An 87290-nucleotide genomic window follows, 5' to 3' on the forward strand; every position below is an offset into this window, starting at 1 on the left:
ATTGGCTCGTGGGCGGCCCCGCCAGGACCTCGTCCTGACCACCGACTACGCCCGCGAGGGCTGAACGGGCACCCCGTCGCAGCGGAGGTTCCAGCGGCCGCCGCGGCCCGTGACGGTGGTCGCTGACAGGGGACGCACGTCGATGTTCCAGAAGGTCGAGGGCGGTGCCTTCAGCGCGTACACCAGGGCCGCGCGGATCACGGAGGGCTCGGCCACGGCGACGATGCCGCACCCTTCGTCGACGGGCCGGGTGTCCAGCCAGCCGCCGACCCGGGAGATGAACGCGAGCAGCGACTCACCGCCGTGCGGTGTGGCACGCGGATCGGCGAGCCAGGCGTCCACGGCCTGCGGCTCGCGGGCCATCGCCTCCCCGAGCGTCAGCCCACGCCACCGTCCCATGTCACAGTCCCGCAGGGCGAGTTGCACGAGCGGCGCATAGCCGAGGGCATCCCCGGTGGCACGGCTGCGCGGGGTCGGCGAGCAGTAGCGCAGTTCGGCGGTCGAGAACGGCACCAGGTCGTGGGCGACGCGCAGCACCTCGTCCCAGCCGGCCTGGTCCAGCGGACGGTCGTCCTCGAAGCGCTCCGCGAGCAGCGAGGAGCTGCGCGCGGCGGCGACGAACGTGACCCGAAGTGGCATGCGGCGATCGTGAGTCGCAAAGGTTCGCAGGTCAAGGGATGTCGTCCGGGATTTACCCAGGGTGTGCGAAACCTTACTTCAGGGTCAGGACCTGACGGACAAGTCACCATAAAACGAGCGCCATCCACTCGACGTGCCTGTCGCACAGCCAGGCGAAGCCCGGCCGTCTCCCAGTACGCGTGGGTGGAGAGCCGGTGGTGGGCGCGCAGGCTAGAGCACCTCGTCGCAAGCCGTACGGAGCCGCCGTACCCCCTCCGTGATCTCCCCCGTCCCGGCGACCGCAGCGAAGCTCAGGCGTACGTGGCCGGCGGGTGGTTCCGCGCTGAAGTAGGGGCGGCCCGGAGTGATCGCGACCCCCGCGCGCAGGGCTGCCGCGGTGAGAGCCGGCTCGTCGGTGCCGTCGGGCAGGCGCAGCCACAGGTGGTAGCCGCCCGACGGGATGTGCGGGAGGGAGAGTTCGGGGAGGTCCGTCCTGAGCGCGGCGGTCATCGTGTCCCGGCGCATCTTCAACTCGGCGGAGATCGCACGCAGATGGCGCGGCCAGGCCGGGGAGCCGACGAGTTCGAGCGCCGCCTCCTGCAGGGGCCGGGGCACGAAGAAGGTGTCCACGACCTGGATGGCGCGCAGCCGCTCCAGCACGGGCCCGTGGGCGGCGAGCGCGCTCACCCGGAAGCTGGGCGAGGTCGCCTTGGTGAGCGAGCCGACGTGGACGACCAGTCCGTCGGGGTCGTCGGCGGCGAGCGGACGCGGCAGCGGTCCGGCGTCCTCGTGCACGAGCCGTCGCACGAAGTCGTCCTCGACGACGAACGCACCGGCCTCGCGTGCGATGCGCAGCACCTCGCCGCGGCGCTCGGGGGCGAGCACGGCCCCGGTCGGGTTCTGGAAAAGCGGCTGGCAGACGAGGACGCGGGCACCGCTGGCCCTGAAGGCGTCCGCGAGCAGGGCGGGCTTCACCCCGTCCGCGTCCACCGGCACGGGAACCGGACGCAGGCCCGCCGAGCGGGCGATCGCCAGCATGCCCGGGTAGGTGGGCGACTCCACGAGCACCGGCGAACCGGGCGGGGCGAGCGCCCGCAGCGCCGTGGTCAGCGCGGACTGGCCGCCCGCCGCGATCAGCACCTCCGCGGCCGTGACGCCACCGCCCGGCCCGCCGATGCTCCGCGCGAACCACTCCCGCAGCTCCGGCAGGCCCTCCATGGGCGGCCGCCCCCAGGCGCCGGGCCGGCGGCCCGCCCGGGACAGGGCCGCGGCCATCGCCCGCTCCGGCTGCAGCGACGGATGCAGATAGCCTCCGTTGAACTCGATGACACCGGGTGGCGGAGCGGCGAGCGAGACCAGTACCCCGGAGGCGTCCACGGAGCGCGGCACGAGGTCGGCGGCACCGTCCGCGCTGAGGGCGACCTCCTGCCAGGATGTGTCGCCGACGGGAGCGGTCGTGGCGTGCGGCTCGGCGCGGAAGGCGCCGGCGCCGGGCCGGGTGACCACCAGGCCTTCGGCGGCCAGTTGCGCGAGGGCCCGCGAGACGGTCACGGGGCTGACCCGGAAGCGCTCGACGAGGACACGACTCGAGGGGAGCTTTCCACCGGGAGAGTAGCGGTCCAGCTCTCTCCGCAGCCTGCTCGCCAGCTCGCTCACACTGCTATTGTGCTGCATGAGAACACAGAGTAGCGCTACTGCGCCGAGCCGGGTAGCAGTAACCGCCCCGGCCAGGACGACCGCCGCCGGCACCCTCCAGGCCGCCCTCGGCGTCGTCGCCTTCTCCCTGACCTTTCCCGCCACCGCCTGGGGCCTCGAAGGCTTCGGCCCCTGGTCGCTGGTGGCCGTGCGCAGCGTCCTCGCGGCCCTGATCGCGGGCGCCTGTCTGCTGGTCCTGCGCGTCCCGCTCCCGGGCCGCCGCCACTGGCCGGGTCTCGCGGTGGTCGCCGCCGGCGTCGTGGTCGGATTCCCGCTGCTGACCACGCTCGCGCTGGAGACCTCGACCACCGCGCACGCCGCCGTCGTGGTGGGCCTGCTCCCGCTGACCACCGCGCTGTTCTCCGCCCTGCGCATGGGCACCCGGCCCTCCCGCACCTTCTGGACGGCGGCCCTCGCGGGCGCGGCCGCGGTGCTCGTCTTCACGGTGCAGCAGAGCGGCGGCGCCCTGACCTCCGCCGACCTGTACCTGTTCGCCGCGCTGCTGGTGTGCGCGGCCGGCTACACCGAGGGCGGCCGGCTGGCCCGGGTGATGCCGGGCTGGCAGGTCATCGGCTGGGCGCTGGTGCTGTGTCTGCCGCTGAGCGTGCCCGCCGCCGCGCTCGCGCTGTCGTACCAGCCTGCGCACCTGACCGCGCACAGCCTGGCCGGGCTGCTGTGGGTCGCGGCCGGCTCGCAGTTCCTCGGCCTGCTCGTCTGGTACCGGGGCATGGCCGCCATCGGCATCCCCAAGGCCAGCCAGTTGCAGTTGGCGCAGCCGCTGCTCACACTGGTGTGGTCGGTGCTGCTGCTGGGCGAGCACCTGACAGTGGCCGCTCCGCTGACGGCCGCGGCGGTGCTCGTCTGCATCGCCGTCACGCAGCGGGCGCGGGGGTGAGCGGCGCGCACGCGACGGGTCCCCACGGACGTCCCGCGCCGTAGACTCAAAGCCACGGACCGCTGCTCCCGCACATGGTGAGGAGGCCCAACTGATGCGTGCAACCGTCGGCGACCAGCTTGTCCAGCACGGCAGGGTGGTCGGACAGCACGACAAGGTCGGCGAGATCGTCGAAGTGATGGGCCAGGAGGGCAACCCCCCGTTCCGCGTCCGCTTCGAGGACGGGCACGAGGGCGTGTGTTCACCCGGCCCCGACACCGAAATCCGCCACAAGGACGTCGCACACTAGTGAATCAACGCGGGGGCTTCGCCGGCTGCCGGTAGTGGTCGGCGACCACCCGCGCCATCGTGCCGATCCGGTCGGCGGCCAGGTCCTCGGCGGAGAAGAAGGCGTGCCCGCTCACCTCCGGGTGCTTCTTGGCCATCGTGAGGTGCCGGGACAGCTCCGCCGGGTTCTGCCAGGCCGCGGGCTGTGCCGGATCACCGGCCTTGTACAGCGCCTCCCCCAGGACCAGCGTGGTCCGCGTACCCCGCGCCACCTCGGCCCACCAGGGCACCAGTTTGGCGTAGTCGGCGGCTGCGAAGCCGATGTGCCAGTAGAGCTGCGGGCAGATGTAGTCGATCCAGTTCTCGCGGACCCATCTGCGCGTGTCCGCGTGCAGGTCGTCGTACGTCTGCACGCCCGCCCGGGTGTCCGAGCCGAGCGGGTCGGTGGCGGCGTTGCGCCACACCCCGAAGGGGCTGATGCCGAAGCGCGTGGCGGGCCGGGTCTCCTTGATGCGGGCCGCCGTCTCGCGCACCAGTTTGTCGATGTTGTCGCGGCGCCAGGCCGCCCGGTTCGGGAAGGCGCCGCCGTAGCGGTCGTAGGCCGCGTCGTCGTCGAAGCTCTGGCCCGCCACCGGATACGGATAGAAGTAGTCGTCGAAGTGCACGGCGTCGACCGGGTACTGCCGCACCGCGTCGAGCATCGCCTCCTGGACGAAGGCACGGACCTCGGGCAGCCCGGGGTTGTAGTAGAGCTTTCCGCCGTACGTCACCACCCAGTCCGGGTGCCTGCGGGCGGGGTGGGAGGCGACGAGTCTCGTCGGGTCGGTGTGCAGGGCGATCCGGTAGGGGTTGAACCAGGCGTGGAGCTCCAGTCCGCGGGCATGCGCCTCCGCGACGGCCGTGCCGAGCGGGTCCCAGCCCGGGGCCCTGCCCTGGGTGCCGGTGAGGTACTCGGACCACGGCTCGTGGGGCGAGGGCCACAGGGCGTCGGCCGAGGGCCGCACTTGGAAGATCACCGTGTTGAGCCGGTCGCGGACGGCCCTGTCGAGGTGGACGAGCAGCTCGGCGCGCTGCTGGGCCGCGGTCAGACCCGGGCCGGATGGCCAGTCCCGGTTGGCGACGGTGGCCAGCCACACGCCCCGCATCTCGGTGGTCACGCGCCGGGGCGCCGGTACGGCGGGGGTTCCCGACCCCGTCGCGAGCGTCGACAGCGCGGCCGCCGCGAACGCCCTGCGTGTCACTCTGCCCATCCGCACACCCCGTCGCCGCGGATCCGTGCCCTCACGGATCGTCTCCGCGCCCAGAATGCCCGACCCGCGCGATCGATCATCGATACTTCGGAGTAACGTGCTCGAACGGAGCAGGCACCGAACCACGGCAGACCTGCCACCAGCCGTACATCAGCGAAAGGGACGATGTGACCGACATCGAACGCGTCGGAGTGGTGGGCTGCGGCCAGATGGGAGCGGGCATTGCAGAGGTGTGCGCCCGCGCCGGCCTGGACGTGAAGGTCGCCGAGACCACCGGCGAAGCCCTGGAGATCGGCCGGACCCGGCTGTTCAACTCCCTGTCCAAGGCCGCCGAGCGCGGCAAGATCGCGGAGGAGGAGCTGGCGGCGACGCAGGCGCGGCTCAGCTTCACCACCGACCTCGGCGAGTTCGCGGACCGCGACCTGGTGATCGAGGCCGTCGTCGAGAACGAGCAGGTCAAGACCGAGATCTTCCAGGTGCTGGACCAGGTCGTGACCCGCCCTGACGCGATCCTGGCCTCCAACACCTCCTCGATCCCGCTGGTGAAGCTGGCGGTCGCCACCTCGCGGCCCGACCAGGTCATCGGCATCCACTTCTTCAACCCGGCGCCGGTGCAGAAGCTCGTCGAGCTGATCCCGGCGCTCACGACCTCCGAGGGCACGATCGGCCGGACCCAGGTCTTCACCGAGAAGGTGCTGGGCAAGCACGGCATCCGCGCCCAGGACCGCTCCGGGTTCGTGGTCAACGCGCTGCTGATCCCCTACCTGCTCTCCGCGATCCGGATGTTCGAGTCGGGCATCGCCAGCCGCGAGGACATCGACAACGGTATGGAGCTGGGCTGCGCCCACCCGATGGGCCCGCTGAAGCTGTCCGACCTGATCGGCCTGGACACGGTGGCTTCGGTGGCGCACAGCATGTACGACGAGTTCAAGGAGCCGCTGTACGCCGCTCCCCCGCTGCTGCAGCGCATGGTCGACGCGGGCCGGCTGGGCCGGAAGACGGGCTCCGGCTTCTACAGCTACGGCTGATCACTTCTGCACCTGTGGCTGATCGCGAAGCGTGAGCACTACGGGCCCGGCACTTCTCGGTGTGCCGGGCCCGCCGCGTTCACACACCGTGTGCGCACCGGGCCCGCATATGCCCCTCGCACACTCTCCCCACGTGTCCACCAGGCGAGTTGACTCCGATGCGCATGCAAGGGATGTGACGACTACGGAAAGGAGCGGACTCGTGACCGCCGACCCCGAGCATCCCGTGGTCCAAGGAGAACTCGCAGAGTTACGCCGGCGCCTCGATGTGTCCTACGCGCGCGTCGAGGGAGGACTGGCTCTGCTCAGCCATCGCACCGAGGAGACGGACAAGGAAGTGGACGACCTGAGCACACGGGTCGTCGCACTGGAGCACGCCCGCTGGCCGCTGCCCGCGGTGGCGGCCCTCACCGCCGTGGGCGCGCTCGTCGTTGCCGTCTGGCAGGCGCTCGGGCACTGAGGAGTCGCGACAGGGCGCGGTGGGGGGAATCATCAGGGCCCGGCGTCCTGGCCCAGCCTCAGGTGGTGCAGGAGCAGTAGCGCGGCCGCCATACCGGCGGCCGGGACCTCGCCGCGGGCGACCATGTCGGGGACGAGTTTGAGGGGGACCCATTCCCGGCGGTCCGACTCGAAGTCGTCCACGGGATGCCCGATGTACTCGCCCTCGTCGGACCAGTAGATGTGGTGCCGGGCGTCGGTGAGCCCGTTGGACGGCTCCACGCTCATCAGGTGGTGCAGAGGCCCCGGCCGCCATCCGGTCTCTTCCTCGAGTTCCCTGGCGGCCGCGGACACGATGTCCTCGCCGTCCTCGACGACGCCCGCCGCGAGTTCCCACCCCCAGCTGTCGGTGATGAAACGGTGGCGCCACAGGAGGAGGACTTCATTGGCCTCGTTCACCACCGTGGCCACGGCGACGGGCCGTAGCCGTACTAAAAAGTGATCGAGGTGCCGACCGTCCGGCAGCTCGACATCCGCGAGATTGACGCTGAACCAGCGGTTTGCATACACAGTTTTTTCGTTCTGCTTCGTCCACTGCACGGTTCTGCCACCTTCCGCCGAGTAAGTGGCAATATCGCAGCAGGAGCAGTGTGACAGCAGGCGCACAGCGATCCGCTCGCAGCGCAGCGGAGTGAAGTTGACGTTTCCCTGTGCGGGCTACAGAGGTACGCGCAGTGCCCCGTCTATCAGTTCGGCGGCCTCGGCCGTACCGGCACAACCGCTGCGCACCAGATGCTCGCGTACCGCGCGGAGTCTGTCCCGCAGGCGCTGGGACTCCATCCCACGGGCCTGCTCTGCCATCTGCACCGCGGTGGCCACCGCCTTGTCCGCGTTGCCCTGCCGCAGTTCGATCGTGCTGAGCATGGCGAGCCGGTGCACGCGGCCCCGGTCGTGGGCCGGATTGCCGACGGCGGCCGCCGCGTGCTCCCCGGCCGCCGCCAGCTCGCCGAGGCTGAGCAACGCCTCCGCCACCTGGACGTTGACCAGTCCCGGCTGGACATAGCCCGTCTCGTCGGGCTCGTATCCGCGCCGGATGCGTTCGGCGGCCTGCTCGGCACGCCGGATGCAGGACAGCGCACTCGTGCCGTCGCCCAGGTGTGCGTACGCCTTCGCCTGCATCGCGTACAGGTCGGAGGCGAGCGCCGGGGTGATGTGCCGGCCGGCGGCGCGCAGCGCGGCCTCCGCGAAGGCGACGGCCTGGCGGTACTCCCGCATGAACAGCGACTGGTTGACGAGGAGCGCGATCACATAGGCGCCAAGTCCCCGGTCGCCACTGGCCTTGGCGAGCCTGAGTGCCTGGTGGAAGTAGCGCTGGGCGAGGCCGTGCGCGTCGGAGTCGTACGCGCAGATGCCGGCGATCGCCACTAATCCGCCGGTGGCGCGGTGGAGTTGGCGGCCGGTCGCGTCGGTGTAGCCGCCGCGCAGCAGCGGGGCGGCCTCGGCGTTGAGGAAGCCGACGATCCGGGTGCGGGTCGCTATGCCGCCGGCCTTTCGGTACATCTGCTCGTAGTGCGCACGGGCCGCGCGCAGCATCTCGAGGTCGGCGGCGGTGACGCGGTGCCGGCCGCCGCGCGAGACGTCCACGTCCTCCGGCGGGTTCTCCCACTCCCAGACGGGCATCACGGCGGGCGTTCCCGTGACGGCGGGCGCACCCAGGATGTGCGGGCGCTGCTGCTCGTCGGACCGCCACAGGGCCGTGGCCCGCTCGACGAAGCCGGACAGCGTGGTGCCGTGCGGGGCGGACGGCTCGCCGGGCACACCGAGCCCGATGTCGTCGAGTCTGACGGGCCGTCGCAGCCGGGCGGCGAGCACCTCGCAGATCAGGTCGGGCACCTGGCCGCGGGGCCGCTGTCCCTTCAACCACCGTGCCACGGCGGTGTGTTCGTATCTGAGGGCGAGGCCGCGCGCCCGGCCCGCCTGATTGACGTGTGCGGCCAGCCCCGCGTGCGAGATTCCGGCCTCGTCCAGAATCGCGTCGAGCAGAGTGTTGGGCTCCATGGATGCCCCCCGGGTGCCTCGGTGCCGACAGAGTAGTGCGTCCGCCTTCACACGGGGTGTGAACGGAGTGCTCGAATCCGCGCTGTGTGCGCGCTGTTGCGGAGAGTTTCCAGCCGGTTGACTGAAATGCCTCGCAAGAGGCCGGCCGGGCCGCCGGCTCCCCCTCGTACAGTGCGGCGGCCTGATTCCGCGCCGTCCGCCCTGCTGCCTGCCCGACACTCCGTGGCGGGGCGGACGGCTCCGCCGGCCTGGCGGTGGGACCAAGCGCCGTTCGGCTAAAGGTGCGTTGGCGACTGCGGGTGCGTGGTGACCGGTCGCGCCCGCGCGGCGGAGCCGCATGTGTCACCGTCCCGCGCCCCTGGAGTCTGCCCGTGGCGACGATCGTTTCGCAGCACCAGTAGAGCCACGTCATCCGCAGGTGCGCCGCCCGCGTGGCGCTCAAGGGCGGTGAAGACGGCACCCAGTACCGCCTGAGGTACGACGACCGGGTCACCGCGGACGGTCTCTGCCAGCACCTCGCACAGCGGAAAGAACCGGCCCCGCGCGTCCCTCGCGTCCTCCGCACCGTCCGTGTGGAGGAACAGGGCCTCGCCCTGCCGCAGGTGACCGCAGTGCTCCACCCGGGGTTCGGGTGGGAGGGGGAACGGCCCGAGCGGCGGGAGGGGATCCGCTCGGGCGAGCGATTCCACGCCCGTCGCGCTCAGCACGTAGGGCCACGGGTGGCCACAGTTCAGGGCGCGCACCTCACCGTCCCGCGGGATCTCCAGCAGCAGTACGGTGACGAAGTCCTCGACGGCCGGGCTGTCCGGGACGTCGCCGGACGAGGGGACTTCGTCGCGGGCTCGTTCGCGCAGATGCCGGGCCAGGGCGCGGTCCAGGCGGCGCAGCACACCGCTGAGTTCGGGCTCGTCGTGCACGGCCTCGCGGAAACTGCCGAGGACGGCGGCGACCGTGCCGACCGCGGCCAGCCCGTGCCCTCTCACGTCTCCCATCACGACGCGTACGCCGTGCTCGGTGGCGATGACCTCGTACAGGTCGCCGCCGATCGCGGCACCGTGGTCCGCGGACAGCTGGGCGGCGGCGACGTCCATCCCGTCGATACGCGCAGGCAGTGGCCGCAGCAGCGCGCTCTGGGCGGCGCCCGCGACCCGGCGGACCTGTCTGAGCTCGCTCAGCAGCGCATGGTGGACGTGAAGGATCAGTCCGGTGCCGACGGCGAAGAAGACGGCACTCGTGACGGCCCTCGCACCGAGGCTGTCCTGCTGGGCGAGCGGGCAGGTCAGTTTGTACGTGATGGCGACGGCACCCCAGGCCGTGGGCAGCGCCAGTGCGAGCACGCGACGCAGCGGCCGGCGGGGAACCCCAGCCTTGATGCGGATCATCCGACGGCCCCCCATTTAGGCCCTACAGCGCGATCGGACCGACCCCGAAAGGCCGGTCCGATTCTTTCGACCGCAGGGCCCCGAAGGGCCGGATCACCAGCAGAACTCACTCAATCGAGTGAGGTGGCCGCACGGCGCCCCGAAGGGGCGCGGGGCGGGCTCCCCTAGCTCCGCAGAACGGCCCCCGTACGCTCCCCCGCCAGGGCAACCGCCGAATCCCGCGCCGCCGAAGCCTCGTCAACGGTCAGCGTCCGGTCACCCGCGCGGAAGCGCAACGCGTACGCCAGCGACTTGCGCCCGTCACCGAGCTGCTCGTCGTTCTCGTACACGTCGAACAGCCGGATGGCCTCCAGCAGTTCACCGGCCCCCTCGCGCAGCGCGGCCTCCACCTCGGCGTGCGGCACGAACTTGTCGACCACGAGGGCGACATCCTGCGTGGCGACCGGGAACGTGGAGATGCTCGGCGCCTGCGGGGTGCCGTCGCCGACCTGCTCCAGGACGTTCAGGTTCAGCTCCATCGCGCTGGTGCGCGCGGGCAGACCCAGGGCTTTCAGGACACGCGGGTGCAGTTCGCCCGCGTGGCCCACGACCCGCTCCGTCCCGTCGGCGACGACCACGAGCTCGGCGCAGCGGCCCGGGTGCCACGGCCCGTACTGGCCGGCCCGCACGATCAGCTCGGCGCCGGTCTCACGGGCCACGGTCCGCGCGGCCTCGACCGCGTCGGCCCAGTCGGCCGGGCGGCCCTTGCCCCACCAGCCGGCCTGCTCGCGGGCGCCCGCGAGGACTACGGCGACATGGCGCGGCTGCTCGGGCAGCGCTGCGTTCAGCCCGGCGATCTCCTCGTCGGTCGGGCGCCGGTCGACAGGCGGCGAGACGGCGACGCGCTGCTCCTCACGCGGGAGGAAGACCAGGCCGGTCTCGAAGAGGGCCAGGTCGTGCGAGCCCCGGCCGTCGTTGCGGCGCAGCGCGCCGAGGAGGCCCGGCAGCAGCGACGTGCGCAGCGCCGGCTCCTCGTCGTTGAGCGGGTTGACCAGCTTGACGACGCGGCGGGCCGGGTCGTCGGCCGCGAGGCCGAGCTGGTCGAAGGCCTGCTCGCTGATGAAGGGGTAGTTCGGCGCCTCGACGTATCCGGCCCCGGCCAGGGCGCGGCCGACCCGGCGGTGCAGCCGCTGGCGGTGCGTCAGGCCACGGCCCGACGGCGGCTTGGGCAGCGTGGAGGGCAGGTTCTCGTAGCCCTCCAGGCGGATGACCTCTTCGGCCAGGTCGTTCGGCTCGAGGAGGTCGGGGCGCCACGACGGCACGGTGACGATCAGCTCGTCCTGCCCGTACACGTCGCAGCCGACCTCCTGGAGACGGCGTACGACGGTCGCGCGGCCGTACTCGACGCCCGCGACCTTGTCGGGATGACCGGCCGGGACGGTGATGGTGTGCGGCGCGGACGGTGCGCCGGCCTCGGTGACGCCGGCCTCGGCGGTGCCGCCCGCCAGCAGCACCAGCAGGTCGACGGTGCGCTGGGCGGCGGCGGCCGCGGCCTGCGGGTCGACACCGCGCTCGAAGCGCTTGGACGCCTCGGAGGACAGCTTGTGGCGGCGCGCGGTGCGGGCGATCGTCACCTGGTCGAAGTGCGCGGCCTCGATGACCACGTCGGCGGTTGCGTTCTCGAGGTCGGCGATCTCGGTGTTGGCGCCGCCCATGACACCGGCGAGCCCGATCGGGCCGCGCTCGTCGGTGATCACCAGGTCCTCGCCGTGCAGGGTGCGCGTGACACCGTCGAGGGTGACGATCTTCTCGCCCTCCTCGGCCCGGCGCACACCGATGGTGCCCTGGACCAGCCCTCGGTCATAGGCGTGCAGCGGCTGGCCGATCTCCATCATCACGTAGTTGGTGACGTCGACGGCGAGCGAGATCGCGCGCATGCCGACCTTCTGCAGTCGGCGCTGCAGCCAGATCGGGGAACGTGCCTCGGGGCTCAGACCGGTGACGGTGCGCGCGGTGAAGCGGTCGCAGCCGACGGGGTCGGAGACCTGCACCGGGTAGCCGAACGCGTTCGGGTCGGGGACGTCGAGCAGGGCCGGGTCGCGCAGCGGCAGGCCGTAGGCGATGGCGGTCTCGCGGGCGACGCCGCGGATCGACAGGCAGTCGCCGCGGTTGGCGGTGACGGCGATGTCGAGGACCTCGTCGACCAGTTCGAGCAGCTCGATGGCGTCCTTGCCGACCTCGGTCTCCGGCGGCAGCACGATGATGCCGTGGGTGCCGTCGTCGCCCATGCCCAGCTCGCCGCTGGAGCAGATCATGCCGTGCGAGGTCCTGCCGTACGTCTTGCGGGCGGAGATCGCGAAGCCGCCGGGCAGCACGGCGCCCGGGAGGACCACGACCACCTTGTCGCCGACCTGGAAGTTCCGGGCGCCGCAGACGATCTCCTGGGGCTCGCCGGTGCCGTTGGCCTGCCCGACGTCGACGGTGCAGAAGCGGATCGGCTTCTTGAAGCCCTCCAGCTCCTCGATGGTCAGCACCTGGCCCACGACCAGCGGGCCCTTGAGGTCGGCGCCGAGATGCTCGACGGTCTCGACCTCCAGGCCGGCGGAAACGAGCTTGGCCTGGACGTCACGGCCGGTTTCGGTCGCCGGCAGGTCGACGTACTCCCGCAGCCAAGAAAGCGGGACCCGCATCAGATCTCCATCCCGAACGGCCGGGTGAACCGGACGTCACCCTCGACCATGTCTCGCATGTCATCGACGTTGTGGCGGAACATCAGCATCCGCTCGATGCCGAACCCGAAGGCGAAGCCGCTGTACTTCTCCGGGTCGACGCCGCAGGCGGTGAGCACCCGCGGGTTGACCATGCCGCAGCCGCCGAGCTCGATCCAGCCCTCGGAGGAGCAGGTGCGGCAGGGCCGGTCGGGGTTGCCGACGGACTCGCCGCGGCAGACGTAGCACACCATGTCCATCTCGGCGGACGGCTCGGTGAACGGGAAGAAGTTCGGCCGGAGCCGGGTCTTCATGCCCTCGCCGAACAGCGACTGGACCATGTGGTCCAGGGTGCCCTTGAGGTCGGCCATCGTCAGGCCCTCGTCCACGGCGAGCAGCTCGACCTGGTGGAAGACGGGGGTGTGGGTGGCGTCCAGCTCGTCCGTGCGGTACACGCGGCCGGGGCAGATCACATAGACCGGCAGCTCGCGGTCGAGCAGGGAGCGGATCTGCACGGGCGAGGTGTGGGTCCGCAGCACGACTCCGGACTCGGTGCCGCCGGACCCCGCGGCGGAGCCGCTGTCGGACGCGGTCTGCACGAAGAACGTGTCGGCCTCGCCGCGGGCCGGGTGGTCCGGGCCGATGTTCAGGGCGTCGAAGTTGAACCACTCGGCCTCGACCTGCGGGCCCTCGGCGACCTCGTAGCCCATGGCCACGAAGACGTCCTCGATGCGCTCCGACAGTGTGGTCAGCGGGTGGCGGGCGCCGGCCGGTACGCGGTCGTACGGCAGCGTGACGTCCACCGCCTCCTCGACCAGCACCCGGGCGTCGCGCTCGGCCTCCAGCTCGGTCTGGCGGGCGGCGAGCCCCTTGTTCACGGCGCCGCGGGCCTGGCCGACGAGCTTGCCGGCGGCGGCCTTGGCGTGCGGGGGCAGGGCGCCGATCTCGCGGTTGGCCAGGGCCAGCGGCGAGGTGCCGCCGGTGTGGGCGACCTTGGCCTCCTGGAGCGCGTCGAGGGAGTCCGCGGCGGCGAAGGCGGCGAGCGCCTCGTCCCGCATGCGCTCGATCTCTTCCGGTTTCAACGCCTCGACCTCGACAGGGTCGTACGACTTATTCGGTGCCGACATCTCTTCCCGTGCTTCCGATTGGCTGGCTGAAGGTCCCCGTCACCGACTCATTCAGAGGGCCGTCCGTGGGACACAAAGGTGCCAAAGGCCGAGTCTAACGGGGTGGAGGTGGACGAACGCGCCCGCGGGCCGCTCAGGCCAGATAGGCCGGAGTGCTCACGGGCAACGTAAATCGGAACTCGGCGCCGCCGTCAGGGGCGCGGCCGACCGTGATGGTGCCGCCGTGGGCCTCGACGATGCCCTTGACGATGTAGAGCCCGAGGCCCGTGCCACCGCGCTTGCTGCCCCGCCAGAAGCGGGTGAAGACGCGGTTCATGGACTCCTCCGGGATGCCGGGCCCCTCGTCGCTCACCGTGACCGACGTAGCTGTGTGCACTGTGCCTTCGGTGTCGTCCCCCTCTCGTGGGGACGCCGAGGGCGTGATGTCAATCGTGACCGTTCCCTCGCCGTGGCGCACGGCATTTTCCAGCAGGTTACTGAGGACCTGGTCGACCTTGTCGGGGTCGGCCCAGAGGCCGGGCAGGGGCTGCTCGACGCGCAGCAGGAACCGGTCGGCGGGCTGGCCCGCGGCGACGTACGCCTGGATGTGCCGGCCGACGGCCGCGCCGATGTCGACGGGCTGGCGGCGCACCTCCAGGCGCCCGGAGTCGATCCGCGATATGTCGAGCAGCTCGGCGATGAGGCGGGTGACACGGTCGGCGTCGGCGTCGACGGTCTCCAGCATGAGCCGCTTCTGGTCGTCGGTGAAGCGTTCCCACTTGGCGAGCAGGGTGGCTGTGAAGCCCTTGACCGAGGTGAGCGGCGAGCGCAGCTCGTGGGCGACGGTGGCGATCAGCTCGGCGTGGCTGCGTTCGGTACGGCGGCGGGCCTCGGTGTCCCGGAGGGAGACGACGACGCGGCGGACGGGCCCGGTGGGTTCGGCGCGGACGTACCGTGCCGAGACGAGGACCTCCCGCCCGCCGGGGAGCAGCAGGTTGCGTTCCGGCTGGCGGACCCGGATGGCGAGCCCGCCGTACGGGTCGGTCAGCTGCCACCAGCGCCGCCCCTCCAGGTCCTCCAAGGGCAGTGCCCTGTCGAGCTGCCGGCCGAGGGCTTCGGCGGCGGGGACCGCGGTGATGCGCTCGGCGGCGGCGTTGAAGGTGACGACCCGGCCGTGCTCGTCGGCGATCACCAGGCCGTCGGGCAGGTCGTCGGGGTCGACGGCGAGGTCGCCGGGTTCACGGTGCCGGGACCGGGCCGGGCCTCCCACGTCCCTCGCTCCCGGTGCGCTGCTCGTGCCGACACTCATCCCCGTACCCCACCTCTCAGACGGCGCAGGGCCCCCGAGCTGGTCACCCTACTAGCTCTCGGTGACGGAGCGGCACCCTCCGGAGGCGCGCTGTGCACGGGCTGACGCATAGAGACATACGGCGGCCGCGGTGGCGAGGTTCAGGCTCTCCGCCTTGCCGTGGATCGGAACGCGCACGACGGCGTCCGCGAGCGCCCGCGTCTCTTCCGGGAGCCCCCAGGCCTCGTTGCCGAACACCCAGGCGGTCGGCCCGCCCATGGTCCTGTTGTCGAGCTCGTCGTCGAGGTCGTCCGTACCGGCCCCGTCGGCGGCGAGGATGCGGACACCGAGGCCTTTGAGCCCATCGACGGCGTCCTCGACGGGCACGCCGACCGCGACGGGAAGGTGGAAGAGAGAGCCCACGGATGCCCGTACGGCCTTGGGATTGTAGAGATCGACGGAGGCATCGGTCAGTACGACGGCCTCGGCGCCGGCGGCGTCGGCGCACCGCAGGACGGTGCCGGCGTTCCCGGGATCCCGCACATGCGCGAGCACGGCGACGAGCTTGGGCCGGGCGGCGAGGATCGCCTCGAAGGGGGTGTCGAGGAACCGGCACACACCGACGAGCCCCTGCGGCGTGACGGTGGTGGAGATGCCGGCGACGACCTGCTCGGAGGCGAGGTGAACGCGTGCGCCGGCGTCACGGGCTTCTCCGACGATGTCGGCGTACCGCTCCGCTGCCTCGGCCGTGGCGAACAGCTCGACCAACGTGTCCGCGTGCCCGGCAGCCTCCCGCACGGCCTGCGGCCCCTCCGCGAGAAACAGCCGCTCCTTCCCCCGGAAGTTCCGCTTGGCCAGCCGCCGGGCGGCGGAAACACGGGGAGAGTGGGGGGAGATCAGCTCGGGGGTGGCGGGGGGCATGCTGTTCACCTTCGGTAACTGAGTTTCCGCCGCAACGGCGATCAACCACGACGGCGGACTTCGGCGGTGCCGAACCCACCAGAAGCACGGAACACCACGGACCCGCAGGCCGGAAGCCTACGGGTCCGTAAATCACGTCGGCCTGGGGCCGGCGCGGCGTCACGCAGCCTTGGGCGCGTTGACGTCCGACGGCAGAGCCTTCTGTGCCACCTCGACGAGCGCCGCGAAGGCACCCGCGTCGTTGACAGCCAGCTCGGCCAGGATCTTGCGGTCGACCTCGACGTTCGCGGCCTTCAGACCCTGGATGAAGCGGTTGTACGTGATGCCGTTGGCGCGGGCAGCGGCGTTGATGCGCTGGATCCACAGCTGGCGGAAGTCACCCTTGCGCTTCTTGCGGTCGTTGTAGTTGTAGACCAGCGAGTGGGTGACCTGCTCCTTGGCCTTGCGGTACAGGCGCGAACGCTGACCGCGGTAGCCGGAGGCCTGCTCGAGGATCGCCCGGCGCTTCTTGTGGGCGTTGACTGCCCGCTTGACGCGTGCCACTTGTTAACTCCTTGTAGCGGGGCCGTGGTTGGACTCACACGGCCCGGAAACGATTGGGTCCCGGTCCTGACTGCGTACGGCGCTCACGCGCCGCCGTGTCACTTGCCGAGAAGCTTCTTGATCTTCGCGGCGTCGCCCGGGGCCATCTCGGCGTTGCCGGTGAGGCGACGCGTCACGCGGGACGACTTGTGCTCGAGCAGGTGGCGCTTGCCGGCGCGCTCACGGAGCACCTTGCCGGAGCCGGTGACCTTGAAACGCTTGCTGGCACCGCTGTGCGACTTGTTCTTCGGCATAGCGCCGTTCTCTCCTCGTCGGTGGCGCTCCGGTGCCCGGTCACGAAAACCGGGCACGGTGGAGCGTCGCTCTTGTATCGGTTACATCCCCGGACTCGCGTCCCGGGTCTCCGGGGCGTGCGCCCTTGGGGATCAGGCTTCGGCGGAAGCCTCGGCCGGAGCCTCGGCGTCCACCGTGTCCGCGGCGGTCTCGGTGTCCGCGGCGTTCTGCGAGCGGCCGGGGTTGGCCTTCGCTTCCGCCTTGCGGGCCTCCTGCGCCTGGCGGGCCTCGGCCATCGCCTCGGTCTTCTTCTTGTGCGGACCGAGAACCATGATCATGTTGCGGCCGTCCTGCTTCGGGTTCGACTCGACGAAACCGAGGTCCTGGACGTCTTCCGCGAGGCGCTGCAGCAGTCGGTAGCCCAGTTCGGGCCGGGACTGCTCGCGACCACGGAACATGATCGTGATCTTGACCTTGTCGCCCTGCTTGAGGAACCGGACGACGTGACCCTTCTTGGTGTCATAGTCGTGCGGGTCGATCTTCGGCCGGAGCTTCATCTCCTTGATGACCGTGTGCGCCTGGTTCTTACGCGCCTCACGGGCCTTCATGGCCGACTCGTACTTGAACTTCCCGTAGTCCATGAGCTTGCACACGGGCGGACGGGCGTTCGCCGCGACCTCGACCAGGTCCAGGTCGTACTCCTGTGCAAGCTCCAGTGCCTTGGCCAGCGGGACAATGCCCACCTGCTCGCCACTGGGACCGACAAGTCGCACCTCGGGAACGCGAATCCGGTCGTTGATGCGGGGCTCGGCGCTGATGGATCCTCCTCGGTAGCACCACACGGCGGTCTGGCGGACAGCCGCGTATGTCTCTGTTAGACAAGACCTAACCGCGCCGAAGCACAAAAAATGCCCCGGACGATCACAGGCGGGGCTCCAAGCACTACCGGAGCACCGCCGCGATGATCGCGGGGCGCACTTTCGGGCGACTCCATCGTCCGTACGGAACGATGGTGGCCGCCTGACCGGGGGTGACCCGCCGCCCCGGAGGACGGTCAGGTGGGAGATCGGAGCCTCCACTTGTGGGCCGGGCACACAGTCGTGTCCGACCGGTCGTTACACAAGGTTAGCAGTTCACCGGGGCGTGCGCGAATCCGGTGTCTCCCGCCTCCTGCTGTCAAGGGGGCACACCCCGCCCCCTATCGTGTCCTGCATGAGTGACACCTCCCCCTCGGGCACCCCCGAGTCGCCCGACTTCGACGACATGACCCGCGACATCGCCGAGGTCCCCGCCGTCGAGGTGATCGTGACGGTCGCCGTCAACCTGATGAGCGCCGCCGCCGTGAAGCTCGGCCTGACGGAGGAGGGCGACAGGTACAAGGACCTGGACGAGGCCCGGAAGCTGGTACACGCGCTGGCCGGCCTGCTGGACGCGAGCGCGACCGAGATCAGCTCCTTCCACGCGGCGCCTCTGCGCGACGGACTGAAGTCTCTGCAGCTGGCGTTCCGCGAGGCCTCGCTCGTCCCGGACGAGCCGGGCCAGGGACCGGGCGAGAAGTACACCGGCCCGATCTACGGCTAGGTGCCCGGATCAGCCGCGTACGCCTACGGCTGTTTCATCCGCTCACGCCCACGGCTGTTTCATCCGCGTACGTACATGGGCTCGCCCGGTGGTGTCGCCCCGGCAGGCAGCAGTGCCAGGTCGAGGCCGCGCACCAGGCGGGCCCTCAGTGTGTCGTCGGCGGCGAGGCGCTGCGCCACCGTGCGGGCGGCCTCGGCCGGGGATGCGACGGGGTCCAGTACGAGGGCGAGGGTCCCGTCGGCCTGCCCGGGGCCGAGATGGGCGCGCAGCACGGCGGGTTCGGCGGCCACCGCGGCACGTACGGCGTCGAGCACGGCCGGATCGGCGAGCGGGTCGGTCGTCGTACGCCCCTCCGCGAGCGCCAGCAGCGCGGGCCCGGTCAGCTCGTACGGCACGGGCCCGGCCATGTCCAGCACGATGGTGTCCGCCTGCTCGTGCGCCGCGGCCTGCAGGGCCTGGCGCAGGGGTACGGCGACGGGGCGGGCCTCCGGGTCCCAGCGGGCCAGCGAGTCGGTGGAGGTGAACGCCGGCAGGGCGGTGCGGCCCCCGGCCTTCAGGGTCGGTACGGCCATGTCGCTGGTCTTCTCACGGCGCAGCCCGTTCTCGTCCTCCTCGGCCTCGCCGAGCACGGCCACGACGGGGACGAGCAGCCGGGCGCCCTTGAGGGCCTCCAGAACGGGTCCCTCGGCGGTGCGGTCCTCGGCCCAGGCGTCGAGTGCGGCGCTCAGCCGGGGGTCGGCGGAGCCGTCGTCGTCGGAGAAGCCGGGGTCGGGAATGTTCTTGTTCGCCACGGTCACCGACCTTATAGGGGGGATGCTGCTGCGCTTGTGCGGGCCCCGAAACCTGGCCGTCACCGCCTTCACAGGATTCTCAGAGTTCTCTGATACGCATCTAACTTTCGTCTCACAGCCCGCACAGTCGCCGCCCCGAGGATGGCGGGCATGGAGTCTTCCGGAGCACGCCGAGGCCGCCGCGCTCGCGCCTCCCGCCGTCGCACCCGAACCCCCTCCCGCCGCCGTCCCCTGCTGTACGTCGCCCTCGCCGCCGTGGCCGTCGGGGGTGCCACGGCCGCGGGGACCGTGTACGTGAAGGCCCAGGCGCGCACCGGGACGGGCGCCGTATCGTCGTCGGCGACGCCGTCGGCCTCCTCCTCGGCCCCGGCGAGCAGGGAGGAACAGGTGGAATCCGTGGCGGAGCCGGCAGTGGACCACGACGTGCTGTTGGCCGAGGCCATGGAGCCCGTGGCCGTCGAGGACGGTGTGGACGTGTCGGTGGCGGTGCTGGACCTGGACTCCGGCGTGAACGCCTCGTACGGCGAGGGCGCGTTCGACACGGCGAGCATCGTCAAGGTCGACATCCTGGCGACGCTGCTGCTCCAGGCGCAGGACGCGGACCACCGTCTCACAGCGACCGAGAAGGCGTACGCCACCGCGATGATCGAGAACAGCGACAACGCCTCCGCGTCCGCCCTGTGGCGGATCATCGGCAAGGCGGACGGCCTGGATGCCGCCAACGAGCGCTTCGGGCTCACGGACACGGAGGGCGGCGAGGACATGCTGTGGGGGCTGACCCAGACCACTGCGGCCGACCAACTCACCCTTCTCCGGCAGGTGTTCGGGGACGACTCCGAGCTGAGCGAGGGCTCGCGGACGTATCTGCGAGGGCTGATGGGGCGGATAGCCGCGGACCAGCACTGGGGTGTGTCGGCGGCGGCGGACGGCTCGAAGTGGGCCCTGAAGAACGGCTGGCTGCCGCGCAGCACCACGGGGCTGTGGGACATCAACAGCATCGGGCGCGTGACGGTGGGCGGCCGCGACTGTCTGGTGGCCGTGCTGTCGAACGGCAACTCGACGCAGACGAAGGGGATTTCGCTGGTGGAGACGGCGGCGAAGGCGGCGGTGTCGGTGTTCGCCGGGGAAACGGCTTCCGCTTCCGCTTCCCCGTCCGCATCCGATTCCCTGGCCGCCTCGGCTTCTTCTTCGAGCTAGTGCCGCGTCAGCCAGGGATTGCCCGTCAAGGAGCGGTGCTGGCGCGTGCACTCGGCGTGCCGGCCGGAAGTCCTCGTACTGGACGTACTCGGGCTTTCGGCCGGTTCGGCGAGTGGGGGCACCTCCCCCGCCCTTGAGGCAGTGGGGAAGCGTGCCGGGCATCGTGACGGGGCGAACCCTGGCCGACGCGGCGCCAGGTCGTCGAATTCCCGTCGTCCGCCCGGAGGGCGGGGCCCCGCGGCGAGAGTGCGGGCATGGCGTCGCCGGGCAGGCGGGAATTCGACGACAGGGCCCACCGGGCCGGGGGCTGAAGGTCTACACGTCGTCGAGGTGTTCGCGGCGGCCCCGCCACAGCACCACCGCGGTGATCACGAGTACCCCGCCGAGACCGCCCGCGAGCGGAGCCGCCCAGCTCGCGGTGTCGTCCTCCGACTCGGCGGTGTCGGGGCCCGAGCCGAAGTACTTGTCGCCGTACGACGCCGCCTGCAGGCCCTCCGGCTCCAGGCGGTCGGCCTCCTTGAGGGCGGCCGCCGGATCGATGAAGCCGAAGCCCCGGGAGTCGTCGCGGCCTCCGGTGGGGGCGTCGCGGGCCGTGTCCTCCAGGAGCTTCTTGATCTGTGCGGGAGTCAGTCCGGGGTGGGCGGCCCTGATGAGGGCCACCGCGCCGGTGACGAAGGCGGAGGCCGCGCTGGTGCCCCAGCCCTCGTAGTACTTGTGGTCGGGGTCGGCGATGACGACGTCGACGCCGGGGGCGCTGACCGTGGCGTACCAGCGGCGGGTTGAGAAGGACGCGCGGGTGCCGTAGCGGTCGACGGCGGTCGCGGCGATCACGCCCGGGTAGGCCGCCGGATAGGAGATGTGATCGCCCTTCTCGCCGCCGTTGCCTGCCGAGGCGACGACGACGGCGCCCTTCCTCAGGGCGTACTGGACGGCCTCGTCCTCGGCGGGCTCGGGGTGCGCGGAGGCGGAGTCGTCGCCGAGGGAGAGGTTGATGACGTCGGCGCCGTGGTCGGCTGCCCAGCGGATGCCCCGCGCGAGGGCGTTGCCGCGGGTGTTGCGGGCCCTCGCGCGGGCCGAGTCGCCGTCCTCAAGGATCACGCGGACGGGAAGGATCTTCGCCTCGGGGGCGATGCCCATGACACCGTCCCCGCTCCCGGCGCCGTGTCCGTGGCCGGCGATGATGCCGGCCATCGCGGTGCCGTGACGGGCCCAGGCGCGGTCGCCGCGCTCGGCCCCGAAGCCGATCATGTCCTTGCCGGCGAGGATGTTGCCGACGAGGTCGGGGTGATCGTCCTCGACGCCGGTGTCGAGGACCGCGACGGTGACACCCTTGCCCTTGGTGGTCTGCCAGACCTCCTGCGTGTGCAGGGCGTCCAGGGCCCATTGCTTTGCCCGGATGCCGTCGGCGTGCGCGACGGTGGGCGGGACGAGGGCTGTCGAGGCGGCGAGAAGGACGCTCAGGAGACCGGCCCTGCGGGTCGTGAGGCTCATGAGGGCTGCTCCGTGGGCGAGCTGACGGTCTTGCGCAGGCCGCGTTCTATGCGGTCGGCGAGGCCCTGTGCCTCGTTTCCGAGGCCGGCCTCGGCGGGGGCCGTGCCGGCTCCGGAGGCCATGGCGTCCTCGGCGGGCTCCGGCTCGTCGACGGTACGGCCGTCGGCCCAGCCGGAGACGGCGTAGACGACGACCGGGGCATCGGTGAGGACGGAGACGGTCCAGGAGGCCCGCTGCTCGGTGCCGAAGGCCGCGGCGACCGTGTTCTTCGCGGCGTACGGGCGGGGCATCAGATCGGTGCGGCGATCGAGGCCCTCTTTGGTGAACCGGGTGTTGACGGCGCTCATGGTGGTGGCGTCCGCCGTGGTGAAGAGCAGCCCGACGGTGGTGACGTAGCTGCGGGTGGCGTCCGTGTAGGTGGCGCGCAGGAGGCGCCGGCAGCCGACGGGCGCGAGCGCCTTGCGCAGGAGCGGGTCGAAGGCGCCCCGGCAGCCGCTGTCCGGGGCGACGGCGATCCGCGTCCAGGTCCGGTCGGCGCCGCCGGGGCCGGCGCCCTGCCCCTCCACGGTGGGCGGGAACAGCCGGTCCACCGGAACGCTGTGCCACAGGCTGCCGGCCGCGGTGAACCTGTCCGGCGCCCCGCCCTCCCGCGGCTCCCCGACGAGCCAGCTCCCGGTCACGGCACCGCCGATGAGACCGAGGCCGAGCACGAGACCGGCGGCGGCTGCGGCGGTCCTGGGCCGCCAGCGCACCCCGAGCGGCCGGGGCCGCGCCCGCTCGTCGTACCCCTCCGGCTCCCCGAAGGAGACGACGGGCCGGCGGGCGCCGAGGCCCCCGCCGGGCGTCATGGGAGCACTCCAGGAGAGAGCCGGATCCGGAGACAGGGGGGAGGGGCCGGTGCCGGTCGGCGGGTGGGGCGGGTCGGCGGGGGGCGGGCACGGCGAAGGCGTGCGCAGACCACTCGCCGGGCCGGCCGGCGGCTGAGGCGTACGGAGGCCGCTCGCGGAGCCACCGCCGGGCGTCGAGGGTACGCGCACGTCCCCGGGGGAATCGGCCGGCAGCGGGGACGTACGCATTCCCGTCACGAAGTCAGCAGGAGACGAGGGCGTACCGAGGCCGCTCGCGGAGCCACCGCCGGGCGCCGAGGGTACGCGCACGTCCCCGGGGGAATCGGCCGGCAGCGGGGACGTACGCATTCCCGTCACGAAGTCAGCAGGAGAGGAGGGCGTACCGAGGCCGCTCGCGGTGTCGGCGGGTGCCGGGGGTGTGGGTGCGGCCGGGCCGGGGCGGTGGCGCGGGGGGTCGGCAGCCGGGCGGCCGTCCGGGGCGGTGGACGGTTCCGCGGGGCTAGGGCGCAGGCTGAAGGTCGCGTCCGACGGGGTCTCGGCCGGTACGCCGGCACGGCCGGGCGGCACCGAGGGCCGATGGTTCGGCCGGGGCGGCACGGTGCCGGGCGCCGGGGTTCCGGTGTCCTCGGCGCGCGCCTCGCGTCCTGCCGTCGGGGGTGCGTCCGGAAAGCGGGCCGAGGCCCGCGGCGGGGGCGGGGACGAGGGAGTGCCCGGCCGGGGCGACGGGGGCCTCAGGTTCGGGAAGTCGGGCCGGGTGCGGTGAGCTGAGACGGACGTGGGCCGGCCCTTGTCGTCCGTACCGGCGCGCCGGGGCGAGGAGACACCGCCGGGGCCGCGGTCTCCGCCTGCTCCTTGCACCGGCGATCGGGAACCGTCGGCGGCCGACGCACGCACATCGTCCGAGCCCTGCCCGGCCGAGCCGCCGGGGACAGGCGTACGCACGCCTCCCGGGCCCGGCCCACGCGAGCCGTCCGAACCCGCCGCCCCAGGCCCGGCGTCCGAACGCGGGCCGGGTGCCGGTGGAGTCGGCCGGCGGGTGCCCGGCGCGGGGGTGTCCGTTCGGGCCGTGTCCCGCGGGCACGGAGGCGGTCCGGGCGGTGGCCCTGCCGGACGGCCGGGTCCTGGCCGCCTCGCGAAGGCCTCCCACCTCGCGGCCGGCTCCGAAGTGGCGCCGCGTGGTGAATCCTCCGCGGGCGGACGTCCGGGCGGCCCTGCCTGCTCGGAGTCGGGACGGTTCGGCGTCTCGCCGGCCTTTTCTTCGTCGGCCTTGGGCGGGTGAGGGGGCCGCGGGGGCGTGGCGGGGCGCGGGGGAACGGGGGCGGGCCGCGCTTCCGTGCTCATGCACCCCCCGCTTCCTCGTGCCCGGGCCGTCTCCTCGTACGCGGGCCGTTGTCTCCTGCCGTCCGGGCCCGGCGCGGACTCGGCCGTCCCGGACACGCATACCCGCGCCGGCGGGGGCGCCATCCCGGCGCGGCCTGCGGCCGGGGTCGCTCCTCCGTGCGTGCGCGTCACTCTACGGGTTGCCCCCACTCGAACGGGAACCAGTCCCACGACCCCGGGGCATCTGCCCCAAACGTCCCTCTATCCTGCGGTAATCCTGTCTGGCAGGCTTCGTTCATGACTGCGCGCGCCGCCGACCGGGCCCGTTACGACAGGGCCACCTCGCACCTCGACGCCCCGCTCGCGATCGTGGACCTGGCCGCCTTCGACGCCAACGCGGACGACCTCGTCCGCCGCGCCGCGGGCAAGCCGATCCGCGTGGCCAGCAAGTCCCTGCGCTGCCGGGCCCTGCTCGAACGCGTCCTCGCGAAGGACGGCTTCGCGGGCATCATGTCCTTCACCCTGGCCGAGTCCCTGTGGCTGGCGCGCTCCGGGTTCGACGACGTACTCCTCGCCTACCCGTCGGCGGACCGCGCCGGATTCGCCGAGCTGACCGCCGATCCCAAGCTGGCGGCCGCCGTGACCGTGATGGTCGACGACCCGGCACAGCTCCGGCTGATCGACGCCGCACGGGAGGGCGGGCGTGAAGTCGTGCGCGTCTGCCTGGAGTTGGACACCTCCCTGAAGCTGCTGGGCGGGCGGGTGCGGGTCGGCGCCCGTCGCTCACCGCTGTACTCCCCCGCGCAGATGGCCGACCTGGCGCGGGCGGTGGCCCGGCGGCCGGGGTTCAAGGTCGTCGGGATCATGGGGTACGAGGGTCACATCGCCGGTGTCGGGGACTCGGTCGCCGGCCGGCCGCTGCGTTCGCGTGCCGTGCGGCTGATGCAGTCCACCGCCCGCCGGGAGCTCGCCGAGCGGCGTGCCGAGGCGGTGCGCGCGGTCCGGGCCGTGGTGCCCGACCTGGAGTTCGTGAACGGCGGCGGCACGGGCAGCGTGCAGCACACCGCCGCCGAGGCCGCGGTCACCGAGATCGCGGCGGGCTCCGGGCTGTACGTGCCGCGGCTGTTCGACAACTACACGTCGTTCAGCGGCCGTCCGGCGGCCCTGTTCGCCCAGCCCGTCGTACGGCGGCCGGGGGTGGGGGTCGTGACGGTCCTCGGCGGCGGCTATCCGGCCTCCGGTGCGGCCGGCGCCGACCGGCTGCCGGTGCCGTATCTGCCGGAGGGCCTGCGGTACGACCCGAAGGAGGGCCCGGGCGAGGTGCAGACGCCGCTGCTGGGCTCCCCCGCCGACGATCTCCTCATCGGCGACAAGGTGTGGTTCCGGCACGCCAAGGCGGGTGAGCTGTGCGAGCGGTTCGACACGCTGCACCTCGTCGAGGGGGACGCGGTGACGTCGACCGTCACGACGTACCGCGGGGAAGGCCACACCTTCCTGTAGCCCGCCTTCCAGTCGCCTTCCGTAGCCGCCCAGTCAGCCGGCCGGGCCGATGCTGCTGCCCACTCCGCCGCCCCCGTCCACGTCGCCGATCACCCGGATCCCCTTGGTTATCCGGTCCATGTCGGCGAGCGGAGGCCCGTCCGCGCCGGCGTCGAAGACGAAGCGCACGATGACCGGCGACTCGGTGCCGACGCTGGACGGGAAGGCCAGCGACTGCACATAGCCGCCAGGCCCCTCGGCGGTCCGCACGCGCCAGCGCACGAGGTAGCCCGCGCGTCCCGCCACCGCGACCTGCCCAGACCTGACGACCTGGTGGGACTCGATGCCGCCGAAGGGGCGCCGGCCGACCAGGTCGCGGTCGTACGCGGCGTCGGCCGCGTCCGGGATGTCCTGCTGGGCGAGGACCCTGGGTGACGTCTCGTCGGTCGAGGTCGCGGTGCGCGAGACGACGAGCCCGTGCCGGCACAGGCCGACGCCGGCCGGGCAGTCGTACGTGCCGTCCGTGGTCATGACGACGTCGTCCTCGGCGACGTTCTTCGGTCTGACCCAGCCCTGGGGCAACGGCAGGGTGATGCCGTTGAGTTCGTCGACCACGACGGCCGGGTCGTCCGGGGAGACGGACGGGGACAGGGTCGGGGTCGGGGTGGTGCTCGTCGGCGCGGGAGCCGAAGTCACCTGTGCCGGCGCGGGCCGGCCCTCCGCACCGCCGTCGTCCTCGCCGAGGACGATCACGCCCGTGACGATCGCCGCGGCGAGGACGGCCCCGGCCGTCGCGAGGGCGACGGCCTTCGCACGAGCGGAGCCGCCGTCCGGGGACGGAGCCTGTGACCGCGGCTGCCCGGGAGCGGCCGCGGGCGTCCGCCGGTGCTCGGTCCAGGCCGTGCCGTCCCACCAGCGCTCCAGCCGCGGGGCCGACGGATCGCGGTACCAGCCCGGCGGGGGTGTCATGCTCATCCCGGCACTCTAGTGCCGCGAAGATCGGTACACGCGGGTCCGCGACCGCTACTGGGGTGTGACGTACGCGCCCGCGATTCCGCCGTCCACCAGGAAGTCGCTGGCGTTCACGAAGGAGGAGTCGTCGCTGGCCAGGAAGGCGACGGCGGCGGCGATCTCCTCGGCCTCGGCGAAGCGGCCGAGCGGGATGTGAACGAGCCGGCGCGCGGCCCGCTCCGGGTCCTTGGCGAACAGCTCCCGCAGGAGCGGGGTGTTGACCGGGCCGGGGCACAGGGCGTTGACGCGGATGCCCTCGCGGGCGAACTGCACGCCCAGTTCCCGGGACATGGCGAGCACTCCGCCCTTGGAGGCCGTGTACGAGATCTGCGAGGTCGCCGCGCCCATCCGGGCCACGAACGACGCCGTGTTGATGATGGAGCCCTTGCCCTGGCGCCGCATGTAGGGGATGGCCGCCTTGCAGCACAGGTAGACGGAGGTGAGGTTGACTTCCTGGACGCGCTTCCAGGCCTCCAGGCCGGTCTCCAGGATGGAGTCGTCGTCGGGCGGGGAGATTCCGGCGTTGTTGAACGCGATGTCGACGCTGCCGTAGGTGTCGTAGGCCGTCCTGAACAGGGCCTCGACCTGCTCGGGGTCGGTGACGTCGACCTTCACGAAGATCCCGCCGACCTCCTCGGCGGCCGCCTTGCCGCGCTGCTCGTCCACGTCTCCGCACACGACGTGCGCGCCCTCGGAGGCGAGGCGGCGCGCGGTGGCGAGGCCGATGCCACTGCCGGCTCCGGTGATGACGGCGGTGCGGCCGACGAGGCGGCGGCAGATGATGTCGTCAGTCGATGCGGTCACTGTGCGGGGCCCTCCGTGCTGATGAAGACGTTCTTGGTTTCGGTGAAGGCGGTCAGGGCGTCCGGGCCGAGCTCGCGGCCGATGCCGGACTGCTTGAAGCCGCCGAAGGGGGTCCAGTAGCGGACGCTGGAGTGGGAGTTGACGGACAGGTTGCCGGCGCGGACGGCCTGCGAGACGCGGAGCGCACGGCCGACGTCCCGGGTCCAGATGGAGCCGGAGAGGCCGTAGTCGGTGGCGTTGGCGAGTGCCACGGCGTCCGCCTCGTCCTCGAAGGGCAGGACGACGGCGACGGGGCCGAAAACCTCCTCGACGGCTACGGGCGCGTGCGGGGCGACGTCGGTGAGGACGGTGGGCGGGAACCAGAACCCGGGGCCCTCGGGGGCCTTGCCGCGGATGCCGGGCGCGCCGGTGTCGGCGTACGAACGGACGCGTTCCAGCTGGACCTTGGAGATCAGCGGGCCCATCTGGGTGTTCTCGTCGGCCGGGTCACCGACGAGGACGGACTCGACGGCGGGGGCGAGGAGGTCGAGGAAGCGGTCGTAGGCGCTGCGCTGGACGAGGATGCGGGTGCGGGCGCAGCAGTCCTGGCCGGAGTTGTCGAGGAAGGCCATGGGGGCGGCGGCCGCGGCGGCTTCGAGGTCGGCGTCGGCGAAGACGATGTTGGGGCTCTTGCCGCCGAGTTCGAGGGTGACGCGCTTGAGGAGGGCCGAGCCCTTCGCCAGCACCTGTTTGCCCACAGCCGTTGACCCCGTGAAGACGATCTTCGCCACGCCCGGGTGCTCGACCAGCGCGTTGCCCGCGACCGGTCCGTGACCGGGCAGCACCTGGAACAGTCCTTCGGGCAGCCCCGCCGCCAGGGCGAGTTCGGCCAGCCGCAGCGCGGTCAGCGGGGTCGTCTCCGCGGGCTTGAGGAGGACCGCGTTGCCCGCCGCCAGTGCCGGGGCGGTGCCCCACGCGGCGATCGGCATGGGGAAGTTCCAGGGCGCGATGACGCCGACGACGCCGAGCGGTTCCAGAATGGTGACGTCGAGGCCGCCGGGGACGGGGATCTGGCGTCCCGTCAGCCGCTCCACTCCGCCGGCCGCGTAGTCGAGCAGGTCGCGCACGTTGCCCGCCTCCCAGCGGGCGTTGCCGATGGTGTGTCCGGCCTCGCGGACCTCCAGCCGCGCGAGCTCCTCGAGGTGTTCGTCGACCGCGGTGGCGAACCGGCGCAGCAGCCGGGCGCGGTCACCGGGCGCGAGGGCGGTCCAGGCGGTCTGCGCCTCCGCGGCGCGTACGACCGCGGCGTCCACGTCGGCGGCGGTGGCTCCGGGGACGGTGGTGACGACCTCCTCGGTGGCGGGGTTCAGTACTTCCAGCGCGTACTCGGAAGAGTCAGAAGACTCAGAAGAATCGGAAGACAACACGGCCTCACATGCGTTCGAAGGAGCGGCGCAGCTCCCAGTCGGTGACCGCGGCGTCGAAGGCGTCCAGTTCGACGCGGGCCATGTTGCGGTAGTGCGCGACGACCTCGTCACCGAACGCGGCCTTGGCGATCGGGCTGTTCTCCCAGAGTTCGGCGGCCTCGCGCAGCGTGGTCGGTACGTGCTCGTACTCGGCGGTGTAGGCGTTGCCGGCGCAGGCGTCCGGCAGCTCCAGCTTCCGCTCGATGCCGTACAGGCCGGCCGCCACCAGCCCCGCCACCGCGAGGTGCGGGTTGACGTCGCCGCCTGGCAGCCGGTTCTCGAAGCGCAGGGACCGGCCGTGGCCGACCACGCGGAGTGCGCAGGTGCGGTTGTCGTAGCCCCAGGCGACCGCGGTCGGGGCGAAGGAGCCCGGCTGGAACCGCTTGTAGGAGTTGATGTTGGGGGCGTAGAGCAGAGAGAAGTCCCGCAGCGCGGCGAGCTGGCCGGCGAGGAAGTGGCGCATGACGTCGGACATGCCCCCTGCGTGGTCGCCCGCCATTGCGTTGTTGCCGGCGGCGTCCGCGAGGGAGAGGTGGATGTGGCAGGAGTTGCCCTCGCGCTCGTTGTACTTGGCCATGAAGGTGAGCGACACGCCCTCCTGGGCGGCGATCTCCTTGGCGCCGGTCTTGTAGATGGCGTGCTGGTCGCAGGTGACGAGGGCCTCGTCGTAGCGGAAGGCGATCTCGTGCTGGCCGGGGTTGCACTCGCCCTTGGCGGACTCGACGGTGAGTCCGGCGCCGGCCATCTCGTTGCGGATGCGGCGCAGCAGGGGCTCGACGCGGCCGGTGCCGAGCACCGAATAGTCGATGTTGTACTGGTTGGCCGGGGTCAGCCCGCGGTAGTTCGCGTCCCAGGCCTGCTCGTAGGTGTCCTTGAAGACGATGAACTCCAGCTCCGTGCCGACCTGGGCGGTGAAGCCGTGCCCGGCGAGCCGCTCCAGCTGGCGGCGCAGGATCTGCCGGGGTGCGGCGACCACGGGGGAGCCGTCGTTCCAGGCGAGGTCGGCGACGAGCATCGCCGTACCCGCGTTCCAGGGGACGCGGCGGAGCGTGGACAGGTCCGGGTGCATGGCGAAGTCGCCGTAGCCGCGCTCCCAGGAGGACATCGCGTAGCCGTCGACGGTGTTCATGTCGGCGTCGACGGCGAGAAGGTAGTTGCAGCCCTCGGTGCCGTGGTGGAGGACCTCGTCGAGGAAGAAGCGGGCGGCGAACCGCTTGCCCTGGAGCCGCCCTTGCATGTCGGGGAAGGCCAGGACGACAGTGTCGATCTCACCGCTCGCGACGAGTGCGTGCAGTTCCTCGACGCCGAGCGGGGGTGTGCGGTCTGCCACGGAAAGCCTCCTTCGGCTTGTGAGCTCAGCCGGAAGCCATAAGGTATTTCGGAGAACCATTGCTTGGGAAGGGGGTTCGGCCCGATGTCGCAGGCGGATCCTGAGATCGGCACGAACGGCGGCCCGGCGGGTCGTCCGAAGGGCCCGGACGACCGGCTGACGCCGGTGCTGCGCCCGGTGCGGGCGGGCAACGGCTTCGAGGAGGCGCTGGAGCAGATCCTCCAGGTGGTACGGCTCGGTCTGGTGCCGGGCGGCGAACGGCTGCCGGCGGAGCGGGAGCTGGCGGAGCGGCTGGGGATCAGCCGGGTGACACTGCGCGAGGTCCTGAAGGTGCTCCACGACCAGGGCCTGGTCGAGTCGCGGCGCGGCCGGTACGGCGGGACGTTCGTGCTGCCGAAGTCGGACGCGGGCGGCGAGGACGAGCTGCGGCGGCGTATCGCCGAGGTCGACATAGAGGACGTGCTGCGCTTCCGGGAGGTCCTGGAGGTGGGCGCGGCGGGGCTCTGTGCGACGCACGGTCTGTCGCCGCAGCAGACGGCGCGGCTGCGCGAGGCGCTGGCCGGCACCCGGGACGCGCCGCTGGCCGAGTACCGGCGCCTGGACACGATGCTCCACCTCACGCTCGCCGAGCTGTGCGGCTCCGCGACCCTGACCGCGCAGTACGCGGCCGTGCGGGCCACGGTGAACGACCTCCTCGACTGCATCCCGCTCCTCGTGCGCAACCTGGAGCACTCGCAGCGCCAGCACACCGCTCTGGTCGAGGCGGTGCTCGACCGGGACGCGGACGGGGCGCGGGAGATGATGAGGGAGCACTGCGCGGGGACGGCGGCACTGCTGCGCGGGTTCCTGGCGTGAGTGCCCGCTGAGGGGCCTTGCCGCGCACAGCGGCCTGAGCCAAGGTACAAAGGTACGAGTGCAATCCATTGTCGCCAGCGGGAGGACGGATGGCCGACAGGCCGCTGATCGGCATCAGTACGTACGTCGAGGCCGGGGCGCGCTGGGGCGTGTGGGAGCTGGACGCGGCCCTGCTGCCCGTCGGGTATCCGCGGCTCGTGCAGCGGGCCGGCGGGCTCGCCGCGATGCTCCCGCCGGACGCGCCGGAGCATGCCGCATCGGCCGTCACCCGCCTCGACGGTCTGGTGATCGCCGGCGGCCCGGACGTCGAGCCTGTCCGGTACGGCGCCGAACCCGATCCGCGCACCGGCCCGCCCGCCCGTGCCCGGGACGCCTGGGAGCTCGCCCTGATCGACGCGGCGTTCGCCGCGCGCATCCCGCTGCTCGGCGTCTGCCGGGGCATGCAGCTGCTGAACGTCGCCCTCGGCGGCACCCTCGTCCAGCACCTCGACGGGCACGCCGAGGCCGTCGGGGTCTTCGGCCGCCACCCGGTCAAGCCGGTCCCGGGCACGCGGTACGCCGACGCCGTCCCGGAGGAGACGTCCGTACCGACCTACCACCACCAGGCCGTGGACCGGCTCGGCACGGGCCTGGTCCCGTCGGCGTACGCGGCGGACGGGACCGTGGAGGCGGTGGAGCTGCCGTCGGCCGGCTGGGTGCTGGGTGTGCAGTGGCATCCGGAGATGGGTGAGGACGTGCGGGTGCTACGGGCGTTGGTGGAGGCGGCGGCCGCTCGGCCCGGTCGCTGAGCCGGACGGGCTGAAACGTCCGCCTCCCGGCCCACCGAGTCGGGGTGGTGGGTGGGCACAGGCCGGGGGTGCGGGGGCGGAGGCCCCAGCGACCCCCGCACCCGCGCACTCACGCAACCCACGCCATGCACCCGTGCCGGGTGGCTACCCCCGTGTCAGCGACAGCAGGTCGCGTGCCGGTCCCACCGGGCGGTGGCCCGCCGGCCACACGGCGCGCAGGTCGCGGGCGAGGGACACGTCCGCCACCGGCACCCTCACCAGCCTCCGCATCGCCAGTTCCTCCCCCACGGCCAGTTCGCTCAGTACCGCCGGCCCCGCCCCGCTCACCGCGGCCGCCTTCACCGCCGTCGTCGACGACAGCTCGATCAGCGGGCGCGCCAGCCCCCCGAGCGCCGCGTGCAGCACCTGCCGGGTGCCCGACCCCGTCTCGCGCAGGATCAGCGGGGTCGCGGCGAGTTCGGAAGCCTCCAGGGAACGTCTGCGGCGCGCCCAGGGATGGGCGGGCGCGGTCACCACGATCAGGCGGTCGTGGGCGATGACCGCGGAATCCAGGCCGGCCGGCACGCTGACGCCCTCGACGAAGCCGAGGTCCGCCTCGTCCGACAGCAGCCGCTCCGCCACCGCCGCCGAGTTCCCCGCGAGCAGCGACACCGCCGTGTCCGGCCGCTGGGCACGGAGCGCGAGCAGCCAGCCCGGCAGCAGGTACTCGGCGATCGTCATGCTCGCCGCCACCCGCAGACGGGAGTCCCGCCGGTGCCGCAGCGCCTGCGCACCGGCGTCGAAGGCCTCCGCCGCTTCCACGATCCGCCGCGCCCAGTCCGTCACCAGCGCACCCGCGTCCGTCAGCCGGGAGCCGCGCGGCGAACGGTCCACCAGCGCCACACCCAGCTGGCGTTCCATCGAGCGGATCCGGCTGCTCGCGGCCGGCTGGGTGATGCCCAGTTCGCGCGCCGCCCCGCCGAGGCTGCCGAGCCGAGCCACCGCCAGCAGCAGCTCCAGCGCCCCGAGCTCCGGCACCCGGTGTGCCAGCGAGCCGTCGACACCGGCCACCGGCCGGGAATTCGCCGGCCGCTCCACCCCACTGCTCCTGCTCATAACCCCAGCTTATGCCCTCATCGAGACATACTCCCTGGTCGCGGGCAGCCACCGACGACGCCGAGGCGCCGGCCCGGCAGACCGGGCTCGCCGTCTGCGACTGGCTCGCGGTCGGCCTGTACGCCGTCCTCGTCACCGCCCGGGCCACCGCCGCCCTGCGCACCACACGCGGTCTGGTCAGCGGCGAGCTGTTCGCAGGGCCTCCCCCAGCGCCCGCGGCGCCTCGGCCAGCGACGGCCCGTACCAGGTCAGGAGCCGTCCGCTGACCAGCGCGCAGGCCAGTCCCGGGAACGCCTCGGGGCCGTCCCGAGCCGTGAAGCGGTACGGCTCGTCCGGGAGGACCACGACGTCCGGCGCGAGGGCCCGCAGTTCCTCGACCGGAATCCGCGGGTAGCGCTCCGCGTGGCCCGTGTAGAGGTGGTCGACGCCGAGGCGGGCCAGCACGTCGCCCGCGAACGTGTCCCGGCCCAGCACCATCCAGGGCCGGCGCCAGATGGGCACGACCGCCGTCGTACGGCGTTCCGGTGCCCGCAGTGCCGACCAGGCCGCCTCCGCCTCGTCCAGCCACCGCGGCCCGGCGGGCACGCCGCACGCGTCGAGCATGCGCCGGAGCTCCCGGAAGGCCTGCGGTACGTCCCGCACCTCGGTCAGCAGGACCTCGACGCCCGCCTCGCGCAGGGCGGCGAGGTCAGGGGCGCGGTTCTCCTCCTCGTTGGCGATCACCAGGTCGGGGGCGAGCGCGAGGATCCGGTCGATCTTCGGGTTCTTGGTGCCGCCGACACGGGCGACGTCGAGGTCCGCCGGATGGGTGCACCAGTCCGTCGCGCCCACCAGGGCACCGGGGGCCGAGAGGGCCACGGCCTCCGTCAGTGACGGGACCAGGGAGACGACCCTCATCGGCGCGGCCGGTCCCGGACCGCCTCGATGTGTTCGGCCACGGCGACGACGACCACCCGGGTGTCCGCCACCGTCGCCCGCCAGCGGTGGCGGACCCCGCCGGTGAGGTACAGGGTGTCGCCGCGCCCGAGCCGGTAGGCGCGGCCCTCCGCCTCGATCTCCACGGCGCCGTCGGCGACGTACATCAACTGGTCGTTGCGGTACTGGAATTCGCGGCCCGCGTCATGGTCGCCGGTGAACTCCGAGGCGTGCATCTGGTGGTGACCGCGTACCAGCGAGCGCACCTGCGGTTCGTAGGTCGGCTCGGTCTCCTCGGCGCGCACGACGTCCACGCTGCACGCCGGGTCGGCGGCCGCGAGGAGTTCGACGGCGGTGGTGCGCAGGGCGTCGGCGACCTTCTCCAGGGAGCTTGTGCTGGGCCGCGCCCGCTCGTTCTCGATCTGGCTCAGGAAGGGGACCGACAGACCGCTGCGCTCGGCCACCACGGCGAGGGTGAGCTCGAGCGCCCGGCGCCGCCGCCGTACGGCCGCGCCCACCCGAAGGGGCTGTTCTTTGTGGTCGCCCATCGCTCCGGCTCCCTCCTTCGCTCGTCGGTCCGCGGCACCTCTGATGAGTTCTCTGCACCCTACGCATGTTCGGCAAACCGTTTCATGCGCCCGTCACATCGACGACACGGTGTGGGCGACCGGAGCTCACAGATCGCGCCAGTGGATCAGCTCCCCGGACTCGCGGGGTACGGACTCCTCCTCAAGGACGAACGGCCTGACCAGAGGACCGGACGGTCGTCCGAAGCCGTGACCCGGAGGGGTGCGAGGTTGACGAAGGCACCGCTTCAGGCAGGCGGGCGGATCGCGGGCCGGCGGTCCCCCGCCCGCCGGATCGCAGGCGTGCGGGCCGCCGGCTCCCGCGGTCCCCGCGCCACCACCGACCCTCGATCGGCACGGGACCGGTCCTGCTCATTTCAATGCGCGAACGACGCCGTGTGTTCCCGCCCGCGCCCAGGCCCCCGGTCTCCGATCAAGCCGGTGATCAGCGGTTGAGCGTCAGGACGTGAAGCCCCCGGGGGGCCGCACCCGGTTGGCGGCCGGGCTCGCGAGGGGCACGGCGGCGGCCGGCCGGTTCGACGGGTGCCGCCGTGTACGGAGGTGAAGCCCGGCACGGCCCGGGTGGAGCGGGAGAAGGGGCGGGCACCCGGCAAGTGCGGCCGGCATTTCCGGTCAGGGGCGGGGAGGCTTGGGCAAGAGGGTAGCGCTATGTGGTTGGCCGGATCCTTGTCGTCACCGGACCACCCGGCGTCCAGGCCCGCCCATGCCGCGGTCACCGACGGGAGACTGTCGGTGCCGTGCGGCATGATGCGTGGCGTGACCGGACGACTGATGCTCCTCGACACCGCCTCGCTCTACTTCCGCGCCTACTTCGGCGTCCCGGATTCCGTGAGGGCCCCGGACGGCACACCGGTGAACGCCGTGCGCGGGCTCCTCGAATTCATCGACCGCCTGGTCAGGGACCACCGCCCGGACCGGCTGGTGGCGTGCATGGACGCCGACTGGCGTCCGCAGTGGCGGGTCGACCTGATTCCCTCCTACAAGGCGCACCGGGTCGCCGAGGAGCACGAGGCCGGCCCGGACGAGGAGGTGGTACCGGACACGCTTTCGCCGCAGGTGCCGGTCATCGAGGCCGTCCTCGACGCACTCGGCATCGCGCGCGTGGGGGTGCCGGGATACGAGGCGGACGACGTGATCGGCACGTTCACCGCGCGTGCGAAGGGCCCGGTCGACATCGTCACCGGCGACCGCGACCTGTACCAGCTGGTCGACGACGCCCGCGGAGTGCGTGTGCTGTACCCGCTCAAGGGCGTGGGCACGCTGCAGCTGACCGACGCGGCGGTGCTGCGCGCGAAGTACGGGGTCGACGGCCGGGGGTACGCGGATCTGGCACTGCTGCGCGGCGACCCGAGCGACGGCCTGCCGGGCGTGCCCGGCATCGGCGAGAAGACGGCCGCGAAGCTGCTCGCGGAGTACGGCGACCTGGCCGGCATCATGGCCGCGGTCGACGACCCGAGGGCCCGGCTCACGCCGTCGCAGCGCAGACGCCTGGACGAGTCGCGGCCGTACGTCGCGGTGGCACCGACGGTCGTCCGGGTCGCGGACGACGTCCCGCTGCCTGACGTCGACACCGCGCTGCCGCACGCACCGCGCCACCCGGAGATGCTGGAGGCACTGGCGGCCCGCTGGGGGCTGGGCGGGTCGCTGCAGCGGCTGCTCACGACCCTTGGTGCGAACTGAGCGAAATCTTGGCGCCGGGGAAGCCGTGCCGAGAAGGAGAGAGGTGCTAACTTAGGTAAGCCTAAGCTCGGGAACCAGGGAGACCGTCATGGCAGAACGACCGGGACGAAAGCCGCGGAAGCCCCACTCCGCGCAGGTCGTCCGTACCGAACGGCTGACCCCGCACATGCAGCGTGTCGTACTCGGCGGCGAGGGTCTGGCCGGGTTCACGGCCGACACCTGCACGGACCACTATGTGAAGCTGCTGTTCCCGGCCGCCGGCGTGACCTACCCGGAGCCCTTCGACATGGAGCGGATCCGCGAGGAGTTCCCCCGCGACCAGTGGCCCGTGACACGGACGTACACGGTGCGCGCCTGGGACCCCGGACACCGCGAGCTGACCCTGGACTTCGTGATCCACGGCGACGAGGGCCTGGCCGGCCCGTGGGCGGTGCGCGCCCGGCCCGGGGAGACCGTGCACTTCATGGGCCCCGGCGGCGCCTATGCCCCCGACGCGAGCGCAAACTGGCATCTGCTCGTCGGTGACGAGAGCGCGCTGCCCGCGATCGCCCGCTCCCTGGAGGCGCTGCCCGAGGGCGCGGAGGCGTACGCCTTCGTCGAGGTCGCGGGTCCCGAGGAGGAGCAGAAGATCGACTCCGACGTGGAGGTCGTCTGGCTGCACCGCGGGGACCGGCCCATCGGCGAGACGCTGGTCGAGGCGGTACGGGCGCTGGAGTTCCCGGACGGCCGGCTGCACGCGTTCGTGCACGGCGAGGCGGCCTTCGTGAAGGAGCTGCGCCGGCTGTTGCGGGTGGAGCGGGAGATCCCCCGAGAGGACCTGTCGATCTCCGGCTACTGGCGGCTCGGCCACAACGAGGACGGCTGGCAGGCCTCCAAGCGGGAGTGGAACGCGCGCATCGAGGCGGAGCAGGAAGGCGCGACCGCCGCGTGAGACGTCCGGAGGCGGCGGCCCTCGGTGCCGCCGCCTCCGCGTGTGTGGGCGCGGGCGCCGCGCCTCGTAGGCTTGCTCCGATGAGACGCAAGGCCCGGATTCCGCCCTCCCCCCTGCCCCAGCGCGAGGGGGTGGACCCCGTGCGGGTGCGGCTGCCCGTTGAGGGGGCGTGGACGACCGTGCGCGAGCACCTCGCGGAACGGCTGTCGGGGGCGGGCACCGGAATCGTCGACGGGATGTTCGCCGCCGGGCTGGTCGTCGGGGCGGACGGACGGGCGGTGGCGCCCGACGCGGCGTATGTGCCGGGGATGTTCGTGTGGTTCCACCGGGACCTGCCCGACGAGGTCCGGGTGCCGTTTCCGCTGGAGGTCGTGTACCGCGACGAGCACATCGTCGTCGCCGACAAGCCGCACTTCCTGGCCACCACCCCCCGCGGCAGCCATGTCACCGAGACCGCGCTCGCCCGGCTGCGCCGGGAACTGGGCCTCCCCACGCTCGGCGCCGCCCACCGCCTGGACCGGCTCACGGCCGGGCTCCTGCTGTGCACGGTCCGGCCCGAGGAGCGCGGCGCGTACCAGTCGCTGTTCCGCGACCGGCGGGTGCGCAAGGCGTACGAGGCCGTCGCCCCGTACGATCCCGCACTCGCCTTCCCCCGGACCGTACACAGCCGGATCGTCAAGGAGCGCGGAATCCTGGCCGCCCGCGAGGTCGAGGGCGAGCCGAACGCCGTCAGCCGGGTCGAGCTGGTCGGGCACCGCCCGGAGGCGAGCACGATCGGCGGGCTCGGCCGGTACCGTCTGGTCCCCACCACCGGGCAGACCCACCAGCTGCGCGTCCATATGAACGCGCTCGGTGTACCGATCCTCGGCGACCCGCTGTATCCGGTGGTGACCGGCCCCGTGCCGGCCGGTGACTTCCGCCGTCCGCTGCAACTGCTGGCGCGGGAGCTGGAGTTCACCGACCCGGTCACGGGTGTGGAGCACCGGTTCCGCAGCGGGCGGGTGCTCGGGGCCTGGGCGTCGTACGACCGCTGGGCGGCGGGTCAGTAACCGCGCCACCAGCGCAGGAGGCGTCGCCAGGCGCCCATCGGGCGGGCCGGTCCGGGCGTGGGCGCTTCCGGGGCGGGCCTCTCGGGCGTGGGCGCTTCGGGCGTGGGCGCGGACTGCGCCGGGGCAGTCGGCACGGGTTCCCGAGCCGGTGCCGGCTGCGGTGCGGGTGTGCTGACCTCCCAGGCGGGGGGCCGGGACGGCACCGGGCCGAGGCTCGGCTTCCGCATCACGTCCTGCTGCGGCCTCGGCTCGAAGCGGACCGGGAGTTCCACGAGGTGACGCGAGGCCAGTGACTCGGTCCAGCTCAACTCGGCTTCATCAATGTCGAGTTCGACGTCGGGCAGGCGCATCAGCAGGGCATCCACGCCGGTGTCGGCGATGGCGCGGCCGATGTCCTGGCCGGGGCACTCGTGCGGGCCGCCGCCGAAGGCGAGGTGGGAGCGGTTGCCCTGCATGTTGGCGGACAGGTCGGGACGCACCCGCGGGTCGACGTTGCCCGGCGCGATACCGAAGAGCAGCCCGTCGCCCTTGCGGATGCGCTGGCCGCCGAGCTCCGTGTCCTGTTTGGCGAAGTAGGCGAAGACCGTGCTGAACGGCGGCTCGTTCCACAGGGACTGCTCGACCGCCTCCGGCACCGTCATCTGGCCGCCGTTGAGCTGGGCGCGGAAGCGCGGGTCGGTGAGGACCATGCGCAGCACGTTGGCGATGAGGTTGGCCGTGGCCTCGTAGGCCGCCATGAGGACGAGCCACAGGTGCTTGGTGACCTCGTCGTCGGTGAGCCGTGCCGGGTGGTTGATCAGGTGGCTCGCGAAGTCCTCCTTGGCCTCGGCGCGACGGCGAACGGTGAGCCGCTGGAGGGCTTCCATGACGTAGGCGTGGCTGGCGATGGCGGTTTCGGTGCCCCTGAGCATGTCGCGGGCCGCCTGCACCATGCGGTCGTCGTACTCCTCGGGCATGCCGAGGATCTCGCACAGCACGGCCATCGGCAGGTGCTCGGCGAACTGGCTGACGAGTTCGGCCGTGCCCTCCTGGCAGAACTCGTTGACGAGGCGCTGGGTGGAGCGGTTGATGTACCGGCGGATGCCGCGGTGGTCGATCGTCGAGATGGCGCCGTTGACCGCGCCGCGCAGCCGCAGGTGTTCGTCGCCCTCGGCGTAGGAGCAGATGGGCTCCCACGCGATGTGCGGCATGAGCGGGTGATCGGGCTTGACCAGGCCGTCCAGGAGGGGGGCCCAGATGCGGCTGTCCCGGCAGAACTGCGAGGGCGTGCGCACCATGTGCAGGTTCTCGGCGTGGCCGAGGACCACCCACACCGGCACGTCGTCGTGGAGCAGCGCCGGCGCCACCGGGCCGTGCTCCTCGCGGAGTTGCTCGTACAGCGCGCTCAGGTTCTCCGCGTCCGGGCCGTACAGCCGGTGCAGTCCGCCGGGTCCGCGGCCGTGGGCGGGGCACCCGGGCGGCGGGCCGGGCTTGCGGTCGTCCGTACCGGTGAGGGAGTGGGATTCAGGCGTCACAGTGGTCGCTCCGAAGTGGATCAGTGTTGGGGAGTGGGAAAACGGGGCCTAGGTGAGCGAGCCCGTCATCGCGAGCGAGTGCAGGAAGCGCATCAGGGTCATCAGGACGTCGCGGCTGGAGGCACGGCGGCGCGCGTCGCACTCCACCATGGGGATCTCCTCGCTCAGGTCGAGCGCGGAACGGAGGTCCTCCATGGGATAACGGGGCCCGTCCGGGAAGGTGTTGACGGCGACCATGAACGGCACGCCGCGCTCCTCCAGCCGGTCCATGACGTCGAAGCTGACCTCGAGCCGGCGGGTGTCGACCAGGACGACCGCGCCCAGCGCGCCCTCGAACAGGCCGTTCCACAGGAACCAGAAGCGCTCCTGGCCGGGGGTGCCGAAGAGGTACAGCACGAGCTGGTCGGTGATGCTGATGCGGCCGAAGTCCATCGCCACGGTGGTGGCCGTCTTGGAGTCGGAGCCGTAGTTGTCGTCCACCCCGACGCCGGCCTGCGTCATGGTCTCCTCGGTGGTCAGCGGTCTGATCTCGCTGACCGAGCCGACCATGGTCGTCTTGCCGACCCCGAAGCCGCCCACGATCACGATCTTCACCGCGGCCTGGGCCGTGTGCGGGAGGTGGTCCTCGGTCCGTGGACCCGTGATGGTGTCAGAGCTTTTGAAGTCCATGCATCACCGTTTCGAGGAGGGAACGGTCGGGGAGCGCCTGGCGGACGACAGGGGCGCGCGCCTGCACCAGTTCGGCCGTCAGCAGCTCGGTGAGCAGGACGGTCACCACGCCGTACGGCAGATTGAGATAGGCCGAGAGCTCGGCCACCGACAAGGGGGACTTGCACAGCCGGAGCAGTGCCGTGTGCTCAGGCTGTGCGGAGGCCGGTGGGTCGGCACGCGCCACGATCAGCGTGACCAGGTCGAGCTCCGCGCGCTCACCCTGGTCACCGTCGCCGGTGAGCACGTACAGCCGCTGGGGCTCCTTGCCGCGCGGTTCGGGCGGCGGCTCTTCCGCGGGTTCGGGGTGTCGCCGCCGGCGTTGCGGAGGGATCATACGGTCTGGCCGTTCCGCCGGGGCGGACTGGTGAGGTGGGCGCCGATCCGGACGACGAGGTCGCGCATGCGGTTGCTCATCAGGCCGGGTTCGGCGACGACGTCGGAGAGCACCGCGAGGTACGCGTTGGCGCCGGCGGCCATCAGGTAGAAGTAGCCGCCGTTGACCTCGATGATGACCATGCGCATCCGGCCGTCACTGGCCGGGATCTCCTGGGCGACGGCACCGGCCAGGCTCTGCAGTCCCGCGCAGGCCGCGGCGACACGGTCGGCGGCGTCCGGGTCGCCGCCGTGGCGGGCGATGCGCAGGCCGTCGGCGGAGAGCACCACGATCATCTCGATGCCCGGTACGCCGTCGGCGAGATCCTTGAGCATCCAGTCGAAGTTGGCACGCTGCTGGATCACTTGAGGTCCCCCTCGTCGTCGGCCTCGATGCGGGCCGGCTCGGTTGTCTGCTGGGTTCGTGCGGCCGGGTCCGGGCCACCCTTGAGTCCGTTCATGAAGGCCTCGACCCACAGCCCCGGTTCGGGTTCCTTCTCGGGCTCGGGTTCGGGCTCGGGGGTCGACCAGACGGACGGCCTGCCCTCCCGTTCGGCCCGTTCGACGGCGGCCTGCTCGGCGAGCCGCCTGCTGAGCGGGACCTTGACCCGGCTGCGGCGCTGCGGCAGGCCGCCCGCCGTCCACTCGGTGACCTCGCGGACCTCGTCCTCCATGGACGGCGGCGCGGTGATGCGAGGGCTGGTGGGGCGGCGCTTCTTGGGCGTGCGCTTGGGCCCTTCGAGCGCACCGAGATCGATCTTGGGCGCTGCGGTGGCGCCGATGCCGTGCGCGAGTCCGGGGGCGGCTTCGTCGGTCATCATGGCGCTGGGCACGACCAGGACGGCCCGCACACCGCCGTAGGCGGAGGCCCGCAGTGAGACCTGCATCTTGTACGTCGTGCAGAGCCGGCCCACCACGGCGAGGCCCAGGCGCGGGGAGTCGCCGAGGTCGCCCACGTCGCCGCCGTTCATGGCCCGCTCCAGCATGCCCTCGGCCCGGGCGCGGGCCTCCGGGCTGAGGCTGACGCCGGCGTCCTCGATCTCGATGGCGACACCGGTCTGCACTTCGACGGCCGTGACGTGCACCTTGGTCTGCGGCGGCGAGTAGCGCGTGGCGTTGTCGAGGAGTTCGGCCGCGGCGTGGATGAGCGGCTCGACAGAGTTGCCGTCGATGTTGACCTTGGCGATGGAGTGCAGTTCGATGCGCCGGTACTCCAGGATCCGGGACATGGCGCCGCGCAGCACGCTGAACAGCGATACCGGATTGGGCCAGTTACGGCTCGGGCGGCCGCCGCCGAGGACGGAGATGGAGTCGGCGAGGCGGCCGATCAGCGCGGTGCCGTGGTCGATGCGCAGCAGGTCGTCGAAGACTTCGGGGTTGCGGCCGTGGTCCTCCTCCATCTCCCGCAGTTCGTTGGCCTGTTGGTGGACGATCGCCTGGACGCGGCGGGCGATGTTGACGAAGGAGCGCTGCGCGGAGTCACGCTTCGCCTCCTCCCGGTCGGCGATGTCGAGCACCGTCTTCAGCAACGACAGCTGCGCTTCGGGAAGTTCGCGGTAGGAGGGGTCGATGTCGCCGAGTTGGCGGATCACCTCCCCGGGGGAATTGCCACACTGCAGCCGGTACAGCGCGTTCGGCGCGATCTCTTTGGCGAGGCGCTCCATCTCCTCGTCGTGGGCGGCGATACGCCCTTCGAGGTACGCCGTGTGACGGTGGCGCTCGGCGCGCAGGTCCCGCAGGGCACGGCCGCGGCGCACCGCTTCGGCCCCCGTCGCGACGACCAGCAGGGTGGCGACGGCACCGCACCAGCCGACGGCCGCCCGGGCCGGCTCCGCCACCAGGGCCACGGCGGCCCCGGTCGCCGCGGCCATCAGTATGGCGGGCAGCAACAGCACGCGTGCGTAGGGGAGTTCACGGCGATCTGGAGCGGATTGAACACTCACCATGTGGGCCCTCTGAAACAAATCGGCTGGGAGTGGGAACAAGCGCCCGAATACATCTCAACCCGGCGCGCTGCGGGCGAGCTTAGTCCGACCGGATCATCGCCATGTCATATTCCGCAAGCATCTGAAACGGGCCTCGCGACAGGAGTACCCTCAGCCTCATTTGCACGCTCAGACATCGTTCGAACACATTGCGTAACGACGTACGGGCGTACGAGAAGTGGACGCCGGCCACGCCGGCGTCCACTTCTCCATCACCGAGTCGGGCAGCGCGGAGCGGCGCCCGACGGCACTCACCCCACCGACGAGTAGGCCACAACCCCCCGCAGCAACAACTCAACCGCCTTACGCGCGTTCTTGGCCACGGTCGAGCCCTCCCCGCCGGAAACGGGCGCCGCCGCCGAGATCTGCCCGAGCACGTCGATGACCTGCTTGCACCACCGGACGAAGTCCCCCGCCGGCATCTCCGCCTCGCGCAGCACCTCGTCGAGCCCCTTGCCGGATGCCCACATGTACGCGGCCCAGGCGAAACCGAGATCCGGCTCGCGCTGGCCGACGCCCTCGGTCTGGGTGATCCGGAACTCCTCCTCCAAGGCGTCGAGGTGCCCCCAGATCCGGACCATCTCGCCGAGCGCTGCCTTTGCCCTGCCCGAGGGCACCTTGGGCGCCATCGCGTCGTCGCCGACCCGCGCCTCGTACACCAACGCCGAGACACAGGCGGCCAGTTCGGCGGGAGCCAGTCCGTCCCACACCCCCGCGCGCAGGCATTCGCTCGCCAGCAGGTCGAGTTCGCCGTACAGCCGGGCCAGCCGCTTGCCGTGCTCGGTGACCTCGTCGCCGCGCAGGTAGTCCAGCTCGGTCAGCAGCGCGACGATCCGGTCGAAGGTGCGCGCGATGGTGTTCGTCCGCCCTTCGATGCGCCGCTCCAGCTGCGAGGTGTCGCGCAGCAGCCGGTGGTGGCGCTCGGCCCAACGGGCGTGGTCCTCACGGTCGTTGCAGCCGTGGCAGGGGTGCGCGCGGATCGCGGTGCGCAGCCGGGCGATGTCCCGGTCGTCGGCCGCCTGGGAGCGCCTCTTGCGGGACCGCTCCTGCGGGATGTGCCCGGCCTTGGTCCGCAGCGCCGAGGCCAGGTCCCGGCGGGACTGCGGGGAGCGCGGGTTGAAGGACTTCGGGATGCGCATCCGCTCGAGCGCCTCGACGGGCACCGGGAAGTCCATCGAAGCAAGCCGCTTGACCTGTCGCTCGGCGGTCAGCACGAGCGGGCGCGGACCGTCGTGCTGCTCGAAGCCGCGGTGACCGTTGGAGCGCCCCGCGGGCAGACCGGGGTCCAGCACCAGCGCCAGGCCCGCGTACTTGCCGGTCGGGACGTGGATGACGTCACCCGGTTTGAGCTTCTCCAGCGCGACGGCCGCCTCGGCACGCCGCTGGCTGGCGCCCTGCCGGGCCAGCTCGGTCTCACGGTCCTTGAGTTCGCGGCGCAGCCGCATGTACTCCTCGAAGTCGCCCAGGTGGCAGGTCATGGAGGCCTTGTAGCCCTCCAGACCCTCTTCGTTGCGCTGCACCTGGCGCGAGATCCCGACGACCGACTTGTCGGCCTGGAACTGCGCGAAGGACGTTTCGAGCAGCTCGCGCGAGCGGTGCCGCCCGAACTGCTCGACCAGGTTGACCGCCATGTTGTACGAGGGCTTGAAGCTGGAGCGCAGCGGATAGGTGCGCGTGCCGGCCAGGCCCGCGAGATGCTCGGGGCTGGTCCCGCGCTGCCACAGCACGACGGCGTGGCCCTCGATGTCGATGCCCCGCCGGCCCGCACGGCCGGTCAGCTGGGTGTACTCGCCGGGGGTGATGTCGGCGTGCTGCTCGCCGTTCCACTTGACGAGCTTCTCCAGCACCACCGAGCGGGCGGGCATGTTGATGCCCAGCGCGAGGGTCTCCGTCGCGAACACGGCCTTCACCAGGCCGCGGACGAACAGCTCCTCGACGACCTCCTTGAACGTCGGCAGCATGCCCGCGTGGTGGGCCGCGATGCCGCGCTCCAGGCCCTCCAGCCACTCGTAGTAGCCGAGGACGTGGAGGTCCTCGGACGGGATGGAGGCGGTGCGCTCCTCGACCAGGGCACGCACCCTGCCCCGCGCCTCCTCGTCGTTCAGCCTGAGTCCCGCGTGCAGGCACTGCTGTACGGCGGCCTCGCAGGCGGCACGACTGAAGATGAACGTGATGGCGGGCAACAGGCCCTCGGCGTCGAGCCGTTCGATGACCTCGGGCCGGCTCGGCGTCCAGATGCGCGAACGCTGTCTGCGCTCGCGCTCCCGGTCTGCCTCCCGCATCGCCCGGCCGCGTCTGCGGTCCTGGTACGAGGGGCGGCTCGCCTCCATCCGGGCCAGGCGCGTGAGGTCGGGGTTGACGGCCTTCTTCTGGCCCTCGCCCTCCTCGAACAGGTCGTACATCCGCCGCCCGGCGAGCACGTGCTGGAACAGCGGCACGGGCCGGTGCTCGGAGACGATCACCTCGGTGTGGCCGCGGACGGTGTCCAGCCAGTCGCCGAACTCCTCGGCGTTCGACACCGTCGCCGACAGGGAGACCAGGGTGACCGACTCGGGCAGGTGGATGATCACTTCCTCCCAAACGGCCCCGCGGAACCGGTCGGAGAGGTAGTGCACCTCGTCCATGACCACGTAGCCGAGGCCGAGGAGGGTCTGCGAGCCTGCGTACAGCATGTTCCGCAGCACCTCGGTGGTCATCACGACCACCGGGGCGCCGGAGTTGACGCTGTTGTCGCCGGTGAGCAGGCCGACCTTGTCCGTGCCGTAACGGCGGCACAGGTCGGCGTACTTCTGATTCGACAGCGCCTTGATGGGTGTCGTGTAGAAGCACTTCTTGCCCTGTTGGAGGGCGAGGTGGACGGCGAACTCGCCGACGATCGTCTTGCCCGAGCCCGTGGGCGCGGCCACCAGCACGCCCTTCCCCGCTTCGAGCGCCTGGCAGGCCTCGATCTGGAAGGGGTCGAGGCCGAAGTCGTACATCTCGCGGAAGGAGGCGAGCGCGGTGGCCTGCTCGGCAGCACGCTTGCGGGCTGCCGCGTACCGCTCGGCCGGTGAGAGGTCCTCTGTCATCGTGCTTTCGAGCGTACCGGGCCCCACTGACAACAGGACGATCATTATCCGGATCAGATCCTGTGAAGCCCGGGATACGCGCAGCTCACGGCCGTATGACGCGCACCGCCTCCGGGGTGCGGCGGCGGTCGGCGGCAGCGGCCCGGGCGGGCTCCCCGTCCGCGTGCCCGGCGTTCTCGCCCAGGACCGTACGCAGGAGCCGGCCGCCCGCCACGCGGAGCCGGCCGGCTGCGCCGAACCGTCCCGCCCTTGTCAGGTCACGTCGTCGTAGCCGTTGACCCGGTCCGTGCTCGCCTGCTCGGGCAGTGCCCGGCCGGCGGAGACCGTCTCGACCTCGCCGATGTCCGCGGGGGTGAGATCCAGGTCGGAGGCCTCGTCGTCGGCGGGTCCCCCGGCCTCGCGGATGCGCCTGCGCCGGTCGTTGAGCAGTGCGAAGGCGACCGCGCCGAAGTACAGCACCCAGATCGGTCCGGCGAGCGCCAGCATGGTCAGCGGATCGGTGCTCGGCGTCGCGATGGCCGCGAACACGGTGATGCCCATGATCATGGCGCGCCACCAGCCGAGCATGCGCGTGCCGGTGATCATCCCGGTGAGGTTGAGGAAGATCAGCAGCAGGGGCAGTTCGAAGGAGAGGCCGAACACGAGGACCATGCGCGTGACCAGGTCGAGCAGGTCGTCCAGCGGGAGCAGGTTGGAGGTACCGGACGGCGTGAAGTCGAGCAGTACCTTCGCCGTGGTGGGCAGCACCCGGTAGGCGAAGTAGGCGCCGCCGAAGAAGAGCGGGACACCCGTGCCGACGAACGCGTACGCGTACTTCCGCTCGTGCTGGTGCAGACCGGGCGCGACGAAGGCCCACAGCTGGTACAGCCACACCGGTGAGGCCAGCACCACGCCGGCCATCAGGGAGACCTTCAGCGCAAGTGTGAAGGGGGTGAGCAGACCGTTGATCGTGATCTGCGCACAGGGGTCGTCGGACTTCGTCTTCGCCAGCTGCTCGAAGGTCTGGTCACAGCCGACCGAGTCGAGGATCGGCTTGGTGAAGAAGTTGATGATGTCGTTGTAGAAGAAGGCGGCGACGACGGTGACGACGACGATGGCCAGCATCGCCTTCGCGAGCCGGTTGCGGAGCTCACGAAGGTGCTCCGCGAGGGGCATCCGCCCCTCGGGATCCTTCTCCTTCTTGCGGGCAGACTTCAGCAACCCACGTTCCCATCTCGTGCAGCGGGCCGGAGGTCACCGGCCCTGCGTCAGCGCTTGGTCGTGTCCGTCGGCTCGGTGACCGGGCGGGAGCTGGTCACGTCACCGGGGGCCGCCTGGATGGTGCGCTGGGCCGGGGGCTGCTGGTCGTCGTGCGGCGGGGCCGCCGGAGCGGACGCGTTGTCCTGGCCTTCGGACTTCATCGCCTTCGCCTCGCTCTTGAGGATGCGGGCGGACTTGCCGAGCGAACGCGCCATGTCCGGAAGCTTCTTCGCGCCGAACAGCAGGATGATGACGACGAGGATGAGAATGATCTCGGGAGCGCCGAGCCTTCCGAACATAAGTCTTTACCTTCTCACCGAGGCAGCTGGAGTCGGGATGCCGTCCGACCGGTCGGACACATGTCCGATCGATCGTCATGTCAGCGATCGTAACGCTCAGGGATGAACGAGTGGCAATCCCCGCGCGTACTCCCGGTCCGCGGTCCGGGCCTCGTTCTCCGGGCCGCGACCAGCAGCGTACCCGTCCGGGCGGTCCGGTTGACAGGTCGAAGTGGCCCAAAACGCATGCGACGCGGCACTCACGTGCACCGCACGGCACCACTCACAGTGAGTCCACAGCACGGGCCGTGCTCACGGCCGCCCGCTCCAGGTCCTCGGCCGCCCGGCTGATGCGGCGCGCGGAGTCCGTGACCTGCCTGCCGAGGCGCTGGGCCTCAAGGAAGACCCGCACGGCGAGCACACCGAGAACGGCGAGACCCAGAAAACCCACAGCTACCGCGAACATCGGCCAGAACATGGTGCCGAGCCTAGACCGTCCTACAGCGTGGAGTGCAGCCGCAGGGTGCTGACCCCGCCCCCGGTCAGCAGCTCGACGATCCGCTCGCCGGCCGGCTTGCGGACGGCCGCGCCGCAGTCCGGGCAGGTGAAGGAGTAGAAGGTGGTGCGGGTCGTGGCGCCGATCACCAGGCGCAGGGCGCTCGCGGCGAGCTCGAAGCTGCCCCGGCAGTCCGGGCATCCGGCCCGGAACACCACCGGGGCGACGCCCTTCATCCCGGCGAACGCGGCCGCCACCGTCATTCCCCGCACCCCAGACGTCGACGACTCGCTCAAAGCCTCAGCCCTTCTCTTCAGGTGGTTCGCCTCCGGGGCGCGCCTCACTCGCGCCTGCCGCGGTGTCCGTCGTCCACCGCGGGTGCCGCGTGAGCGCCCTACGTCTCGAGCCCGTCGTACGCCGCCAGCGCCTCGCGGGCCGCCTCGCGGGCGCTGTCGGCGAGGCCGCGCGGCGAGACGATCCGGCCGTCGCGCCCGAGCCGCAGCGCCAGCCGCCGCAGTGACGTCGGATCGGGGGTCCGCAAGGTGATACGCAGTCCGCCGTCCGGAAGCTCGTCCGCACTGTCGTGCGGGTAGTACTCGGCGACCCATCGGCCGCCCGGCCCGACCTCGACGACGACCTCGGGATCCTCGGCCGCGGGCTGCACCAGCGCCTGAGACAGGTCGCGCAGCTCGATCTCGGGCGGCGCCGACGGCTCGTCGAGGATCCTGATCTCGGCGACCCGGTCGAGCCGGAAGGTGCGGCGCGCCTCGGAACGCCGGCACCAGGCCTCCACATACGTGTGCCCCACGCTGACCAGCCTGATCGGGTCGATCTCGCGCTCGGTGACCTCGTCACGGGCGGGCGAGTAGTAGCGGATCCACAGGCGGCGCCGCTCGGAGATGGCCCGGTCGACGTCCGCGAAGACACCGCCCTCGGCCTCGAAGGTCACCGACAGCCGGGAGCTGGCACCCGCCGCCTCGCCGGCCGCGGCCTCCACCTTGGCGGTGGCCCGCAGCAGCGCCTGCCGGTCGCTCTCGCGCAGGCCGGGCAGGGTGGACACCGCGCGGGCGGCCACCAGCAGCGCGGTCGCCTCGTCGGCGGCGAGCCGGAGGGGCTCCGCTGCTTCTGCCCCGAGGGCAGCGGGGTTGTGCCACCAGATGCGCTCGCCGTCGGTGTCGATGTCGAGCAGGTCGCCGCCGCGGAAGCTGGTGCCGCACATGGGCAGCACGTCGAGGTCGGAGACCAGCTCGTCCTCGGTGATCCCGAAGGCGCGGGCGACGTCCTCGACCCGGGCCCCGGGACGCTCCCTCAGATACGTCACGAGGGAGAGCATCCGCCGGGTCTGGTCGATGGCGTTCGCCGGTCTGGCCGGTTTTCCCACCACTTTCTTACGTCCCCCTCAGCCCTTGGCCACGGCACGCAGCCGGTCCACCACGTCGGCCCGCAGCTCGGCCGGCCCCACAACCACCACGTCCGGCCCGAACTCCACCAGCCAGGCGTCCAGGCCGTGCCCGTACGGAATCTCCAACTCGTCCCAGCCGTCACCGAGTTCCCGCATCGAGGTGGCCTTCGCCCGCAGGGGGTAGCCCGCGTCCGAGCGCAGCCGGATCAGCGCGGAGCGGTCCGCGGTCTCCCCCGCCCAGCTCGCGACGGTCTCGCGCACGGTGACCACGTCGGGGACCGGGGCGGTGAACCGCGCGCCGCGCGAGCGCACCTTCCCGGTGATCCGGGACAGTCGGAAGACCCGCTCGGCCCCGCGGTCGCGGTCCCAGCCGGCCAGATACCAGTGGCCGCGCCAGCACTCCAGGGCCCACGGCTCCACGTGCCGGGGCTCGGGGCGGGCGGCGGAGGCCTTGCGGTAGTCGAAGACGACCGGCCTGCGGTCGCGGCAGGCCAGCATCAACGGCTCGAAGGCCGTCTCGTGCACGGGGATGCGCGGCTCCAGGGCGCCATGGGCCTCGTACGGGTCGACGTCCTCGGGCAGCCCCGCGGCACGCAGCTTCTGCAGCGCGCCGCTGGCGGCGCCCGCGAGGCGGGCCTGCTGCCACACCTTGGCGGCCAGCCCCAGCGCGGCGGCCTCCTCGGCGTCGAGGGTGATGGGCGGGAGGCGGTTGCTGTCGCGGCGGGCCAGGTATCCGACCTCTCCGTCGAGGTTCTCGACGGTCTCGATCACGAGACCGAGCTCGCGCAGGTCGTCCTTGTCGCGCTCGAACATCCGGTTGAAGGAGTCGTCCGACCCGGCCTCCAGGTAGGCCTCGATCAACTCACGCAGCTCGCGCTTGGTGAGCGGCCGCCGCGTCCCGAGCAGACACAGCGCCAGGTTCATCAGCCGCTCGGCCTTGGCAATGGCCATCGACGCGCTTCGCCTCCCTATGGTGCTTACGATCGACGACCGTACCGTTCCGCGGCGGCGTGGCAAAAGCCGAGGGCCCATGCCCGTGCAGGCATGGGCCCCGGGTGATCGGGTCCGGTCGTATTCCGTACGCGGGCCGTACGGCGGCGGCCGGACCGGACGGGAGCGCTCATGACTCCCGTACGGCGGATCAGACCCCGAGGAGGTCGACCACGAAGATCAGCGTCTCACCGGGCTTGATCGCCGGGGTCGGGCTCTGGTTGCCGTAGGCGAGGTGGGCCGGAATGGTCAGCTGGCGCCGGCCGCCGACCTTCATGCCCTGCACGCCGAGGTCCCAGCCCTTGATGACCCGGCCCGCACCCAGCGGGAAGCGGAACGGTGTGCCCCGGTTCCAGCTGGCGTCGAACTCCTCGCCGGTGCTGAAGGCAACACCCACGTAGTGGACGGTGACGGTCTGGCCCGCGGCCGCTTCGGCGCCCTCACCCTGCCAGATGTCCTTGATCTCGAGGTCCGCCGGGGGCTCGCCGCCCGGGAAGTCGATCTCGGGCTTGTCGATGCTCACGTGTTGGCTCCTGCTTGTGTACGAAAGGCAACGCGGACAGTCTTACACCTCCGGCGCGTCACATCGCGGCCAGGATGTCGAGGGAGAACACCAGCGTGGAGTCCTTCGTGACGACACCGCCCGTCGGCGGATTGTCCCCGTACCCCAGCTTCGGAGGCATGACCAGCAGCACCCGGCTGCCCACCTTCTTGCCCGTCAAACCCTGCGCCAGACCCTTGACGAGCTGGGCCATCTGCGTGAGCGAGAACGAGCTGAGCTGCTTGCGGGTGTACGTCGACTCGAACTCCTTGCCGCTCTCCCAGACCACGCCCTTGAACTGCACCAGAACCGCCTGGTCCGCCTTGACCACCGGGCCGTCGCCCTCCAGGACATAGGCCGACACCAGCTTCGTCGGCGCGTCGGCGTCGGGGATCTCGACCGAGGGCGCCTTGCCGTCGGTGTTGGTGCCGACCTTGGGCAGGGAGGTGTCGTCCTGGGCGACCACCTCGCCCTTGACGGAGCTCTTGGCGTTGAACGTGTTCTGGATGTCGATCACGAAGACGAGCGTGTCGGTGCCCTTGATGCCCGCCTGGGAGTTGCCCTCCGTGCCATAGCCCCAGGTGGGCGGAATCGCCATCTCGACACGGCTGCCCACCTTCCTGCCCGCCAGGCCGTACCGCCAGCCGTCGATGACACCACCCTGGGCGAGCTGGATGAGCAGCGGCTTCTTGCTGTCGTAGGAGTTGTCGAAGACCTTCCCCGTGTTCCAGATCTGGCCCAGGTAGTGGGCCTGGACGAAGTCGTTCTCCGCCACCGTCTGACCGCTGCCCGCGATCACCGTCTTCACCGCGAGGTCCTTCGACGGATCGCCGCTGCCCTTGGCCACCGTCGGCTTCGCGCCGAACTCCTTCCCCGCGGTGATCGCCGGCACCGGACCGTCGACGATCTTCGGCGGCGGGGCGGCGGACGGCGCCGAGGCCGAGGGCGAGGCACTGTCGCTGGCCTTGCTCGAGTCGGACTTGTCGTCACCGCACCCGGCGAGCGTGACCAGTCCTGCGGGTACGGCGATCAGAAGTGAGCGTCGGCGCACGATAGGAGCCTCGTATCGGTCGATCTTGATGATGGCGTGCGCGCAACTCTACGGCGTGAGACGGGCGCCGTACGGTAAACGTACGGCGCCCGTGTTGCGTTCCGTGGGGGTCCCCCCGCTCGAGCGAAGTCGAGAGTGGGGGAGAATCTCCCGAACGCATGGCTCACATTCCGGCGATCAGCTTCTCCACCCGGTCGTCCACGGAACGGAAGGGGTCCTTGCACAACACCGTGCGCTGAGCCTGGTCGTTGAGCTTGAGATGCACCCAGTCGACCGTGAAGTCCCGGCGCTGTTCCTGGGCCCGCCGGATGAAGTCGCCGCGCAGCCTGGCCCGAGTGGTCTGCGGCGGAACGGACTTGCCCTCGAAGATCTTCAAATCATTGCAGATCCGGGCGGCTTGACCCTTCTTTTCCAGGAGGTAGTACAGACCACGACGACGGTGAATGTCGTGATAAGCGAGGTCTATCTGCGCGACCCGCGGGTGGGACATGGTCATGTTGTGCTTGGCCCGGTACCGCTCGATGAGCTTGTACTTCATCACCCAGTCGATCTCGGTGCCGATCCGGTCGAGATCCTCGGCCTCGATCGCGTCCAGCGTGCGGCCCCACAGCTCCAGGACCTGCTCGACCGTACCGGTGCGGACACCCCGGCGCTCGCAGAAGTCCACGGCCTTCTCGAAGTACTCGCGCTGCACCTCCAGCGCGGACGCCTCACGACCGCTGGCCAGACGCACCTTGCGCCGGCCCGTGATGTCGTGGCTGACCTCGCGGATCGCCCGGATCGGGTTCTCCAGGGTGAGGTCCCGCATCACCGTGCCCGCCTCGATCATGCGCAGCACCAGGTCGGTGGCGCCGACCTTGAGCAGCATGGTCGTCTCGGACATGTTCGAGTCGCCCACGATGACATGCAGGCGCCGATAGCGCTCGGCGTCCGCGTGCGGCTCGTCACGCGTGTTGATGATCGGCCGGGAGCGGGTCGTCGCCGAGGAGACGCCCTCCCAGATGTGCTCGGCCCGCTGACTTACGCAGTACACCGCTCCGCGCGGCGTCTGCAGCACCTTGCCCGCACCACACAGCAGCTGCCGCGTGACGAGGAACGGAATGAGGATGTCAGCCAGCCGGGAGAACTCCCCGTGACGGGCCACCAGATAGTTCTCGTGGCATCCGTAGGAGTTTCCCGCCGAGTCGGTGTTGTTCTTGAAGAGGTAGACGTCGCCCGCGATTCCTTCCTCGTGCAGGCGTCGTTCGGCGTCTACCAGGAGTCCTTCCAGAATACGTTCGCCGGCCTTGTCGTGGGTGACCAGTTCGATCACGTTGTCACATTCGGGTGTCGCGTATTCCGGATGTGAGCCCACGTCGAGATAGAGCCGGGCCCCGTTTCGCAGAAAGACATTGCTGCTGCGGCCCCATGACACGACACGGCGGAAGAGGTACCGCGCCACCTCGTCAGGCGACAGGCGGCGCTGTCCCCTGAACGTGCACGTGACGCCGTACTCGTTCTCCAGCCCGAAAATGCGGCGGTCCATGACTGAACATTACGCCCGATCCCCTGAGCTGAAACGGGGTTCGACGGCACGGTTTGGATCATTTTCCGATGAAGCCGCAACCACCGCCCGCCCGGCGGGAGCTGCAAGGACCCGTCCCGTGGCCACCAGAACCAGCAGCGACACACCCCCCGCCGCACCCGGCACGGCAAAGCCCCACAAGGCCCCACCCGCCTCTACGACGGGCCCCGCCAGGCCCGTTCCGACCGACGCCCCCACGGTGAACGTCGTCACGAGCCACGAGAACGCCTCGGTGACCGTCCCCCTCGGCGCGTGCCGGTCGACCAGGACGAAAGCACACGCGATCGCAGGCGCCAGGAACACCCCCGCGAGGACCGCCAGCAGTGTCATGGCGACCGCTCCCGGCATCAGCATCAGCGGCAGGTAACACACCGCCAGAAGCGCCACCAGGACCTGCAGTCGCCCCGCCGGCTCGCCCGCCCACCGCCGCGCCCCGTAGAACACGCCGCCGATCAGCGCCCCAAGACCCACGGCCGCCATCAGCCAGCCGTACACCGCGTCACCGCCGTGGTCGTCCGCGTAGGGAACCGAGGCCACCGTGATGGAACCGAGCGCGATCCCGACGAAAAGGAACGCACCCAACAGGGCGAGCAGTCCGGTAGAGCGCAGTGCGCCGAGCCAGTGCGCCTCACGCGGCGACGAACGCCACGCGCGCGAAGGCGCCGACACCGCCACGGACAGCGCACCGAGAACCCCGACGAGGTTCAGGACCAGCAGCGCGGCCTGCGCCGACCACAGGGACACGCACAGTGTCACCAGCAACGGCCCGACGGTGAACATGACTTCCTGGGCCACGGCGTCCATGGCGTACGCCGTGTGCACCCGGTCCTCCTTGTGGAGCACAGCCGGCCACAGCGCGCGCAGGCCGCCCTCCAGGGGCGGCGTGAAGAGCCCGGCGGCCGCCACGGCGGCGTGGGCGAGCGGCAGCGGATCGGTGCCGGTGAACGCGAAGGCGGCCATCGCAAGGGCCGACAGGACCGCGGCGGGCAACTGGACACGCGGCTGCCCGTGCAGGTCCACCAGCCGTCCCAGCACCGGCTGCCCGACGGCGTTGGCGACCCCGTAGACGGCCGCCAGACCGCCCGCCAGGCTGTACGTGCCGCCCTCCGCACGGACGAACAGCACGATGGCGATCGCGGCGGTGGCGTTCGGCAGCCGGCCCACCAGCGTGCCCACCAGCAGCCGGGCGGCGTGCCTCGCCCTGAGGATCTCCAGGTATCCCGCGGCCATGTCCCGCCCTTCCCGAACCCGTGACGCCTGCCGTGGCGCACGAGGTTTTACGTATAACTGCCTCTGTCATACGTACCATGTGCGCTGTTCACCAGTCCAGACGAAAGAGCAGGCCCACGGTGGCACGAGGCAGCACCCGCCCCACGAGCCGTGACGTCGCCCAGGCCGCCGGCGTCTCCCAGGCCGCCGTATCCCTGGTCCTCGGCGACAAATGGCGCGGCCGCGTCTCCCAGACCACGGCCGAACGGGTCCGCGAAGCCGCACGACAGCTCGACTACCGCCCCAACCTCGCCGCCCGCAACCTCCGCCTCGGCCACACCCGCACCGTCCTGCTCGTCGTCCCCGCACTCACGACCGAGTTCTTCGCCGGCGTCTACACGGGCGCGGCCAGAGTCGCCGCCGAACACGGCTTCGGCGTCCTCCTCTACCCCTCCCCCGAAGGCATCGGACCCGCCAGAGACCCCTTCGCCTCCGCCCAGGCCGCCCTCGACGGGGTCATCGCCTCCTCCATGGCCGCCGACGCACTCGACGCGATCCGCGGCGACCAGCTGCCCCTCGTCATGCTCGACAGCGATCCCGCAGGCAGCCTCGGCGCCGCCACCGTCAACCTCGACATCGCGGACGGCGTCCGCCAGGCCGCCGAACACCTGCTCAACCTGGGACACCGCCGCTTCCTGCACCTCGCGGCCGACGTACCCTCCTGGACCTTCGACGTACGCGCCCGCGAACTCGCCGCCCGCACCGCCACCGTCCCCGGCACCACCGTCCGCACGGTCCGCGCACCCATCTCCATCGACGGCGCCCGCACCGCCGCCGAAACGGCTCTCGCCGGCCCCGGCCCCCACCCCACCGCCCTGGTCTGCGACGACGACCAGCTCGCGGCCGGCGCCTACAAGGCCGTCCGGCGCCTCGGCCTGCGCGTCCCCGACGACATCTCCGTCACCGGCCTCGACGACCTCGCCCTCGCCACCGCCATCGACCCGGAACTGACCACCGTGCGACTGGACGCCGAGCTGTTCGGCGAACGCGGCATGCAGGCCCTCCTGGCCGTCCTGGACGGCCGTACGCCCCAGGCGGGAGACATCCCCGTCCAGCTCGTCGTACGGGGCTCCACAGCGCCACCCAGCGCCTCCTGACGCACCTGTGCCCCGGCCGTGGCACCGGCCGGGGCACATCAGGAGCCGGGCGGGCTACTCGTCGTCGGGTTCCTCGGCACTCTCGGCCTCGGTGGACGCCCCGTCGCTCTCCAGCAGCCGGGAGAGCTGACGGCCGACAATGCGCTTGAACTTGCGCGACTGCGGACGCGTACGGTCCAGGACCGCCACCTCCAGACGCTCGGCGGGAATCTCCCGCTCCGTGCCGTTCGTGTCCCGCGAGAGCGCCTGGACGGCCAGCTTCAGCGCCTCGGCGAGGCTCATGCCGTCCTGGTGCCGCTGATCCAGATAACTGCTGATCTGCTCCGCGTTGCCACCCACCGCGACCGAGCCGTGCTCGTCCACGATCGACCCGTCGTGCGGCAACCGGTAGATCTGGTCACCCTCCGGCGTCTCCCCCACCTCGGCGACGACCAGCTCCACCTCGTACGGCTTCTCGGCCGCACTGGAGAAGATCGTGCCCAGCGTCTGGGCGTAGACGTTCGCAAGACCGCGGGCCGTGACGTCGTCACGGTCGTAGGTGTAACCCCGCAGATCGGCGTAGCGGACACCGCCGATGCGCAGATTCTCGTACTCGTTGTACTTGCCGGCGGCCGCGAAGCCGATCCGGTCATAGATCTCACTGAACTTGTGCAGCGCACGGGACGGGTTCTCGCCGACGAAGACGATGCCGTCGGCGTACTGCAGCACGACCAGACTGCGGCCACGGGCGATGCCCTTACGGGCGTACTCCGCCCGGTCGGCCATGGCCTGCTGGGGTGAAACATAGAACGGCGTCGACACCGGTTATCCGTCCCTTTCTGTCGAAGTCACAGGATCACCTTGAAAAGAACCGCAGCCGCCGGCTACAGCAGCGCGGCCCGCGGGCCGTCAGGCTGCTCCAGACGCCGCTCCAGGATCGAGCGGGCGATCCCGGAGGACTCCTCGTCGGTCAGCCTGCGGAAGCCGTCCTCGGTGATCACGGTGACGATCGGGTAGATCCGGCGGGCGACATCGGGACCACCGGTCGCCGAGTCGTCGTCAGCCGCGTCATACAGGGCCTGCACCACCAGGGTCGTGGCCTCGTCCTCGGCCAGGTCGTCACGGAAGAGCTTCTTCATGGCCCCGCGCGCGAAGATCGAGCCGGAACCGGTGGCGGCGAAGTGGTGCTCCTCGGAACGGCCGCCGGTGACGTCGTAGGAGAAGATACGGCCCTTCCCGCGGTCCACATCGAACCCCGCGAAGAGCGGCACCACGGCCAGGCCCTGCATGGCCATGCCGAGGTTGGAACGGATCATGGTCGACAGGCGGTTCGCCTTGCCCTCCAGAGAGAGCTGCGCACCCTCGACCTTCTCGAAGTGCTCCAGCTCCAGCTGGAACAGCTTGACCATCTCGACGGCCAGGCCGGCGGTGCCGGCGATACCCACCGCCGAGTACTCGTCGGCCGGGAACACCTTCTCGATGTCGCGCTGCGCGATGACGTTGCCCATGGTGGCCCGACGGTCACCGGCGAGCACCACGCCGCCGGGGAACGTGACGGCCACGATCGTGGTGCCGTGCGGCGCCTCGATCACGCCCTGGGTGGGCGGGAGCTGCCGGTTGCCGGGCAGCATCTCCGGCTGATGCTCGGACAGGAAGTCCATGAAGGACGACGACCCGGGCGTCAGGAAGGCAGCCGGTAGACGCCCGGTGCTACGAGTGTTGGCTTCCACGCGATTCCTTCCACGTAAGCAGCAGCCCGCCTTATGGCATCGGGCCGATCCTTGAACTGCCCCAGTGCGGCATTGCAGCTGAAGCACAGTACGCCTCGGACACTACCCGTCTTGTGGCAGTGATCCACATGTGCCGCCGGAGCGGACAAACATATGCAGCAGACGCCCCCTTGGGAGGCGATCAACTCGTCGCGTTCGGCTTCGGTGATGCCGTACTGACGCTTCAGGTGGCCCTGCCGCCCTTGGACGGAGCGGCATGCCTTGCAGCGCGTCGACAGGCCGTCCAAGGCGGTGGCATTGCGATGCCACTCGCTGTGCGGCTTCACCTCACCACATGTCCGGCAGAGCTTGTGCCCTGCCGGAACATCGACCTTCTCCCGCACCGACATCCTCATGGCCTCGCGGCGCCTCCGGTAGTGCGCGGCGCTGTATTCCGCCACGCACTCCCGGCATCGCACCTGGAGGCCGTCAGGACGATTCCTGTCCCGCGCGAACGCAGCGGGAGGCAAGCTCCGGCTGCAGCCCGTGCACCCCTTGGCGTTCGGTTCGTCCACCAACCAAATCCCCCGAAACCTTCACTTCAAAGGTCACGTGGCCGATTCGCCTTTACTCGCCACCCTTTTGCACGAAGCTTCGCACGAAATCCTCGGCGTTTTCCTCGAGTACATCATCGATTTCATCGAGGACGGAGTCCACGTCGTCGCTCAGCTTCTCCTGGCGCTCCTTGAGGTCTTCCGATACCTGTGCCTCGGGCGCTTCCTCGACCTCCTCCGTGGAGCGCGTCGCCTTCTGCTGTCCGCCGCCGGTGTCCTTGGTCGCCATAACCCCTCACCCCGCTCGGTTCGACGTTCTTGATCAGACCCTACAAGCAGGGTCCGACATCGGCCCCGCAGTTCCTACAACGTACGGGGGCCATATCGATGATTCCCTTCAGCCGGGTTTTCCACCCTGTCCGGCTGCCCGGCGCGGGTGCCCGCTCAGCCGCCCGACAGCACCCTGACCAGGTCTTCCGCCGTGCGGCAGCGGTCCAGGAGCTCCTTGACGTGATTTCGCGTTCCGCGAAGCGGTTCGAGGGTTGGGACGCGCTGGAGCGAGTCCCGGCCCGGCAGGTCGAAGATGACCGAGTCCCAGGACGCCGCGGCGACGTCGTCGGCGTACTGCTCGAGGCAGCGTCCGCGGAAGTACGCGCGGGTGTCCTCAGGCGGCTTCGTACGAGCCCTCTCGACGTCGTTCTCGTCCAGCAGGCGCTTGATGCGTCCGCGGGCCACCAGCCGGTTGTAGAGGCCTTTCTCGGCCCGTACGTCGGCGTACTGGAGGTCGACCAGGTGGAGCCTCGCGGCGTCCCAGTCAAGGCTGTCGCGGCGCCGGTAGCCTTCCATGAGCTCCCGTTTGGCGACCCAGTCCAGTTCGCCGGCCAGGCTCATGGGGTCGTTCTCCAGGCGGTTGAGGGTGTCCTCCCAGCGGGCGAGGACGTCCTTGGTCTGTTCGTCGGCGTCGGAGCCGAAGCGCTCCTCCACGTATTTGCGCGAGAGCTCGTAGTACTCCATCTGCAGCTGGACCGCGGTGAGTGTCCGGCCGCTGCGGAGCGTGACGAGGCGCTTGAGCGCCGGGTCGTGGGACACCTGGTGGAGGGTGCGTACGGGCTGGTCGACGGCCAGGTCGACGGCGATGAAGCCGTCTTCGATCATGGACAGGACGAGGGCTGTCGTACCCAGTTTCAGATAGGTCGAGATCTCGGAGAGGTTGGCGTCGCCGATGATCACGTGGAGGCGGCGGTACTTCTCGGCGTCGGCGTGGGGCTCGTCGCGGGTGTTGATGATGGGGCGCTTGAGCGTTGTCTCGAGGCCGACCTCGACTTCGAAGTAGTCGGCGCGCTGGCTGAGCTGGAAGCCGTGTTCGTGGCCGTCCTGGCCGATGCCGACGCGGCCGGCTCCGGTGACGACCTGGCGGGAGACGAAGAACGGCGTGAGGTGGCGCACGATGTCCGAGAAGGGGGTTTCCCGCTTCATCAGGTAGTTCTCGTGGGTGCCGTAGGAGGCGCCTTTGTTGTCGGTGTTGTTCTTGTAGAGGTGGATCGGCTGGGCGCCGGGGAGCTGGGCGGCGCGTTCGGCGGCTTCGGCCATGATGCGTTCGCCGGCTTTGTCCCAGAGGACGGCGTCGCGGGGGTTGGTGACCTCGGGGGCGCTGTATTCGGGGTGTGCGTGGTCGACGTAGAGCCGTGCGCCGTTGGTGAGGATGACGTTGGCCAGGCCGATGTCCTCGTCGGTGAGCTGGCTGGCGTCGGCGGCTTCGCGGGCGAGGTCGAAGCCTCGCGCGTCGCGCAGCGGATTCTCCTCCTCGAAGTCCCAGCGGGCCCGGCGGGCCCGGTGCATCGCCGCCGCGTAGGCGTTGACGATCTGGGACGAGGTGAGCATGGCATTGGCGTTGGGGTGACCGGGGACGGAGATCCCGTACTCCGTCTCGATGCCCATTACTCGCCGTACGGTCATGCGGCCCTCCTTGCCCGGCGGTGTCCTCGGTCGGGGACGCCGCTCAAGTACCGCTGGCGCTCCGGTGCGTGTGCGGTGCCCGTCCCCGCACTGCGCGACTCGGCGGTACGGAAGAGCCTAGAACGCCTTTGCGCTGGTGGGGAGATCATTTGCGTCATTGCCTTGCTCGAGCCGTGGCCTGAAAAACAGTCGGCTGCGGGTACCCGGTGAGGGCACCCGCAGCCGCCCTGGCTTTTACAGGTACTGTCCGGTGTTCGCCACCGTGTCGATGGAGCGGCCGGTGTCCGCGCCCTGCTTTCCGGTGATAAGGGTACGGATGTAAACGATCCGTTCGCCCTTCTTTCCGGAGATTCGGGCCCAGTCGTCCGGGTTTGTGGTGTTGGGCAGGTCCTCGTTCTCCTTGAACTCGTCCACGCAGGCCTGGAGGAGGTGGGAGACGCGGAGGCCCTTCTGGTTGTGTTCGAGGAAGTCCTTGATCGCCATTTTCTTGGCGCGGCCGACGATGTTTTCGATCATGGCGCCGGAGTTGAAGTCCTTGAAGTAGAGGACTTCCTTGTCGCCGTTGGCGTAGGTGACTTCCAGGAAGCGGTTCTCCTCGGATTCTGCGTACATGTGTTCCACTGCGGTCTGGATCATGCTCTGGACCGTGGTGGCCTTGCTGCCGCTGTGTTCGCCGAGGTCGTCGGCGTGCAGCGGGAGGCGTTCGGTGAGGTACTTGCCGAAGATGTCCTTGGCGGCTTCGGCGTCGGGACGCTCGATCTTGATCTTCACATCGAGGCGGCCGGGGCGCAGGATGGCGGGGTCGATCATGTCCTCGCGGTTGGAGGCGCCGATGACGACCACGTTCTGCAGGCCTTCCACGCCGTCGATCTCGGCGAGCAGCTGGGGGACGATGGTGTTCTCCACGTCCGAGCTGACGCCTGAGCCGCGGGTGCGGAAGAGGGATTCCATCTCGTCGAAGAAGACGATGACGGGTGTGCCCTCGCTGGCCTTCTCGCGGGCACGCTGGAAGACGAGGCGGATCTGCCGCTCGGTCTCGCCGACGTACTTGTTGAGGAGCTCGGGGCCCTTGATGTTGAGGAAGAAGCTCTTGCCGGCGGCCTGGCCGGTGACTTCGGCGACCTTTTTGGCCAGTGAGTTGGCGACGGCCTTGGCGATGAGTGTCTTGCCGCATCCGGGGGGCCCGTACAGCAGGACGCCCTTGGGCGGTCGCAGTTCGTGCTCCTTGAACAGGTCGGGGTAGAGGTAAGGGAGCTCGACCGCGTCGCGGATGGCCTCGATCTGCCCGCCGAGGCCGCCGATCTGTTCGTAGCCGATGTCGGGTACTTCTTCGAGGACGAGTTCCTCGACCTCGCTCTTGGGCACGACCTCGTAGACGTAGCCGGAGCGGGGTTCGAGCAGGAGTGCGTCGCCGGGGCGGATGGTGACGTCCAGCAGCGGCTCGGCGAGCCGCACCACCCGTTCCTCGTCGGTGTGCCCGAGCACCAGGGCGCGCTCGCCGTCCTCGAGGATTTCCTTGAGGGTGACGATGTCCCCGACGCGCTCGTACTCCATGGCCTCGACCACATTGAGCGCTTCGTTGAGCATTACTTCCTGGCCGCGCCTGAGCTCGTCGAGCTCCACGCTGGGGCTGACGTTCACCCGGAGCTTGCGGCCCCCGGTGAAGATGTCGGCCGTGCCGTCCTCGTTCGCCGTGAGGAAGACACCGAAGCCGGCCGGGGGCTGTGCGAGCCGGTCGACTTCCTCCTTGAGGGCCACGATCTGGTCGCGGGCCTCACGGAGCGTGTTGGCGAGTCGCTCGTTCTGGGCGGACACGCCGGCCAGGTTGGTCTGCAGCTCGACGATCCGCTCCTCGAGAATCCTCGTGTGTCGCGGAGAGTCGGCGAGCTTGCGTCGCAGGACGGCGATCTCCTGCTCAAGGTAGGCAATCTGCCCGGCCGGGTCGTCGGACCCTCGTCCCGGGCGGATGCCGCGGTTCATGTCGTCGTCGTGGGCTGCCACGGTCCTCACCTCCTCCAAGGGGAGCTGGACGCTTCCAGACCCTACCTGGGTGGGTCTCGATTGAAACCCCTAGATCACAAAGACTGTCAAGGTGTGTCGTCAGCCACACCCTGTGCCCTTCCTCACGCCGTGTGGATACCCACTCAACGCGATTCAGAAGCGGCCTGTTCCAGGCCGGAGTGGTCAAACCCCTCCGCGACTGGGCGGAGTTGCGGCGCTTGGGAGTGGTACGACCTGGGAAGGCATGCGTCCTGGCGTCCGGCGGCGGCGCGGTCGGCGGCGGGTTCCGGGCCGGCTGCCGAGGCCGGGCGTGGCGGGCCCGGGAACCCGATCCGGTGACGCTCGGTGTCCGGGTGGGCGACGGGTGTGACGGCTGGTGGCCGGAGGTAGGGTCGAGGCGTTCAACACCCGTCAGAGCAGGGCCGACTTACTTCCGTGGTCGGGCCCGGCGCAGGAAACGGCAGGAGACATGAGCGTGCAGCAGGAGGCCGGGGCCGGTGGGGCACTGGAGGTCTGGATCGACCAGGATCTCTGTACCGGCGACGGCATCTGCGCCCAGTACGCGCCCGAGGTGTTCGAGCTGGACATCGACGGTCTGGCCTATGTGAAGAGCGCGGACGACGAGTTGCTGCAGGACAGGGGTGCGACAACACCCGTGCCGCTGCCGCTTCTGAAGGATGTGGCCGACTCCGCGAAGGAGTGTCCGGGCGACTGCATCCATGTCCGCCGGGTGTCGGACAGGGTCGAGGTCTACGGTCCTGACGCGGAGTGATGGTCTGAATACGGCCTGTTGCTACTGTCTGATTTCTCACTGCTCGGTTGGCCCGGGTCAGACGCTGTGTGCTCCTGCGGGTGTCGAGCGGAGGAACGCACCGTTCTTCCACTGCCACTTCGCGTGGTCCGTCACGTCCGGGCAGCAACTGGGCACGTCGGCCGTCGAGTAGCCGAGCATGGTGGCGAGGACAGCCCCGTCACGGACTGTGAACTCACTGACGGTGAGGCGGTCCTTCGGGTCGACCAGGGTGGCGACGACGCGGGGCTTGGCGGTGTCCGAGGCGCGGGTGAGGACGTAGACACCGTCGGGCGGGGTGCCCATCGGCGCGTCGCAGTGCACCACGACCACCGTCTCCGGTACGCCGTCACCGTCGAGGTCTCCCGAGGCCTTCTTCTGCACGACGGCCTTCACCGGCCCGCACTCGACCGGGAAGGCGACGCCGGTCGGATCGGGGGGTGCGACCGCCGCGGGGGCGGTCTTCGTCCCGGTGCCGGCCGCCTGGGCCGCCGTGGCCTGACCGGGTTGCAGGAACGGGGACAGGGCCACGACACCTGCGACAGCGGCGGCGGTGGCGACCCAGTGGATCGGACGGGTGTGCGTGTGTGCCAGTTCCGGTACGGCGGATTGCTGCACTAGAGGAGTGTCTCCTGTGAGGGCTGTGCCGGTGGGGGTGGCCAGCATGGTGCCACACGTCACAGGACGAGGGAACGGTGGGGTCGCGACTTGTGGTGCGGGAGCCACAGGTCGGTGGTGCCGCGACGGCAGCGGGACAGTGGCGCCGTGTCAAGAGAAAGGCGCTGTGGCCGAGTTCCCCGGTGGTTCCGGGAACTCGGCCACAGCGCCTTCACGTTGACTGCGGCACAGGCCGCGGCTCAGCGGCCGGCGGTGCCTCCGTCGGCGTTGGGGCCGGCGTAGTCCTCGCCGTAGGCGCCCTTGGCGGGGCGGCGGCGGCGCATGGGCGGCTCGACTCCGTCGGCGAGGCGGCGGGCGGTCAGCAGGAAGCCGGTGTGGCCGATCATGCGGTGGTCGGGCCGGACGGCGAGGCCCTCGATGTGCCAGTTGCGGATCATCGTCTCCCAGGCGGTCGGCTCGTTGAAGCAGCCGATCTCCCGGATGGACTCGACGGTCCGGGCGAGCTGGGTGGTGGTGGCGACGTAGCAGCAGAGGATGCCGCCGGGGACAAGTGCCTTGGAGACGGCCTCCAGGCACTCCCAGGGGGCGAGCATGTCCAGGATGACGCGGTCCACGTCGCTGTCGGACAGGTTGTCCTGGAGGTCGCCGACGGTGAGCTGCCAGGCGGGGTGCGGGCCGCCGAAGTAGCGCTCCACGTTCTGCTGGGCGATCTCGGCGAAGTCCTCGCGGCGCTCGTAGCTGTGCAGCATGCCCTGGTCGCCGATGGCGCGCAGCAGGAAGCTGCTGAGCGAGCCGGAGCCGACGCCGGCCTCCACGACGCGTGCGCCGGGGAAGATGTCGGCGAAGGCGAGGATCTGCCCCGCGTCCTTGGGGTAGACGACGGCTGCCCCGCGGGGCATGGACAGGACGTAGTCGGGGAGCAGGGGGCGCAGCGCGAGGTAGGCGACGTTCCCGGTGGTGCGGACGACGCTGCCCTCGGGTGCGCCGATCAGCTCGTCGTGCGGGAAGGAACCCTTGTGGGTGTGGAAGTTCTTCCCTGCTTCGAGCGTGAACGTGTAGTGGCGGCCCTTGGGGTCGGTCAGCTGTACCTGGTCCCCGACCTTGAAGGGCCCGCGACGGCGGGCGGCACCGGTCGGTTCGGACATGTGAACAGCCTACCGGCGTTTCCCCGGACGGCCGACCACGGGGAGGGGCGGGCGCCCGGGGAAGGGCGGGTGTCTAGGAGGGGCGGGCCATCGCCTTTACGAACGCGCGCTCGACGTCCGCGGCGGACAGGACGCCGTAGATCTCGCCGGTCTCCTCGACGACCAGGTACTCGGTGGCGGGGGTGGCGCGCAGGGCGTCGAGGAGGTCCTCTCCGGCCAGTTCCGCCGAGACGCGCATACCGTCCGTGAGTTCCTGGGCGAGGCCGCTGACGGCGACCCAGGGCCGGCGGTGTTCGGGTACGCCGACGATGGCCGCTTCGCGGACGAGGGAGCGGGGGCGGCCGTCGGCGTCGACGACGACCAGGGCGCGGGCGCCGGCGGCGTTGGCGCGGCGCAGGGCCTCGGAGAGCGGCGTGTCCGTCTCGACGGGGACAGCGCGGCGGGTGAGGTTGCGGGCGCGCAGTTCGGGGAGGTGTTCGCGCAGGCGGGCCATGCGCAGGCTGTTGCCGGCGCCGGTCCAGATGATCGCGGCGAGGATCGCGGCCAGCAGGGCGTCCATGACGGTGTCCATGCCGACGTTGTCCTCGGCGTTGGACCCGAGCGCGCCGGACTGGGTGAGCAGCGGCAGGCCGATCAGGACGGCGACGGCGAGGGCGCGGCCGACCCAGGCGGCGGCGATCGTGCCGCTCATCGGCCTGCCGGTGATCTTCCATACGACCGCGCGGAGCATGCGGCCGCCGTCGAGGGGCAGGCCGGGCAGGAGGTTGAACGCGGCGACGATGAGGTTGGAGATCATCAGACCGGCCAGCAGCACGCCGGGGACGGTGCCCGGCTCGACGCCCTGTACGGCGAGGTAGAAGAGGCCGGCGAGGAGCAGCGAGAGCAGCGGGCCGACGAAGGCGAGCACGAACTCGCGGCCGGGCGTCTCGGCTTCCTTCTCGATCTCGGAGACGCCGCCGAAGAACTGGAGCTGGATGCGGCGGACCGGGAGTTTGAAGCGGAGGGCGGCGACCGTGTGGGCCAGTTCGTGGACGAGGACGGAGGCGTAGAAGGCGACCGCGAAGAAGAGGGAGACGAGGTAGCGGGCGGCGCCGAGTTCGGGCAGCACCCGGTCGAGCTGGCCGCCGAACACCCAGGTGATCAGGGCGGCGACGAGGAACCAGCTGGGGGCGACGTACACGGGCACGCCGAAGGGCCGCCCCATGAGCAGCCCGCCGCGGGGGTCCCGGGACGGCCGTGGGGGCGGGGTGCCCTTGGCCGCTCCGGAGTGGGCTAGGGAGCGGTCGTGGGTGGTGTGGGGGGTGGGGTGGCCGGCGCCCTCGGTGTCGGTGCTGGTGTTGGTACCGGTTTCGATGAAGGGTCGGGCCGGGGTCGGACCATCGGGGCGGTGGTCCGTGTCCTGGTGGTCCGTGTCCTGGTGGTCCGTGTCCTGGTGGTCCGTGGTGTTGTGTTCGGCGGCCTCGTTGTCCGTCGGTCCGCCGTCCGTCGGTCCGCCGTCCGTGGGTCCGTCGTCCGGAGCACCGTGGCCGGTCGTGCCGTGCTCCACCGTGTTGCCGGCGCCGTGGTCGGCCGCGGCGTTGTCCCCCGTACGGTTGTCCGAAGCGGTCTGGTCCGGGGCGGTGGCGTCCCCGTTGGTGGCGTCCGGGCCGGTGGCGTCCGTGGTGGCGGTGTCGTGCGGGGTCGGGTCGGGGCGTGTGGGGCCGGGGGCCGGGGTCGCAGGCGGCCCTGCGTGGTGTTCGGCCGACTCGTCGGTGCCGGACCGCGGCTGCCCGCTCCCGCCGCTCTCGTCCACGGTGTCCCCTCGTTCGAAGCTTCTCCCGCGCCTGCCCGGCGGGAGGGTCTCCGGTCGATGGTATGCGGCCGTCGCCGTGCGTTCCGCCCCGGCACCCCACGTGTGCGCGCGTCCTCGTCCCGGCTCTCCGCCACCGAATGGGTCACTGTCAGTGGCGGGCCGTATGGTCTGGGGTCATGGAGACGAGCGCGGAGGGCGTCGCGGAGGCCCACAGCAGCGGTACCACGCCGACGGCGGCGGACCCGGCACCGACAGCCGGTGCGGGGGCGGCGGGTACGGCGACGACCGCCGACCCCGCGTGCGTCGCCATACCGCCGGCGTCGCTGTCGCCCTCGCGTGCCAGTGACTTCATGCAGTGTCCGTTGCTGTACCGGTTCCGGGTGATCGACCGGCTGCCCCAGAAGCCGAGCGAAGCGGCGACCCGCGGCACCCTGGTCCACGCGGTCCTGGAGCGCCTGTTCGACGCCCCGGCCGCCGAGCGGACCGCGCCCCGAGCCAAGTCGCTCATCCCCGGCCAGTGGGACCGGCTCCGGGAGACCCGTCCGGAGGTGGTCGAGCTGTTCGCCGACGATCCGGAGGGCGAGCGGCTGGCGCGCTGGCTCGGTGAGGCGGAGCGGCTCGTCGAGCGCTGGTTCGCGCTGGAGGATCCGACCCGGCTCGAGCCCGCCGAGCGGGAGCTGTTCGTCGAGACCGAGCTGGAATCGGGGCTGCGGCTGCGCGGGATCATCGACCGGGTGGACGTGGCGCCGACCGGTGAGGTGCGGATCGTCGACTACAAGACCGGCAAGGCGCCGCGGCCGGAGTACGCCGAGGGTGCGCTGTTCCAGATGAAGTTCTACGCACTGGTGGTCTGGCGGCTGAAGAACATCGTTCCGCGCCGGCTGCAGCTCGTCTATCTCGGCAGCGGTGACGTCCTGACCTACGACCCGGTCCTCGCCGACCTGGAGCGCGTCGAGCGCAAGCTGCTCGCGCTGTGGGACGCGATCCGGCTGGCGACCGAGACGGGTGAGTGGCGGCCCCGTCCCACCAAGCTGTGCGGCTGGTGCGACCACCAGGCGCACTGCCCGGAGTTCGGGGGCACTCCCCCGCCCTACCCGCTGGCGGTCAGGGCAGGCGAGTCCGGGAGCACGTGAGGCGCCCCAGGGACGGCCGATGAACAGGCGCAGGGCAGAATGGGGCCGGACTAGCGAAGGAGACTTACGTGGCCATCCGCGTCCTACTGGTCGACGACCAGCCGCTGCTGCGTACCGGCTTCCGGATGATTCTGGAGGCGGAGCAGGACATCGCGGTCGTGGGCGAGGCCGGAGACGGCCTTCAGGCTCTCGACCAGGTGCGGGCCCTGCAGCCTGATGTGGTTCTGATGGACATCCGTATGCCGCGGATGGACGGGGTGGAGGCGACGCGGCAGATCACGGGGCCCGGGCGGGACGGTCCGGCCAAGGTGCTGGTGCTGACCACGTTCGATCTCGACGAGTACGTGGTGGAGGCGCTGCGGGCCGGCGCGAGCGGGTTCCTCCTGAAGGACGCGCCGGCCAACGAGCTGGTCCAGGCGATCCGGGTGGTGGCCGCGGGCGAGGCGATGCTCGCACCGAGCATCACGCGCCGGCTGCTCGACAAGTACGCCACGCATCTGCCGTCCGGCGACGAGCCGGTGCCCGACACCCTGCACACACTCACCGAGCGGGAGGTGGAGGTGCTGAAGCTGGTGGCGCGCGGCCTGTCCAATGCGGAGATCGCCGCTGATCTCTTCGTCAGTGAGACCACGGTGAAGACGCATGTCGGTCACGTCCTGACCAAGCTGGGGCTGCGGGACCGGGTGCAGGCCGCGGTGTACGCGTACGAGAGCGGTCTGGTGCGCCCGGGCGCCCAGTAGGACGTCTGACGTTTCACGGCACCGAGGGCGTCCCCTGCGAGACAGGGGACGCCCTCGGTGTGTGCAGGGCCGTCGGTACGGCCGCCGCTCAGTCCCTGCTGAGTTCCCAGAACCGGAACACGGTCGAGGGGTCCAGGCAGTACTCCAGGCCGTAGACGCCCTCGCGGGCTACCGCGTACTGCTTTGCCTGCCAGACGGGGAGGACGGGGAGTTCCTCGGCGACGACGTCCTGGAGCCTGCCGAAGTCGGCGTCCGTGGCGGAGCGGTCGCTCTGGGCGGCGGTACGCGGGATGAGCGTGCCGGTGATCGTGGCGTTGGCGTAGTTGTTGCTCAGCACGTTGCCCTTGCCGAAGAAGGGGGCCGTGAAGTTGTCGGCGTCCGGGTAGTCGGGCACCCAGCCCTTGACGTAGACGCCGTACTTGCCGTCTGCGATGTCCTTCTCGTACTGCTCGAAGTCGACGGACTTCACGTCGGCGTCGAAGAGGCCGCTGGCGTTGAGCTGGCCGGCGATCGCCTTCAGCTCGTCGTCGGTGGCGGGGCCGTAACGGGAGGGGGTCGACCAGAGGGTCAGCTTGACCTTGCCGGTGATGCCGTCGGCCCGCAGTGCGGCTGCCGCCTTGGCCTTGGAGGGGCGGGCGCCGTAGACGTCGAAGAAGGCGGTGTTGTGGCCGGAGATGCCGGCCGGGATGATCGAGTACAGCGGGGTGGCCGTGCCGTCGTAGACGTTCTTGATGAGGGCGTCGCGGTCGAGCAGGTGGGCGATGGCCTTGCGGACGCCGAGCTTTCCGGCCACCGGGTCGTCCATGTTGAAGACCAGGTGCTGAACCTCGGCGCTGCTGCCCTCGACGACCGCGGCGCCCGAGCCGGAACCGGTGTCGGCGTTCTCGATGTCCGCGATGTCGCCCGCGGACAGACCGCGGTAGGCGATGTCGATCTCGTCGTCCTGGAGGGCCTTCTTGAGGGCGTTCTGGTCGCCTTGGAACAACTTGACTGTCACACCGGGGTTCCGCGCCTTGGCGGGACCCCGGTAGTGCTCGTTGACCGAGAAGACGGCCTCGTCCTCGCTGAACGAATCCAGCTTGTAGGGGCCGGAGCCGACGGCCTCACCGTCCGTGCGCAGGCCGTCGGCGTCGTACTGCCTGTGGTCGACGATGGAGCCGGCGGCGGAAGCGATCTTGCTGGGGAAGGTGGCGTCGGGCGTGTCGAGCTTGAAGACGACCGTCTTCTCGTCCGGCGTCTCGACCTGGTCGAGCATGGCGAAAATGATCGCGGGGCCCGCGTCGTCGTTGATCTTCAGCATACGGTCGAAGGAGAACTTGACGTCTTCGGAGGTGAGCTCGTCACCGTTGCTGAACTTGAGGCCGTCCTTCAGCGTGCACTTGTAGACCCGGGTCTGCGAGTCCGTGAAGGAACACTCCTCGGCGACCTCCGGCTGCGGCTCGGTGCCTCCCTTGGGGAAGCTGAGCAGCGACTGGAAGACGTTGTTGAACAACAGCCAGGAACCGGGGTCGTAGCCTGACGCGGGGTCGGTTGCGAGGATGTCCTCGGACATCCCCATGACCACGGAGGAGCCGCCGCTCCCCGAGTCGCCCGTCCCCGTTCCGCAGCCGGTCAACAGGCCGGAGGCCAGCCCTGCCACGATCGGCAGGACCGGCCACTGGTTGCGCATGTTCACTTGCAGGTGCCTTGTCGTCGTTTTTCGAGATCCCGGGGCCCTTGGTTCTGGCCCCGGGTACGGCGAGGATCAGTCGTCCACGCCGCGGCTGAGTTCCCACAGCTGTAGCGTGGAGGAGGAGTTGAGCGCGTAGGCGGTGCCCGTGACGGTGTCGCGTGCGGCGATGTACTGCTTCCCCTGCCAGAGCGGGAGGATGGGCACGTCGTCGGCGACGATGTCCTGGATGTCCGTCAGGCTGCTGGAGGCGGACAGCCGGTCGGCCTCTCGGCGGGACTCCGGGATCAGGGTGTTGCGGATCTCGCTGTTCGTGTACGGCAGCTTGAGGAAGTTGTCCTTGTCGAGGAACGGCGCGATGTAGTTGTCGGCTTCCGGGAAGTCCGGGAACCAGCCCATGCCCCAGACCTCGTAGTTGCCGTTCCGCTCGGCCGGAACGAACGTGTCCCAGGGGGCACCCTTGATGGTCACGTCGAACAGGCCGCTGGCGTTGAGCTGCTTCTGCAGGAGTTCGAACTCCTGCTCGGTGGCCGGGCCGTAGTGGTCGGTCGTGTAGTTCAGCGTCAGCTTCACCGGAGTGGTGATGTCGGCCTTGGCCAGCAGGGACTTGGCCTTGTCGACGCTGGGGTCGCCGTACTTGTTGAAGAACGAGTTGGAGTGGCCGGTGATGGAGGCCGGCACCAGCGAGTACAGCGGCTCGGCCGAGGAGCCGTACACCTTGGAGACGAGTTCGCTGCGGTCGATGATCTGAGCCATGGCCTGGCGGACCGACTTGGCCTTCACGACCGGGTTGTCGGTGTTGAAGGCCAGGTAGCGGATTTCCAGGCCGGGCATCTCTATGAGCTCGACGTTGCCGCCAGAGGCCTCGGAGAGCCCCTTGATCTGCTCCGGCGACATCGTGCGGGTCATCACGTCGATGTCGCCTTTGTCGAGGGCGTCGCCCATGGCGTCGGCGTCCGCGAAGGAGCGCATGGCGACCTCTTCGTTGTTCACCTTCAGAGCCCCTTTGTAGTCGGGGTTCTTGATGAACACGGCCTTGGTCATCTCGTCGCCGTCGACCTCGGCCTTCAGGGTGTACGGGCCGGAGCCGTCCACGTCGAAGCCGTGGCGCAGCTTGTTCTTCTCGTAGTCGTCCGGGTTGACGATGCCCGTGACCGGGGTCGAGAGCTTGTACGGGAAGGTGGCGTCGGCGGTCTTGAGGTGGAAGATGACTTGGTCGTCGCCCTGGGTTTCGACGGTGTCGATGGTGGACAGCAGGGCGAAGACGCCACTGTCGGCCTTGATCGCCATGGCACGGTCGATGGAGAACTTCACGTCCTCGGCGGTGATGGGGTCACCGCCTGCGAACCTCAGGCCGTCGCGGAGCTTGCAGGCGTAGCGCTCGTTGCCGCTGTCGGTGAAGCCGCAGCTTTCCGCGGCCTCGGGGACGGGGTCTCCCTCGCCCTTGGGCTGGATCATCAGGGTCTGCACGGTGTGGCGCAGGATGTTCCAGGTGCCGACGTCGTAGGCGTAGGCCGGGTCGAGGGGCGCGGGGGCGTCCTTCGAGGTGGTGAACCGGTCCGTGGTGCCGACGACGATCGCGTCCTCGTCGCCGCTCCCGCTGCCGGACCCGCCACAGGCGGCGAGTACCGGTGCGAGCAGGCCGACCACGGCCGGCAGCACCAAAGTCTTGCGGTTCATGCTCGAGTTTCTCCAGAGCTGCCGTCGTCCATGTATCCGGGTGTCCGGGTGTCCGGCATGCATGGGTGTCGCAGCGGATCACCGGGGAACGGGGTGATGTTCTCGCGACGAGATTAGTCCGCACCGGCACGAGGGTTCGCGGCTACCGGAGTTGAGCCTCCATCACGCAGCGGAACCGGGTGTGGACACACTGAAAACCCGGCGGCGGAAGGATTCGTGCAGCGTTCCATCAATCGGGACACAAGGGCGCCCCCGACACCGCCCGAAACGGGGTGAACAGCACGCGCGTCACTCCCTGTCGACCCTCCATCGCGTGGGGAACGTCACATACCGTCCGATGCGGTAACGGAACGCAATTCGGCCATCCGACTCGGTTCGAATTCCTTCGAGTGCATCCCTCGCGAACTACCGGCCTATCGGCGCTGCACGTTGGGTCAACGCCCAGGCCCCGTCGTCGAATTCCCGCCTGGCCCGCGATGCCATGCACGCTCCCCCACTGCCTTGAGGGCATGGGAGGTGCCCCCCACTCGCCGCTCCGGGCACCTGCCCGAGTACTTCCTCCAGTACGAGGGCCGGGCCCGGCACGCCGAGAGCACGCACCCGACGCCGTGAGCCCGCCCTCCGGGCGGACGACGGGAATGTGACGGGACCTAGCGCATTTCCGTCATCAGTCCGCGCAGAAATGCCAGGTCGACCTCTTCGAGCGAGCCCACGACGGTGCGGCGTGCGGACGGGCCGATGGGCGCCACGGAGGGCACGGCCACCACGTGGCAGCCCGCGGCCTCCGCCGAGGCGACCCCGGTAGCGGTGTCCTCGACGACCGCGCATCTGGCCGGAACCGCTCCGAGGCCGGCGGCGGCGAACAGGTAAGGGTCCGGGTGCGGCTTGGTGCGCGGTACCTCGTCGCCGGCCACCGTCAGGGAGAAGTACTGGGGTCCGAGGGACGCGAGCACCCGGTCGATGATGCGCCGGTGCGAGGCGGAGACCAGGGCCGTGGGGATCTCGTGGGCGGCCAGCTCGGCCAGCAGCCGGGCGGCGCCCGGCATCAGGGGCAGGGCGCGCCCGATGCGGTCCTCGAATCCGTTGTTGAGCAGCACCGTGAGCTCGGCGAGGGTGATGTCGGCCCCGGTGACCTCGATCAGGAACCCCGCGCTGCGGGTCATGGGGCCGCCGACCACGACATGGCGCCAGGAGTCGTCGAGGGTGTGGCCGAGGCGGGCGAAGACCTCGACCTCGACGTCCCACCAGAAGCCCTCGGTGTCCACCAGGGTTCCGTCCATGTCGAGGAGCACGGCCTGCAGGGCTGAGCCTTCGGCCGTACGGGTTCCGAGCGCGGGGACCGTGCTGGTCATCCGGGCGCACCTCCTTGGGGGACGATCAGGCCGGTTCCCACGAAGGGAACCGGCCTGCGGTGGACCCACCAGTGTACGTCTCCCGCGGGCGAAGCGCCTGGTTTAACCCGTGAGCCCCGGGGCACACAGGGGTCACCGCCGGGGGTGGGCTCAGCGTGCGTTGAAGTACTTCGCCTCAGGGTGGTGGATGACGATCGCGTCCGTGGACTGCTCGGGGTGGAGCTGGAACTCCTCGGACAGCTGGACGCCGATACGCTCCGGCTGGAGCAGCTCCGCGATCTTGGCCCGGTCCTCCAGGTCGGGGCAGGCGCCGTAGCCGAGGGAGAAGCGCGCCCCGCGGTACTTCAGGGCGAACATGTCATCGATGTCGCTGGGGTCCTCGCCGGCGAAGCCGAGTTCGGAACGCACTCGCGCGTGCCAGTACTCGGCGAGCGCCTCGGCCAACTGCACGGACAGGCCGTGCAGTTCGAGGTAGTCGCGGTAGGAGTCCGCCGCGAAGAGCTTCGCCGTCTCCTCGCCGATCCGCGAGCCGACGGTGACCACCTGAAGGCCTACGACGTCCTTCTCGCCCGACTCCTCCGGGCGGAAGAAGTCCGCGAGACACAGCCGGCGGCCGCGGCGCTGGCGCGGGAAGGTGAACCGGGTGCGCTCGTTGCCCTGCTCGTCGAGGATGATCAGGTCGTCGTCCTTGGACACGCACGGGAAGTAGCCGTAGACGACCGCCGCTTCCAGCATGTTCTCCGTCTGCAGCCGGTCGAGCAGACCGCGCAGCCGCGGGCGGCCCTCGGTCTCGACGAGTTCCTCGTAGGAGGGACCGTCACCGGCGCGGGACTGCTTGAGGCCCCACTGGCCCTTGAACAGCGCGCCCTCGTCGAGCCAGGTGGCGTATTCCTTGAGCTGGATGCCCTTGATGACGCGGGTGTCCCAGAACGGCGGGGTGGGGATGGGGTTGTCGGTGGCCACGTCGGAGCGGACGTGCCCCTCCTCCGGGCGCTCCTCCACCTCCACGGCGGCTGCGGCGCGGACCCTGCGCTGCTTGAGCTCGGGCAGCTTGGCACCGGGCACGCCCCGCTTGACCCCGATGAGCGCGTCCATCAGCCGCAGGCCCTCGAACGCGTCGCGGGCGTAACGGACTTCGCCCTCGTAGATCTCGTGCAGGTCCTGCTCGACGTAGGCGCGGGTGAGGGCGGCGCCGCCCAGGATGACCGGGTAAGTGGCCGACAGACCGCGCTGGTTGAGCTCCTCCAGGTTCTCCTTCATGATCACCGTGGACTTCACCAGCAGTCCGGACATGCCGATGACGTCGGCGCGGTGCTCCTGTGCCGCCTCCAGGATCGCCGCCACCGGCTGCTTGATGCCGAGGTTGACCACGTTGTAGCCGTTGTTGGACAGGATGATGTCGACCAGGTTCTTGCCGATGTCGTGCACGTCCCCGCGCACCGTGGCGAGCACGATGGTGCCCTTGCCCTCGGCGTCCGACTTCTCCATGTGCGGTTCGAGGTGGGCGACGGCGGCCTTCATGACCTCGGCGGACTGGAGGACGAACGGCAGCTGCATCTGGCCGGAGCCGAAGAGCTCGCCCACGACCTTCATGCCGTCCAGAAGGATCTCGTTGACGATGTCGAGGGCGGGGCGGGTCTGCAGGGCCTCGTCCAGGTCGGCCTCGAGGCCGTTGCGCTCGCCGTCGATGATGCGGCGCTTGAGGCGCTCCTCCAGCGGGAGGGCGGCCAGCTCCTCGGCCTTGCCCGCCTTCAGCGACTTTGCCGTGGCGCCCTCGAACAGCTCCATCAGCTTCTGGAGCGGGTCGTAGCCCTCGCCGCGACGGTCGTAGATCAGGTCCAGAGCCGTGGTGACCTGCTCCTCGTCGAACCGGGCGATCGGCAGGATCTTCGACGCGTGCACGATCGCCGAGTCCAGGCCCGCCTTGACGCACTCGTCCAGGAAGACGGAGTTGAGGAGGATGCGGGCGGCCGGGTTCAGGCCGAAGGAGATGTTCGACAGGCCGAGCGTGGTCTGGACGTCAGGGTGGCGGCGCTTGAGCTCACGGATCGCCTCGATGGTGGCGATGCCGTCCTTCCGGGACTCCTCCTGGCCCGTACAGATCGTGAAGGTCAGTGTGTCGATGAGGATGTCCGACTCGAGGATGCCCCAGTTCGTCGTCAGGTCCTCGATCAGCCGCTCGGCGATCTCGACCTTCTTCTCGGGGGTGCGGGCCTGGCCCTCCTCGTCGATGGTCAGCGCGATCAGGGCCGCGCCGTGCTCCTGGGCGAGCTCGGTGACCTTCGCGAAGCGGGACTCGGGGCCGTCGCCGTCCTCGTAGTTGACGGAGTTGATCACCGCGCGGCCGCCGAGCTTCTCCAGGCCGGCTTGGATGACGTCGACCTCGGTGGAGTCCAGCACGATCGGCAGGGTGGAGGCGGTCGCGAAGCGTCCGGCCAGTTCGTCCATGTCCGCCACGCCGTCGCGGCCCACGTAGTCCACGCACAGGTCCAGCATGTGGGCGCCCTCGCGGATCTGGTCGCGGGCCATCTCCACACAGTCGTCCCAGCGGCCCGCCAGCATGGCCTCGCGGAACTTCTTCGAGCCGTTGGCGTTGGTGCGCTCGCCGATGGCCAGGTACGAGGTGTCCTGCCGGAACGGGACCGTCTGGTAGAGGGAGGCGGCGCCGGGCTCGGGCTCGGGGGTGCGCTCGACGGGCGCCACCTCGCGCACCCGCTCCACGAGCTGCCGCAGGTGCTCGGGCGTAGTGCCGCAGCAGCCGCCGACCAGGTTCAGCCCGTAGTCGCGGACAAACGTCTCCTGCGCGTCCGCCAGGCCCTCGGGGCCGAGCGGGAAGTGAGCGCCGTCCTTGGTGAGGATCGGCAGCCCGGCATTCGGCATGCACAGCAGCGGCGTGCGGGAGTGCCGGGCCAGATAGCGCAGGTGCTCGCTCATCTCGGCGGGGCCGGTCGAGCAGTTCAGGCCGATCATGTCGATGCCGAGGGGCTCCAGCGCCGTCAGCGCGGCGCCGATCTCCGAGCCGAGCAGCATGGTGCCGGTCGTCTCGAACGCCATCGAGACCAGCAGCGGTACCTCGGCCCCGGTCGCCTCCATCGCGCGTCGGGCGCCCAGGATCGAGGACTTCGTCTGGAGCAGGTCCTGCGTCGTCTCGACGATCAGGGCGTCGGCGCCGCCGGCGAGCAGGCCCTCGGCGTTCGCCTGGAAGCCGTCGCGCAGGGTGCCGTAGCCGATGTGACCGAGAGTCGGCAGCTTCGTGCCGGGGCCGATGGAACCGAGCACCCAGCGCTGGCGGCCGTCGCGTGCGCCGAACGCGTCCGCCGTCTCGCGGGCGATCCGGGCACCGGCCTCGGACAGCTCGTACACGCGGTCGGAGATGTCGTACTCGGCCATGGCCGAGTGGTTTGCTCCGAACGTGTTCGTCTCGACGCAGTCCACGCCCGAGGCGAAGTACGCCTCGTGGACCGAACGGACGATGTCGGGCCGGGTCAGGTTCAGGATCTCGTTGCAGCCCTCGAGATGCTGGAAGTCCTCCAGCGTGGGGTCCTGGGCCTGGAGCATGGTGCCCATCGCTCCGTCGGCCACCACCACACGGGTGGCGAGGGCCTCACGGAGCGCGGACACACGGGTCCGGCTGTCGGCGGAAGGGGTCAGCGGCGACGAGGCCATTAAGGGGCTCCCTGGAGTGCGACGGCTGTCGGCTTTGCGCTTCCCCTCGAACCTCTCACAGAACGTCCCGGGGAGGGCGCACGCCGCAAGGGTAGCCGGGTCCCGTGGCGGATGGTCACAGGGTCCACGGGGCGGACAGGAATGGCGGTCGCGCCACCACCGGGATACCTGTGACGCAACAGATGCTGACCCACCATTAGCGGGAGGTCGACATCCACCGGTAGTGTTCGACATTGCCGAACAGCGGCAGCGACGTCGCGCGTCGACGCGTCGAAGGGGACGGAGGCAGTACGGCGATGGCACGGAACATCCAGTCGCTCGAGCGGGCGGCCGCGATGATGCGACTGCTCGCGGGTGGCGAGCGGCGGCTCGGCCTGTCGGACATCGCCTCCTCGCTGGGCCTCGCCAAAGGCACCGCCCACGGCATACTGCGCACCCTCCAGCAGGAGGGCTTCGTCGAACAGGACGACGCCTCCGGCCGCTACCAGCTGGGCGCGGAGCTGCTGCGCCTGGGCACCACCTATCTGGACGTGCACGAACTACGGGCGCGCGCCCTGGTATGGACGGACGATCTGGCCCGCTCCAGCGGCGAGAGCGTCTATCTGGGCGTGCTGCACCAGCAGGGCGTGCTGATCGTGCACCACGTCTTCCGGCCCGACGACAGCCGGCAGGTCCTGGAGATCGGGGCCATGCAGCCGCTGCACTCCACGGCTTTGGGCAAGGTCCTTTCGGCGTACGACCCGGTCGCCCACAGCGAGGCGGTCGAGGCCGACCGCAAGGCGTTCACGGACAGGACCTTGTGCGAGCTCGACGCGTTCGAGCACATCCTCGACATCACGCGCGCCCGTGGCTACGCGGCCGACGTCGAGGAGACCTGGGAGGGCGTCGCCTCCGTCGCCGCACCCGTCCACGACCGGCGGCGCATGCCGGTGGGTGCCGTGGCCATCACCGGCGCCGTGGAACGGGTGTGCCGGGACGGGGAGCTGCGCCCCGAGCTGATCGCGGCGGTGCGGGACTGTGCCCGCGCGGTGTCCCGGGACCTGGGCGCCAGGCGCTTCTGAGCAGCGAGTCGGCCGAGCCGGGCGTCGTTCGACGTTCCGGCTCTCAGTCGTGCCCTTGACACAACGGGGCAAAGGCGGACGTTCAGCACGCACGGTGCCCGCTTCGGAGCCATCTGTATCGAACTCAAGATCGATGGCCGGCATCGATCAATAACGATCGCATTTTCGATATCAGAGCTCTTGACGCACAGGTGACGCCGGAGCAAGACTCCCGTCCATCGGTCGGCATTGTCGAACACCTAACGGCAATAAGCGCTAGAGTGTGGCAACGCCAAGGGCCGGCATCGCTCTCACCCCCGAGGGCGCTCGAACTCCCGGAGGGACCCGGGGTTCGGTTCCCTGGACGAAGGACAAAGGAGTCGCGGGTGTCCAGCTCCGACATCTTCATCGGCGAGACCATCGGTACCGCCATACTCATCCTGCTCGGCGGAGGCGTCTGCGCCGCCGTCACGCTGAAGGCCTCCAAGGCCCGTAACGCCGGCTGGCTCGCCATCACCTTCGGGTGGGGTTTCGCTGTTCTGACGGCTGTGTACGCCTCGGCGCCGCTCTCCGGCGCCCACCTCAACCCGGCCGTCACGGTCGCACTCGCCATCAAGGACGGCGAGTGGAGCAACGTTCCGACCTACATCGCCGGACAGTTCCTCGGTGCCGCCATCGGCGCCACCCTGGTCTGGGTTGCCTACTACGGGCAGTTCCGCGCGCACCTCACCGACAAGGAGATCGTCGGCGGTCCGGGCGCGCAGGCGACCGACGTCAAGGCCGTCGAGGCCCAGGAGACGGGCGCGGGCCCGGTCCTGGGTGTCTTCTCCACCGGTCCGGAGATCCGGAACGTGGTGCAGAACCTGCTCACGGAGATCATCGGCACCGTCGTGCTGGTGCTCGCCATCCTCACGCAGGGCCTGAACGACAACGGCAACGGACTGGGCACCCTGGGCGCCCTGGTCGTCGCACTCGTGGTCGTCTCGATCGGTCTGTCGCTCGGCGGCCCGACCGGCTACGCGATCAACCCGGCCCGTGACCTCGGACCGCGTATCGTGCACGCCCTTCTGCCCCTGCCCAACAAGGGCGGCTCCGACTGGGGCTACGCCTGGATCCCGGTGGTCGGCCCGCTCGTCGGCGCCGCGATCGCCGCAGGCATCTACAACGTCGCATTTGCTTAAGAGCACCGGCTTCACCGCACTTAACCAGCACAGCGCCGTACGTACTGCCCCCAACCACGGAACTCCCAGGAGTACACAGTGACCGACGCCCACACCGCCGGCCCCTTCATCGCCGCCATCGACCAAGGCACCACCTCCAGCCGCTGCATCGTCTTCGACCGGGACGGCCGTATCGTCTCCGTCGACCAGAAGGAGCACGAGCAGATCTTCCCGAAGCCGGGCTGGGTCGAGCACGACGCCACCGAGATCTGGACCAACGTCCAGGAGGTCGTCGCCGGAGCGGTCGAGAAGGCCGGCATCACCCGCGACGACATCAAGGCCATCGGCATCACCAACCAGCGCGAGACCACCGTGCTGTGGGACAAGAACACCGGTGAGCCCGTCCACAACGCCATCGTCTGGCAGGACACCCGCACCGACGCCCTGTGCAAGGACCTCGGCCGCAACGTCGGCCAGGACCGCTTCCGCCGCGAGACGGGCCTGCCCCTCGCCTCGTACTTCGCCGGCCCCAAGGCCCGCTGGCTGCTCGACAACGTCGAGGGTCTGCGCGAGCGTGCCGAGGCCGGGGACATCCTCTTCGGCACCATGGACACCTGGGTCATCTGGAACCTGACCGGTGGTGTCGACGGCGGCAAGCACTACACCGACGTCACCAACGCCTCCCGCACCATGCTGATGAACCTGCACACGCTGGAGTGGGACGAGAAGATCGCCGAGTCCATCGGCGTCCCGCTGGCGATGCTGCCCGAGATCCGCTCGTCCGCCGAGGTGTACGGCGAGATCACCGGCGGCAAGCTCGGTGACCTGCTCGGCGGCATCCCGGTCGCATCCGCGCTCGGCGACCAGCAGGCGGCCCTGTTCGGCCAGACCTGCTTCGCGGAGGGCGAGGCCAAGTCGACGTACGGCACCGGCACCTTCATGCTGCTGAACACCGGCGAGAAGATCATCAACTCGTACAGCGGCCTGCTGACCACCGTCGGCTACCGCATCGGCGACGAGAAGCCGGTCTACGCCCTCGAGGGCTCCATCGCCGTCACCGGTTCGCTGGTGCAGTGGATGCGCGACCAGATGGGCCTGATCAGCACGGCCGCCGAGATCGAGACGCTCGCGCTCTCGGTCGAGGACAACGGCGGCGCGTACTTCGTACCTGCCTTCTCCGGCCTGTTCGCCCCGTACTGGCGCTCCGACGCCCGCGGTGTGATCGCCGGCCTGACCCGGTACGTCACCAAGGCGCACCTCGCGCGTGCCGTCCTGGAGGCCACCGCCTGGCAGACCCGTGAGATCACGGACGCCATGACCAAGGACTCGGGCGTCGAGCTCGCGGCCCTCAAGGTCGACGGCGGCATGACCTCCAACAACCTGCTGATGCAGACGCTCTCGGACTTCCTGGACGCACCGGTGGTGCGCCCGATGGTCGCCGAGACGACCTGCCTCGGCGCCGCCTACGCCGCCGGTCTCGCCGTCGGCTTCTGGACCAGCACCGACGACCTGCGCGCCAACTGGCGCCGGGCCGCCGAGTGGACCCCCCGTATGGACGCGGAAACCCGCGACCGTGAGTACAAGAGCTGGCTCAAGGCCGTCGAGCGGACCATGGGCTGGCTCGAGGACGAGGAGTAAAAAACCGCATGACCAGTCAGTCCACCCTGCAGTCCGTGCCTGCCCTGGGGACGCGCCCGGCCTCCGGCTCCAACCCGAGCCGCGCCGAGAGCCGGGAGCAGCTCGCCAAGGCGTCGTACGACCTTCTCGTGATCGGCGGCGGCATCCTGGGCATCTCCACCGCCTGGCACGCCGCGCAGTCCGGCCTGCGGGTGGCGCTGGTCGACGCCGGCGACTTCGCCGGCGCCACCTCCTCCGCCTCCTCCAAGCTGCTCCACGGCGGTCTGCGCTACCTGCAGACCGGCGCGGTGAAGCTGGTGGCGGAGAACCACTTCGAGCGCCGTGCGGTCTCCCGCCAGGTGGCCCCCCACCTGGCGAACCCGCTCACGTTCTACCTTCCCGTGTACAAGGGCGGGCCGCACGGCGCGGCGAAACTCGGGGCGGGCGTGTTCGCCTACTCCGCGCTCTCCGCGTTCGGTGACGGAGTGGGTCACCTGCTCAGCCCGGCGAAGGCCGCACAGGACGTGCCCGAGCTGCGCACCGACAACCTCAAGGCCGTGGCCGTGTACGGCGACGACCAGATGAACGACTCGCGCATGGCGCTGATGACGGTCCGCGCGGCCGTCGAGGCGGGCGCGGCGGTCCTGAACCACGCCGAGGTGACGGGCCTGCGCTTCACCAAGGGCCGGGTGACGGGCGCCGACCTGCGCGACCGCACCTCCGGCCACGAGTTCGGCGTCAACGCCCGTCTCGTACTGAACGCGACCGGCCCGTGGGTCGATCACCTGCGCCGGATGGAGGACCCGAGTGCCGCGCCGTCGATCCGGCTGTCGAAGGGCGCGCATCTGGTCCTGAAGCGGACCTCGCCGTGGAATGCCGCGCTGGCGACCCCCATCGACAAGTACCGCATCACCTTCGCCCTCCCCTGGGAGGACATGCTGCTGCTCGGCACGACCGACGAGGAGTTCGAGGGCGACCCGGCGGACGTCTCGGTCAACGACAAGGACATATCCCAGATCCTCGACGAGGCCGCGTTCTCCATCCGCGACCAGCAGCTCGGCCGCGACCTCATCACGTACTCCTTCGCGGGCCTGCGCGTTCTGCCGGGCGGGCCCGGCGACACGGCCAAGGCCAAGCGCGAGACGGTCGTGACCGAGGGCAAGGGCGGCATGCTGTCCGTCGCGGGCGGCAAGTGGACGACCTTCCGGCACATCGGCCGTACGGTCATGCAGAAGCTGGAGTCTCTGCCCGGGCAGCCGCTCGGCGAGGACTTCGAGCCGGTCTCCTCGCTGCCGAAGAAGCTCCCGCTGCCGGGTGTCGCCAACCCGCGGGCCGTGGCCCACCGCCTCCTTGTCGACCACCCTGCGCCGGGTCCGCGCATGGCGGCCGACACGGCCAGGCACCTGGCCACCCACTACGGTTCGCTGGCCTTCGACATCGCCCGTCTGGCCAACGACAACCCGGAGCTGGCCGAGCGCGTGCACCCGGACGCCCCGGAGATCTGGGCGCAGGTCGTCTACGCCCGGGACAACGAGTGGGCCGAGACGCCGGACGACGTGCTGCGCCGTCGTACGACGCTGACGATCCGCGGCCTGGCCACGGACGAGGTCCGCGCGAAGGTCCAGGACCTGCTCCACAAGAAGTAGACCTTCCGCAAGAAGTAGACCCTCCGCCGGCCTCACTCCCCTGACCGAAGGCCGGCACCACCGAGGGACGGCCCTTTCCGCACCGGGGCCGGAACCACGGAAGGGCGGCTCCACGCCGATGGAGCCGCCCCTTTCGCGTGCGCGGCCCTCGCCTGAACAGGCCCCATAATGAAACCGAGACATCCGATGTCTGTGTCTGGCGACAGGGAGGCCGACCATGGCAGTCACCGACGAGGCGATCGAGAAGATCAAGGGCATGATCGTCTCCGGCACTCTGCGCCCCGGCGACCGGCTGCCCAGGGAGAGTGAACTCGCGTCCGAGCTGGGTCTGTCCCGCAACTCCCTGCGGGAGGCGGTACGCGCCCTGTCGCTGATCCGGATCCTGGACGTGCGGCAGGGCGACGGCACGTACGTCACCAGCCTGGACCCGCAGCTCCTCCTGGAGGCGCTGAGCTTCGTCGTCGACTTCCACCGCGACGACACCGTCCTGGAGTTCCTCGCCGTGCGCCGCATTCTGGAGCCGGCCGCCACGGCGATGGCGGCCCTGCACATCAGCGAACGGCAACTGGACGCACTCGGCACCCGGTTGGACAAGCTCGGCGAGGCTCCGTCGGTGGAGGAGCTGGTCGCCTGCGACCTGGACTTCCACCGCAGCATCGTGCGGAGTTCCGGCAACTCGGTGCTGTGCTCCCTCCTTGACGGACTGTCGGGCCCCACCACCCGGGCCCGCGTCTGGCGCGGCCTCACCCAGGAGGACGCGGTCAGCCGCACCCTGCGCGAGCACCGGGCGATCCTGGCCGCGCTGCGGGACCGTGACGCCGAGGCGGCCCGGTCCTGGGCGACGGTGCACATCGCGAGCGTGGAGCAGTGGTTGCGGTCGAGCCTGTGAACAGGAGCGGGAGGAGTGTTCCGGGGAGGGTATCGGGGCAGTGATCCGTTCACTCCCCCGTGCAAGGGGGCTGCGGGCGCCCCCGCCGAACGCCGTAAGGTTGGGACGTACGCGAGGGCACGTCGGAAGGAGGCACTGGGTGATCGAGCTCGAGGGGGTTCCCGAGCTGATCGACCCGGTCATGGTGGCCGCGTTCGAGGGCTGGAACGATGCCGGCGACGCCGCCTCCACCGCGGTCGCGCATCTGGACAGGGAGTGGAAGGGCGAGGTGTTCGCGGCGCTGGACGCCGAGGACTACTACGACTTCCAGGTGAACCGCCCCACGGTGTGGCTGGACGGAGGCGTACGCAAGATCACATGGCCAACGACCCGCCTTTCGGTGGTCCGGGTCGGCGGCGAGAAGCCGCGCGATCTCGTACTCGTCCGAGGTATCGAACCGTCGATGCGGTGGCGCTCGTTCTGCAACGAGCTCCTCGGTTTCGCCCACGAACTGGGCGTCGAGCTGGTGGTGATCCTGGGCGCCCTGCTCGGTGACACCCCGCACACGCGTCCGGTTCCGGTCAGCGGGGTTACGTCGGACCCGGACCTGGCCCAGCGCATGGATCTGGAGGAGACCAAGTACGAGGGCCCCACGGGCATCGTCGGCATCCTCCAGGAGGCCTGCACGCACGCGGGCGTACCCGCCGTGTCGCTGTGGGCCGCGGTGCCGCACTACGTGTCGCAGCCGCCGAACCCGAAGGCCACGCTGGCCCTCCTCAACCGTCTGGAGGACCTGATCGACGTGCGCATTCCGCTGGGCGAGCTGCCCGAGGACGCGCGCGCCTGGCAGGTGGGCGTGGACCAGCTGGCCGCCGAGGACAGCGAGGTCGCGGAGTACGTCCAGACGCTTGAGGAGGCCCGCGACACCGCGGAGCTGCCGGAGGCGTCCGGTGAGGCGATCGCCCGGGAGTTCGAACGGTATCTGCGGCGCCGGGACGGGGCCGGCCCGTCCGGGACCGGCGGGCACGCCACGGCGGACGGCGGGGACGGCCCGTCCCCGACCTCGTATCTGCGGGACAACCCCAGTGGTCGTTCGAAGCCGCCGAAGCCTCCGAAGCCGGAGGCGGACGACGACGAGTCGTCGGAGGACTGAGCCTGGCCGGCTAAACCTGGTCCACGGCCACCGCGTCGTACTCGGTGTCGGGCGTCGGCTCGACGCCGAAGCGCGCGTTGGGCAGGTACAGGCGCCTGCCCCACGCCGCGACCGTGGTCGGGATGCGGAAGCGCGGGTCGGTGATGCGGGCGATCACCGTGCCCTTGGTGCCGGCGGCGTTCAGCCGGAACACGTCGATCGCGTTCTGCTGCTGCTGGACGGCGTAGAGGATCCTGCCGAGCAGCAACAGGCCGTCCCCGTTGGGCAGCTCGGCGGTGCCGAGGTCGACGGAGCGGGCCGTACCCGTGCCCGGGTCGACCCGCATCAGGCCGCCACCGTTCGCGACGGTGTTGACCACGATAAGGGCGCTGCCGTCGGGCGTGCGCTCGATGCCGTTGGCGGTGAAGTCGTCGCCCTGCTCCCAGTCGCTGGTCAGCGGCAGGGTCCGGACGGCCTCGGGTGCGCCGTTACGGGCGAGGACCAGCTTGTAGAGCACGGCCCGGAACGAGTCGGTGAACCAGGCGGCGCCCGGGGTGAGGATCACGTCGTTCACGAACTTGCCGCCTGCGTCGTACACCTTCTCGATCTTGCCCGTGCGGGTGTCGACGGTGCGTAGCTCGCCGCTGGCGCCGCCGGCCAGGAAGAGCCTGCCGTGCCGGTCGGTCTTCAGGCCAGCGGTGGGGTGTCCGGGGCCGAGGCCCTTGCTGATGACCGAGCCGCGGCCGGTGGCGAGGCTCGCCCGGTAGACGTCGCCGTTCGCGAGCGAGCCGAAGTAGGCGAACGGGGCGGAGCCGATGGCGATGCCTTCCGGCTGGAAGCCGTTCGGCAGCGGGAACCGCGCGGGCCAGGCGGTCTGCCGTCTCTCGTTCGCGTGGGCGGTGCCGCCGAGAAGTGCCGCGCCCGAGAGGCCGGCGGCGCCGGTGAGGAACGTACGACGTGCGAAGGAGCGGTCGGTGGGTGCCACGGTGTGTCCTTCCGCAGGGGCCGGCGGTGGCCGGGCCGAACGGTCAACAGACACTCCCACCCCATCACATGACCGTCGTCTCCGCAGCATTTGGCCGGATTGAGGCGTGACATCTGTTTCAGGACGGATTGCACACGGTACCCAATTCGTCTTGTTCCAAACCAAGTTGCCGACAGTGCTCTGGACGGACCGTCGTGTGCGTGCTTGGTTGGGGGCCCGAAGGCGCACCCGCACGGACCGAAGGGAGCGGTACCCGATGACCGAGCAGGTACAGCCGGCGCAGGGCCCGGGAGCGTCCGGGCCGGGGCCCGACGGAGCGGGATTCACCTATCGAGAAGCCGAGCAGGAACTGATCGTCGTCGCCCGTTCCGAGGCCCGGCTGCGCGCTCTCTCCGAGGGCGTCCGGTCGGCGGCGGGCGCCGACGTGTCCGCCCTCAACATGTTCCTCAGCGACGAACAGCTCACCCTGGAGCCGCTGTTCGGCAGCGAGGAGCGCGTCCGGCAGTCGGCCGCCGGGGGCGACGCGGACGAGCCCGACCTCGCGCTCTTCTACCGGGTGCGCGGCGGCGGCAGCCGGGCCCAGGAGCTGCGCTCACGGATCGCCGCGCTGCCGGGCATCGACACCGCGTATGTGAAGCCGGGCGCCGTGCCCGCCTCCGTGGGCCGGGCGGGGCGCACCTCGGAAGGGACCGACGACGGCCGGAGGCTGAAGGAGGGCGCGCCGGTCACGCCGGACTTCAGCAGCCGCCAGGGCTATCTGCGGCCCGCGCCGGAGGGGATCGACGCCCACTGGGCCTGGCAGCGGCCCGGCGGGTCCGGTCAGGGTGTGACGGTCATCGACGTGGAGGGCGCCTGGCAGCTGGGGCACGAGGACCTTGCCGCCAAGCTCGCCGGAGTGGTGGTCGGCACGCCGCTGACCGACCTCGCGTGGCGCAACCACGGCACCGCCGTCATCGGCGTGATCGGCGGCGACCGCAACGAGTACGGCATCACCGGCATAGTTCCGGACGCGGTGACGGCTGCCGCCTCCTTCCACGACGTCGGCACCGCGGCCGCCATCCACGCGGCGGCCGACCGGCTCGCCCCCGGCGACATCGTGCTCGTCGAACTCCACCGTCCCGGACCGCGGTTCGACTTCGAGGAACGCGACGACCAGAAGGGCTACATCGCGCTGGAATGGTGGCCGGACGACTTCGCGGCCCTTCGGTACGCGACGGCCAAGGGCGTCCTCGTCGTGTCGGCCGCGGGCAACGGCGCCGAGTCGCTCGACGACGCGGTGTACGAGCGCCGCCCCGACGGGTTCCCCCAGTGGTGGCGCAACCCGTTCAACCCGTCCAACCGGTCTTCCGGTGCCGTCCTGGTCGGCGCGGGCGCCCCGCCGCCCGGCACGCACGGCCGCGACCACGGCCCGGACCGCTCACGCCTCGCGTTCTCCAACTACGGGGCCCGCCTGGACGCGCAGGGCTGGGGCCGCGAGGTCACCACCACCGGCGGCTCCTGGGAAGGGCCCGGCGACCTGCAGGGCGGCCCCGAGGAGATCGCCTGGTACACGGACACGTTCTCCGGGACCTCCTCCGCCTCCCCGGTGGTGGTCGGCGCGCTCGCCGCGCTGCAGGGCATGCTCAAGGCAGCGGGCCAGGCACCGATGTCCCCCGTGCGGGCCCGCGCGGTGCTGCGCGCGACGGGTTCGCCGCAGCAGGACGCGCCTGGCCGGCCCGCCTCCCAGCGGATCGGCAGCCGGCCCGACGTCAAGGCGGCGGTCGCCCACCTGCTGCCGGAGGCGGTCGGCTCGGGCCGGGCCGAACGGTACTGGGACGAACTGCTGCCGTATCCGCGTGAACTCCCGCCCAGGCTCCGCCTGTTCGTGGCCGGCTCCTGGCGCAACCTCAACCACCCCTCTCCCGAGATACGCCAGGCGGTGCAGGCCGCCTTCGCGACGGGGCGGCCGGACGTCCGTGTGTGGTTCACGGACGACGACATCGTCGGCCTGGTGGTCACGGGCTGAAGTGAAGCCAACTGAAGCGAACCCAACCATCGCTCAACGAATGACGGAAGGTGGCACCGGTATGAGCACCACCCCGCAGATGAGCCAACCGGGACAGCAGCAGGGACAGCAGCAGGGACAGATGTTCCCGAGCACGGCGCCGTACGAGCAGTTCGGACAGCAGCCGTTCGGGCAGCAGCCGCTCGGGCAGCAGCAGGGCTACGGTCCGCACGGCCACGGCCAGCAGCCCCTCGCCATGAGCGGCTCGCTGGAGCAGCTCCACCAGCTCGGACAGCAACAGCCGTACCAGCAGCTGCTCCAGCAGCTCGGGCAGCAGCAGGGCTACGGGCCGCAGCAGCACCAACAGCACCAGCAGCAGCACCAGCAGATGGAGCAGCAGGTGCAGCAGGTGCAGCAGCAGCTGCAGCAGGTCACGCAGGCCGCGATCCAGCAGGTCTCGGCCCAGGTCCTGCAGGCCGGCATCGCGACCGGCTACATCGACATCGTGCAGCCGCTGCCGGGCCAGCCCCAGCAGATCTTCCTGCGCTTCCCGGACGGGTTCCGGGTGCTCAACAACCCGACGCCCCAGGCGCACGACGAGATCCAGGAAGCCTTCGCGTTCGGGCACCAGGTGGTCGGCGTCTGGGACGGCGCTTCGCCGGCGATCCTGCGCAGCGTCCGGGTCCAGAAGCTGTGACGAGCCGCCGTTGATCCGCACCTGAAATCGAGGGGCGCTGCCTCCCCCGCGGGGGAGGCAGCGCCCCCCTCCTTTTCCCCCTCCTTTCCTGCGTGGTGGACACACGGACCCCCCCCACACCGAGTTACCCCCCCCAGAAACCCCACCCAGGGTG

Annotated in this window: 77 protein-coding genes; 24 read left to right on the plus strand and 53 right to left on the minus strand. The window is 70.8% G+C overall.

Translation table 11 applies throughout. The features are described 5' to 3' along the window. Positions 1 to 45: 45 nt before the first annotated feature. On the minus strand, positions 46 to 639 hold the full coding sequence (locus ACZ562_RS11520) for a histidine phosphatase family protein (protein WP_471176506.1): 594 nt from the start codon (positions 637 to 639) through the stop codon (positions 46 to 48). 210 nt (positions 640 to 849) lie between these two features. After that, the gene (locus tag ACZ562_RS11525; RefSeq protein WP_471176509.1) at positions 850 to 2292 is read right to left on the minus strand and encodes an aminotransferase-like domain-containing protein; all 1443 of its coding nucleotides are present in this window, start codon (positions 2290 to 2292) and stop codon (positions 850 to 852) included. Here ACZ562_RS11525 and ACZ562_RS11530 point away from each other — a divergent pair. Beyond that, complete coding sequence (locus ACZ562_RS11530; protein WP_471176511.1) at positions 2291 to 3208, plus strand: DMT family transporter; 918 nt, start codon at positions 2291 to 2293, stop codon at positions 3206 to 3208. The genes ACZ562_RS11525 and ACZ562_RS11530 overlap by 2 nt on opposite strands. A gap of 94 nt (positions 3209 to 3302) precedes the next feature. Continuing rightward, positions 3303 to 3497 (plus strand): DUF1918 domain-containing protein, encoded by a 195-nt coding sequence (locus ACZ562_RS11535; RefSeq protein WP_471176514.1) that lies wholly within the window; start codon positions 3303 to 3305, stop codon positions 3495 to 3497. Positions 3498 to 3501: 4 nt separating this feature from the next. On the opposite strand, the gene ACZ562_RS11540 is transcribed toward ACZ562_RS11535, so the two are convergent. Further along, positions 3502 to 4725, minus strand: coding sequence for a glycoside hydrolase family 10-like protein (locus ACZ562_RS11540; protein WP_471176517.1), 1224 nt, complete (start codon positions 4723 to 4725; stop codon positions 3502 to 3504). A gap of 209 nt (positions 4726 to 4934) precedes the next feature. On the opposite strand from ACZ562_RS11540, the gene ACZ562_RS11545 reads away from it, so the two are divergent. Both ACZ562_RS11545 and ACZ562_RS11550 read left to right on the plus strand, forming a co-directional pair. Next, the gene (locus tag ACZ562_RS11545; RefSeq protein ID WP_471176886.1) at positions 4935 to 5753 is read left to right on the plus strand and encodes a 3-hydroxybutyryl-CoA dehydrogenase; all 819 of its coding nucleotides are present in this window, start codon (positions 4935 to 4937) and stop codon (positions 5751 to 5753) included. A 202-nt stretch (positions 5754 to 5955) separates the two neighbouring features. Continuing rightward, the gene (locus ACZ562_RS11550) at positions 5956 to 6213 is read left to right on the plus strand and encodes a hypothetical protein (protein ID WP_471176519.1); all 258 of its coding nucleotides are present in this window, start codon (positions 5956 to 5958) and stop codon (positions 6211 to 6213) included. Positions 6214 to 6245: 32 nt separating this feature from the next. Here the strand turns inward: ACZ562_RS11550 and ACZ562_RS11555 are convergent, their stop codons facing one another. From ACZ562_RS11555 to infC, 10 genes are all read right to left on the minus strand, one after another. Further along, entirely contained in the window at positions 6246 to 6791 is a 546-nt protein-coding gene (locus tag ACZ562_RS11555) for an NUDIX hydrolase (RefSeq protein WP_471176522.1), read from the minus strand. A 117-nt stretch (positions 6792 to 6908) separates the two neighbouring features. Further along, the gene (locus ACZ562_RS11560; protein WP_471176524.1) at positions 6909 to 8249 is read right to left on the minus strand and encodes a transcriptional regulator; all 1341 of its coding nucleotides are present in this window, start codon (positions 8247 to 8249) and stop codon (positions 6909 to 6911) included. 275 nt (positions 8250 to 8524) lie between these two features. Beyond that, the gene (locus tag ACZ562_RS11565) at positions 8525 to 9631 is read right to left on the minus strand and encodes a PP2C family protein-serine/threonine phosphatase (RefSeq protein ID WP_471176527.1); all 1107 of its coding nucleotides are present in this window, start codon (positions 9629 to 9631) and stop codon (positions 8525 to 8527) included. A 164-nt stretch (positions 9632 to 9795) separates the two neighbouring features. Beyond that, complete coding sequence (gene pheT / locus ACZ562_RS11570) at positions 9796 to 12300, minus strand: phenylalanine--tRNA ligase subunit beta (protein ID WP_471176529.1); 2505 nt, start codon at positions 12298 to 12300, stop codon at positions 9796 to 9798. Continuing rightward, positions 12300 to 13445 carry a phenylalanine--tRNA ligase subunit alpha gene (pheS, locus tag ACZ562_RS11575; protein ID WP_471176532.1) on the minus strand — a complete coding sequence of 382 codons (1146 nt, stop codon included), beginning with the start codon at positions 13443 to 13445 and terminating at the stop codon, positions 12300 to 12302. Before pheS ends, pheT begins: the two co-directional genes overlap by 1 nt. Positions 13446 to 13578: 133 nt before the next feature. Continuing rightward, positions 13579 to 14733: a sensor histidine kinase gene (locus ACZ562_RS11580; protein WP_471176535.1), complete on the minus strand. Its 1155-nt coding sequence runs from the start codon at positions 14731 to 14733 to the stop codon at positions 13579 to 13581. Between the two features lie 51 nt (positions 14734 to 14784). Continuing rightward, positions 14785 to 15633, minus strand: coding sequence for a TrmH family RNA methyltransferase (locus tag ACZ562_RS11585; protein WP_471176538.1), 849 nt, complete (start codon positions 15631 to 15633; stop codon positions 14785 to 14787). Positions 15634 to 15792: 159 nt separating this feature from the next. Further along, a complete protein-coding gene (gene rplT / locus ACZ562_RS11590; RefSeq protein WP_004002577.1) occupies positions 15793 to 16176 on the minus strand; it encodes a 50S ribosomal protein L20 in 384 nt (127 codons plus the stop codon). Positions 16177 to 16274: 98 nt separating this feature from the next. Next, positions 16275 to 16469, minus strand: coding sequence for a 50S ribosomal protein L35 (gene rpmI, locus ACZ562_RS11595; RefSeq protein WP_004933563.1), 195 nt, complete (start codon positions 16467 to 16469; stop codon positions 16275 to 16277). Between the two features lie 132 nt (positions 16470 to 16601). Beyond that, positions 16602 to 17291: a translation initiation factor IF-3 gene (gene infC / locus ACZ562_RS11600; RefSeq protein ID WP_471176542.1), complete on the minus strand. Its 690-nt coding sequence runs from the start codon at positions 17289 to 17291 to the stop codon at positions 16602 to 16604. A gap of 370 nt (positions 17292 to 17661) precedes the next feature. Between infC and ACZ562_RS11605 the strand changes: the two genes are divergently transcribed. Beyond that, entirely contained in the window at positions 17662 to 18030 is a 369-nt protein-coding gene (locus ACZ562_RS11605; RefSeq protein WP_471176545.1) for a DUF1844 domain-containing protein, read from the plus strand. Positions 18031 to 18089: 59 nt separating this feature from the next. Here the strand turns inward: ACZ562_RS11605 and ACZ562_RS11610 are convergent, their stop codons facing one another. Further along, positions 18090 to 18821 carry an SseB family protein gene (locus tag ACZ562_RS11610; RefSeq protein ID WP_471176548.1) on the minus strand — a complete coding sequence of 244 codons (732 nt, stop codon included), beginning with the start codon at positions 18819 to 18821 and terminating at the stop codon, positions 18090 to 18092. Positions 18822 to 18971: 150 nt separating this feature from the next. Here ACZ562_RS11610 and ACZ562_RS11615 point away from each other — a divergent pair, with 150 nt between their 5' ends. Then, positions 18972 to 20018 carry a serine hydrolase gene (locus tag ACZ562_RS11615; protein WP_471176550.1) on the plus strand — a complete coding sequence of 349 codons (1047 nt, stop codon included), beginning with the start codon at positions 18972 to 18974 and terminating at the stop codon, positions 20016 to 20018. Between the two features lie 315 nt (positions 20019 to 20333). Here ACZ562_RS11615 and mycP read toward each other — a convergent pair whose 3' ends face one another. Further along, positions 20334 to 21509 carry a type VII secretion-associated serine protease mycosin gene (mycP, locus tag ACZ562_RS11620; RefSeq protein WP_471176553.1) on the minus strand — a complete coding sequence of 392 codons (1176 nt, stop codon included), beginning with the start codon at positions 21507 to 21509 and terminating at the stop codon, positions 20334 to 20336. After that, on the minus strand, positions 21506 to 22357 hold the full coding sequence (locus ACZ562_RS11625; protein ID WP_471176555.1) for a hypothetical protein: 852 nt from the start codon (positions 22355 to 22357) through the stop codon (positions 21506 to 21508). Before ACZ562_RS11625 ends, mycP begins: the two co-directional genes overlap by 4 nt. 1617 nt (positions 22358 to 23974) lie before the next feature. Between ACZ562_RS11625 and ACZ562_RS11630 the strand changes: the two genes are divergently transcribed. After that, the gene (locus tag ACZ562_RS11630; protein ID WP_471176558.1) at positions 23975 to 25177 is read left to right on the plus strand and encodes an amino acid deaminase/aldolase; all 1203 of its coding nucleotides are present in this window, start codon (positions 23975 to 23977) and stop codon (positions 25175 to 25177) included. A 33-nt stretch (positions 25178 to 25210) separates the two neighbouring features. Here the strand turns inward: ACZ562_RS11630 and ACZ562_RS11635 are convergent, their stop codons facing one another. The 4 genes from ACZ562_RS11635 to ACZ562_RS11650 are packed head-to-tail and all read right to left on the minus strand — an operon-like array spanning position 25211 to position 29746. Beyond that, positions 25211 to 26125, minus strand: coding sequence for a DUF2510 domain-containing protein (locus ACZ562_RS11635; protein ID WP_471176889.1), 915 nt, complete (start codon positions 26123 to 26125; stop codon positions 25211 to 25213). A gap of 54 nt (positions 26126 to 26179) precedes the next feature. Next, a complete protein-coding gene (locus ACZ562_RS11640) occupies positions 26180 to 26971 on the minus strand; it encodes a 3-oxoacyl-ACP reductase (RefSeq protein WP_471176561.1) in 792 nt (263 codons plus the stop codon). Next, positions 26968 to 28374 (minus strand): aldehyde dehydrogenase family protein, encoded by a 1407-nt coding sequence (locus ACZ562_RS11645; protein WP_471176563.1) that lies wholly within the window; start codon positions 28372 to 28374, stop codon positions 26968 to 26970. The genes ACZ562_RS11640 and ACZ562_RS11645 overlap by 4 nt, the downstream gene beginning before the upstream one ends. 7 nt (positions 28375 to 28381) lie before the next feature. Continuing rightward, positions 28382 to 29746 carry a glutamine synthetase family protein gene (locus tag ACZ562_RS11650; RefSeq protein ID WP_471176566.1) on the minus strand — a complete coding sequence of 455 codons (1365 nt, stop codon included), beginning with the start codon at positions 29744 to 29746 and terminating at the stop codon, positions 28382 to 28384. An 84-nt stretch (positions 29747 to 29830) separates the two neighbouring features. Between ACZ562_RS11650 and ACZ562_RS11655 the strand changes: the two genes are divergently transcribed. Both ACZ562_RS11655 and ACZ562_RS11660 read left to right on the plus strand, forming a co-directional pair. After that, positions 29831 to 30601, plus strand: a complete 771-nt coding sequence (locus ACZ562_RS11655; protein ID WP_471176569.1) for a FadR/GntR family transcriptional regulator — start codon at positions 29831 to 29833, stop codon at positions 30599 to 30601. Between the two features lie 89 nt (positions 30602 to 30690). Next, complete coding sequence (locus tag ACZ562_RS11660) at positions 30691 to 31389, plus strand: gamma-glutamyl-gamma-aminobutyrate hydrolase family protein (RefSeq protein WP_471176571.1); 699 nt, start codon at positions 30691 to 30693, stop codon at positions 31387 to 31389. A gap of 144 nt (positions 31390 to 31533) precedes the next feature. Here the strand turns inward: ACZ562_RS11660 and ACZ562_RS11665 are convergent, their stop codons facing one another. From ACZ562_RS11665 to ACZ562_RS11675, 3 genes are all read right to left on the minus strand, one after another. Next, the gene (locus tag ACZ562_RS11665) at positions 31534 to 32484 is read right to left on the minus strand and encodes a LysR family transcriptional regulator (protein WP_471176573.1); all 951 of its coding nucleotides are present in this window, start codon (positions 32482 to 32484) and stop codon (positions 31534 to 31536) included. 177 nt (positions 32485 to 32661) lie between these two features. Then, complete coding sequence (locus ACZ562_RS11670; RefSeq protein WP_471176576.1) at positions 32662 to 33381, minus strand: helical backbone metal receptor; 720 nt, start codon at positions 33379 to 33381, stop codon at positions 32662 to 32664. Further along, entirely contained in the window at positions 33378 to 33947 is a 570-nt protein-coding gene (locus ACZ562_RS11675) for a helix-turn-helix domain-containing protein (RefSeq protein WP_471176580.1), read from the minus strand. Before ACZ562_RS11675 ends, ACZ562_RS11670 begins: the two co-directional genes overlap by 4 nt. Positions 33948 to 34733: 786 nt before the next feature. On the opposite strand from ACZ562_RS11675, the gene ACZ562_RS11680 reads away from it, so the two are divergent. The 3 genes from ACZ562_RS11680 (at position 34734) to ACZ562_RS11690 (ending at position 37646) form a co-directional block, all read left to right on the plus strand. Continuing rightward, positions 34734 to 35666 (plus strand): 5'-3' exonuclease, encoded by a 933-nt coding sequence (locus ACZ562_RS11680; RefSeq protein ID WP_471176892.1) that lies wholly within the window; start codon positions 34734 to 34736, stop codon positions 35664 to 35666. 88 nt (positions 35667 to 35754) lie between these two features. Continuing rightward, a complete protein-coding gene (locus tag ACZ562_RS11685) occupies positions 35755 to 36597 on the plus strand; it encodes a siderophore-interacting protein (protein WP_471176583.1) in 843 nt (280 codons plus the stop codon). 80 nt (positions 36598 to 36677) lie between these two features. Next, positions 36678 to 37646 (plus strand): RluA family pseudouridine synthase, encoded by a 969-nt coding sequence (locus ACZ562_RS11690; protein ID WP_471176586.1) that lies wholly within the window; start codon positions 36678 to 36680, stop codon positions 37644 to 37646. Here the strand turns inward: ACZ562_RS11690 and ACZ562_RS11695 are convergent. The 16 genes from ACZ562_RS11695 to ACZ562_RS11770 all read right to left on the minus strand — a co-directional run bounded on the left by ACZ562_RS11695 (position 37640) and on the right by ACZ562_RS11770 (position 54087). Then, positions 37640 to 39160 (minus strand): cytochrome P450, encoded by a 1521-nt coding sequence (locus ACZ562_RS11695; RefSeq protein ID WP_471176589.1) that lies wholly within the window; start codon positions 39158 to 39160, stop codon positions 37640 to 37642. The genes ACZ562_RS11690 and ACZ562_RS11695 overlap by 7 nt on opposite strands. 48 nt (positions 39161 to 39208) lie before the next feature. Beyond that, positions 39209 to 39829 carry a GTP-binding protein gene (locus ACZ562_RS11700; RefSeq protein ID WP_471176592.1) on the minus strand — a complete coding sequence of 207 codons (621 nt, stop codon included), beginning with the start codon at positions 39827 to 39829 and terminating at the stop codon, positions 39209 to 39211. After that, positions 39810 to 40205 carry a DUF742 domain-containing protein gene (locus ACZ562_RS11705; RefSeq protein ID WP_471176595.1) on the minus strand — a complete coding sequence of 132 codons (396 nt, stop codon included), beginning with the start codon at positions 40203 to 40205 and terminating at the stop codon, positions 39810 to 39812. Before ACZ562_RS11705 ends, ACZ562_RS11700 begins: the two co-directional genes overlap by 20 nt. Further along, positions 40202 to 40609 carry a roadblock/LC7 domain-containing protein gene (locus ACZ562_RS11710; protein ID WP_471176598.1) on the minus strand — a complete coding sequence of 136 codons (408 nt, stop codon included), beginning with the start codon at positions 40607 to 40609 and terminating at the stop codon, positions 40202 to 40204. Before ACZ562_RS11710 ends, ACZ562_RS11705 begins: the two co-directional genes overlap by 4 nt. Further along, positions 40606 to 42189, minus strand: a complete 1584-nt coding sequence (locus ACZ562_RS11715) for a sensor histidine kinase (protein WP_471176600.1) — start codon at positions 42187 to 42189, stop codon at positions 40606 to 40608. The genes ACZ562_RS11710 and ACZ562_RS11715 overlap by 4 nt, the downstream gene beginning before the upstream one ends. Positions 42190 to 42479: 290 nt before the next feature. Further along, a complete protein-coding gene (locus ACZ562_RS11720) occupies positions 42480 to 45341 on the minus strand; it encodes a DEAD/DEAH box helicase (protein ID WP_471176603.1) in 2862 nt (953 codons plus the stop codon). A gap of 207 nt (positions 45342 to 45548) precedes the next feature. Then, positions 45549 to 46496, minus strand: coding sequence for a twin-arginine translocase subunit TatC (gene tatC, locus ACZ562_RS11725; protein ID WP_471176605.1), 948 nt, complete (start codon positions 46494 to 46496; stop codon positions 45549 to 45551). A 47-nt stretch (positions 46497 to 46543) separates the two neighbouring features. Next, entirely contained in the window at positions 46544 to 46834 is a 291-nt protein-coding gene (gene tatA, locus ACZ562_RS11730) for a Sec-independent protein translocase subunit TatA (RefSeq protein ID WP_217239753.1), read from the minus strand. Between the two features lie 262 nt (positions 46835 to 47096). After that, a complete protein-coding gene (locus ACZ562_RS11735) occupies positions 47097 to 47291 on the minus strand; it encodes a hypothetical protein (protein ID WP_471176609.1) in 195 nt (64 codons plus the stop codon). Positions 47292 to 47311: 20 nt separating this feature from the next. Beyond that, a complete protein-coding gene (locus tag ACZ562_RS11740) occupies positions 47312 to 47605 on the minus strand; it encodes a hypothetical protein (RefSeq protein ID WP_471176611.1) in 294 nt (97 codons plus the stop codon). 98 nt (positions 47606 to 47703) lie between these two features. After that, a complete protein-coding gene (locus ACZ562_RS11745; RefSeq protein ID WP_471176613.1) occupies positions 47704 to 48693 on the minus strand; it encodes a helix-turn-helix transcriptional regulator in 990 nt (329 codons plus the stop codon). Positions 48694 to 48708: 15 nt separating this feature from the next. Then, positions 48709 to 49662, minus strand: a complete 954-nt coding sequence (locus tag ACZ562_RS11750; RefSeq protein ID WP_471176616.1) for a helix-turn-helix transcriptional regulator — start codon at positions 49660 to 49662, stop codon at positions 48709 to 48711. A gap of 190 nt (positions 49663 to 49852) precedes the next feature. Next, positions 49853 to 50224 carry an FKBP-type peptidyl-prolyl cis-trans isomerase gene (locus tag ACZ562_RS11755; RefSeq protein ID WP_471176618.1) on the minus strand — a complete coding sequence of 124 codons (372 nt, stop codon included), beginning with the start codon at positions 50222 to 50224 and terminating at the stop codon, positions 49853 to 49855. A 58-nt stretch (positions 50225 to 50282) separates the two neighbouring features. Further along, entirely contained in the window at positions 50283 to 51293 is a 1011-nt protein-coding gene (locus ACZ562_RS11760) for an FKBP-type peptidyl-prolyl cis-trans isomerase (protein WP_471176621.1), read from the minus strand. Between the two features lie 163 nt (positions 51294 to 51456). Beyond that, the gene (gene pafA / locus ACZ562_RS11765; protein ID WP_471176623.1) at positions 51457 to 52818 is read right to left on the minus strand and encodes a Pup--protein ligase; all 1362 of its coding nucleotides are present in this window, start codon (positions 52816 to 52818) and stop codon (positions 51457 to 51459) included. Between the two features lie 9 nt (positions 52819 to 52827). Beyond that, positions 52828 to 54087, minus strand: a complete 1260-nt coding sequence (locus ACZ562_RS11770; RefSeq protein WP_471176626.1) for an MFS transporter — start codon at positions 54085 to 54087, stop codon at positions 52828 to 52830. 119 nt (positions 54088 to 54206) lie between these two features. Here ACZ562_RS11770 and ACZ562_RS11775 point away from each other — a divergent pair, with 119 nt between their 5' ends. Continuing rightward, on the plus strand, positions 54207 to 55223 hold the full coding sequence (locus ACZ562_RS11775; protein ID WP_471176628.1) for a LacI family DNA-binding transcriptional regulator: 1017 nt from the start codon (positions 54207 to 54209) through the stop codon (positions 55221 to 55223). A gap of 54 nt (positions 55224 to 55277) precedes the next feature. Here ACZ562_RS11775 and prcA read toward each other — a convergent pair whose 3' ends face one another. From prcA to arc, 6 genes are all read right to left on the minus strand, one after another. Then, a complete protein-coding gene (prcA, locus tag ACZ562_RS11780; protein ID WP_471176631.1) occupies positions 55278 to 56024 on the minus strand; it encodes a proteasome subunit alpha in 747 nt (248 codons plus the stop codon). Positions 56025 to 56086: 62 nt separating this feature from the next. After that, on the minus strand, positions 56087 to 56932 hold the full coding sequence (gene prcB, locus ACZ562_RS11785; protein ID WP_471176633.1) for a proteasome subunit beta: 846 nt from the start codon (positions 56930 to 56932) through the stop codon (positions 56087 to 56089). Then, a complete protein-coding gene (locus tag ACZ562_RS11790; protein WP_471176635.1) occupies positions 56884 to 57372 on the minus strand; it encodes an endonuclease VII domain-containing protein in 489 nt (162 codons plus the stop codon). Before ACZ562_RS11790 ends, prcB begins: the two co-directional genes overlap by 49 nt. 166 nt (positions 57373 to 57538) lie before the next feature. Further along, a complete protein-coding gene (locus ACZ562_RS11795; RefSeq protein WP_006379817.1) occupies positions 57539 to 57754 on the minus strand; it encodes a ubiquitin-like protein Pup in 216 nt (71 codons plus the stop codon). A gap of 155 nt (positions 57755 to 57909) precedes the next feature. Further along, entirely contained in the window at positions 57910 to 59421 is a 1512-nt protein-coding gene (gene dop / locus ACZ562_RS11800; RefSeq protein WP_471176639.1) for a depupylase/deamidase Dop, read from the minus strand. A gap of 234 nt (positions 59422 to 59655) precedes the next feature. Beyond that, entirely contained in the window at positions 59656 to 61422 is a 1767-nt protein-coding gene (gene arc, locus ACZ562_RS11805; RefSeq protein WP_471176642.1) for a proteasome ATPase, read from the minus strand. Between the two features lie 469 nt (positions 61423 to 61891). Here arc and ACZ562_RS11810 point away from each other — a divergent pair, with 469 nt between their 5' ends. Further along, positions 61892 to 62194: a ferredoxin gene (locus ACZ562_RS11810; protein ID WP_471176644.1), complete on the plus strand. Its 303-nt coding sequence runs from the start codon at positions 61892 to 61894 to the stop codon at positions 62192 to 62194. A 57-nt stretch (positions 62195 to 62251) separates the two neighbouring features. Here ACZ562_RS11810 and ACZ562_RS11815 read toward each other — a convergent pair whose 3' ends face one another. The 3 genes from ACZ562_RS11815 to ACZ562_RS11825 form a co-directional block, all read right to left on the minus strand. Continuing rightward, entirely contained in the window at positions 62252 to 62830 is a 579-nt protein-coding gene (locus ACZ562_RS11815; protein WP_471176647.1) for a hypothetical protein, read from the minus strand. Between the two features lie 239 nt (positions 62831 to 63069). Continuing rightward, the gene (locus tag ACZ562_RS11820) at positions 63070 to 63975 is read right to left on the minus strand and encodes a tRNA (adenine-N1)-methyltransferase (RefSeq protein ID WP_471176649.1); all 906 of its coding nucleotides are present in this window, start codon (positions 63973 to 63975) and stop codon (positions 63070 to 63072) included. Between the two features lie 73 nt (positions 63976 to 64048). Next, complete coding sequence (locus ACZ562_RS11825; protein WP_471176652.1) at positions 64049 to 65767, minus strand: site-2 protease family protein; 1719 nt, start codon at positions 65765 to 65767, stop codon at positions 64049 to 64051. 176 nt (positions 65768 to 65943) lie between these two features. Here ACZ562_RS11825 and ACZ562_RS11830 point away from each other — a divergent pair, with 176 nt between their 5' ends. Then, positions 65944 to 66900, plus strand: coding sequence for a RecB family exonuclease (locus tag ACZ562_RS11830; protein ID WP_471176655.1), 957 nt, complete (start codon positions 65944 to 65946; stop codon positions 66898 to 66900). Between the two features lie 68 nt (positions 66901 to 66968). Then, on the plus strand, positions 66969 to 67640 hold the full coding sequence (locus ACZ562_RS11835; RefSeq protein WP_030179609.1) for a response regulator: 672 nt from the start codon (positions 66969 to 66971) through the stop codon (positions 67638 to 67640). Between the two features lie 88 nt (positions 67641 to 67728). Here the strand turns inward: ACZ562_RS11835 and ACZ562_RS11840 are convergent, their stop codons facing one another. From ACZ562_RS11840 to metH, 4 genes are all read right to left on the minus strand, one after another. After that, positions 67729 to 69315 (minus strand): ABC transporter substrate-binding protein, encoded by a 1587-nt coding sequence (locus ACZ562_RS11840; protein ID WP_471176659.1) that lies wholly within the window; start codon positions 69313 to 69315, stop codon positions 67729 to 67731. A gap of 69 nt (positions 69316 to 69384) precedes the next feature. Beyond that, complete coding sequence (locus tag ACZ562_RS11845) at positions 69385 to 70989, minus strand: ABC transporter substrate-binding protein (RefSeq protein WP_471176662.1); 1605 nt, start codon at positions 70987 to 70989, stop codon at positions 69385 to 69387. A 650-nt stretch (positions 70990 to 71639) separates the two neighbouring features. Beyond that, on the minus strand, positions 71640 to 72341 hold the full coding sequence (locus ACZ562_RS11850; protein ID WP_471176665.1) for an HAD family hydrolase: 702 nt from the start codon (positions 72339 to 72341) through the stop codon (positions 71640 to 71642). 150 nt (positions 72342 to 72491) lie between these two features. Beyond that, positions 72492 to 76007 (minus strand): methionine synthase, encoded by a 3516-nt coding sequence (gene metH / locus ACZ562_RS11855; RefSeq protein ID WP_471176668.1) that lies wholly within the window; start codon positions 76005 to 76007, stop codon positions 72492 to 72494. A gap of 296 nt (positions 76008 to 76303) precedes the next feature. Here metH and ACZ562_RS11860 point away from each other — a divergent pair, with 296 nt between their 5' ends. From ACZ562_RS11860 to ACZ562_RS11885, 6 genes are all read left to right on the plus strand, one after another. Then, entirely contained in the window at positions 76304 to 77068 is a 765-nt protein-coding gene (locus ACZ562_RS11860) for an IclR family transcriptional regulator (RefSeq protein ID WP_471176671.1), read from the plus strand. Between the two features lie 365 nt (positions 77069 to 77433). After that, positions 77434 to 78228, plus strand: a complete 795-nt coding sequence (locus tag ACZ562_RS11865; protein WP_471176674.1) for an MIP/aquaporin family protein — start codon at positions 77434 to 77436, stop codon at positions 78226 to 78228. 78 nt (positions 78229 to 78306) lie between these two features. Then, complete coding sequence (glpK, locus tag ACZ562_RS11870) at positions 78307 to 79845, plus strand: glycerol kinase GlpK (RefSeq protein ID WP_471176677.1); 1539 nt, start codon at positions 78307 to 78309, stop codon at positions 79843 to 79845. Between the two features lie 8 nt (positions 79846 to 79853). Beyond that, a complete protein-coding gene (locus ACZ562_RS11875; protein WP_471176680.1) occupies positions 79854 to 81470 on the plus strand; it encodes a glycerol-3-phosphate dehydrogenase/oxidase in 1617 nt (538 codons plus the stop codon). Positions 81471 to 81687: 217 nt separating this feature from the next. Then, the gene (locus tag ACZ562_RS11880; protein WP_471176683.1) at positions 81688 to 82359 is read left to right on the plus strand and encodes a FadR/GntR family transcriptional regulator; all 672 of its coding nucleotides are present in this window, start codon (positions 81688 to 81690) and stop codon (positions 82357 to 82359) included. Between the two features lie 139 nt (positions 82360 to 82498). Next, the gene (locus ACZ562_RS11885) at positions 82499 to 83491 is read left to right on the plus strand and encodes a PAC2 family protein (RefSeq protein ID WP_471176686.1); all 993 of its coding nucleotides are present in this window, start codon (positions 82499 to 82501) and stop codon (positions 83489 to 83491) included. Positions 83492 to 83501: 10 nt separating this feature from the next. Here ACZ562_RS11885 and ACZ562_RS11890 read toward each other — a convergent pair whose 3' ends face one another. Further along, positions 83502 to 84455 (minus strand): SMP-30/gluconolactonase/LRE family protein, encoded by a 954-nt coding sequence (locus tag ACZ562_RS11890; RefSeq protein WP_471176689.1) that lies wholly within the window; start codon positions 84453 to 84455, stop codon positions 83502 to 83504. 256 nt (positions 84456 to 84711) lie between these two features. On the opposite strand from ACZ562_RS11890, the gene ACZ562_RS11895 reads away from it, so the two are divergent. Together ACZ562_RS11895 and ACZ562_RS11900 are read left to right on the plus strand one after the other, a co-directional pair. Beyond that, positions 84712 to 86460: a S8 family peptidase gene (locus ACZ562_RS11895; protein WP_471176691.1), complete on the plus strand. Its 1749-nt coding sequence runs from the start codon at positions 84712 to 84714 to the stop codon at positions 86458 to 86460. A gap of 61 nt (positions 86461 to 86521) precedes the next feature. Next, positions 86522 to 87136: a hypothetical protein gene (locus ACZ562_RS11900; protein WP_471176693.1), complete on the plus strand. Its 615-nt coding sequence runs from the start codon at positions 86522 to 86524 to the stop codon at positions 87134 to 87136. Positions 87137 to 87290: the final 154 nt, after the last annotated feature.

This window comes from Streptomyces sp. NPDC040410, assembly GCF_055595715.1.

Excerpts from the sequence above, each read along its gene's own strand:
- ACZ562_RS11520 (WP_471176506.1), bottom strand. The coding sequence starts at position 639 with ATGCCACTTCGGGTCACGTTCGTCGCCGCCGCGCGCAGCTCCTCGCTG.
- ACZ562_RS11530 (WP_471176511.1), top strand. The coding sequence starts at position 2,291 with ATGAGAACACAGAGTAGCGCTACTGCGCCGAGCCGGGTAGCAGTAACC.
- ACZ562_RS11525 (WP_471176509.1), bottom strand. The coding sequence starts at position 2,292 with ATGCAGCACAATAGCAGTGTGAGCGAGCTGGCGAGCAGGCTGCGGAGA.
- ACZ562_RS11535 (WP_471176514.1), top strand. The coding sequence starts at position 3,303 with ATGCGTGCAACCGTCGGCGACCAGCTTGTCCAGCACGGCAGGGTGGTC.
- ACZ562_RS11540 (WP_471176517.1), bottom strand. The coding sequence starts at position 4,725 with ATGGGCAGAGTGACACGCAGGGCGTTCGCGGCGGCCGCGCTGTCGACG.
- ACZ562_RS11545 (WP_471176886.1), top strand. The coding sequence starts at position 4,935 with ATGGGAGCGGGCATTGCAGAGGTGTGCGCCCGCGCCGGCCTGGACGTG.
- ACZ562_RS11560 (WP_471176524.1), bottom strand. The coding sequence starts at position 8,249 with ATGGAGCCCAACACTCTGCTCGACGCGATTCTGGACGAGGCCGGAATC.
- ACZ562_RS11565 (WP_471176527.1), bottom strand. The coding sequence starts at position 9,631 with ATGATCCGCATCAAGGCTGGGGTTCCCCGCCGGCCGCTGCGTCGCGTG.
- pheT (WP_471176529.1), bottom strand. The coding sequence starts at position 12,300 with ATGCGGGTCCCGCTTTCTTGGCTGCGGGAGTACGTCGACCTGCCGGCG.
- pheS (WP_471176532.1), bottom strand. The coding sequence starts at position 13,445 with ATGTCGGCACCGAATAAGTCGTACGACCCTGTCGAGGTCGAGGCGTTG.
- ACZ562_RS11580 (WP_471176535.1), bottom strand. The coding sequence starts at position 14,733 with ATGAGTGTCGGCACGAGCAGCGCACCGGGAGCGAGGGACGTGGGAGGC.
- ACZ562_RS11585 (WP_471176538.1), bottom strand. The coding sequence starts at position 15,633 with ATGCCCCCCGCCACCCCCGAGCTGATCTCCCCCCACTCTCCCCGTGTT.
- rpmI (WP_004933563.1), bottom strand. The coding sequence starts at position 16,469 with ATGCCGAAGAACAAGTCGCACAGCGGTGCCAGCAAGCGTTTCAAGGTC.
- ACZ562_RS11605 (WP_471176545.1), top strand. The coding sequence starts at position 17,662 with ATGAGTGACACCTCCCCCTCGGGCACCCCCGAGTCGCCCGACTTCGAC.
- ACZ562_RS11615 (WP_471176550.1), top strand. The coding sequence starts at position 18,972 with ATGGAGTCTTCCGGAGCACGCCGAGGCCGCCGCGCTCGCGCCTCCCGC.
- mycP (WP_471176553.1), bottom strand. The coding sequence starts at position 21,509 with ATGAGCCTCACGACCCGCAGGGCCGGTCTCCTGAGCGTCCTTCTCGCC.
- ACZ562_RS11625 (WP_471176555.1), bottom strand. The coding sequence starts at position 22,357 with ATGACGCCCGGCGGGGGCCTCGGCGCCCGCCGGCCCGTCGTCTCCTTC.
- ACZ562_RS11630 (WP_471176558.1), top strand. The coding sequence starts at position 23,975 with ATGACTGCGCGCGCCGCCGACCGGGCCCGTTACGACAGGGCCACCTCG.
- ACZ562_RS11635 (WP_471176889.1), bottom strand. The coding sequence starts at position 26,125 with ATGACACCCCCGCCGGGCTGGTACCGCGATCCGTCGGCCCCGCGGCTG.
- ACZ562_RS11655 (WP_471176569.1), top strand. The coding sequence starts at position 29,831 with ATGTCGCAGGCGGATCCTGAGATCGGCACGAACGGCGGCCCGGCGGGT.
- ACZ562_RS11660 (WP_471176571.1), top strand. The coding sequence starts at position 30,691 with ATGGCCGACAGGCCGCTGATCGGCATCAGTACGTACGTCGAGGCCGGG.
- ACZ562_RS11665 (WP_471176573.1), bottom strand. The coding sequence starts at position 32,484 with ATGAGCAGGAGCAGTGGGGTGGAGCGGCCGGCGAATTCCCGGCCGGTG.
- ACZ562_RS11670 (WP_471176576.1), bottom strand. The coding sequence starts at position 33,381 with ATGAGGGTCGTCTCCCTGGTCCCGTCACTGACGGAGGCCGTGGCCCTC.
- ACZ562_RS11675 (WP_471176580.1), bottom strand. The coding sequence starts at position 33,947 with ATGGGCGACCACAAAGAACAGCCCCTTCGGGTGGGCGCGGCCGTACGG.
- ACZ562_RS11680 (WP_471176892.1), top strand. The coding sequence starts at position 34,734 with ATGCGTGGCGTGACCGGACGACTGATGCTCCTCGACACCGCCTCGCTC.
- ACZ562_RS11685 (WP_471176583.1), top strand. The coding sequence starts at position 35,755 with ATGGCAGAACGACCGGGACGAAAGCCGCGGAAGCCCCACTCCGCGCAG.
- ACZ562_RS11690 (WP_471176586.1), top strand. The coding sequence starts at position 36,678 with ATGAGACGCAAGGCCCGGATTCCGCCCTCCCCCCTGCCCCAGCGCGAG.
- ACZ562_RS11700 (WP_471176592.1), bottom strand. The coding sequence starts at position 39,829 with ATGGACTTCAAAAGCTCTGACACCATCACGGGTCCACGGACCGAGGAC.
- ACZ562_RS11705 (WP_471176595.1), bottom strand. The coding sequence starts at position 40,205 with ATGATCCCTCCGCAACGCCGGCGGCGACACCCCGAACCCGCGGAAGAG.
- ACZ562_RS11715 (WP_471176600.1), bottom strand. The coding sequence starts at position 42,189 with ATGGTGAGTGTTCAATCCGCTCCAGATCGCCGTGAACTCCCCTACGCA.
- ACZ562_RS11720 (WP_471176603.1), bottom strand. The coding sequence starts at position 45,341 with ATGATCGTCCTGTTGTCAGTGGGGCCCGGTACGCTCGAAAGCACGATG.
- tatA (WP_217239753.1), bottom strand. The coding sequence starts at position 46,834 with ATGTTCGGAAGGCTCGGCGCTCCCGAGATCATTCTCATCCTCGTCGTC.
- ACZ562_RS11735 (WP_471176609.1), bottom strand. The coding sequence starts at position 47,291 with ATGTTCTGGCCGATGTTCGCGGTAGCTGTGGGTTTTCTGGGTCTCGCC.
- ACZ562_RS11750 (WP_471176616.1), bottom strand. The coding sequence starts at position 49,662 with ATGGCCATTGCCAAGGCCGAGCGGCTGATGAACCTGGCGCTGTGTCTG.
- pafA (WP_471176623.1), bottom strand. The coding sequence starts at position 52,818 with ATGGACCGCCGCATTTTCGGGCTGGAGAACGAGTACGGCGTCACGTGC.
- ACZ562_RS11770 (WP_471176626.1), bottom strand. The coding sequence starts at position 54,087 with ATGGCCGCGGGATACCTGGAGATCCTCAGGGCGAGGCACGCCGCCCGG.
- ACZ562_RS11795 (WP_006379817.1), bottom strand. The coding sequence starts at position 57,754 with ATGGCGACCAAGGACACCGGCGGCGGACAGCAGAAGGCGACGCGCTCC.
- dop (WP_471176639.1), bottom strand. The coding sequence starts at position 59,421 with ATGACCGTACGGCGAGTAATGGGCATCGAGACGGAGTACGGGATCTCC.
- ACZ562_RS11810 (WP_471176644.1), top strand. The coding sequence starts at position 61,892 with ATGAGCGTGCAGCAGGAGGCCGGGGCCGGTGGGGCACTGGAGGTCTGG.
- ACZ562_RS11820 (WP_471176649.1), bottom strand. The coding sequence starts at position 63,975 with ATGTCCGAACCGACCGGTGCCGCCCGCCGTCGCGGGCCCTTCAAGGTC.
- ACZ562_RS11830 (WP_471176655.1), top strand. The coding sequence starts at position 65,944 with ATGGAGACGAGCGCGGAGGGCGTCGCGGAGGCCCACAGCAGCGGTACC.
- ACZ562_RS11845 (WP_471176662.1), bottom strand. The coding sequence starts at position 70,989 with ATGAACCGCAAGACTTTGGTGCTGCCGGCCGTGGTCGGCCTGCTCGCA.
- ACZ562_RS11850 (WP_471176665.1), bottom strand. The coding sequence starts at position 72,341 with ATGACCAGCACGGTCCCCGCGCTCGGAACCCGTACGGCCGAAGGCTCA.
- metH (WP_471176668.1), bottom strand. The coding sequence starts at position 76,007 with ATGGCCTCGTCGCCGCTGACCCCTTCCGCCGACAGCCGGACCCGTGTG.
- ACZ562_RS11860 (WP_471176671.1), top strand. The coding sequence starts at position 76,304 with ATGGCACGGAACATCCAGTCGCTCGAGCGGGCGGCCGCGATGATGCGA.
- ACZ562_RS11875 (WP_471176680.1), top strand. The coding sequence starts at position 79,854 with ATGACCAGTCAGTCCACCCTGCAGTCCGTGCCTGCCCTGGGGACGCGC.
- ACZ562_RS11880 (WP_471176683.1), top strand. The coding sequence starts at position 81,688 with ATGGCAGTCACCGACGAGGCGATCGAGAAGATCAAGGGCATGATCGTC.
- ACZ562_RS11895 (WP_471176691.1), top strand. The coding sequence starts at position 84,712 with ATGACCGAGCAGGTACAGCCGGCGCAGGGCCCGGGAGCGTCCGGGCCG.
- ACZ562_RS11900 (WP_471176693.1), top strand. The coding sequence starts at position 86,522 with ATGAGCACCACCCCGCAGATGAGCCAACCGGGACAGCAGCAGGGACAG.